Source organism: Streptomyces sp. NBC_00029, from assembly GCF_045160505.1.
GTDB lineage: Bacteria > Actinomycetota > Actinomycetes > Streptomycetales > Streptomycetaceae > Streptomyces.
The window spans coordinates 5,031,433-5,146,410 of record NZ_CP108292.1; the positions used below are offsets into that span (position 1 = coordinate 5,031,433).

Annotated in this window: 98 protein-coding genes, 1 tRNA gene and 3 pseudogenes (2 of these 102 cut by a window edge); 50 read left to right on the forward strand and 52 right to left on the reverse strand. The window is 71.4% G+C overall.

Annotated features, from left to right (window positions below):
- From OG753_RS23595 to OG753_RS23630, 8 genes are all read left to right on the forward strand, one after another.
- Positions 1-1,680 carry the 3' portion of a sodium-translocating pyrophosphatase gene (locus tag OG753_RS23595; RefSeq protein WP_405790017.1) on the forward strand. The gene continues 723 nt to the left of window position 1, outside the view, so the window shows 1,680 of its 2,403 coding nt (coding positions 724-2,403); its start codon lies beyond the left edge, outside the window; the stop codon is at positions 1,678-1,680.
- 164 nt (positions 1,681-1,844) lie between these two features.
- The gene (locus OG753_RS23600) at positions 1,845-2,411 is read left to right on the forward strand and encodes a small secreted protein (protein ID WP_327263691.1); all 567 of its coding nucleotides are present in this window, start codon (positions 1,845-1,847) and stop codon (positions 2,409-2,411) included.
- 140 nt (positions 2,412-2,551) lie between these two features.
- Positions 2,552-4,066: a methyltransferase gene (locus tag OG753_RS23605; protein WP_327263692.1), complete on the forward strand. Its 1,515-nt coding sequence runs from the start codon at positions 2,552-2,554 to the stop codon at positions 4,064-4,066.
- Positions 4,067-4,679: 613 nt separating this feature from the next.
- Positions 4,680-7,502, forward strand: coding sequence for a type I DNA topoisomerase (topA, locus tag OG753_RS23610; RefSeq protein WP_401278009.1), 2,823 nt, complete (start codon positions 4,680-4,682; stop codon positions 7,500-7,502).
- 259 nt (positions 7,503-7,761) lie between these two features.
- The gene (tmk, locus tag OG753_RS23615) at positions 7,762-11,055 is read left to right on the forward strand and encodes a dTMP kinase (RefSeq protein ID WP_405790018.1); all 3,294 of its coding nucleotides are present in this window, start codon (positions 7,762-7,764) and stop codon (positions 11,053-11,055) included.
- A 96-nt stretch (positions 11,056-11,151) separates the two neighbouring features.
- The gene (locus OG753_RS23620) at positions 11,152-12,363 is read left to right on the forward strand and encodes a DNA polymerase III subunit delta' (RefSeq protein ID WP_327263695.1); all 1,212 of its coding nucleotides are present in this window, start codon (positions 11,152-11,154) and stop codon (positions 12,361-12,363) included.
- Between the two features lie 195 nt (positions 12,364-12,558).
- Complete coding sequence (locus OG753_RS23625; RefSeq protein ID WP_405790020.1) at positions 12,559-14,127, forward strand: alpha/beta hydrolase; 1,569 nt, start codon at positions 12,559-12,561, stop codon at positions 14,125-14,127.
- Positions 14,128-14,393: 266 nt separating this feature from the next.
- Positions 14,394-14,467, forward strand: a tRNA-Thr gene (locus OG753_RS23630).
- A gap of 4 nt (positions 14,468-14,471) precedes the next feature.
- Here OG753_RS23630 and OG753_RS23635 read toward each other — a convergent pair.
- Positions 14,472-14,759, reverse strand: a complete 288-nt coding sequence (locus tag OG753_RS23635; RefSeq protein ID WP_401688047.1) for an Imm49 family immunity protein — start codon at positions 14,757-14,759, stop codon at positions 14,472-14,474.
- On the opposite strand from OG753_RS23635, the gene OG753_RS23640 reads away from it, so the two are divergent.
- Positions 14,664-14,876, forward strand: coding sequence for a hypothetical protein (locus tag OG753_RS23640; RefSeq protein ID WP_401687851.1), 213 nt, complete (start codon positions 14,664-14,666; stop codon positions 14,874-14,876). The genes OG753_RS23635 and OG753_RS23640 overlap by 96 nt on opposite strands.
- A 117-nt stretch (positions 14,877-14,993) precedes the next feature.
- On the opposite strand, the gene OG753_RS23645 is transcribed toward OG753_RS23640, so the two are convergent.
- From OG753_RS23645 to OG753_RS23730, 18 genes and pseudogenes are all read right to left on the reverse strand, one after another.
- Positions 14,994-16,202, reverse strand: a complete 1,209-nt coding sequence (locus OG753_RS23645) for an IS701 family transposase (protein ID WP_405790022.1) — start codon at positions 16,200-16,202, stop codon at positions 14,994-14,996.
- A 132-nt stretch (positions 16,203-16,334) separates the two neighbouring features.
- Complete coding sequence (locus OG753_RS23650) at positions 16,335-17,120, reverse strand: immunity 49 family protein (protein WP_405790024.1); 786 nt, start codon at positions 17,118-17,120, stop codon at positions 16,335-16,337.
- Positions 17,121-17,274: 154 nt separating this feature from the next.
- The gene (locus OG753_RS23655; RefSeq protein ID WP_405790026.1) at positions 17,275-18,135 is read right to left on the reverse strand and encodes an immunity 49 family protein; all 861 of its coding nucleotides are present in this window, start codon (positions 18,133-18,135) and stop codon (positions 17,275-17,277) included.
- A 5-nt stretch (positions 18,136-18,140) separates the two neighbouring features.
- The gene (locus tag OG753_RS23660) at positions 18,141-18,992 is read right to left on the reverse strand and encodes an immunity 49 family protein (RefSeq protein WP_401687860.1); all 852 of its coding nucleotides are present in this window, start codon (positions 18,990-18,992) and stop codon (positions 18,141-18,143) included.
- Positions 18,993-19,109: 117 nt separating this feature from the next.
- Complete coding sequence (locus OG753_RS23665; RefSeq protein ID WP_401687863.1) at positions 19,110-19,970, reverse strand: immunity 49 family protein; 861 nt, start codon at positions 19,968-19,970, stop codon at positions 19,110-19,112.
- A gap of 506 nt (positions 19,971-20,476) precedes the next feature.
- Positions 20,477-21,367 carry an immunity 49 family protein gene (locus OG753_RS23670; RefSeq protein WP_405790028.1) on the reverse strand — a complete coding sequence of 297 codons (891 nt, stop codon included), beginning with the start codon at positions 21,365-21,367 and terminating at the stop codon, positions 20,477-20,479.
- Complete coding sequence (locus tag OG753_RS23675) at positions 21,364-22,215, reverse strand: immunity 49 family protein (RefSeq protein WP_401278022.1); 852 nt, start codon at positions 22,213-22,215, stop codon at positions 21,364-21,366. Before OG753_RS23675 ends, OG753_RS23670 begins: the two co-directional genes overlap by 4 nt.
- Positions 22,216-22,226: 11 nt before the next feature.
- A complete protein-coding gene (locus OG753_RS23680; RefSeq protein WP_401278025.1) occupies positions 22,227-24,953 on the reverse strand; it encodes a hypothetical protein in 2,727 nt (908 codons plus the stop codon).
- 71 nt (positions 24,954-25,024) lie between these two features.
- The gene (locus OG753_RS23685) at positions 25,025-25,474 is read right to left on the reverse strand and encodes a DUF6507 family protein (RefSeq protein WP_401278028.1); all 450 of its coding nucleotides are present in this window, start codon (positions 25,472-25,474) and stop codon (positions 25,025-25,027) included.
- A 79-nt stretch (positions 25,475-25,553) separates the two neighbouring features.
- Positions 25,554-25,865, reverse strand: a complete 312-nt coding sequence (locus OG753_RS23690) for a pore-forming ESAT-6 family protein (RefSeq protein ID WP_401278031.1) — start codon at positions 25,863-25,865, stop codon at positions 25,554-25,556.
- 77 nt (positions 25,866-25,942) lie between these two features.
- Positions 25,943-26,272 carry a hypothetical protein gene (locus OG753_RS23695; RefSeq protein ID WP_401278034.1) on the reverse strand — a complete coding sequence of 110 codons (330 nt, stop codon included), beginning with the start codon at positions 26,270-26,272 and terminating at the stop codon, positions 25,943-25,945.
- A gap of 118 nt (positions 26,273-26,390) precedes the next feature.
- A complete protein-coding gene (locus OG753_RS23700) occupies positions 26,391-27,809 on the reverse strand; it encodes a DUF6177 family protein (protein ID WP_405790031.1) in 1,419 nt (472 codons plus the stop codon).
- Between the two features lie 45 nt (positions 27,810-27,854).
- On the reverse strand, positions 27,855-31,829 hold the full coding sequence (gene eccCa, locus OG753_RS23705) for a type VII secretion protein EccCa (protein ID WP_383197721.1): 3,975 nt from the start codon (positions 31,827-31,829) through the stop codon (positions 27,855-27,857).
- A gap of 2 nt (positions 31,830-31,831) precedes the next feature.
- Positions 31,832-33,052 carry a MinD/ParA family protein gene (locus OG753_RS23710; RefSeq protein ID WP_327263709.1) on the reverse strand — a complete coding sequence of 407 codons (1,221 nt, stop codon included), beginning with the start codon at positions 33,050-33,052 and terminating at the stop codon, positions 31,832-31,834.
- A gap of 21 nt (positions 33,053-33,073) precedes the next feature.
- Entirely contained in the window at positions 33,074-34,429 is a 1,356-nt protein-coding gene (eccD, locus tag OG753_RS23715; RefSeq protein WP_327263710.1) for a type VII secretion integral membrane protein EccD, read from the reverse strand.
- A 233-nt stretch (positions 34,430-34,662) separates the two neighbouring features.
- A pseudogene (locus OG753_RS23720) lies at positions 34,663-34,977 on the reverse strand (hypothetical protein); the annotation flags it as partial.
- A 166-nt stretch (positions 34,978-35,143) separates the two neighbouring features.
- Positions 35,144-35,989, reverse strand: coding sequence for a hypothetical protein (locus OG753_RS23725; RefSeq protein WP_401278046.1), 846 nt, complete (start codon positions 35,987-35,989; stop codon positions 35,144-35,146).
- Between the two features lie 82 nt (positions 35,990-36,071).
- Positions 36,072-37,697 (reverse strand): PQQ-binding-like beta-propeller repeat protein, encoded by a 1,626-nt coding sequence (locus OG753_RS23730; RefSeq protein ID WP_405790034.1) that lies wholly within the window; start codon positions 37,695-37,697, stop codon positions 36,072-36,074.
- Positions 37,698-37,885: 188 nt separating this feature from the next.
- Between OG753_RS23730 and OG753_RS23735 the strand changes: the two genes are divergently transcribed.
- The 4 genes from OG753_RS23735 (at position 37,886) to OG753_RS23750 (ending at position 41,791) form a co-directional block, all read left to right on the forward strand.
- Positions 37,886-39,145, forward strand: a complete 1,260-nt coding sequence (locus tag OG753_RS23735) for a serine hydrolase domain-containing protein (protein WP_327263713.1) — start codon at positions 37,886-37,888, stop codon at positions 39,143-39,145.
- 151 nt (positions 39,146-39,296) lie between these two features.
- On the forward strand, positions 39,297-39,809 hold the full coding sequence (locus OG753_RS23740) for a GNAT family N-acetyltransferase (RefSeq protein WP_405790037.1): 513 nt from the start codon (positions 39,297-39,299) through the stop codon (positions 39,807-39,809).
- A gap of 121 nt (positions 39,810-39,930) precedes the next feature.
- Positions 39,931-40,446 (forward strand): SigE family RNA polymerase sigma factor, encoded by a 516-nt coding sequence (locus OG753_RS23745; protein WP_327263715.1) that lies wholly within the window; start codon positions 39,931-39,933, stop codon positions 40,444-40,446.
- Positions 40,447-40,522: 76 nt separating this feature from the next.
- Positions 40,523-41,791: a hypothetical protein gene (locus OG753_RS23750; RefSeq protein ID WP_405790038.1), complete on the forward strand. Its 1,269-nt coding sequence runs from the start codon at positions 40,523-40,525 to the stop codon at positions 41,789-41,791.
- A 39-nt stretch (positions 41,792-41,830) separates the two neighbouring features.
- Here OG753_RS23750 and OG753_RS23755 read toward each other — a convergent pair whose 3' ends face one another.
- Both OG753_RS23755 and OG753_RS23760 read right to left on the reverse strand, forming a co-directional pair.
- Positions 41,831-43,546, reverse strand: coding sequence for a bifunctional 3'-5' exonuclease/DNA polymerase (locus OG753_RS23755; RefSeq protein WP_405790040.1), 1,716 nt, complete (start codon positions 43,544-43,546; stop codon positions 41,831-41,833).
- A gap of 157 nt (positions 43,547-43,703) precedes the next feature.
- A complete protein-coding gene (locus OG753_RS23760; RefSeq protein ID WP_405790042.1) occupies positions 43,704-44,591 on the reverse strand; it encodes an NAD(P)H-binding protein in 888 nt (295 codons plus the stop codon).
- A 99-nt stretch (positions 44,592-44,690) separates the two neighbouring features.
- Here OG753_RS23760 and OG753_RS23765 point away from each other — a divergent pair, with 99 nt between their 5' ends.
- The 3 genes from OG753_RS23765 (at position 44,691) to OG753_RS23775 (ending at position 46,681) form a co-directional block, all read left to right on the forward strand.
- The gene (locus OG753_RS23765) at positions 44,691-45,092 is read left to right on the forward strand and encodes a helix-turn-helix domain-containing protein (RefSeq protein WP_327263719.1); all 402 of its coding nucleotides are present in this window, start codon (positions 44,691-44,693) and stop codon (positions 45,090-45,092) included.
- On the forward strand, positions 45,062-46,273 hold the full coding sequence (locus OG753_RS23770) for a DUF2786 domain-containing protein (protein WP_405790044.1): 1,212 nt from the start codon (positions 45,062-45,064) through the stop codon (positions 46,271-46,273). Before OG753_RS23765 ends, OG753_RS23770 begins: the two co-directional genes overlap by 31 nt.
- A 162-nt stretch (positions 46,274-46,435) precedes the next feature.
- Complete coding sequence (locus tag OG753_RS23775; RefSeq protein WP_030383576.1) at positions 46,436-46,681, forward strand: DUF397 domain-containing protein; 246 nt, start codon at positions 46,436-46,438, stop codon at positions 46,679-46,681.
- 145 nt (positions 46,682-46,826) lie between these two features.
- On the opposite strand, the gene OG753_RS23780 is transcribed toward OG753_RS23775, so the two are convergent.
- Complete coding sequence (locus OG753_RS23780) at positions 46,827-47,336, reverse strand: ATP-binding protein (protein WP_405790046.1); 510 nt, start codon at positions 47,334-47,336, stop codon at positions 46,827-46,829.
- Positions 47,337-47,677: 341 nt separating this feature from the next.
- On the opposite strand from OG753_RS23780, the gene OG753_RS23785 reads away from it, so the two are divergent.
- The 9 genes and pseudogenes from OG753_RS23785 (at position 47,678) to OG753_RS23825 (ending at position 57,127) form a co-directional block, all read left to right on the forward strand.
- The gene (locus tag OG753_RS23785; protein ID WP_405790048.1) at positions 47,678-48,556 is read left to right on the forward strand and encodes a helix-turn-helix domain-containing protein; all 879 of its coding nucleotides are present in this window, start codon (positions 47,678-47,680) and stop codon (positions 48,554-48,556) included.
- Positions 48,557-48,645: 89 nt separating this feature from the next.
- Complete coding sequence (locus OG753_RS23790; RefSeq protein ID WP_327263723.1) at positions 48,646-50,103, forward strand: aldehyde dehydrogenase family protein; 1,458 nt, start codon at positions 48,646-48,648, stop codon at positions 50,101-50,103.
- Between the two features lie 157 nt (positions 50,104-50,260).
- Positions 50,261-52,330: pseudogene (mrdA, locus tag OG753_RS23795) on the forward strand (penicillin-binding protein 2); the annotation flags it as partial.
- Between the two features lie 119 nt (positions 52,331-52,449).
- Positions 52,450-52,962: a DinB family protein gene (locus tag OG753_RS23800; protein WP_405790050.1), complete on the forward strand. Its 513-nt coding sequence runs from the start codon at positions 52,450-52,452 to the stop codon at positions 52,960-52,962.
- 23 nt (positions 52,963-52,985) lie between these two features.
- On the forward strand, positions 52,986-53,615 hold the full coding sequence (locus OG753_RS23805; RefSeq protein WP_405790052.1) for a PadR family transcriptional regulator: 630 nt from the start codon (positions 52,986-52,988) through the stop codon (positions 53,613-53,615).
- A 77-nt stretch (positions 53,616-53,692) separates the two neighbouring features.
- Positions 53,693-54,628 (forward strand): ATP-binding cassette domain-containing protein, encoded by a 936-nt coding sequence (locus OG753_RS23810; protein ID WP_405790054.1) that lies wholly within the window; start codon positions 53,693-53,695, stop codon positions 54,626-54,628.
- Positions 54,629-54,760: 132 nt separating this feature from the next.
- Positions 54,761-55,460, forward strand: a pseudogene (locus OG753_RS23815) (ABC transporter permease); the annotation flags it as partial.
- 77 nt (positions 55,461-55,537) lie between these two features.
- On the forward strand, positions 55,538-56,296 hold the full coding sequence (locus OG753_RS23820; protein ID WP_405790056.1) for a MerR family transcriptional regulator: 759 nt from the start codon (positions 55,538-55,540) through the stop codon (positions 56,294-56,296).
- 120 nt (positions 56,297-56,416) lie between these two features.
- Positions 56,417-57,127: a VTT domain-containing protein gene (locus OG753_RS23825; RefSeq protein WP_327263728.1), complete on the forward strand. Its 711-nt coding sequence runs from the start codon at positions 56,417-56,419 to the stop codon at positions 57,125-57,127.
- Between the two features lie 162 nt (positions 57,128-57,289).
- On the opposite strand, the gene OG753_RS23830 is transcribed toward OG753_RS23825, so the two are convergent.
- Positions 57,290-58,930 carry a threonine/serine exporter family protein gene (locus OG753_RS23830; protein ID WP_327263729.1) on the reverse strand — a complete coding sequence of 547 codons (1,641 nt, stop codon included), beginning with the start codon at positions 58,928-58,930 and terminating at the stop codon, positions 57,290-57,292.
- A gap of 182 nt (positions 58,931-59,112) precedes the next feature.
- Positions 59,113-59,607 carry an inorganic diphosphatase gene (locus tag OG753_RS23835; protein WP_008742522.1) on the reverse strand — a complete coding sequence of 165 codons (495 nt, stop codon included), beginning with the start codon at positions 59,605-59,607 and terminating at the stop codon, positions 59,113-59,115.
- Between the two features lie 168 nt (positions 59,608-59,775).
- Here OG753_RS23835 and dacB point away from each other — a divergent pair, with 168 nt between their 5' ends.
- The 6 genes from dacB (at position 59,776) to folE (ending at position 67,269) form a co-directional block, all read left to right on the forward strand.
- Entirely contained in the window at positions 59,776-61,230 is a 1,455-nt protein-coding gene (dacB, locus tag OG753_RS23840; RefSeq protein ID WP_327263730.1) for a D-alanyl-D-alanine carboxypeptidase/D-alanyl-D-alanine-endopeptidase, read from the forward strand.
- 38 nt (positions 61,231-61,268) lie between these two features.
- Positions 61,269-62,411: a zinc-dependent metalloprotease gene (locus tag OG753_RS23845; protein WP_327263731.1), complete on the forward strand. Its 1,143-nt coding sequence runs from the start codon at positions 61,269-61,271 to the stop codon at positions 62,409-62,411.
- A 224-nt stretch (positions 62,412-62,635) separates the two neighbouring features.
- On the forward strand, positions 62,636-63,673 hold the full coding sequence (gene tilS, locus OG753_RS23850) for a tRNA lysidine(34) synthetase TilS (RefSeq protein WP_327263732.1): 1,038 nt from the start codon (positions 62,636-62,638) through the stop codon (positions 63,671-63,673).
- A gap of 65 nt (positions 63,674-63,738) precedes the next feature.
- Positions 63,739-64,299 carry a hypoxanthine phosphoribosyltransferase gene (hpt, locus tag OG753_RS23855; RefSeq protein WP_030228417.1) on the forward strand — a complete coding sequence of 187 codons (561 nt, stop codon included), beginning with the start codon at positions 63,739-63,741 and terminating at the stop codon, positions 64,297-64,299.
- A 211-nt stretch (positions 64,300-64,510) separates the two neighbouring features.
- Positions 64,511-66,535, forward strand: coding sequence for an ATP-dependent zinc metalloprotease FtsH (gene ftsH / locus OG753_RS23860; protein WP_327263733.1), 2,025 nt, complete (start codon positions 64,511-64,513; stop codon positions 66,533-66,535).
- A gap of 125 nt (positions 66,536-66,660) precedes the next feature.
- Positions 66,661-67,269: a GTP cyclohydrolase I FolE gene (gene folE, locus OG753_RS23865; protein WP_327263734.1), complete on the forward strand. Its 609-nt coding sequence runs from the start codon at positions 66,661-66,663 to the stop codon at positions 67,267-67,269.
- A gap of 470 nt (positions 67,270-67,739) precedes the next feature.
- Here folE and OG753_RS23870 read toward each other — a convergent pair whose 3' ends face one another.
- The 6 genes from OG753_RS23870 to OG753_RS23895 all read right to left on the reverse strand — a co-directional run bounded on the left by OG753_RS23870 (position 67,740) and on the right by OG753_RS23895 (position 72,730).
- Positions 67,740-68,225: a DUF3180 domain-containing protein gene (locus OG753_RS23870; RefSeq protein ID WP_327263735.1), complete on the reverse strand. Its 486-nt coding sequence runs from the start codon at positions 68,223-68,225 to the stop codon at positions 67,740-67,742.
- A gap of 49 nt (positions 68,226-68,274) precedes the next feature.
- Positions 68,275-68,883, reverse strand: coding sequence for a 2-amino-4-hydroxy-6-hydroxymethyldihydropteridine diphosphokinase (gene folK, locus OG753_RS23875; protein ID WP_327263736.1), 609 nt, complete (start codon positions 68,881-68,883; stop codon positions 68,275-68,277).
- Positions 68,880-69,239: a dihydroneopterin aldolase gene (gene folB / locus OG753_RS23880; protein WP_030010912.1), complete on the reverse strand. Its 360-nt coding sequence runs from the start codon at positions 69,237-69,239 to the stop codon at positions 68,880-68,882. The genes folK and folB overlap by 4 nt, the downstream gene beginning before the upstream one ends.
- Positions 69,240-69,368: 129 nt before the next feature.
- Positions 69,369-69,812, reverse strand: coding sequence for a nuclear transport factor 2 family protein (locus OG753_RS23885; RefSeq protein WP_327263737.1), 444 nt, complete (start codon positions 69,810-69,812; stop codon positions 69,369-69,371).
- A 25-nt stretch (positions 69,813-69,837) separates the two neighbouring features.
- Positions 69,838-70,710, reverse strand: coding sequence for a dihydropteroate synthase (folP, locus tag OG753_RS23890; protein ID WP_327263738.1), 873 nt, complete (start codon positions 70,708-70,710; stop codon positions 69,838-69,840).
- Between the two features lie 172 nt (positions 70,711-70,882).
- Entirely contained in the window at positions 70,883-72,730 is a 1,848-nt protein-coding gene (locus tag OG753_RS23895) for a phosphatidylglycerol lysyltransferase domain-containing protein (protein WP_327263739.1), read from the reverse strand.
- A 152-nt stretch (positions 72,731-72,882) separates the two neighbouring features.
- Here OG753_RS23895 and OG753_RS23900 point away from each other — a divergent pair, with 152 nt between their 5' ends.
- Complete coding sequence (locus OG753_RS23900) at positions 72,883-73,992, forward strand: alpha/beta hydrolase-fold protein (RefSeq protein WP_327263740.1); 1,110 nt, start codon at positions 72,883-72,885, stop codon at positions 73,990-73,992.
- A 131-nt stretch (positions 73,993-74,123) separates the two neighbouring features.
- On the opposite strand, the gene OG753_RS23905 is transcribed toward OG753_RS23900, so the two are convergent.
- Positions 74,124-75,086, reverse strand: coding sequence for an ABC transporter ATP-binding protein (locus tag OG753_RS23905; RefSeq protein ID WP_405790062.1), 963 nt, complete (start codon positions 75,084-75,086; stop codon positions 74,124-74,126).
- Between the two features lie 150 nt (positions 75,087-75,236).
- Between OG753_RS23905 and OG753_RS23910 the strand changes: the two genes are divergently transcribed.
- The 4 genes from OG753_RS23910 (at position 75,237) to OG753_RS23925 (ending at position 78,817) form a co-directional block, all read left to right on the forward strand.
- Complete coding sequence (locus OG753_RS23910; protein WP_405790064.1) at positions 75,237-75,983, forward strand: ABC transporter permease; 747 nt, start codon at positions 75,237-75,239, stop codon at positions 75,981-75,983.
- 4 nt (positions 75,984-75,987) lie between these two features.
- Positions 75,988-76,656, forward strand: a complete 669-nt coding sequence (locus tag OG753_RS23915; protein ID WP_327263743.1) for an ABC transporter permease — start codon at positions 75,988-75,990, stop codon at positions 76,654-76,656.
- A gap of 32 nt (positions 76,657-76,688) precedes the next feature.
- Positions 76,689-77,681 (forward strand): ABC transporter substrate-binding protein, encoded by a 993-nt coding sequence (locus OG753_RS23920; protein WP_327263744.1) that lies wholly within the window; start codon positions 76,689-76,691, stop codon positions 77,679-77,681.
- Between the two features lie 98 nt (positions 77,682-77,779).
- Positions 77,780-78,817 carry a hypothetical protein gene (locus tag OG753_RS23925; RefSeq protein ID WP_405790066.1) on the forward strand — a complete coding sequence of 346 codons (1,038 nt, stop codon included), beginning with the start codon at positions 77,780-77,782 and terminating at the stop codon, positions 78,815-78,817.
- Between the two features lie 6 nt (positions 78,818-78,823).
- Here the strand turns inward: OG753_RS23925 and OG753_RS23930 are convergent, their stop codons facing one another.
- Complete coding sequence (locus OG753_RS23930; RefSeq protein WP_405790068.1) at positions 78,824-79,450, reverse strand: TetR/AcrR family transcriptional regulator; 627 nt, start codon at positions 79,448-79,450, stop codon at positions 78,824-78,826.
- A gap of 118 nt (positions 79,451-79,568) precedes the next feature.
- On the opposite strand from OG753_RS23930, the gene OG753_RS23935 reads away from it, so the two are divergent.
- Complete coding sequence (locus tag OG753_RS23935) at positions 79,569-80,453, forward strand: NAD(P)-dependent oxidoreductase (RefSeq protein ID WP_405790069.1); 885 nt, start codon at positions 79,569-79,571, stop codon at positions 80,451-80,453.
- A gap of 10 nt (positions 80,454-80,463) precedes the next feature.
- Here OG753_RS23935 and OG753_RS23940 read toward each other — a convergent pair whose 3' ends face one another.
- The 4 genes from OG753_RS23940 to OG753_RS23955 all read right to left on the reverse strand — a co-directional run bounded on the left by OG753_RS23940 (position 80,464) and on the right by OG753_RS23955 (position 84,214).
- Positions 80,464-81,726 carry an alpha/beta hydrolase family protein gene (locus tag OG753_RS23940; protein ID WP_405790071.1) on the reverse strand — a complete coding sequence of 421 codons (1,263 nt, stop codon included), beginning with the start codon at positions 81,724-81,726 and terminating at the stop codon, positions 80,464-80,466.
- A 143-nt stretch (positions 81,727-81,869) separates the two neighbouring features.
- Positions 81,870-82,085, reverse strand: a complete 216-nt coding sequence (locus tag OG753_RS23945; RefSeq protein ID WP_327263749.1) for a hypothetical protein — start codon at positions 82,083-82,085, stop codon at positions 81,870-81,872.
- A gap of 51 nt (positions 82,086-82,136) precedes the next feature.
- Positions 82,137-83,033, reverse strand: coding sequence for an arylamine N-acetyltransferase (locus OG753_RS23950; protein ID WP_327263750.1), 897 nt, complete (start codon positions 83,031-83,033; stop codon positions 82,137-82,139).
- Positions 83,034-83,071: 38 nt separating this feature from the next.
- Positions 83,072-84,214 (reverse strand): NADH-quinone oxidoreductase subunit D, encoded by a 1,143-nt coding sequence (locus tag OG753_RS23955; RefSeq protein ID WP_405790072.1) that lies wholly within the window; start codon positions 84,212-84,214, stop codon positions 83,072-83,074.
- Positions 84,215-84,245: 31 nt separating this feature from the next.
- On the opposite strand from OG753_RS23955, the gene OG753_RS23960 reads away from it, so the two are divergent.
- Both OG753_RS23960 and OG753_RS23965 read left to right on the forward strand, forming a co-directional pair.
- Positions 84,246-84,737: a PH domain-containing protein gene (locus tag OG753_RS23960; protein ID WP_327263752.1), complete on the forward strand. Its 492-nt coding sequence runs from the start codon at positions 84,246-84,248 to the stop codon at positions 84,735-84,737.
- The gene (locus OG753_RS23965) at positions 84,734-86,173 is read left to right on the forward strand and encodes a PH domain-containing protein (RefSeq protein WP_405790074.1); all 1,440 of its coding nucleotides are present in this window, start codon (positions 84,734-84,736) and stop codon (positions 86,171-86,173) included. Before OG753_RS23960 ends, OG753_RS23965 begins: the two co-directional genes overlap by 4 nt.
- Positions 86,174-86,195: 22 nt before the next feature.
- Here the strand turns inward: OG753_RS23965 and OG753_RS23970 are convergent, their stop codons facing one another.
- The gene (locus OG753_RS23970; RefSeq protein WP_327263754.1) at positions 86,196-86,870 is read right to left on the reverse strand and encodes a response regulator transcription factor; all 675 of its coding nucleotides are present in this window, start codon (positions 86,868-86,870) and stop codon (positions 86,196-86,198) included.
- A gap of 17 nt (positions 86,871-86,887) precedes the next feature.
- Positions 86,888-88,090, reverse strand: coding sequence for a sensor histidine kinase (locus OG753_RS23975; protein WP_327263755.1), 1,203 nt, complete (start codon positions 88,088-88,090; stop codon positions 86,888-86,890).
- Between the two features lie 155 nt (positions 88,091-88,245).
- Between OG753_RS23975 and OG753_RS23980 the strand changes: the two genes are divergently transcribed.
- The gene (locus tag OG753_RS23980) at positions 88,246-89,187 is read left to right on the forward strand and encodes an SAM-dependent methyltransferase (protein ID WP_327266875.1); all 942 of its coding nucleotides are present in this window, start codon (positions 88,246-88,248) and stop codon (positions 89,185-89,187) included.
- On the opposite strand, the gene OG753_RS23985 is transcribed toward OG753_RS23980, so the two are convergent.
- The 5 genes from OG753_RS23985 to OG753_RS24005 form a co-directional block, all read right to left on the reverse strand.
- On the reverse strand, positions 89,184-90,263 hold the full coding sequence (locus OG753_RS23985) for an NlpC/P60 family protein (RefSeq protein ID WP_327263756.1): 1,080 nt from the start codon (positions 90,261-90,263) through the stop codon (positions 89,184-89,186). The genes OG753_RS23980 and OG753_RS23985 overlap by 4 nt on opposite strands.
- A 46-nt stretch (positions 90,264-90,309) precedes the next feature.
- Positions 90,310-90,792 carry a poly-gamma-glutamate biosynthesis protein PgsC/CapC gene (locus OG753_RS23990; protein WP_327263757.1) on the reverse strand — a complete coding sequence of 161 codons (483 nt, stop codon included), beginning with the start codon at positions 90,790-90,792 and terminating at the stop codon, positions 90,310-90,312.
- A complete protein-coding gene (pgsB, locus tag OG753_RS23995) occupies positions 90,789-92,423 on the reverse strand; it encodes a poly-gamma-glutamate synthase PgsB (protein ID WP_405790077.1) in 1,635 nt (544 codons plus the stop codon). The genes OG753_RS23990 and pgsB overlap by 4 nt, the downstream gene beginning before the upstream one ends.
- A 4-nt stretch (positions 92,424-92,427) precedes the next feature.
- Positions 92,428-94,668 carry a HAMP domain-containing protein gene (locus OG753_RS24000; protein WP_405792777.1) on the reverse strand — a complete coding sequence of 747 codons (2,241 nt, stop codon included), beginning with the start codon at positions 94,666-94,668 and terminating at the stop codon, positions 92,428-92,430.
- Between the two features lie 212 nt (positions 94,669-94,880).
- A complete protein-coding gene (locus tag OG753_RS24005; protein WP_405792779.1) occupies positions 94,881-96,068 on the reverse strand; it encodes a CapA family protein in 1,188 nt (395 codons plus the stop codon).
- A 365-nt stretch (positions 96,069-96,433) separates the two neighbouring features.
- On the opposite strand from OG753_RS24005, the gene OG753_RS24010 reads away from it, so the two are divergent.
- The gene (locus OG753_RS24010; protein WP_405790079.1) at positions 96,434-97,171 is read left to right on the forward strand and encodes a hypothetical protein; all 738 of its coding nucleotides are present in this window, start codon (positions 96,434-96,436) and stop codon (positions 97,169-97,171) included.
- A gap of 58 nt (positions 97,172-97,229) precedes the next feature.
- Here OG753_RS24010 and OG753_RS24015 read toward each other — a convergent pair whose 3' ends face one another.
- Together OG753_RS24015 and OG753_RS24020 are read right to left on the reverse strand one after the other, a co-directional pair.
- Complete coding sequence (locus OG753_RS24015) at positions 97,230-98,780, reverse strand: M28 family metallopeptidase (protein WP_327263761.1); 1,551 nt, start codon at positions 98,778-98,780, stop codon at positions 97,230-97,232.
- A gap of 232 nt (positions 98,781-99,012) precedes the next feature.
- Positions 99,013-100,140 (reverse strand): DUF5937 family protein, encoded by a 1,128-nt coding sequence (locus tag OG753_RS24020; protein WP_405790081.1) that lies wholly within the window; start codon positions 100,138-100,140, stop codon positions 99,013-99,015.
- 198 nt (positions 100,141-100,338) lie between these two features.
- Here OG753_RS24020 and OG753_RS24025 point away from each other — a divergent pair, with 198 nt between their 5' ends.
- Positions 100,339-100,548, forward strand: a complete 210-nt coding sequence (locus OG753_RS24025; protein WP_327263763.1) for a hypothetical protein — start codon at positions 100,339-100,341, stop codon at positions 100,546-100,548.
- A 33-nt stretch (positions 100,549-100,581) separates the two neighbouring features.
- Here the strand turns inward: OG753_RS24025 and OG753_RS24030 are convergent, their stop codons facing one another.
- Genes OG753_RS24030 through OG753_RS24050 form a run of 5 tightly spaced genes read right to left on the reverse strand, consistent with a single transcriptional unit; the run spans position 100,582 to position 106,026 of the window.
- Positions 100,582-101,391: a type III pantothenate kinase gene (locus OG753_RS24030; protein WP_327263764.1), complete on the reverse strand. Its 810-nt coding sequence runs from the start codon at positions 101,389-101,391 to the stop codon at positions 100,582-100,584.
- A 3-nt stretch (positions 101,392-101,394) separates the two neighbouring features.
- Entirely contained in the window at positions 101,395-102,363 is a 969-nt protein-coding gene (nadC, locus tag OG753_RS24035) for a carboxylating nicotinate-nucleotide diphosphorylase (RefSeq protein ID WP_327263765.1), read from the reverse strand.
- A gap of 2 nt (positions 102,364-102,365) precedes the next feature.
- Positions 102,366-104,117 carry an L-aspartate oxidase gene (locus OG753_RS24040; protein WP_327263766.1) on the reverse strand — a complete coding sequence of 584 codons (1,752 nt, stop codon included), beginning with the start codon at positions 104,115-104,117 and terminating at the stop codon, positions 102,366-102,368.
- The gene (gene panC, locus OG753_RS24045; protein WP_327263767.1) at positions 104,114-105,118 is read right to left on the reverse strand and encodes a pantoate--beta-alanine ligase; all 1,005 of its coding nucleotides are present in this window, start codon (positions 105,116-105,118) and stop codon (positions 104,114-104,116) included. The genes OG753_RS24040 and panC overlap by 4 nt, the downstream gene beginning before the upstream one ends.
- Complete coding sequence (locus OG753_RS24050; protein ID WP_405790084.1) at positions 105,115-106,026, reverse strand: Rossmann-like and DUF2520 domain-containing protein; 912 nt, start codon at positions 106,024-106,026, stop codon at positions 105,115-105,117. The genes panC and OG753_RS24050 overlap by 4 nt, the downstream gene beginning before the upstream one ends.
- 111 nt (positions 106,027-106,137) lie before the next feature.
- Between OG753_RS24050 and OG753_RS24055 the strand changes: the two genes are divergently transcribed.
- The 7 genes from OG753_RS24055 to OG753_RS24085 all read left to right on the forward strand — a co-directional run bounded on the left by OG753_RS24055 (position 106,138) and on the right by OG753_RS24085 (position 110,282).
- A complete protein-coding gene (locus OG753_RS24055; protein WP_327263769.1) occupies positions 106,138-107,268 on the forward strand; it encodes a beta-eliminating lyase-related protein in 1,131 nt (376 codons plus the stop codon).
- A 387-nt stretch (positions 107,269-107,655) separates the two neighbouring features.
- Positions 107,656-107,841, forward strand: a complete 186-nt coding sequence (locus tag OG753_RS24060; protein WP_030389722.1) for a DUF397 domain-containing protein — start codon at positions 107,656-107,658, stop codon at positions 107,839-107,841.
- A gap of 98 nt (positions 107,842-107,939) precedes the next feature.
- Complete coding sequence (locus OG753_RS24065; RefSeq protein ID WP_327266878.1) at positions 107,940-108,503, forward strand: hypothetical protein; 564 nt, start codon at positions 107,940-107,942, stop codon at positions 108,501-108,503.
- Positions 108,504-108,517: 14 nt separating this feature from the next.
- The gene (locus OG753_RS24070) at positions 108,518-108,682 is read left to right on the forward strand and encodes a hypothetical protein (protein WP_327263770.1); all 165 of its coding nucleotides are present in this window, start codon (positions 108,518-108,520) and stop codon (positions 108,680-108,682) included.
- Between the two features lie 101 nt (positions 108,683-108,783).
- Positions 108,784-109,236 carry a BlaI/MecI/CopY family transcriptional regulator gene (locus OG753_RS24075; protein ID WP_405790087.1) on the forward strand — a complete coding sequence of 151 codons (453 nt, stop codon included), beginning with the start codon at positions 108,784-108,786 and terminating at the stop codon, positions 109,234-109,236.
- Between the two features lie 11 nt (positions 109,237-109,247).
- A complete protein-coding gene (locus tag OG753_RS24080) occupies positions 109,248-109,778 on the forward strand; it encodes an amino-acid N-acetyltransferase (protein ID WP_327263772.1) in 531 nt (176 codons plus the stop codon).
- 165 nt (positions 109,779-109,943) lie between these two features.
- Positions 109,944-110,282, forward strand: a complete 339-nt coding sequence (locus OG753_RS24085; RefSeq protein WP_053175663.1) for an Lsr2 family protein — start codon at positions 109,944-109,946, stop codon at positions 110,280-110,282.
- Here OG753_RS24085 and OG753_RS24090 read toward each other — a convergent pair.
- Positions 110,261-110,854, reverse strand: coding sequence for an SCO3374 family protein (locus OG753_RS24090; protein WP_327263773.1), 594 nt, complete (start codon positions 110,852-110,854; stop codon positions 110,261-110,263). The two genes, OG753_RS24085 and OG753_RS24090, sit on opposite strands and share 22 nt — an antisense overlap.
- Before the next feature lie 463 nt (positions 110,855-111,317).
- On the opposite strand from OG753_RS24090, the gene OG753_RS24095 reads away from it, so the two are divergent.
- The gene (locus OG753_RS24095; RefSeq protein WP_327263774.1) at positions 111,318-113,843 is read left to right on the forward strand and encodes an ATP-dependent Clp protease ATP-binding subunit; all 2,526 of its coding nucleotides are present in this window, start codon (positions 111,318-111,320) and stop codon (positions 113,841-113,843) included.
- Between the two features lie 83 nt (positions 113,844-113,926).
- Here the strand turns inward: OG753_RS24095 and OG753_RS24100 are convergent, their stop codons facing one another.
- Positions 113,927-114,978, reverse strand: partial view of an NACHT domain-containing protein gene (locus tag OG753_RS24100; RefSeq protein WP_405790090.1) — the final stretch only. It continues 1,912 nt past the right edge of the window; the window shows 1,052 of its 2,964 coding nt (coding positions 1,913-2,964); its start codon lies off the right edge, out of view — the gene reads right to left on this strand; its stop codon occupies positions 113,927-113,929.

Here is a 114,978-nt window from a genome sequence, read left to right on the forward strand (position 1 = left end):
GACCCGCGCAATGCCGCGACCATCGCCGACAACGTGGGCGACAACGTCGGAGACTGCGCCGGAATGGCAGCCGACCTCTTCGAGTCCTACGCCGTCACGCTCGTGGCCGCGCTGATCCTCGGCAAGGCCGCCTTCGGCGACCTGGGCCTCGCCTTCCCGCTGATCGTTCCCGCGATCGGCGTCGTCACCGCGATGATCGGCATCTTCGCGGTCTCCCCGCGCCGCTCCGACCGCAGCGGCATGACGGCCATCAACCGCGGCTTCTTCATCTCCGCCGTGATCTCCCTGGTGATGGTCACGATCGCCGTCTACGCCTACCTGCCGGCCACCTACAAGGAGCTCGTCGGCGTCGACAACCCGGCGATCACCAACCACTCCGGTGACCCGCGCATCCTGGCCGTCGTCGCCGTCGCCATCGGCATCGTGCTCGCGGCCCTCATCCAGCAGCTGACCGGCTACTTCACCGAGACCAACCGGCGCCCCGTCCGGGACATCGGCAAGTCCTCCCTGACGGGAGCGGCCACCGTCGTCCTCGCCGGCATCTCGGTCGGCCTGGAGTCCGCCGTCTACACGGCCCTGCTCATCGGCCTCGGCGTCTACGGCGCGTTCCTGCTCGGCGGAACGTCGATCCTGCTCGCCCTCTTCGCGGTGGCCCTGGCCGGCACCGGCCTGCTCACCACCGTCGGCGTCATCGTCGCCATGGACACCTTCGGGCCCGTCTCCGACAACGCCCAGGGCATCGCCGAGATGTCCGGCGACGTCGAGGGCGCCGGTGCGCAGGTCCTCACCGACCTGGACGCCGTGGGCAACACCACCAAGGCCATCACCAAGGGCATCGCCATCGCCACGGCCGTGCTCGCCGCGGCCGCGCTCTTCGGCTCGTACAACGACGCGATCGCCACCGCGGTCAAGGAAGTCGGTGCCAAGGCCGGGGAGATGAACCTCAGCCTGGACATCGCACAGCCCAACAACCTTGTGGGGCTGATCCTGGGCGCGGCCGTCGTGTTCCTGTTCTCCGGCCTCGCCATCAACGCCGTCTCCCGCTCCGCGGGCGCCGTCGTCTACGAGGTGCGCCGGCAGTTCCGCGAGCACCCCGGGATCATGGACTACACCGAGAAGCCCGAGTACGGGCGCGTCGTCGACATCTGCACCAAGGACGCGCTGCGCGAGCTCGCCACACCCGGCCTGCTCGCCGTGCTCACCCCCATCGCCGTGGGCTTCTCCCTCGGTGTGGGCGCCCTCGGCTCCTTCCTCGCCGGCGCCATCGGCACCGGCACCCTGATGGCGGTCTTCCTCGCCAACTCCGGAGGCGCGTGGGACAACGCGAAGAAGCTCGTCGAGGACGGCCACCACGGCGGCAAGGGCAGTGAGGCCCACGCCGCGGTCGTGATCGGCGACACCGTCGGCGACCCGTTCAAGGACACCGCCGGTCCCGCGATCAACCCGCTGCTCAAGGTCATGAACCTGGTGGCGCTGCTGATCGCGCCCGCCGTGGTGCAGTTCAGCTACGGCGCGGACAGCAGCCCGGCCGTGCGGGCCGTCGTCGCGGTCCTCGCGATCGGGGTCATCATCGGCGCGGTCTACATCTCCAAGCGCCGCGGCATCGCCGTCGGCGACGAGACCGAGGGCGGAGCCGCCGAGCGGGTGGCCCAGTCGGCCGACCCCGCGACGGTCTCCTGACCCGAGGGACGGCCAGCGGAACGGGCAGGGCCGGGCAGGGCCGGCCGGTACGCCCGAAAGGCGGACGGGCGGCGCGGACTCACGCGCCGTCTGTCCGCCTTTGTGCGTCCGCCGAGGGCGGGCGTGTATCTTCCGGGCCGAGAGCCTTCGAAGGGACCAATCCGGTGAACAAGAAGCTTGCGACCACGTTGTCGGGCGGTGCGGTGCTGATGCTCGCCCTGTCCGGCTGCGGCGGAGACGAGACCGACCAGAAGGCCAGCGCCTGGGCCAAGAAGGTCTGTGACCAGTGGCAGCCCGAACTCAAGAAGATCGAGGCCTCCAACGCGGAGATCAAGCGGGTGGCCTCGGAGAGCGTCAAGCCCGAGGAGGTCCAGAAGACCGACTCGGCGGCGTTCGCGACCATGACCGAGTCGTACAAGGCGATGGGCGCAGCCCTGCAGTCGGCGGGTGTGCCGCCGTTCAAGAACGGCGCCGCGACCCAGGAGGCGGCGGCCAAGGGCTTCGAGTCGACCTCCAAGGGCTACGCCGATCTGAAGGCGAAGATGGACGCCCTCGACCCCCAGGACAAGGCGAAGTTCGCCGACGGTCTCAAGGAGGTCGCCGGCGGCCTCCAGGAGGTCACGAAGGGCGGCCAGAGCGTCCTCGACCAGCTCCACGCGGGCGGTCTGGACAAGTCGATCAACAGCCAGAAGGGCTGCCAGGTCGCGGCGGCATCCGGATCGGCCAACTAGCGCGAACGGCCCGCGCGGGCGCGTTTCGCGCGGTACGCCGACCAGGGCGGCCGGGGTCCCGGGAGGGGCCGCGGCCGCCCTTTCGCGCTTCTGGGCCCGGTGTGACCGGCAGGACGGGTCCCAGCGGACACAATGGACGCGTGAGTACCACCAGCCTTCCCACGCCCGACCGTGCCGCCGAGCTCCGCACCGCCCTGCTCGACGCCGGTTTCACCGCCGACGGGCTGCTCGACCTGCTCGGCGCCCCCGCCTACGCCGCGCTGGCCCGCAGCGAGACCGTTCCCGCCCTGCGCGCCACCCGTGGCCCGGGCGACGGGGTGCTCGCGAGCCTGGTCAGGCTGTTCCTGCTGCAGCAGCCGGAGCCGTACGTGCACGCCGCGGAGGCACTGCCCGTCGAGGCGGCCCTGGCCGACGGCTGGCTGCGGCTGGAGGGCGACGAGGTGCACGCGACCGTCGACGTACGCCCGTACGGCGGCCCGGACGGCGAGGACTGGTTCATCGTCTCCGACCTGGGCTGCTCCGTCGGCGGGGCCGGCGGGATCGGCAGCCGCGAGGAGGGCGTGGTCCTCGGCGTCGGGGGCGCCTCCACCACCCTGGCCGGGATCACCGTCCGCACCCCGGTCGGCTCGGCCCTCGACGTCGGCACCGGATCCGGAATCCAGGCGCTGCACGCCTCCCGGCACGCCACCCGGGTCACCGCCACCGACGTCAACCCCAGGGCCCTGGAATTCACCCGGCTGACGCTGGCCCTGTCCGGGGCCCCGGAGGCCGAGCTGCTCACCGGGTCGCTCTTCGAGCCGGTCGGCGAGGCCACGTACGACCTGATCGTGTCGAACCCGCCGTTCGTGATCTCGCCCGGCGCCCGGCTGACGTACCGGGACGGCGGAATGGGCGGTGACGACCTGTGCCGGACCCTGGTCCAGGAGTCCGGCGCGCGGCTGAACCCGGGCGGGTACGCGCAGTTCCTCGGCAACTGGCAGCACGTCGAGGGCGAGGACTGGCACGACCGGCTCCGCTCCTGGGTGCCGCGCGGCTGCGACGCCTGGATCGTGCAGCGTGACGTGCAGGACGTGACGCAGTACGCGGAGCTGTGGCTGCGCGACGCGGGCGACCACCGGACCGACCCCGCCGAGTACACGCGGCGGTACGAGGACTGGCTGGACGAGTTCGAGGCCCGCGGGACCAAGTCCGTCGGCTTCGGGTGGATCACCTTGCGCCGGACGGACGCGGCCGAGCCCTCGATCGTGGTCGAGGAGTGGCCGCACACCGTGGAGCAGCCTCTCGGGGAGGCCGTCCTGGCCCATTTCGCGCGCCAGGACTACCTGCGCCGGCACGATGACGCGGCCCTGCTCGAGGCCCATTTCGCCCTGGCCGAGGAAGTGGTCCAGGAGCAGGTCGGCGCGCCCGGCGCGGAGGATCCGGAACACGTCGTGCTCCGGCAGAACCGCGGAATGCGGCGCGCCACCAAGGTCGACACGGTCGGCGCCGGCTTCGCCGGAGTGTGTGACGGCTCACTGAGCGCGGGCCGGATCCTCGACGCGATCGCCCAGCTGATGCAGGAGGACCCGATCGTGCTGCGGGACCGCACTCCGGAGGCCATCCGGCTGCTGGTCGAGCAGGGTTTCCTGGATCCTGTGACGCGCCCCGCGCCGTAGTGCGCACCGGGATGTAACCCGGGGTTCGCCCGCCGTATCCCCGGGGCTGTCAGTCTCCTGCGCACAGGGATCCGGGGGGATCCCGAGGGCGGCCCGGGGGTGAGGGGGAGCGGCGCGGAAAACGGTCCGGCGATCTTCGCCATGGCCGTGTTCCCGCTGTTCGTGGCCACTCCTCAGGCCTGGACGGGGGCGCGCTCTCCTTTGCCGTACGCCGGCGGCGGAGGGCGCGCGCCCCGTCGTGGTCGCAGCGCAGGTTCCGCTCGCCGGCTGGTGTCCCCGGCCCTCGCGGGGGCCCGCCCCGCGCGGCTGAGACACGCAGGATTCCGAGGTCCGCCGGGACCGGGATCCGGCAGCCGGTCGCGCCGGGAAAACACGAGGTCGGACCGGGCCCGGGACCGGCTGCGAAGACGGGGCCAGACGGCCCCCCGGCCACCCTGCGCGGTGATCGGTAACGCCCCGGCGCGGCATCCGGGCGGCAGAAACGGCACTTGTCGGGTTACCGTTCGAGTGGCCGTTGCGGGCTTCTGTCGTTTGACACGGGGGCGGGTTGTACCGTCACACTCCGCAGCGTCGCCGTACTGCGACCGAGTGCCGACCGGAGAGAAGAGCCAAGTTGTCCCCGACTAGCGAGACCGCAAAGGGCGGCCGCCGACTCGTCATCGTCGAGTCCCCAGCCAAGGCGAAGACGATCAAGGGCTACCTCGGCCCCGGATACGTCGTCGAGGCGAGCGTCGGGCACATCCGCGACCTCCCCAGCGGCGCGGCCGAGGTTCCCGACAAGTACACCGGCGAGGTCCGCCGCCTCGGCGTCGACGTCGAGCACGACTTCGCGCCGATCTACGTGGTCAACGCGGACAAGAAGGCACAGGTCAGGAAGCTCAAGGAGCTGCTGGCCGAGTCCGACGAACTCTTCCTCGCCACCGATGAGGACCGCGAGGGCGAAGCCATCGCGTGGCACCTGCAGGAAGTCCTCAAGCCCAAGGTTCCCGTCCACCGGATGGTCTTCCACGAGATCACCAAGGACGCGATCCGCGACGCCGTCGCCAACCCGCGCGAGCTGAACCAGCGCATGGTCGACGCCCAGGAGACCCGCCGTATCCTCGACCGCCTCTACGGCTACGAGGTCTCGCCGGTCCTGTGGAAGAAGGTCATGCCGAAGCTGTCGGCGGGCCGCGTGCAGTCGGTGGCCACCCGTCTCGTCGTCGAGCGGGAGCGCGAGCGCATCGCCTTCCGCTCCGCCGAGTACTGGGACCTGACCGGCACGTTCTCCACCGGCCGGGCCGGTGACGCCTCCGACCCGTCCTCGCTGGTCGCCCGCCTGAACACGGTCGACGGCAAGCGCGTCGCCCAGGGCCGCGACTTCGGCTCGAACGGGCAGCTCAAGAGCGAGGTGCTGCACCTCGACGAGTCAGGCGCCCGGGCTCTGGCCGCCGCGCTGGCCGACACCGCGTTCGCCGTCCGGTCGGTCGAGTCCAAGCCGTACCGCCGTTCCCCGTACGCCCCCTTCCGTACGACGACGCTCCAGCAGGAGGCCTCGCGCAAGCTGGGCTTCGGTGCGAAGGCGACGATGCAGGTGGCGCAGAAGCTGTACGAGAACGGCTTCATCACCTATATGCGTACCGACTCCACCACGCTGTCCGACACCGCGGTGTCGGCGGCGCGGGCGCAGGTCACCCAGCTCTACGGGGCCGACTACCTGCCGGAGAAGCCGCGCGTCTACGCCGGCAAGGTCAAGAACGCCCAGGAGGCGCACGAGGCGATCCGTCCTTCGGGTGATCGTTTCCGCACCCCCGCGGAGACCGGCCTGACCGGCGACCAGTTCCGCCTGTATGAGCTGATCTGGAAGCGGACCGTCGCCTCCCAGATGAAGGACGCGGTCGGCAACAGCGTCACCGTGAAGATCGGCGGCCGTGCCTCGGACGGGCGTGACGCCGAGTTCACCGCCTCCGGCAAGACGATCACCTTCCACGGCTTCATGAAGGCGTACGTCGAGGGCGCGGACGACCCGAACGCCGAGCTCGACGACCGCGAGAAGCGGCTGCCGCAGGTCGCGGAGGGCGACGCGCTCGCCGCCGAGGAGATCACGGCGGACGGGCACTCGACCAAGCCGCCGGCCCGCTACACCGAGGCCTCGCTGGTCAAGGAGCTCGAAGAGCGCGAGATCGGCCGTCCGTCGACGTACGCGTCGATCATCGGCACGATCCTCGACCGCGGATACGTCTTCAAGAAGGGCACGGCGCTCGTGCCGTCCTTCCTGTCGTTCGCCGTGGTCAACCTGCTGGAGACGCACTTCGGTCGGCTCGTCGACTACGACTTCACCGCGAAGATGGAGGACGACCTCGACCGCATCGCGCGGGGCGAGGCCCAGTCCGTGCCGTGGCTGAAGCGGTTCTACTTCGGCTCGGAGGACGCGACCGAGGTCGTGCCGGCCGACGGGGACCACCTCGGCGGTCTGAAGGAGCTGGTCACGGACCTCGGCGCGATCGACGCCCGGGAGATCTCCTCCTTCCCGGTCGGCGACGGCGTCGTGCTGCGCGTCGGCCGCTACGGGCCGTACGTGGAGCGCGGCGAGAAGGACGCCGAGGGCCACCAGCGCGCCGACGTCCCGGACGACATGGCTCCGGACGAGCTGACGGTCGAGTACGCGGAGGAGCTGTTCGCCAAGCCGAGCGGCGAGTTCGAGCTCGGCAAGGACCCGGTCAGCGGGAACGAAATCGTCGCCAAGGACGGTCGCTACGGGCCGTACGTGACGGAGATCCTGCCCGAGGGCACTCCGAAGACGGGCAAGAACGCGGTCAAGCCGCGGACGGCCTCGCTCTTCAAGTCCATGAACCTGGACACGGTCACCCTCGACGAGGCGCTCAAGCTGATGTCGCTGCCGCGCGTGGTCGGCGCGGACGCGGAGGGCGTGGAGATCACGGCCCAGAACGGCCGCTACGGCCCGTACCTGAAGAAGGGCACGGACTCGCGGTCGCTGGAGACCGAGGACCAGCTCTTCTCGATCACGCTGGACGAGGCCCTGGCGATCTACGCGCAGCCCAAGCAGCGGGGCCGGGCCGCGGCCAAGCCGCCGCTGAAGGAGCTGGGCACGGACCCGGTCAGCGAGAAGCCGGTGGTGGTCAAGGACGGCCGCTTCGGGCCGTACGTGACGGACGGCGAGACGAACGCGACGCTGCGGCGGGACGACGACGTCGAGACGATCACGCCGGAGCGGGGCTACGAGCTGCTCGCGGAGAAGCGGGCGAAGGGCCCGGCCAAGAAGGTGGCGAAGAAGGCCCCCGCCAAGAAGGCCCCGGCGAAGAAGGCGACGGCGACGAAGGCCGCTGCCGCGAAGAAGACGACTGCGGCCAAGAAGACCACCACGGCCGCGAAGAAGACCACGGCGAAGAAGGCGACGGCCAAGAAGACGGCCGCCGTTCCGGCCGCGGACGAGTAGACGAAGCAGACCGGCAGACGAGCGGACTGAGTCGTCGCTCCGGGAGCCCCGCGCACAGCGCGGGGCTCCCGTGCGTCCGCCCCGCCGCATCGAGCCTCGTATTGAGCCCCGCGTCGAGCCCCGTCCGCGTTTGAACCGCGGGGCCCGGGGCAAAGGCCGACGGCGGCGCCGGCCGCTCCCGGAAAGGTGGGTCCGGGGTCACACCCGGCCTTGTCCACAGGCTTCCGCACCCACCAGGCGCAGCGGATAGGCTGGGCGGATGACGCGAGCCGAGCAGCCGGCGGTCGTGACCGCCCCGGCGAACCCCACCTACGACGAAGCCCTAGCCGCGGATTCCCGCGAGCGTGCGGTGCGCGCACTGCTGCGCACTCCCAGGCTGCGCCGGCTGTGGAGCGCCCAGTTGGTGAGCGGCATCGGCGATGCCCTCGCCCTGTTGGTACTGGTGCTGCTGGCCCTTCAGGCCGCCGCCTCCGAAGGGGCCTTCGGCGGTGGATTCCGCGGCGCGGCCCTCGCCGTCGCCGCGGTCTTCGGAGTCCGGATCCTCGCCACCCTGCTCTTCGGCGCGGTCCTCCTCGGCCCGCTGGCCGGGCTGCTGGGCGCCGGCGGCAAGCTGGACCGCCGCTGGACCATGATCGGGGCGGACGGGATCCGCCTCGGGCTCTTCGTCGTCGCCCCGCTGTGGCTCGACTGGGTCCCGGCCCACGCGCTGACCGCGCTGCTGGCCACCGTGTTCGTCTCCGGCGCCGCCGAGCGGCTGTGGACCCTGGCCAAGGAGAGCGCGGCGCCCGCCCTGCTGCCCGCGCCGCCGCCGGAGGGGGCGACCGTACGGCCGCTCCCGGACCACCTGGACGCGCTGCGCCGGCTGACCCTGCGTACGGCCTTCGCCGCGCTCCCCGCCGCCGCGGCCGCGCTGCTCGCCGCGACCCTGGTCGGCAAGGCGCTCGGCCTCGGCGTGGACTGGTTCGCCGCGAACCAGGCCGCGCTCGGTTCGTACGTGGCCTCCGGGCTGTTCGCGGCCTCGGTCTCGCTGCTGCTGCCGTTGGTGCTGCCCGGCGGCGCGACCCCGCGTCCGCGTTCCCCGCTGGAGGGCCTGCGGGCCCCCAAGGCGGGCGACCGGCCCGACAAGGGCCGTACGGGCGCCATCCCCCTCATCGTCCTGAGCTCTGCGGCGGTCGCCGGAGCGATCGCCAGCGCCGTCGCCGTTTCCGTACTGCACGCCCTCGACCTGGGCGGCGGCCCGGCCGCCTTCGCGCTGTTCGTCCTCGCGCTGGTCGGCGGCACCGCCGCGGGCATCCGCGCCACCCAGGCCGGCAAGGTGCTGCCCGCACTGTCCCGCCGTCGGCTGATGGCCCTGGCCATAGCGGTCACCGGGCTCGCTCTCCTGCTGGCCGGGCTCGTCCCGGACATGGCGACCGTGCTGTTCCTGTCGCTGCTCGCCGGCATCGCCGCGGGTGTCGCCGCCAACACCGGCCACACCCTGCTGGACCAGGAGACCGAGGAGTTCCGCCGGGCCAGGGTCACCGAGCACCTCCAGGCCGTCGTACGGGTGGCCGTGGCGCTCGGCGCCGTCCTCGCCCCCGTGCTGGCCGCGGCGATCGGCCCGCACCGGCTGACCGGTGCCGAGGTCGTCTTCGCGCACGGCGGCGCGGCCTTCACCCTGATGCTGGTCGGCGCCCTGCTGCTGCCGGTCGCTGTGATCGTGCTGACGAAGGCCGACGACCGCCGGGGCGTCCCCCTGCGGCGGGACCTGCGTGAGGCGCTGCGCGGCGGCGAGCCCGTGCAGGCGGCGTCCGCCACCGGGTTCTTCATCGCCCTGGAGGGCGGCGACGGAGCCGGCAAGTCCACCCAGGTCGAGGCGCTGGCCGACTGGATACGGAGCAAGGGCCACGAAGTAGTGGTGACCCGCGAGCCCGGGGCGACCCCCGTCGGCAAGCGGCTCCGCTCGATCCTGCTCGACATCTCCTCGGCCGGCCTGTCGAACCGCGCCGAGGCACTGCTGTACGCCGCCGACCGCGCGGAACACGTGGACACCGTGGTGCGCCCGGCCCTGGAGCGTGGCGCCGTCGTCATCTCGGACCGTTACATCGACTCATCGGTGGCCTACCAGGGCGCCGGACGCGACCTTTCGCCGACGGAGATCGCCCGCATCTCGCGCTGGGCCACCGACGGACTCGTCCCGAACCTGACCGTGTTGCTCGACGTGTCGCCGGAGGCGGCGCGCGAGCGGTTCACGGAGGCACCGGACCGGCTGGAGTCGGAGCCGGCGGAGTTCCACCAGCGGGTGCGGTCCGGATTCCTGACCCTGGCCGCGTCCGACCCCGGGCGCTACCTCGTGGTCGATGCGGGCCAGGACCCGGAGTCGGTGACCACGGTCGTACGGCACCGCCTGGACCGGATGCTGCCGCTCTCGGAGGCCGAGGTGGCCGCCCAGGTCGAGGCACGGCGCCTCGCCGAGGAGGAGGCCCGGCGCAGGGCCGAGGAAGAGGCGGCGCGCAAGGCGGAGGAAGCGCGGCTGCGCGCCGAGGAGGAGGCCCGCAGGGCCCGCGAGGCCGAGGAAGCGCGGATCAGGGCCGAGGCGGAGGCCGCCCGCAGGGCGGAGGAGGACCGGCTGCGCGCCGAGGAGGAGGCCCGGGCACGGGCCGAGGCCGAGCGGCTGCGTCTGGAGGCCGAGGAGAAGGCGCGCGCGGCGGAGGCCGAGCGGCTGCGGCGGCAGGCCGAGGAGGAGGCCCGGCTGCGCGCCGAGGCCGAGGAGCGGCGCCTGGAGAAGCAGCGGCGGGCCGAGGAGGCCCTGCTGAAGGCCGAGGAGGCGCGACGGCTGGTGGAGGCCGAGGCGGCGGCGAAGGCGGCGGCGGTTGCTGCTGCGGCGGCCGCGGAGGCTGCGGCGGTCGCGGCGGCGTCGGCGCCCCGGCCTGCGCCCGCGCCTGCTCCTGCCCCTGCACCCGCGCCTGCTCCTGCGCCCAAGGTCGGCATGACCAAGCAGCCGGAGCAGGTACCGGAGCCGGCGCGGCAGGCAGAGCCGGAGCCGCACCCGGACGACGCGCTGACGGTGGAGACACCGATGGTCAAGCCGGCCAAGCCGGCCAAGCCGGTCAAGCGGGTCGTCCAGCCGGACGACGTCACCCAGACCGTGCCGGTGCCGAAGGTCGACCCGGCGTCCGCCGAGGAGACCACGGTGCTGCCGCCGGTCCGCGGGACGGACGAGACGGCGGTCCTGCCGCCCGTACGCCCGGCCGCCCCGGCCCCGCAGTCCCCGCAGTCCCCGCAGGCCGGTGGCACTGGCCGCCCCCGGTCCGCCACGAGGCCGACGGCCCAGCGCCCGGAGGAGAACCCGGCCGACCGGGTGCCGTCGGGCATCTTCCGGGACTCCGGCAACGACCGGACGCGTGAGCTCCCCCTCGTGGACGACGAGGGCCGCCCGCGCCGTTCGCGCCCGGACTGGGCCGAGGAGACCCCGCTGGACGATCTGCCGACCCTGGCGGACGAACTGCTGGGCCGCCACCGGGACGACGAGGACGGCGACGAGGGCGACCGCGGAACGCGCCGCCGCCGCTGACCGCGGGCAGGACCGGGCCGGGACCCGGTGGCGGGACCGGATTGTCGGTGGCGCCCGCCACAATGGGTGCACGGAGAGTGAAAGGTGGTGGGCGGGATGCCCGTATGGGACGACCTGGTGGGACAGGAGCGGGTCCGGACGCAGCTGGCTGCCGCCGCCCGCGACGCCGACGCGCTGGTCACGGCCAACACGGACGGGACCGCGCCGCCCGCGGCGTCCAAGATGACCCACGCCTGGCTGTTCACCGGCCCGCCCGGATCCGGGCGGGCCACCGCCGCCCGGGCCTTCGCGGCCGCCCTGCAGTGCACCAGCCCGGACCGCGCGCTGGGCGGGGAGCCGGGCTGCGGGTTCTGCGACGGCTGCCACACCACGCTGGTCGGCACGCACGCGGACGTCTCCACCGTCGTCGCGGTCGGCAGCCAGATCCTCGTCGCCGACATGCGGGACACCGTCCGCAAGTCCTACACGTCCCCGGCCACGGGCCGCTGGCAGGTCATCCTGGTCGAGGACGCGGAGCGGCTGAACGAGAAGTCCGCCAACGCGGTCCTCAAGGCTGTGGAGGAGCCCGCGCCCCGCACCGTCTGGCTGCTGTGCTCGCCCTCCGTGGAGGACGTGCTGCCCACCATCCGCTCGCGCTGCCGCCACCTCAACCTCAGCAGCCCCTCGGTCGCCGCCGTCGCCGACATGCTGGTGCGGCGGGACGGGATCGAGCCGACGCTGGCTCTGGCCGCTGCCAGGGTCACCCAGGGGCACGTCGACCGCGCCCGTCGGCTGGCCACCGACGAGGGGGCCCGGGAGCGCAGGGCGACGGTTCTGAAGCTCCCGCTGCGCGTCGACGACGTGGGCGCCTGCCTCAAGGCCGCGCAGGAGCTGGTCGACGCCGCCGCGGAGGACGCCAAGCAGGTCGCGGAGGAGGTCGACACCAAGGAGACCGAGGAGCTGCGCGCCGCGCTCGGCGCCGGAGCGGGCGCCGGCAGCCGGATGCCGCGCGGCACGGCGGGCGTGATGAAGGAGCTGGAGGACCGGCAGAAGCGCCGCCGCACCCGTACCCAGCGCGACACCCTCGACCTGGCGCTGACCGACCTCACCGGCTTCTACCGGGACGTGCTGGCCCTGCAGCTCGGCTCGTCCGTGGCCATCGCCAATGAGGAAATACGGCACGACCTGGACCGCATCGCCCGCGCCTCGGGCCCCGAGCGGACCCTGCGCCGGATCGAGGCGATCATCGCCTGCCGGGACGCCCTCGACCGCAACGTCGCCCCGCTCCTCGCGGTCGAGGCGATGACGATGTCGCTGCGGGCGGGCTGACCGCAGGCCCTGCACGGGCGCAGCAGTGCGCCGGCGGTCCACATCCGGTTGACGGGTTCACCCGTACGGGCGGTCCCGCCGCCGGGCCCGGCAGCGCCCGGTCCGCGCCCTGCCCGGCGCGGGCCACGGAAGGCGTGCGGCCGTCCGGTCCCGGGGCGCCCCCGGGCGTCCCCCGACACGACGTACGCTCCATGGATGGACACCAGTCGCCTGCTGCGCACCACCGGAACCGTGATCGCAGCTGCCGGGCTGCTGCTCTCCGGGTGCACCTCGGGCGGGTCGGGGGAACCCCGGGCCGCCGCGTCCACCTCACCGGAGTCCGCCGCGCCGTCGGCGCAGCCGGCCCCGGACGGGGCCGCGATGCGCCCGTACTACGCGCAGAAGCTGACCTGGCGCGATTGCGGTGTCCCCGGGTTCCAGTGCTCCACCATGAAGGCCCCGCTGGACTACGCGAACCCGGGCGCCGGCCAGGACGTCGACATCGCGGTGTCGCGCCGTGCGGCGACCGGTCCCGGCAAGCGCCTCGGCTCGCTGGTGGTCAACCCGGGCGGCCCGGGCGGATCCGGAATCGGCTACCTCCAGGCGTACGCGGGCATCGGTTATCCCGCGGCGGTGCGGGCCCAGTACGACATGGTCTCCTTCGACCCGCGCGGGGTGGAGCGCAGCAGCCCCGTGGAGTGTCTGAACGGCCCGGCCATGGACAAGTACACGCAGGTGGACCAGACGCCGGACGATCCGGCCGAGCGGGCCGAGCTGGTGGCCGCCTTCAAGGAGTTCGCGGACGCCTGCCGGACGAACTCGAAGCGGATCCTGCCGCACGTCTCCACCGTCGGCGCCGCCCGGGACATGGACCTGCTGCGCGCGGTGCTCGGCGACCAGAAGCTCAACTACGTCGGGGCCTCGTACGGCACCTTGCTGGGGGCGACGTACGCGGACCTGTTCCCGGACCGGGTCGGCCGGCTGGTCCTGGACGGGGCGATGGACCCGGAACGGGCCGCGCTCGACCTCAACCGGGACCAGACGGCGGGCTTCGACACGGCCTTCACCGCCTTCGCCAAGGACTGCGCGAAGCAGACCGACTGCCCGCTCGGCAAGGGCGGCCCGGACGCGGTGGGGGCGCGCCTGAAGGAGTTCTTCCGGAAGGTCGACGCGCAGCCCGTACCGAGCGGCGATCCGAACCGCCCGCTGGGGGAGGCCCTGGCGACGACCGGGGCGATCGCGGCGCTGTACGACGAGAGCGCCTGGCCGCAGCTGCGCGAGGCGCTCACCTCGGCGATGAACGGCGACGGAGCGGGCCTGCTGAGCCTGGCCGACAGCTACTACGAGCGCGAGGCGGACGGCAAGTACGCCAATCTGATGTCCGCGAACGCCGCGGTCAACTGCCTGGACCAGCCCCCGGCCTTCAGCGGCCCGGAGGCCGTCGACGCGGCCCTGCCCTCCTTCGAGAAGGCCTCGCCGGTCTTCGGTGCGGGCCTGGCCTGGGCCGGGCTGAACTGCACGTACTGGCCCGAGAAGGCCACGGGCAAGGCGAAGCGGCTGACCGCGAAGGGCGCCGCGCCGATCGTGGTGGTGGGCACCACCCGCGATCCGGCGACCCCGTACAAGTGGGCGCAGGCACTGGCCGGCCAGCTCGACTCGGGCTCCCTCCTCACCTACGACGGCGACGGCCACACGGCGTACGGCCGCGGCAGCGACTGCATCGACACCGCGATCAACCGCTACCTGCTGGAGGGCAAGGCGCCGCAGGACGGCAAGAAGTGCTGAGCCTGCCGCGGCGGCCGGGCGCCTGTCCCTCCGGCGCACGGATGCCGGGCACCCGCGGCTGCCCGACCGAGCAGACGTCGGCGCACCTGAGGGGCCCGCGTCGGGCTTGGCGGCGGGGCCGCGCAAATATGGCGTAAACGCCCGAATGCGCGACGGGTGTCCCACCCGTGCGAAACCTGGTTCGGGGCACCCGTCCACACCCTGTAGACTTGGCGCCGCTGCTGATGAGAGCACCTCTTCGAGGGAATACTTGTCTGACCAGCGGTGCCGCCTTAGCTCAGTTGGCCAGAGCAACGCACTCGTAATGCGTAGGTCTCGGGTTCGAATCCCGAAGGCGGCTCGGATTAGCCCCAGGACTCACTCGCCGTGACCTGGGGCTTTTTCATGCCCCGACCGGCGGGTGGCGGTGCTTGGCCGTCGCACCGGGACCGCCGCCAAATGTCGAGGCGGGCTGCCTCACGGCAGATGACCGCGAGGTAGAAGGCGTCGAGCCAGGTGTCCGCGGTGAGGTAGGGCTTCGGCCCGGTGGTGACGAGGTGGCGCTCCTCCTGGCGGATTTTGCAGGCGACCGTCTCCCGGTCGGGATCGGCGGCCGCGAAGACGGCCGAGTCACCTGCATGGCCAGCAGCCAGGACTCACAGGTCTCCATCATGACCGCATCCGGGATTCCGATGCAGCGGATGCGCACGGGGTTCAAAGGACGTCGTCAGCGACGGCTCCTGAAGCTGCGCGAGGTCTCGACGGCCTAGTAGTGCTTTGTTAGCTGGTGTCGTGGGGCTGCCATGGGGTGGGTTGTCGGCAGGTGGGGCAGGTGCCGGTCCAGGTGGCGAGTAGATGTTGGAGGAGGTCCAGGGCCTGGTAGAGGGTCAGGCCCTGGCAGGGGCTTTTGGGCAGGTCCGCTGTTCGGTGAGGAACAGGTGGGCGGCGGTGACGAGGGTGACGTGTCGGTGCCAGCCGGTGAACGAACGTCCCTCGAAGTGGTCCAGGCCCAAAGCGGTCTTCAGCTCGCGGTAGTCGTGCTCGATCCGCCACCGGGCTTTCGCCAGCCTGACCAGGTCCTTCGCCGGGATGTTGGCGGGCAGGTTCGAGATCCAGTACTTCACCGGCTCCGCCTCGCCCTCGGGCCACTGCGCGATCAGCCAGGTCAGCGGAATCGTCCCGTCGGCAGCGGGTTTCGGGCGGCGGCCGGCGAGACGGACCCGCATCAGCACGAAGTGTGAGCTCAGTGCAGCTTTGGAGCCCTTGCGCCAGACCGCGGCCTGTCCCTGTTCCCGTCCGGTGGCCAGCACATGCTCGCGCAGAGAGACCGGGCGGGTGCGGTAACGCGGCAGCGGCCGGGGACCCAGACCGCCATAGGCAGGCTGGTGCGGTTCGGCATTCCCGGCGTGAGCGGTCATCTCACCTTTCACCTGGAGGACGTAGGCCAGCCCCCGATCCTCCAGGCCGTGGCGGAAGTCCGCATTCGCTCCGTAGCCCGCGTCCGCGACCAGCGCGGCGGGCCGCAGCCCGACACCGGCGAGTTCGTCGAGCATGTCCAATGCGAGCCGCCATTTCGGCTGGTGGTGCTCGTCCTGGGGGATCCGGCAGGCCTTGCGGCGGTCGGCCGCCTCCGGGCCGTCCCAGGACTCGGGCAGGAACAAACGCCAGGCCAGCGGGCACGAGGCGGAGTCGGAGGCGGCATGGACGCTGACACCGATCTGGCAGTTGCCGACCTTCCCCAGAGTCCCGGAATACTGCCGGGCCACCCCCGCGGACGCCTTGCCGTCCTTGGGGAAGCCGGTATCGTCCACCACCCACACCTGCGGACGCACCGCCCGCACGGCCCGCCACGCCAGCCGGGCCCGCACCTCCTGAACGGGCCAGGTCGAGGACGTCATGAACTGCTGCAATTGCTGATGGTCGATCCCGAGGCGTTCGGCCATCGGCTGCATCGACTTGCGTCGGCCGTCCAGCAACAGGCCCCGCAGATACAACTGGCCCTTCTCCAGCCAGTCCCGCCGCACCAGCGGCGCGAACACCTCGGAAGCGAACTCCTCCAACCGGACCCGCACCGCCGCAAGCTCCCCAGCCCTCATACAGCCAGCGAACTACCGAACACCCGACGTGACAAGACCGGATAACAAAGCACTACTAGGGCTTGTCCATGACAGAAACGACGGTCTACAAGGCGGCAGTGGGACAGTCCTGCCGGGACACGTTCACAGCCGTCACGTCGGGAATTCGCCGAGCCAGCCGTGCTCGAGGAGGTACTTCGGGATGAAGGGCGATTCGACCCCGACCGGCAGTTTCCCGTCGTAGGCGAGGCAGGCCATGGCCAGTGGGCCCAAGGCGACCGCGCCGTCGATGTCCTCGGTGCGTTCCTCGGTCAGCGTCCAGTACCCCTTGTGGAGGTTCAGCGCCTCCGCCAGGGCCGGGCCGAAGCCTTCCTCGTTCTTGCGCACGAAGTGGTAGAAGAGGTTGATCGGCGGATAGATCAGCCCTTGGAGCAGATCTCGCGGAAGCCTGCGTGCGACCTCGGGGTCCGACGCCTCGATCGCGGCGATGAGCTTGTCCACCAGGCCCGGCTGTCGGAGCCAATATGTCTGCTGGACGTCAACCCAGTGGTAGTAGAGCTCCTCGTACTCGCCTTCTGGCGAGCGCAGGCTTTCCAGTGGGATCTCGCACAGCTCGGTCATACGGCGCTGCTCACGGCAGATGACGGCCAGCCAGAACGCGAGCAGCCAGTTGCCCGCATCGGCGTACGGCTGGGGGCCGATCGCCTTGAGCGTGCGCATCCTCCCGTTGATGAAGCACTCCACGGTCCCTTCGCTCGTGCCGGTCACGGCGAACAGTGCCGAGCCCAGCTGCATCGCGTTGATCGTGGCCTGCCACGACTCGAGGGTGTCGGCCTCCGGTTCGGCCACGCAGTGGGCCTGGAGGGCCAGGACAGCGGTGCTGAACGCGAAGTCGATCGCGTCAGCCGATACCTCGAGACGGTCGATACGGCGCGCCACGCTTGCGCTCAACCGCGCGGCAAATTCGGCCGCTTCAGGCCCGCCCTCGAGGTGGCTGGCAACGGTCACAGTCACGGAAGAGCCCCCTTGCTGGTGTGGAATGTCCGGCACGCGTGGCCATGGCTGGGCGTGTGTGGCCCTGGCGTACGGGGCGCTACGCGTCGAACTCGCCGCGCCAGCCGAAGTCGAGGAGGGCCTCGGGGAGGTAGTCGGTCTCGACCTCGACCGGGATGCCGTTGGCCTTCGCCAGGCAGGCGATCGCGAGGGGGGCGATGGCCACGACGCCCAGGATGTTGTGGGCGCGGTCCTCGTCGGCGGTCCAGTACTCCTTGTGCCAGCGGACGGCGTCGGCCAGGGCCTCATTGAAGCCGGCGGGGTCGTTGCGCAGGTAGCGGTAGAGCATCATGATCGGCGGGTAGCGGAGCTTGGTCATCTCCTCCGCGTCGACGACGCGGGCGTGCTCGGGAGCGCTCAGGTCCACGGCGCGCACCAGGTGGGTGCCCAGGTCGTCGCGGCGGAGCCAGAAGCTCTGGAGGGTCTCCACCCAGGCGTAGGTGTACTCGTCCAGCGTGCCGCCGAAGTCGCGCAGCAGGGACACCGGGATCCGGGCCAGCATGTCGAGGCGGGCTGCTTCACGACAGATGACCGCGAGGTAGAAGGCGTCGAGCCAGGTGTCCGCGTTGAGGTAGGGCTTCGGCCCGGTGGTGGCGAAGTGGCGTTCCTCCTCGCGGATCTTGCAGGTGACCGTCTCCCGGTCCGGAGCGGTGGCGGCGAAGACGGCCGAGTGCACCTGCATGGCCAGCAGCCAGGACTCCCAGGTCTCCAGCATGACGGCACTGGAGTCCCCGACCGTGCGGACGAGGGCGACGTTCAGCGACTCCATGAGGGCATCCGCCCTGGAGGTGTGGGAGGTCTCGATCTGCTCCAGCGATTCGGAGACTGATTCCTCCATGACGGGAACCACCGCCGCCATCTTGTCCCTCTGATAGTCCTGGCGCTGCACCCTCACTGTCATGTGCCTCACGTGGGGAACTCGCCGCACCAGTTGCGCGTCACCAGGACGGCGGGCAGATACTCGGATTCCACCTCGATCGTGATGCCGGCGTCGTGGGCGATGCAGGCCATGGCGAGCGGGGCGAGGGCGACGAGGCCGGCGGCGTCGATGGCACGGCTCTCCTCGCTGCTCCAGTAGTCCTTGTGCCGCTGCAGGGCCGTGGCAAGGGCCTGGTTGAAGCCGGCCTGGTCGTTGCGCAGGATCCGGTGGAACATCTCCATCGGCGGGTACGCAAGCCGTCCGGCCGTCTCGGGGTCGCGGGCGACCTCCGGGGCGGTGCCGTCCACAGCCGCCACAAGCTTATGGCTGAGTTCCGGACCGCCGGTCCAATAGGTCTGCAGGGTGTCGATCCAGGCGAAGACGTGGTCGTCGGCGCGACCGTTCTCCCGCAGCAGGGACAGGGGCACCTGGCACAGGGCGGTGATCCTGTCCCGCTCGCGGCACACCAACGCCAGGTAGAAGGCATCGAGCCAGGTACCGGGAGTCGTGTACCACTGGGGGCCTGTGGTCTGGAGCGTGCGGTCCTTGTGAGCGATGCGGCACTGGACGGTTTCCCCGGGGGGAGCCGCTGTGGCGAACACCGCGGAGCCGACCTGCATCGCTTTGACCCAGGCATCCCATGTGGGGAAGATCGCGGCCTGTGGGTCCAGCAGACAACGACCCTTCGCCAGGATGAGCGTGGTGGTCAGGGCGTCACCCAGCCTGGTGACGCGTTCCTCCAACCCCTCGATCAGCTCATCTGCATCCTCCTGAAGCACGGCGATGCCCTCTTCTGCGTGCTCCGTGGGGAAAGAGTGACGGGTGATGATCGAGACCAACGCACTCCTCCTTGCTGCAGATCGCTCGAACCCTCCGGACAGGCGAGCCGTGCCTCGGGCGGGACCGCCGCCCGAGACCGCTCAACCGCCGCTGCGTAAAAGCCTCGTCCCAACCTGTCAGGTGGGGAATTCGCCGAGCCAGGCCCGGTTCAGGAGCTGGCTAGGGAGGTATTCCGACACCACGTTGATCGGAAATTCGCCGTCGTAGGCGAAGCACGCCATGGCCAGCGGCCCGATCGCCCACAAGCCGGAGACGTCGAAGTCGCGCTCCTCCTGGCTCCAGTACGTTTTGTGCATTTCGAGTGCTTCGACCAGAGCAGCATTGAAGCCGTCATGGTCCTGCTTGACGAAGCAGTAGAAGAGGTTGATCGGCGGGTATGAGATCTGCTGCAACCAGTCCCGCGGGGCGATCCGTGCCACGTCAGGGTGGGACTGCTTGAATGCCAGCGTCAGCTCCTCCACCATGTCCGCCTGCCGGTGTGTCCAATACGCCTGCAGGGTGGCGACCCAGTGGTACAGATACTCGTCGTGCATCGCCCCCGACGCTCGCAGCGTCTCCATCGGGACTTCACACAATGAGGTCATTCGCTTCTGGTCGCGGCAGATGACCGCAAACCAGAAGGCGTCCAGCCAGTTCGGACAATTCGCGATCTGCTTGGGTCCGATGGCCGGAAGTCGCCGGATCTCGTGGTGGATACGGCATTCCACGGTTCCCTCGGTGGCCCCCGTAACCTGGAACAGGGCGGAGCCGACCTGGGCGGCGTTGACCACTGCCTCCCAGGTATTGATGCCCGCACCGTCCGGATCTACGGCGGACCGCGCGGCAACGCTGAGGCGGACAGAATTCCACAGTGCGTCGAGCATTCCAGGGGAATCTTCCAGGGACTCGATCCCCTCGATCGCCGTGGTCGTCATGCGCGCCGCGTAGGCCTCGTCGTCAGGGCCTGCGGCGCCATGCCGGTCAACAGTAGCGGTCACTCGATCACCCTGATGTCGAACTTCTGCTTGGTGTAGCCAGTGTAAGTGCTGGCGCCGTCCTGTCCCTTGACAACGACGTAGTCAAGGCGCCCCTCCTTGAGGGCGGTGCGGAGTTCGGCAGCCAGATCGCCGTCGCTCTTGAACTTGGGGTTACGGCCTCGCTTTTCCGTCTGCTCGATGATGTCGAGGAAATATGTGCGCGAGCCTGGGAGTAGCGTGCGCCGGTGACTACTCGCTCACCCAGAGTGGTGTCGCCACGGATCCATGGGGGATGAATTCGGGTACTCCCCCAGCTCGTCGATGTCCCGAGCCAGACTCACCCAGAGACGCTCGGCCCACTTCTCTTCCGTGGCACCTGGGGTGAAATGCCGACTCACGGTGACGGTCACGAAGAGTCCCCTTGCTGATGTCGAATCGCCGGTACGGGCCGCGGCCTGACTCCCGAGAATCCGAGATCTCGTGGCAGGGCGAGTGAACGGGTGGAGTGAGGCCGGCCGGGCGGGGGACTACGCGTCGAACTCGCCGCGCCAGCCGAAGTCGAGGAGGGCCTCGGGGAGGTAGTCGGTCTGGACCTCGACCGGGATGCCGTTGGCCTTGGCCAGGCAGGCGATCGCGAGGGGGGCGATGGCCACGATGCCCAGGATGTTGTGGGTGCGGTCCTCGTCGGCGGTCCAGTACTCCTTGTGCCAGCGGACGGCGTCGGCCAGGGCCTCGTTGAAGCCGGCGGGGTCGTTGCGCAGGTAGCGGTAGAGCATCATGATCGGCGGGTAGCGGAGCTTGACCATCTCCTCCGCGTCGACGACGCGGGCGTGCTCGGCCGAGCTCAGGTCCACGGCGCGCACCAGGTGCGTGCGCAGGTCGTCACGGTGAAGCCAGAAGCTCTGGAGGGTTTCCACCCAGGCGTAGGTGTACTCGTCCAGGGTTCCGCCGAAGTCGCGCAGCAGGGAGACCGGGATACGGGCCAGCATGTCGAGGCGGGCTGCTTCACGGCAGATGATCGCGAGGTAGAAGGCGTTGAGCCAGGTGTTTGCGTTGAGGTAGGTCTGCGGTCCGGTGGTGGCGAGGTGGCGCTCCTCCTGACGGATCTTGCAGGTCACCGATTCCCGGTCGGGGTCAGTGGCGGCGAAGACGGCCGAGTGCACCTGCATGGCGAGCAGCCAGGATTCCCAGGTTTCCAGCATGACGGCACCGGGATCCCCCAGAGTGCGGACGAGGGCGACGTTCAGCGACCTCATGACGGCGCCCGACCTGGAGTTGTGCGAGGTCTCGATCTCCTCCAGCGAATAGGACAGCGTCCCCTCCATGGAGGGGACCACTGCCATCCACCCGTCCTGCGGGTAGTCCTGGCGCGGCACATCCAGCGCTCCGTGCTGTCTGCCCGGGGTGCAGCGGGTCACGTGGGGAATTCTCCGAGCCAGTTGCCGTTGAGCAGTACCGCGGGCAGGTAGTCGGACTCGACCTCGATCGAGATGCCGGCTTCCCGGGCGAAGCAGGTCATGGCGAGCGGAGCGAGCGCGACGAGGCCCGAGATCAGCTGCGACCGGTCCTCCTGGGTCCAGTACTCCCGGTGCCACTGCAGGGCGGCGTCGAGGGCGCGGTTGAAGCCCTCTGCGTCGTTGCGGATGACGCGGTGGAACATCTCCATCGGCGGGTAGAACAGCCGACCCACCGTCTCCGGGTCTGTTGCGACCTCCGGATCGGTGCCGTCGATCGCGGCCACGAGCTTCTGACCGAGGTCTGGACCGCCGAGCCAGTAGGTCTGGAGGGTGTCGATCCAGGCGTACTCGAATTCCTGGGTGACGCCGCCGTTCTCCCGGAGCAGTGACAGCGGTACCCGGCACAGGGCGGTGATCCGGTCCCGCTCGCGGCACACCACGGCCAGGTAGAACGCGGTGACCCAGGCGGCCGGGGTCACGTAGGGCTGCGGACCGGTGGCTTCGAGCGTGAGGTCCTTGTGCGCGATGCGGCACTGTACGTGAGGCTCGGTGGTGGTCGCAGCGGCGAACACGGCCGAGCCGACCTGCATCGCGGTCACCCAGGCATCCCAGGTGGGATAGATCGCACCCCGCGGGTCCATGATGCAGCGTGCCTGGGCTACGAGGAGAGTGCTGCTCAGGGCCGAGCCGAGAGCGGTGGGACGTCCTTCCAGGCGGCCGATCCATGTCTCCGCGCGCTCCTCGAGAAGGGCGAGGCCCGCTTCCGCGTTTTCCGTCGGAAAGGGGTGACGGGGGATGATCGCGACCAACGCTTTTCTCCTTAGAGCTTGAAGTACTTGAGCACGGCGCCAGCATACTGACCGGCGTTTTCATTGGCCTGGACGAGGACATAGCGCACGCTCTTGCCGTCGATGCCATCGAGGGCGTCTTCGATCTCCTTTGCGTACTCACCGTCCTTCAGGTTCACTCCGGCTCGGTCGTACATATCGGCCAAGATCGTTCGAACGTATTCGATGCTGCCTTGCTTCACCTTCACCACGTCCGGACGGCCGTTGCTCTGGCGCCATTCCAGGACTCCGTTGGGGCTCTTGGCCTCCACGATGACGAGGTTGCCGTCCTTGTCGCGCCAGAGCTGGTCGAACGCCTTGGAGCCGTTGCCGGTCTTCGGCAGGTCCGTGAGCTCGATCGCGCCCTCAAACTCCGGCTGCTTGAGCATGTGAGCGCGCGCGGCCTCCTCGCCGAGATCTTCGCCCAGCCCGCTGTTGTTCGGTTGGCCCTTGCCGACCGTCTCGTTGAAATGCTCCTGTGCCAAGGCCAGGTCGTGGGCGTTGTCGAAGGTCGGGTTCTCGTCGAAGGTCTTCTCCCACTTGTTCAGCTCCATACCGGCGAAGCGCTTGGCCGCAACCTCGTTGAGGTGCGCCAGGTTTTCCGGAGGAACCGTGTCCACACCCCGCTCCAGGGGGGTGAGGTGGAAACCGCCCGGGTGGGCGTGCGGTATCGAACTCGCAGCCATCCAGCTTCCGTCGGACTGCTTGACGAGCTTCGGCAGAAGCTGGCCGTCGACCAGTTCCTCGGCGTTGTTGCGCTTGCCGGGCCCCCACTTGTCGTAGTGCTCCGCCCGCCAGACCGGATCTTCGTTGGCCAGTCGGACGTGCTCCCGCTCGATGGCCGACATTTCCGGGCCGGTGCGGTCCTTGGCCGGCACCTCGCGGGCCGCCTCGTACTCCGCCCGGTGGGCCGCGCGGGTCGCGTCGTCAAGCCCGTTGGAGGGCTGCGGGGCGTGACCGCCGGCCGGACCGGAGGGGCCGCCCGTGCCGCCGTGGCCGCCGGTGCTCGGGCCGTCCGGGTGGGTGCCGCCTGTGCCCGGGCCGTCCGGGGTGTGGGTGGTCGGGGTGTCCGGGTGGGGGCCGTTGCCGTGGGGGCCGTTGTTCAGGTCGCCCCGCGGCATGTTGTCCGGGGCGTGGCCGCCCGGGGTGCCGTGATCGCCGGCGCGGCCCGTGGGGGTGTTGTCGAAGCCGCCTGTGCCGTGCGCGCCGTTGTCCATCGCGTGGACCGGGTCGGAGATGGTCGAGCCGACGCGGGTCATGTCGTCTCCGCCGCGGCCGCCGACGCTCGCCAGTTCGCGCTCGGGGACCTTGGCCGTGACCGGGGAGTCCGCCTTCGGGGCGTCGACGCGCGGGGTGTCCGCGCCTGCGTTCAGCCCGGGCTCTTGCTGGGCGGCCTTTCCGCTCTGCTTGAGGGAGCCGTCGGCTTCGTAGATGTTGCCCTTGGGGTCCATGAACTCCGCCGACGGGCCGTCCCCCAGTTTCACCGTGCCCGGCGGGAAGGTCGTCGTGCCCTCGGGGAGCTTGACCGTGCCGTCCGGGAGCTTGGCCGCGCCTGGCGGGATCGCCGTGCCGTCGGGGAGGTGGAGGGCCCCGTTGGGCAGCATCAGGGCGCCGTCGGGCAGCGCGATCGCGCCGTCCACGTCGATGCTCGGGACCTCGAACTTGCCCATACCCTTCAGACCGGCCATCACATCGCCGATCTTGGAGAAGCCGGCGCCCGCGCCCTTGAAGATGTACGTCATCGGGTCGATCGCCCGGCCGGCCTTGCCCGCGAACGACAGGGTCTTGGCGACCGCACCGGCCTTGCCCGCACCCGAGACCGCACCGCCCGCACCACCGGTGAACACCGTGGTCACCACGTTGAACGTGACCGCACCCGCTGCACGGCCCGGGTTCGATCCCCACTGGTCCCACGCGAGGAGCGCCTTGCCCGTCTCCTTCATCGCGGTCCGGGAATCACGCAGCCACGAGGGCAGCTTGTCGTCCGGAGCCGCCATGAACAGCGGGCCCACACCGGGGATCATCGCGATGCCCAGGCCGGTGCCCAGCTTGGCAAGTCCCGTCCAGGACTGCTTGAACACGTCCCAGCCCTGCAGGCCGACCAGACCGCCCAGGCCCTTGAGGGTTCCCCAGATGCCGTCGACGACGATGCCCTTGCCGAACTCCCAGGCATGCTCCCAGATCTGCCAGCCGGGGATCGACTCCTCCACCGCGTCACCCCACGGCAGGGACTTCGCCTGCTTCAGCGCCTCCGCGTCATACCCGTACATGTCCGGGGCGTTGGAACCGTCGTTCACCCGCAACGGCTTTCCGCCGACCAGCGCGACGATCTTCGCGTGAGCGGCCCGTTCCACCTCGTGGAACTCTTCCCACACCTCGGCGACCTTGTTGCGGCGCTCGAGGTTCTCGTCGATCAGATCGCCGTCCTCAGCCCACTTGTCTTCCTTCTCCGTCTTCGCCCGGAAGGCCTGAGCCTCCGCTCGCAGAGCCTCCAGCTTCTTGATGATCGGCGCGGCGTCACGCGAGTAGGTGCCCAGCGCGCCGGCGATCGTGCACATGTCGGAACTGAGCTTCAGGCCCAGGTCCTGGACCGGCTTCGTCGTCGCGAACAGCTGGTCCGCCTCCGGCGCCTGATAGAACGCCTGCAGCCCGCCGAAACTCGTATGGACATCGGAGGCCTTCGTCGAAACGGCGGCACCGCCCGACGAGATCAGCTTCACCTTCTCGTCCAGAACCGCCAGATCACCCGTGAAAACCGGTATCTCAGCCGGATCGACCGGCGCGCCCCCGCTCACTGCTTGGCCCCCGTCTTCTCACGCAGCAGGTCCAGGTTCACCGACCGCGCAGCGTCCTGCGCCTCCTTGGCCTGGTCCAGATCGCCCTGCAGGTACTCGTTCGTCGCCAGCACCGCACCACGGATACACGCCTCGATGCGCTCCGCCATCGACTTGAACTCCGGCTTCCGGGCGCTCAGGTACTCGCCCAGCGCAGCCGCCACCGGACCCATCGCCTTCTGCGGCGCCACGAAAGCCGAACCCGGAGCCGGCCCCGCACCCGGAGCCAGCGGACCCTGCGCAGTCATCCCCGACTGCGAACCCGGAACAGCCGTCCCCGCGGCCTGAGCCGCCTCCGACATCGCCGTCAGCAGCGTGTTCAACGCCGTCTCCAGCTCACCGGCATTCCCGCCGACCGTCTTCAGATGACCCTGCACGCCCTGCGGCTTGATATCCCATGACGTCATGGACGACCCACCCCCGTGTACCCGACTGCCCTACCGCCCTGCCGACCCGCTGACCTGCCGAACGCTGAAACGATCCTGCTCAGCCGATGTTGTTGACCGCGGTCCGCGCCCGCTGCAACGTCTGCTGCGCCGTCGCGTCATTCTTCGCCAGCGTCGTGTTCAGCAGCTGGATGATGTTCTTGACCTCCTGCGAAGCGTTCTTCCACCGCAGCTCCTTGGCGTGGTAGTCGTCCGCCACACCCTCCGCCGTGAAGTCCGACATCGCAGCCGCCACCTGCGCCTCACGCGCCGCGATCACCGTCTCCAGCTGACCGAGCACCGCCTTGATACCGCCCTGCACCTCCGTCGAGGCACTCACGTCATACGCACGACGATCCGACCCACCCGACATCACAACCACACTCCCCGTGAAGAAAACAACACACCAGACAACCCAGACAGCCCGGAAGACCCGGAACGCCCCGAGACTCAGCCCCGGAAACGCGCCGCGTCGAAGTTCGCCGCACCCTGCTGCTGACGGGCGTTCTCACCCTGCTCCTGATCACCCGAACCGAACGCCTGCTCCATGCCCGACTGACCACCCAGGATCGCCGCCAGCGAAGCGTTCAGCTCCTTCGCAATGGCATCCGCACGCAGCTTGAACGAGTCGAACGCCACCTTGCCCTGCCCCTGGAACTTGCCCTCCAGCGGCTGCGCCGCAGCCACCAGCTGCTTGACCAGCGACCCCAGATCCGTATTCGAATTCCGCGACCCCGACATCAGGTTCGTCAGAACCTGCGTCCCCATATCGAACTTCATCCCACACCCCCGCACACTCGATCGACCGTCAGTGTGTTCAATTTTATCAACTCACATCGCGCCTGCAACCTGCAACGCCCCGGTTGTGACTGGTCTATGACAAACCGCCAGACAACCTTCACACGCCCTTGAGGTGGCTCACGAGCCGCTCGAACTCCGCCCAGCCCGACAGGTCCGACGGATCCCCCGGCAGCGGGTAGTAGTACGCCGGGCGGGTCTTCGGCCCCAGCCGCACCGGCTGTTGGGCGAGCGGCGTCCGCCGGGCCCGGTCGTCCGGCATGCCCCGGACCTCCTCCGAGCCCAGGACGAAGGCCAGCGGCACGCCCGGCCCCTCGAAGCGCGGCGGTACCAGCAGATCGCGGCGCGCTTTGCGGAGCTGTACGAGCATCGACTGGAGGTGGTGGCGGGTGGCGAGTGCCTCCGCCGTACGGGGCAGGGCGTCCAGCGGAAGTTCCTCGTCGGCGCCGTAGCCGAGCGCCAGCGTCACGGTCTCCTCCACGCCCGCCTTCGTACGGCTGACCCGCACCGTGGCGAGGCCGGGCCGCTCCGGGCTGCCCACGACCACGAACCAGGTCGGCTCGGGGGCCCGCGCGAACGCCACGTCCGTCAGCCGGCCCGGCGACCAGGGCAGGTTCGCCGGTTCGGCCGTGCCCCAGCCCGCCGGGGGCCGGCCGGTCAGCTCGCGCCACACCGTCTCCAGGGCTCCGCCCAGCACCAGCCGGTCGTCCGCGGGGTGGATGGTGCGGAAGGTGATGGCCAGCTGCCGCTCGGGGGTCTCGGTGACCTCCTTGTACGCGGCGGCCACCGGGGTCTGCGGGTCCTCCTCGGTGGCGGCCTCGGACACCACGGTGGCGAACATGCCCTCCTGCCAGCGCAGCACCGCACCCGAGAGCCCGTCGTAGTAGCCCTCCCGTTCGTCCTGCACGACCCACCGCGAGGGCCACTCCGGCATGTTCGCCAGGACCGCCGGGGACAGCACGGTCCCGGGCGGGGTGACGACCTGCAGGCCCCGCTCGGCCGCCGCGGCGGCCCGGAAGGCGTCGGAGAGCCAGGCCGTCATGGCGACGACGGGGCGGTCCATGATGACCACGGCGACGTTGGGGGTCAGCACGTCGACGGCGGGCTGCGCGGCGGCCGGCGTGGGCGCGACGCCGACCCCGTCGGTCTTCACCACGCCCACCGACCGCGTCGCCTCCGGTGGCCAGGCCGTCCCCCCGGCCAGGGAGGCGAGGCGGGCGGCGAAGGTCCCGGCCAGGCGCACGGCGTCGGGGACACCGGTGGTGGCGCGGGCCTCCGTCCACCAGTACGGAACGCGCGGCGCGGTGGCCCCGAGCAGCCGCTCGGCCTCGCCCTCGACCTGCACCAGCATCGGCGCCTCGACCGAGACCAGCGGCCGTCCCTGCTCGTCGCAGAGCTGGATGACCGCTCCCTCGCCCGTCGCGTTCACCAGCTTGTCCGGGCCTCCGGAGAGGAGACCGGCGAGCACCGCCCACGGCTCGGGCATCCGTTGGGTGAGGGCTATGACGTCCTTGGTCATGTGGTCGTGGGGTCCTTCGCAGGTCGTCGGTTCGGCAGGCGCGCGTTATTCGGGCGTGTACACGGTTTGGATCAGGCGGTTGGACTGGCCCCTGCGGACGAGCACACCGCGCCCGGCCGGCTGCTGGGAGGCGTACACCCCCGGGAAGAGCTGTCCCTCGCTCCGGTCGCCCGCCATGACGATCGCCGAGGCCCCCGATTCGCGCAGGCCCTGCACCAGCGGCTCGTACATGCCGCGCGAGGCGCCCGCGACGCGGCGCGTCAGGACGAAGTGCAGGCCGATGTCCATCGCGGCCGGGATGTACGGAACGAACGGGGCGAGCGGTGACTGCCCCGCGGTGGTGAGCACGTCGTAGTCGTCGACGAGGACCACGATCCGCGGTCCGCCGCCCCAGCTGCCGGGCTCCAGGTCCTCCAGCGGGGCGCTGTCGTCGGGCAGCCGCCGCTCCAGCTCCGCGGCGATCCCCGCAGCCAGCCCGGCGCACATCTTGGAGTTGTAGGCGTAGCCGCCGTTGAACTCCTCCGGGACCACACCGCGCAGGCTGCGCCGGGGGTCCATGATCGCGAAGACCAGTTCGTCCTGGCCGTAGCGCTCGATGAGGCCGCCGGCGATCGTCTTCAGCAGGTTGGTCTTGCCGCACTCGCTGTCGCCCATGACCAGCAGGTGCTGGTCGTGGTGGAACAGGTCGAGGAGTACGGGTGCCAGTGCGGTCTGGTCGAGGCCGATCGGCACCCGCTGGGGCTCGCCGACCGGACCCGGCAGCAGGTGCGGTTCCAGCAGGTGCGGCAGCACCCGGACCGGCTGGGCGGCCTCGCCGCTCCAGGTGGCGCGGATCGTACGGGCCGTGCGCTCCAGCACCGACCCCAGCTCGGAGGTGTCGCGGAGGCCGTCCGTGCGGGGCAGCGCCACCTGTGCGAAGAGCTTGCCGTCGGTGAGGACGCGGCCGGGCTCGTCGGGCGACAGGGTCTCGGCGAGCTTGCGCTCGATGCTGGACTCGCTGGGGTCGTTGAGGCGCAGCTCGACGCGCGTGCCGAAGTTCGACTGGGTGGCGATGCGGACGTCGTTCCAGCGGAGCATGCCCGCGACGACGTGGATGCCGTAGCCGCCACCGCGCTTGAGGATGTCGACGATGGCGTCGTCGAGCTCCTCGAAGTCGTCGCGCAGCGCGCCGAAGCCGTCGATGACCAGGACGATCTCGGCGGAGGCCAGCCGGGGCAGCCGGCCGGCCGCGTGCAGGCTGCGCAGCTGCTCGACGGAGTCGATGCCGTGCTCGCGGAAGAGGTCCTCGCGCAGGGCGAGCATGGTGCGTACTTCTTCGACGGTACGGGCCGCGCGCTCGCGGTCGGCGCGTCCGGCGATCCCGCCCACGTGCGGCAGACCCGACAGCGCCTGGAGGCCGCCGCCGACCAGGTCGAGGCCGTAGACGCCGACCTCCTGCGGGGTGTGGGTCAGCGCGAGCGAGAGGACCAGGGTGCGCAGCAGGGTGGTCTTGCCGGACTGCGGGCCGCCGATGACGGCGGCGTGGCCGCCCGCGACGGTGAGGTCGAGGAACCACTCGCCCTGCCACTGCTTCGTCGGGTCGTCGAGCAGGCCGAGCGGCACCATGAGCCGTCCGCGGCGCTTGGAGAGCTGCATGCCGCGCGTGCCCACGTCGAGGGGGCCGGCGACCGTGTCCAGGGCGATCGCGTCGGGCAGCGGGGGCAGCCAGATCCGGCGTACCGGGGCGGCGGCGTTCTGCAGCTGATCGACGATGACGCCCATCTCGGTCGGGCCGGTCTCGCGGCGCCGCGCGGAGGGTTCCTGGCCGCCGGTGCTCTCCGGCTTGGAGAGGGTGTTGAAGGCCTCGTACTCCAGGGCGAGCGGGCCGCTGTCCTCGTCCTCGGCGCGCTGTACGGGTCCCCGGTAGGCGCCGGAGACGTAGCTCGCCTTGAACCGCTCGTAGTGGCTGGTGTCGACCTTGAGGTAGCCGAAGCCGGGCAGCGGCGGCAGGTGGAAGGCGTCGGTGGTGTCCAGGACCGTACGGGATTCGTCGGCGGAGAAGGTGCGCAGGCCCAGCCGGTACGAGAGGTAGGTGTCCAGGCCCTTGAGCTTGCCGCCCTCGATGCGCTGGCTGGAGAGCAGCAGGTGCACGCCGATGGAGCGGCCGATGCGGCCGATGGACAGGAAGAGGTCGATGAAGTCGGGCTTCGCGGTGAGGAGCTCGCCGAACTCGTCGATGACGACGAACAGGTGGGGGAGCGGGTCCAGGTCGGGCCGCCGTTCGGCGCGCAGCGCGGCGTAGTCGCCGATGTCCGCGACGTTGCCCGCGTCCTTGAGGACCTGCTGGCGGCGCTTGACCTCGCCGGCGAGCGAGGCGTGGACGCGCTCGACGAGACCGGCCTGGTTCTCCAGGTTGGTGATGACGCCGGCGACGTGCGGCAGGTCGGCGAAGGGCGCGAAGGTGGCGCCGCCCTTGTAGTCGACCAGGACCAGGGAGAGGTCCTCCGGCGGGTGCGTCGCCACCAGGGCGAGGACGAGGGTGCGCAGCAGTTCGGACTTGCCGGAACCGGTGGCGCCGACGCACAGGCCGTGCGGGCCCATGCCCAGCTCGGAGGACTCCTTGAGGTCCAGCAGCACGGGCTCGCGGGAGTCGCTGATGCCGATGGGGACGCGCAGGAACGCGCGCTCGGCCCGCGGGGCCCACAGGCTCGGCAGGTCGAGGCGGGCCACGTCGTCGATGCCGAGCAGGTCGGCGAAGTCGACGGGGCCGGACAGGGGGGCGTCGATGAGGGATTCGGCGGACAGCCGCAGCGGGGCGAGCATCCGGGCCAGGCCCTCGGCGAAGGGGATGCCGACCTCGTCCACGGTGCCGTGGGCGCTGATGGGCTCGTCCTGGCGGAGGTCCTCGATGAGCACCCGGTCGCCGTCGACGGTGATCCGTACGCCGACGTGCCCGGGTTCCTGGACCCGCTGCTCGAGCAGGTGGAGGACGGTGATGCCCATCTCGCGCAGACCGACGGCGTCATCGGGGCGCGGCAGTTCGACGGCGTCCTCACCGTGCCCGTCGGTCACGACGAGCAGCCGGGACGTCATGGCGAGGGCGTCCTTGCCGGAGAGTCCGCGGCGCACCTCGGCGGCGTAGGAGGCGCGGCGGCGCAGCTCCGGGCCGACCTGGCGGGCGAGCTGGGCGGGGGAGGGGGCGATGCGGCGGGCGGCGACGGGGCCGTCGAGCTGCTCGGTGTCGAGCAGGTGCGGCATCCACTTGGCCCACTCCCAGTCGGTGAGCCGGTCGCCGGGGACGGCGAGGGCGACGGCCACGTCGTCGGGGGCGTGCAGGGCGGCGGCCTGGACGAGCAGGGCGCGTGCGACCCGCAGGCAGTCCTCGCGGGGGCCGATGACGCTGATGTTGCCGACGCGGTCGAGCGGGACGGTGAGCGGGAGCTCGGTGCCGTTGCTGAAGCGGGCCGTCAGCGCCGATGCCTCGTTGAGCATGAAGCGGTCGGGCGGGGTGAGGACGGAGGAACCCTGCTGGCCCATCTGCAGGTCGCGCACGGGCATTTCGCCGGTGCCGACGCGCACGCGCAGGAAGTCGCCGTCGATGCGGCGGCGCTCCCACAGCCGGGCCGGGTCGCGGACGATGTCGTACAGGGCGTGCGGCGGCGGGTTGAGCACGTCGGCGTGCTCGCCGCGCTCGCGTTCCTCGCCGGCGAGCTCCTCGCGCAGTTCCTCCAGGTAGGCGAGGTAGGCCTCGCGCTGGGTACGGCGGGTGCGCTGGGCCTTGCCGCGCTGCGAGAAGACCAGCGCGAGCGAGCCGACGATGGTGACCACGAGGATCAGTGCGCCGAGGGCGGCGAACTGGCTGTTGCGGACGACCGTCATCATCACGACGGAGGACATGACTCCGGCGACGGGCAGCAGCGACATCGCGATGTTGCCCGCCTTCCCCTCGGGGAGGTTCGGCGGGGCCTCGATCGTGCGTGCCGCGGGCGCGGCCGGGGGCCTGACGGTCCGCGCCGGGCGGTGGATCAGTCGGGTACTCATCGTCAGTGGCGCTTCTGGGAGAGCTGGAAGACGTCCGCGGCGAGCGCGGCGGCGGTCTGCCTGGTCGAGTGGGCGAGCAGTTCGGTACGGATGTGGCCGCCGTCCGCCAGGTGGCGGTCGTACGCCAGGACGTGGACGCTCGGCCCGGCGGCCTGCAGGGTGCGCACGGCCTCGGCGAGGTCGATTCCCGAGCGCGGCGCCTGCTCGGTGAGCACGACGACGGTGCTCGCCATCACGTGCGGGGGCAGGCCCTGCATCCACTGCAGGACGGCGTGCGTGCTGCTGACGCCGTCCAGGGTGGCCGGGGTGGTCAGGACGCGGGCCTGGGAGGCGGAGAGCGCGACGCGGGCGACCTCGGCGGGCAGGGTCTCGCAGTCGACGACGGTCACCCCGAAGTAGCGGCGCAGCGCGACCATGGCCCGCTCGTAGGACCGGGTGTCGAGCATCGCGCCGATCTGGCCCTGGCTGCCGGGCAGCAGCCAGGCGTTGTCGCGGAGCTGGACCAGGTAGCCGGTGATGTCGAGCAGCGACATCTGGGGCTCGACGATGTCCGCGACGTCACCGGTGGTCCAGCGCAGGGTCTCGGCGCCGAGCCGGATCGGCAGCGAGCCGAGGGCGGGGTCGGCCTCGACGAAGAGGACGGGGTCCTGCCTGTAGTGCGCGTACGTGGTGCCGAGCAGCGCGGCGACCGTGGACTTGCCGGCGCCGCCGCGGATGGAGGTGACGGCTATCTGGCGGCCGGTGGTGACGGGCTGCTGGAGCAGTTCGGCGGCGCGGGTGGCCTCGGCGACCTCGCGGGACGCGGACGAGGAAACGGTTCTGCGTACCGCGCGCACGGCGCGGGCGGCGAAGGGCTCACCGCGCCGGGCCCCCCGGCCCACCCCGGCGAGGCTCCGGTCCACCGCGGGCCGGGACTCGGGGGTACGGGGCGCCTGCGCGCTCCCCCCGGAGGCGTAGGGGGCCTGCTGCCGCGGCTGCGGCGGCCGGTGGCCCTGGGGCGCGGCGTGAGCCGGGCCCGCCGTCGCCGCGGCCGGGTCCTGGTGCGGGTACCCGTACGCGGGATCCGGGGCGGCCCCGGCGGGGACCTGCCCGCCTGCGCCGGGCGCACCCGCGCCGGGACCCGTCATCGGCTGCTGCTGACCTCCGGGACCCGGGGCCGCGGGCTGCGCTCCGCCCCTGAGGTCGCGCAGGACGTCGCCCTGCCAGTTGTCTCCGTTCGGCATTGTCTGCCCCTGCCCCTTTTCTCAGAACTTGTTGAGCAGCTGCCCGTACACGCCGAACACGCCGACGGCGAGCGGGAAGAGTCCCACCATGCCCACCGATTCGATGAGGTCGGCCGTGCGCCGCAGCCGGACCTGCACGTGCTCCGCCGGCTGCACCGCGAGGGCGAGCAGCGGCAGCAGTGCCGTCGCGCCCAGGACGGCGAGAGGTCCGGCGCCCCCGCCGTGCTCGATCCACAGCATCACCAGCCGTACGAGGAGCAGTGCCGCCGCGGCGATCAGTGCCACGACCTCGGCGACCAGCGGGAAGGCCCGCGCCCTCGACAGGAGCACCACGGCCACGAGGGCGGGCAGCGTCACCGTCCACACGGACGGCTTGTCCGCCAGCGTCAGCAGCCAGCCGGCGGCGGCTGCGGAGACCGCGGTGACGATCGTCGCGAGGGCGAGCCCGCGATGGGTGGCGGCCAGTGCGTTGCCCACCTCGTGGCGGCTGACGGAGGTGCCGCCCGAGCGCCGGTCGTCCAGGGCGGTGAGCCCCGAGGCCATCAGGGCGAGGCGCGGCAGCAGGCCGAGCACCACCACGGAGAGGAGGACCATGACCGCACCGAGCTTGGACGGGTCGTCCTGGACGGCGGCGACAGCCTCCCACACGGCGGTGATCACCGCGGTGGCCACGGCGCCGATGAGCCCGCCGCGGCCGAGCGGCGAGAAGTACCCGAGCAGGACCAGCGTCAGGACGAGCGCGGCCGCGACGGCGGCGAGCCGCGCGATGCCCGACCAGTCGTAGGCGTCCGCGGCGGTCCACGCGGTGAGCACGCCCAGCCCGCCGGAGGCGAACAGGAGGGCCGTCGCCAGCCCCAGGTTGCCCTTCCCGATCCGGGAGACGACCGCTCCGGCGGCCATCAGGACGAGCGTGAGCGCGGCCAGGGTGCCGGTCAGCGATTCGAGGGCGAACTCCCGGCGCGCGAGGAGCGCGGCGGTCACCGTGAGGGCGACGGTCGCCACGCCCGCGCTGCCCCTCCGGGCGGAGGGACGCCAGCGCCAGGCGCGCAGGTCGAGGTCGTCGGCCACCAGGTCGGTGACGTCGTGGACCACGGGGGCGGGCGGTGCGGAGTGGCTCCTGACGAGGCGCAGGACGGCACCGTCGGCCACACCGGCCGTCGCGAGCGTGCTGTCGTGCGGCAGCGCGGAACCGTCCGAGGTGATCAGTTGACGGGTCATCGGACGTGACGCGGTCCGGTCGTCGAGCAACTGCAATATGTCCGGCAGCAATTGCCCGATGGGGGTGTCGGAGGGCAGGACCATGTCGGCCCGGCGCCGCTCGCCGACCAGGGTCACCCGACTCAGTTGCGACCGGGAAGTCGTTGCTGTGCTCACCACTTACGGGAACCTATCATCGCGGGATTGCGACCTTTCGGGCCAAGGGGGACATGTGGCGGGTGCGGGACCGTGAACTCTCCCGGATCCACACGTCTCTGCTTCTTCCTCTACGGCTTCGCCGGCGTCGCCGTCGGCGTCGATGCCGGCGACTTGCCCGGCGACTTGGCCGGTTGCGAGGGCGTGGGGGACGACGTCTTCGGTGATTTCGGTGCCTTCGACGCGGACGGGCTGCCCGCAGGGGCGCCCGCCGGGCCGGACGGCTGCTGCGACGCGGCGGGCAGCGGGGGCGGCTGCACCTGCCCCTGCTGCATCTGTTGCTGCTTCTGCTGTTGTTCGGCCTTCTGCTTCGCGAGCGTGTGCTGGATGAAGGACCAGCCGACGCAGCCCGCGCACAGAACGGCCGCGATGGCGATGCCCGCGAACAGCTTTCCGAGCCGCTCGTCCGCCGTGCGCCGTGCCCGCTGCGCACCGAAGAGCAGCGCGTCCCTCATCCTGCGGCGGCGTACCGCCACCGACTCCAGAAGCTGGCTGTCGTAGTCCCGTGCCATCCGTCGTCCGTTGCCCCAGTCTCGGCTTGTCCCGTACCAACCACCGCTCCGGGGCGCGGTTCCTGAAGGTGCGCCATACGAAGCCCCCGGTGTTTTGCCTCTGCAACATAGAGCATCCATCCGCGTCGGGCACGTCCGGACCGGAGGGTGAACGTGCCGCGGACGCTCACGGCACGGGAGCGGGATCCTTCGGATCGCCCGCCAGCCGGACCGTGCTCAGGATGCGCATGATCAGGGCGTCGTCCACGGCACCTGGGACGCCCGTACGGCCGTAGAAGTTCCAGGAGACGAAGTCCCCCTTGGAGTTCTTGAAGCCGAAGACCACCGACCGGCCGTCGCCCGCGCAGCGGTTGGTGCGCTCGACGCCGGTGGAGCGGGCCTTGACGTAGCTCCCCCTGACCCCCGACTTCGTCGTGTACTCCACCGGCTTGTCCGCCTTGACCAGGCTCTTGTCCGGCTGGGTGTAGGCGGCGTAGACCCAGGTCGGGGCCTCCTTCTCGGCGATGTCGGCGGCGCTCCTGGCGCCGGACGCGCCTTTGGTGCCGGTGTTGGCGAGCCTGACGTCCATGACCTGGCCGTCGCCGTTCCCGTCGATGCTGCACCACTTGGACTTGTAGAAGGCGGGGGCCGTGTGCCCGATGAGGACCTTGTCCGGGTCCTTGCTGTCCGTATGGCCGCTGAAGACGGTCGGTTCGAGCACCTCCCACTGCGGCGGGACGTCGAAGGCCGTGCCGTGGGCGGGGTTGATCACCGTCTTCCAGCCCGCGACGAGCGGCTTCGTCGGGTCCGCGGTGGACGCCGGCGGGCGGTCGCGGTCCTTGCGGACGGCGAGTACGACGCCGGTCGCGGCAGCGGCGAGCGCCAGGGCGGCAAGCCCGCAGATCCCGAGGATCACCTGCCGTCTGCTCCGCCCGCTGCCGCTGCGCCTGCGGACGGGCTCCTGCGGCGCGGTGAACGGCGGCGGTTGGTACAGGCCGCCGGAGTCCTCCGGCTGTCGGTACGGATTCTGCACGTGCCCCTCCTGGTGCCTGCCGGCCCTGACGGCCCTGCCGTTCCTGCTTGCCCCACTGGCCCTGCGCGCCCCACTGGCCCTGCTACTTGCCGAACGAGAGGATCGCGCGGCTCACCTTCCGCGGCTCCGGACCGTAGACCCTGCCGTTGAGCAGGAACAGCCGTCCACCCGCCCACGCGATGCGGACCCCGTGCGTGTAGAAGACGCTCTGGGGGCCGGTGGCCGCGGCCGGGCTCTGCAGCACCGGCTGCGAGGCTCCGTCGGACGGGGCGAGGGAAACGACCGTGCCCGCCTCGCCGCTGCCCGGGGTGACGTAGACGACGACCCGGCCGCCCTCGACCGCGAGCGGCCACATGGTGCGTCCCTTGGGCTGCGCGGCGGTGCGCCACCGCTCCTTGCCCGTGTTCAGGTCGACGGCCACCACCTGGTTGGTGTCGTCGATGCCGAGGCTCGCTGCGGGCTTGCCCGCGCCGATGTAGAGGGTGTCGGCGTCGGCCGCGGCGGCGTAGCACTCCTGGAAGCCGCTCGCGTTGCCGAATCCGTTGCACCGGCCGCTGACGGCGAAGCCCGGGGAGCCCTGGGAGCGGATCGTGCCGTCGGCGGCGAAGGCCGTGATGTTCCAGGTCTTCTTGTCCTTGTGGTGCGCGGCGATCACCAGCGGGTCCACGGAGAGCACCCGGCCGACCGTCCAGTCCTGCTCGTACTTGTAGCTCCACTTCGGAGCGGCCGTGGCCGGATCCAGCTCCTCGACCATCGCCCGTCCGGGTCCGCGGGCGTCCTTCGGGTCGGAGCAGTGGCGGATCCCGATCAGCCGTGAGCCCCCGGCGAACGCGGTCGGGTAACAGCCGTTCGGGCTCGACGTGCCGAAGAGCTTGCGGCCGTCGGTGACCGAGAAGCCGCTCATGACGGCCGTCCGGGCGACGGCGACGGTGTCGCCGCTGATGGCCAGCTCGAACTGGCTCGTGCTGTCGAGGGCGTTCTCGGGCGGCACCGCGACCTTCCAGCCGGCCTGTCCCGTGGTGAGGTCGATCTGCTGGAGGTGGGTGCAGCGCGAGGATTCCGAGGCGCTCTCCTTGACGGCCACGACGAGCCTGCCGTTCGCGGACGGGGCGGGCGGAACACCGCACAGCGAGGTCTGGAGCGGGAACTTCCACTTCTCTTGGCCGTCGGCCACCGCGTAGCCGGTGAGCCCGTTGTGGATCGCACTGACCACGGTGTCGCCCACCCGCCACGGGCCGTACTGCGAGGTCCCCGACCCGGCGACCTCGCTCTGGTGGTCGCGCAGCCAGACCCGGGCCTCGCCCGGCCGGATGCCGGCGTTCGGGTCGTAGGTGTCGCTGCCCCCGCCGGGGCCCTTGCCGTCGCCCTGGTCGACCGAGGGGGATCCGGAAGGGCCGGCCTTGGGCTGCGCGGGCTCGCCGGCGCCGCGCAGCGTGAGGGTGAGGTGGTATGCGCCGCTGCCGATCAGGAGCAGGGAGGCGAGCAGCGCCGCGACGGCGATCACCCGCCGCGGCACCGACGGCCCGGACCGGCCGGAAGGGGCGGACGCGCCGGCCCCGGCGTCCCCGGCGGGCCGTGGGGGCACGGTGGCGGGCAGGGGCCGCGGCGGGGCCGGTGCGTGCGGCTCGAACGGTGCGGGTGGCGGCCCGAAGCCGGCGGGCGGCTGCTCGTCGGGTTCCGGCCGCGGGCCGGAGGTGGGACCGGTCATGGGTGAAGTCTGGCCTGTGCAAGGGCAGTTCTAGAATAGATTTTTAGACTACTTCGCGCCGTCCTGCACGGCCCGCATCCCCCTCACATCCTCCTCGTATCCCCCTCGCAGCTCCGGTCGCCCGCCCGGGAGCACGGCGTTAGCGTGGAAGGGTGGGGGCGCGGGCTTGGCGTGCGAGGAGGCCGGGCATGACGACACGATGGCGCAGTGCGGCACTGGTCCTGGCTGCGGTCGGACTCGCGGCAGGTCCTGTGGGCGGGGGAGCGGGGGCGGTGTACGCCCGGGATGCCGCGGCAGCGCCCGTGCCGGCCGCGGCCGTCCCGGCTCCGGCCCCGACGCCGCCCCCCTCGCCCGCCCCGACCCCGAACCCCGCCTCCGACGAGTTTCCGCGGCTGACCCCGGCCGTGGCCCGCCAGCTGGACGACGCCGTCAAGAAGGTCCTGGCCGAGGCGAGGATTCCCGGCGTGATCGTGGCCGTGTCGGCGCCGGGCAAGGGCGAGTACGTACGGTCCTTCGGCGTCGCGGACAAGGCCACGGGCGCGCCGATGACCCCGAACCTGAACATGCGCATCGGGAGCGTGACGAAGACCTTCACCGTCACCGCCCTCCTCGAACTCGTCGACCAGGGCAAGGTCGGGCTGGACGACCCGATCGGGAAGTACATCGACGGGGTGCCGAACGGCGACCGGATCACCCTGCGCCAGCTGGCCGGGATGCGCAGCGGTCTGTTCAACTACTCCGCCGACGAGGACTTCTACAAGGCGCTGACCAGCGATCCCGACCGGCCCTTCACCCCGCAGGAACTGCTCGCGTACTCGTTCAAGCACCCGGTGCTGTTCGAGCCGAACGCGAAGTTCTACTACTGCAACACCAACCTCATCCTCCTCGGGCTGGTGGTGGAGAAGGTCACCGGTGTCCCCCTCGGCCGGTACATCGACCGGGAGGTCGTCGAACCGGCCGGGCTGGGGCACACGCTCTTCCCCACGGGCGCGGAGTTCCCCAGTCCGCACGCCCAGGGCTACACGAACCAGACCGCCTCAGGGAAGGTCGAGGTCTCCACCGACTGGAACCCCTCCTGGGGCTGGGCCGCCGGAGCGATGATCTCCGACCTCAGTGACCTGCGCAGCTGGGCGAAGACCCTGGCGACCGGGACCCTGCTGACCCCCGCCACCCAGGCGCAGCGGCTGAAGGTGGTCGACGCGCTCCCCGGCACGGGCTACGGCCTCGGGATCTTCAACGTCCAGGGCTGGATCGGCCACAACGGCTCACTGCCGGGCTACGGATCACTGGTCCTCTACCTGCCGGAGTCCCGGGCCACGCTCGTCGTGCTGCTGAACACGGACATCGGCTACGCGGGACAGGAGCCCAGCACCCTGTTCGGTGAGGCGATCACCAAGATCGTGACTCCGGACCGGGTCTACACCCTCCCCGCCCAGCCGGCTTCCTGACGGAGTGTGCGCCGAATACCTCAAGTCCTCGGACGGTTCTCCCCCGCGGCCGACTCCCGCCGTAGCGTAGGGCGTCGAGGGTCCGCACCGCCGGTCACCCTCGACCCACCCATGCTCTGCGGCGCGCGCAACACCCCCGAGGGAGACGCACATGAACGGTCAGGCACAGGCGGCACAGCAGGAGATGCGGCCGCCGGGGGAGGACGCCGCGACCGTCGTCTCGGTCCGCGCGGCCGGCGAGGCGGACGTCGAGACGGCGGCCGTGCTGTTCCGCGGCTATCTCGACTTCTACGAGGTGGACATCGAGGACCCGGACGCCCCGCGGGCCTTCCTGGCGGAGCGGATCGCCAAGGACGAGTCCCTGGTCCTGCTCGCCGATGTCCCGGAGACCGGCACGGTCGGGTTCGCACAGGTCTACCGCGGGTTCTCGTCCCTCTCCCTGCGGACCGCATGGGTCCTCAACGACCTGTACGTCGCCCCGGCGGGCCGGCGCACCGGGGCGGGCCGGGCACTGCTGCGCGAGGTGCTGCGCCGGGCCCGGGAGGCCGGGGTGTCCGGGGTGCAGCTGGAGACCGCGTACGACAACACCGTCGCGCAGGGGCTGTACGAGGCGGAGGGCTTCGTCCGCGAGGAGTTCCACGTGTACTTCCACGACCTGGGCTGAGCGGCTTCCTGCGGGAGTGCTGACGGGATCGGCGGCGGCGGAGGAGACATTCCTCAGGGGGGGTGAAACATTCCCCGCCGCCATCGCGTCAGAGGGGTGAGACGGACGCGAGGGGGAGTGAATGCGGCAGCGGCGCAGAGAAGGGTTCCGTGAGTTCGCGGCGGGCCGCTCGGGCCATCTGTACCGGTCGGCGTGTCTGCTCGTGAGCGGGGACACCCACCTCGCGGAGGACCTGGTGCAGGAGACGCTGGGGCGGATGTACCTGCAGTGGGGGCGGATCTCCCGCATCGACAATCCGGCGGCGTACGCGCAGACGGTGCTGGTACGGGTCTTCCTCACGCACCAGCGCCGCCGCTCGGCGGGGGAGCGGCCGGTCGGGGACGTCCCCGACTCGCGTGCCCCCGCGGCGGGCGGCGAGGATCCGGCGTTGCGGCTGACGCTGCTGGAGGCGCTGGGGCGGCTGGCGCCCAAGGACCGGGCGGTGCTGGTGCTGCGCTTCTGGGAGGACCGCAGCGTCGAGGAGACCGCCGACGCGATGAACTCCAGCTCGGCGGCGGTCCGTACCCGGACCACGCGGGCGCTCGCCCGGCTGCGGGAGCAGCTGGGCGGCAGTCTCACGGCCTTCGCGGACCTCTGAGACGGCCGGTCCGCCCGGGCCGGCTCCCGACCCCTCGCTCCCCACTCCACCCTTGCAACGGAAGGTCTGGTTCCCCATGTCTTTTGAAGCCGAACTCGCCGAAACCCTCCGGCGCACGGGGGAGGGTTTCACGACCGACCCCGGGTCTCTCGCGGAGGCGGGCGAGGGCCGCGGCCGACGGCTGGCGGCACGCCGCCGGGCCGCCGTGGCCGGTGGTTCCGTGCTGGCCCTGCTCGCCATCGCCGCGGCGGGGGCCTACTCCGGCGGCCTGCTCGCGGGATCCGGCGGCTCCGGCGCCGTGGGCGCCCCGGGTGCGGCCGATGCCGAGGCGCCGCCGACTCCGTCGGGCCAGGAGCGGCGTACCGGCGCCGGCACGGTCACCGCCGACCAGATGGTCGGGAACCTGACGGAGCTCCTGCCGGGCGGGAAGGTCACCAAGACGTCCGCGCGGGGCACCGGCGACGAGCTGGGCCCCATGGTCGCCGCCGTGTACGACGACGGGAAGGGCCGGGCGGCCATCACCCTCGGCCTCCAGCGGGTGGACCCCTTCGGCGCCTCGGCCCGCGGTCACACCGAATGCGCGGACAAGAACGTGCACGCCTACGACGACTGCCGGACCGAGCAACTGCCCGACGGTTCCCGACTGCTGCTCCACCAGGGATACGAGTACCCGGACCGCCGGGCGGACACCAAGGTCTGGCGGGCCGTGCTCGTGACCCCGCAGGGTTTCCTGGTCGACGCTTCCGAGTGGAACGCCGCTGCCGGCAAGGGAGCCTCCGTCTCCCGGACCGACCCGCCTCTGACCATCGCGCAGTTGAAGACCGTGGTCACCTCGGACAAGTGGCATGCGGCGCTGAACGACCTGCCGGCGGCCGAACCCGAGCCGGCGCCGCCGCCGGAGTCGATCGCACTGCGGGACCGGTATGCCGTGGATGCCCTCAAGCACCTGATGGCCGGGCTCGAGATCACCGTCCCGGTCATCTCCCAGGGAGGGCGGGGCGCGTACGGCTATGTCGTTCTCGACGACGGCAAGGGCAGGTCCCTGCTCCAGATGAACGTCCAGCAGGGCTCGGAGCACCCGGGGTTCACGGGGAAGCAGTCCTTCGTCACGGAACCCGACGGCACCAAGGTGAAGGTCACGGCGGGTCCGGGCGACAAGGACAGGAGCGTGACGCAGTGGAGCGTGGACACCTTGCGCACGGACGGGCTGCGCGTGGTGGTCACCGCCTTCAACACGGCCGATCAGAACGGCCCGGCCACGCGTCCCGCGCCCGCGCTGACCATGGATCAGCTGCGGAAGATCGCTCTGGCCCCCGAGTGGAACCAGACGGCCTCCACCGGCTGATCCTCCGGCTGATCCACCGGCCGGTCCCCCCGGTCCGCCTCATTTGGCGTCCGCGTAGCACTCCACGACCGCCGTGGTGAACGGGAACCGGACCGGGGTGTCGCCGAAGGCGATCCGGCCGGCCCGGTCGCCGGCGGCGCGGATCGCCTCCACCACGGCCCCGGCCTCCTCGGCCGGGCAGTGCACGATGACCTCGTCGTGCTGGAAGAACACCAGCTCGGCCCGCATACCGGCGGTCGCCTGCCGCAGGGCCGCGAGCAGCAGCAGGGCCCAGTCGGCCGCGCTGCCCTGGACGACGAAGTTACGGGTGAACCGGCCGCGGGCCCGGGTGTTGGTGGAGGCGTAGCTCGGGGTCCAGCCGCCGTCCCGGTCCTGCGGGGTCCCGGCCCCGCCCTCCCCGTCCGCCTCGCCCGGATCCACGCCGCCGTCGCCCGCCTCGTCCCCCTCGCCGGAGCCGGCCGGTGGCGGGCAGGTGCGGCCCAGCCAGGTCCGTACGAGCCGGCCCTCCTCCCCGGCCTTCGCCGCATCGTCCACGTACGCGACCGCGCGGGGGAAGCGGCGGCGGAGCGCGGCCAGGTTCTTCAGGCCGTCCCCGGAGGTCTGGCCGTACACGGCGCCGAGCACGGCGAGCTTGGCCTTGTCCCGGTCGCCGGAGAAGCCCTGCCGGGAGACGGCGGTGTAGAGGTCCGAGGCCTCCCCGGCGACCTCCATGAAGGCGGGGTCGCGGGAGATCGCGGCGAGCACGCGCGGTTCCATCTGGTCGGCGTCGGCGACGACGAGCCGCCAGCCGGGGTCGGCGACCACGGCCCGGCGGATCACCTTGGGGATCTGCAGGGCCCCGCCGCCGTTGGTGACCCAGCGGCCGGTGAGCGTCCCGCCGGGGATGAACTCCGGGCGGAAACGGCCGTCGCGGACCCAGTCCGCGAGCCAGGCCCAGCCGTGCGCGGTGTAGATCCGGTACAGCTTCTTGTACTCGATCAGCGGCTCGACGGCGGGATGGTCCAGCTCCTGGATCTCCCAGCGGCGGGTGGACTTGAGCTTGATCCCGGCCCCGGCGAAGGCCTTGATGACATCGGCGGGCAGATCGGGGCGCACGCGTCTGCCGAAGGCGGCGGACACCCGGTCGGCGAGCTCGGCGAGGCGCCGGGGCTCACCGCCGCCCGCGTACCGCTCACCGAGCAGCTCGGTCAGCAGGGCGCGGTGCACGTCGGCCCGCCAGGGCAGGCCCGCGCGGTTCATCTCGGCAGCGACGAGGAAGGCCGCCGACTCGGCGGCGACGAGCAGCCGCATCCGGTCGGGGTGGGCGGTGGCGCCCTGCCGCTTCGCCTGGTCGGCGTGGACGGCGAGCAGGGCGTCCAGGGGGACCGGGGTGGGCTGCGGGTCGAAGAGGGAGTCCTGGACGCGGGGCTCGGCGGCGCGCGGGCGCGGATCGGGCGGTACGGGGGCGTGCGTGAGCCTGGCCCAGGCGGCGGCCGCCGATCGGGGCTCGCCGGAGCGGCCCTCGTGGCCGAGGAGCAGCAGCTCGGCGTCCTCGATGTCGTGGCACCGCTCGACGCGGGCACCGGCGGCGAGCAGGCGCGGATACACGGCCGCGGTGGACGCCCAGACCCAGCGGGTACCGGGCGGGGCGGCGCGCACCGCGTCGGCGGGGTCGCGGACGCGCATCCGGGCTCCGTCGGCGGGGTCGACGGGCGCGGCGTGCCACCACCCGTCGCCGTCCTCGGCGAGGGCCCACCGGGGAGTGCGGTCGCTCATGGGTGCGAGTGTCCCACCGGGGTCTGACAGGGGCCGCGCGGCCGGGCCGTGCCGGGCCGTGCCGGGCCGTGCCGGGCCGCCGGGCGGGCGCGGCGCCGCTGCCGGGGCTCCGCCCCGGGCCCCGCGCCTCAAACGCCGGCGGGGCTGGAAGGGCGCCTCAAACGCCGGCGGGGCTGGAAGGTGTGCCGGCTGGGTCGGGAGGTGTGCCGGCGGGGTCGGGAGGAGTGCCGGCGGGGCCGGGAGCTGGGGCGGTGGTTGTGGTGTAGGTGTCCAGGGCCGGGTGCGGGGGGCGGGCGAGGAGGCGGCGGAGGGTGCCGCGGTCCGGGGTGTCGAGGAAGCCGGCCGCGATGGCCGAGTAGGTGGCCACCAGCATCGGGGGCTGGAAGGGGGCCAGGTCCGGGCCGGACAGGGCGCTGCGGGCCTCGGCCAGGGAGGCCGGTGCGTAGCGGGCGCCCACCGCCGCGGCGAGTTCCGCCCCGCCCAGGGCGCGGTCCCCGACCAGCTCGTAGACCTGCCCGGCGTGTGCGTCGGGTGCGAGGGACACCCGTACCGCCACCTCCGCCAGATCCTCCCGGGCGACCGCCGCGAGCCGGCCGTCGCCCAGCGGGGCGGTGATCACCCCGTCGGGCCCCGGCGCGGCGAGCGAGCTCAGCAGCTCCGCGTACAGCCCGTTGCGCAGCACCGTCCAGGCCACCGCGGAGCCGCGCAGGCGGCGTTCGGTCCAGCGGTGCGCCAGCGCGTACGGCAGGTGGTCGCCCGCCCCGGTGAGGCTGGTGTAGACGATGTGCCGCACCCCGTCCCGCTCGGCGGCCGAGACGGCGGCTTCGTGCCGTGCGACGACCTGGTCGTCCTCGCCGTAACCGGCCGAGATGAGCAGCAGGGTGTCCACCCCGGCGAAGTCGAGCGAGTCCGGGTCGTCGAAGTCCACCCGGACCTGGCCCGGGCCGTCCGGGACACGGGTGCCGAAGCGTACGTCCGGCCGGTCCGCCAGCCGGCGTGCGATCTGTGAGCCGAGTCCGCCGGAGGTGCCGGTGATCAAAAGCATGGGTGGTGGTCCTTCGTGGTCGCGCCGGTCGGCCTGGTTGGCTTCGGGGACGGGGACATCGTGCGCGGATGGGCGCACGGCACGTAAGGAGGCACTTCCATGTCAGTAGGGCACACCGGGGTAACCACCCCGGAGCCGCTGTTGAGCTGCGACGACGATTGCGGCATCCGCGATGTCCTCGACAGGCTCGGCGACAAGTGGTCCGTCCTCGTCGTGGTGGAGCTCGGCGCCGGTGTGCGCCGGTTCAAGGAGCTCCAGCGCGCGGTCGACGGCATCTCGCAGCGGATGCTCACCCTCACCGTCCGCCGCCTGGAGCGCGACGGCCTGGTCAGCCGGACCGTGCACGCCACCGTGCCGCCCCAGGTCGAATACGAGCTGACCGACCTCGGCCACAGCCTGACCCGACTGGTCAAGGGCCTCGCGGACTGGTCGCTCGAGCACCGCCCGCGGATCGAGGCCGCCCGCCGGGAATGGGACGCGAAGGCGGACATGCCAAGCTGAGAGGTGTGAGAGACCTTGCCGAGACCGTCGACCGAGCCTTTGCCGCAGCCCTCTACGCCCAGGACGACGCCGGGCTGGACACCGGGGCCTCGCTGCTCGTCGCCGATCAGGGCGGCTGGTCCGCGGTCGGGCGGGAGCTGCTGGCGCGCGGGGAGGCGTACGTGCGCCAGGGCTGGGAGCGGGGCTGGCGGCCGGCGGAGGTGCTGCGGCTGGTCCGGCGGGACCTCGACGAGCGGCACCTGCGGATCACCGGGGACCTGATCGCCGCCGAGGCGCGCCGCTACGCCCGGCTGCCCGCGCGCTGGGGCGCCGACGAGGTGTGGTGGGGCGGCGACGAGGAGTACGCCGACCGGCTCGCGCAGCGGGAACGGGCCGACCGGTTCACGCTCGCCACCGCCTACCTGGAGGTGCTGCGGCTGCTGATCCGGCTGCCCTCGATCGAACCGGTGGGCCCCCTTCCCGGGGATCCCGCGGACGAGCTGGAGCACGCCCACATAGAACCGCGCATGCTGGGCCGGATCCGGGCCCTGCTCGCCAAGGCCGAGGCGACCACCTACCCGGAGGAGGCGGAGGCGCTCAGTGCCAAGGCCCAGGAGCTGATGGCCCGGCACACCGTGGACGAGGCCCTGCTCGCCGCGAGCGGCAAGGGCCCGGCCCAGGTGCCCGGCGCCTGCCGGATCGGGGTCGAGCCGCCGTACGAGGAGGCGAAGGCGGTGCTGCTCGACGCGGTGGCCACCGCCAACCGCTGCCGGGCCGTGTGGAACAGCGGCTTCGAGTTCTCCACGGTGGTCGGCTTCGAGAGCGACCTGGAGGCGGTGGAGCTGCTGTACACCTCGCTGCTCGTGCAGGGCACGGCGGCGATGACCCGCGCGGAGGCCGCGCAGCGCTCCGGCGGGCGCAAGCGGACCAAGACCTTCAGGCAGTCCTTCCTGCTTGCCTACGCCAGCCGGCTCGGCCACCGGCTCGCCGAGACCGCCGAGCACACGGCGACGGAGGCCCCCGGCAACCTGCCGGCCCTGGTGGCCCGCGACGTGGCGGTCACCTCGCGCGCGGACGAGATGTTCCCCCGGACCACGACGACCAGGCTCCGCGGCGCCACCGACCACGCGGGCTGGGAGGACGGTACGGCGGCCGCCGACCGCGCCCACATGGGCGGCCGCCGCAACCCGCTGCCCCGCTGAAGGCGTCTTGCCGGATGAGGTGTCCGAGGCCTTCTACTCCTGAGTAGGGACCTGTCTGTGATCAACGGACCACCCCGCGTGCACGTGCATCTGCCCGTGCAGCAGGTCATGAACACAGCTATGATCCGGAGGAGTTGACATCTGCACTATCGGGGGCTTCCTGTGGACCACGCGTACAACGGGATGGCAGCTGCAGAACTCGCTACCTTGTTTGAGCTGACGTGGCAGAAGAGCAGACACAGCAACTCGCAGGGTTCCTGCGTGGAGTTCGCACGGCTGCCGGGTGGCGATGTCGCCATGCGCAATTCGCGCTTTCCCGACGGACCGGCACTCGTCTACACGCCGGCGGAGATAGAGGCCCTGCTCCTGGGCGTCAAGGACGGCGAGTTCGATCACCTGATCGGCTGACGGAACAGCGCACTCATCAAGCCATGCACGTGCACTGGCCGGGACCGATCGCAATGATCGATCCCGGCCAGTTGTCCTGTGTTCGCCCTCGGTCGGCGGCTGCGTCCGGCGGCTGCCTCCGGTGCTGCGGCCGGCGGCCGGCCGCTCAGTCCTGGAGCAGGAACAGCGCCCAGACCACCTTGCCGGTCAGCTGGCCCGCGAGCGGGTGCCAGCCCCAGCTGTCGCTGTACGAGTCCACCAGGAACAGCCCGCGCCCGGACTCCAGGTCGAAGTTCTCCTCGGTGCGCTCGGGCGAGAACGCCCCGCCCGGCCGGTCCTCGCTCGGGTCGCGCACCGCGCACACCAGCCGTGTGCTCCACCGCATCAGGTGCAGCCGTACCGGCGGCTCCGGCTCGGCGTCCGCGCACCGCGCGTCCTCCGGCAGGGCATGGCGCAGCGCGTTGGTGACGAGCTCGGAGACCACGAGGGCCACATCGTCGAAGCGGTCGTCGAGGCCCCACTGGGACAGCGTCGAACGACAGAAGGAGCGTGCTCCGCGCACCGCCTCGTAACGGGCGGGCAGGGCACAGGAGGCGGACCCGGAGACAGCCGTGGGGTCGACCGGGGGAAGCCCCTGCCGTAACGGCTCGAGCATGGTCGATCCATTCGTCCCCATGCGAGGCACTCCCGGGATTCGCGGGCGGAGCGGTCATCTCCGTCCAGAAAGAACTGCGGGGTGGGTCCGGCGCCGGCGCGAACAGCACGCAGGTGCGCGGGGACCATCGTTCCGAATGCTCGGGCCGGATGCAAGGGCAGATGCACGTGCATGCGCCGGACCTGTCCGCTCCCGTGACGGTTCTGACTCATTTCTTCCTACGCATACTTACGGACTTCTTTTCCCGCAGCCGGGATTCCGTTACAGAACGAGTACGGGCCGATGCGTTTTGGTGGCAGACTGCGGCCTCTGGGGTACGGGGGCCCCGAGACGCTCGCGCACACCACGCGCACGCCAATGCGATGGGGAGGGCAGTACTAGTGACCGCAGAAACAAGCGGTTCTGTGGTGCGCCGCATCCTCCTGGGCTCCCAGCTCAGGCGACTCCGAGAATCCCGCGGCATCACCCGTGAGGCGGCCGGCTACTCGATCCGCGCATCCGAATCGAAGATCAGCCGCTTGGAGTTGGGAAGGGTGAGCTTCAAGGCCAGGGACGTCGAGGACCTCCTCACGCTCTACGGAGTCACGGACAGCACGGAGCGCGAGTCGCTGCTCGGGCTGGTCCGCGAGGCCAACGCGACCGGCTGGTGGCACAGTTACGGCGACGTGCTGCCCGGGTGGTTCCAGACGTACGTCGGCCTGGAGGGCGCCGCCTCGCTCATCCGGATCTACGAAGTCCAGTTCGTCCACGGGCTGTTGCAGACCGAGGCCTACGCCCACGCGGTCGTCAAGCGCGGCATGCCCGGCGCCACCGCCGCCGAGGTCGACCGCCGCGTCGCCCTGCGCCTGGAGCGGCAGAAGGTCCTCGTCTCCGAGAACGCCCCGGTCTTCCACGCCGTCCTCGACGAGGCCGCGCTGCGCCGCCCGTACGGCGACCGCGAGGTCATGCGCGGTCAGCTGGAGCACCTCATCGAGGTCTCCCAGCGGCCCAACGTGCAGCTCCAGGTGATGCCCTTCTCCTTCGGCGGCCACGCGGGCGAGAGCGGAGCCTTCACCCTGCTGCGCTTCCCCGAGTCCGACCTGCAGGACATCGTCTATCTGGAACAGCTGACCAGCGCCCTCTACCTGGACAAGGACGAGGAAGTGGGTCAGTACGGAAGGGCCATGGAGCGGCTCCAGGCCGACTGCCCCGATCCCGACCGGACCAGGGATCTTCTCCGCGGCCTGCTCCAACTGTCTTGATTCGCACGTAGTATGACGCCTGATCAGTGCATGATGACCGATCGGTCTCCGGTGCAGCGCACGGGTGCGCGCTCGCAGTAAGGGATGGCATGTCCATATTCAGCGACCTGGCTCACCAGTACATCGACGGCGAATGGCTGGCCGGTACCGGTTCGTGGGACATCATCGACGTCAACCCGTACAACGGGGAGAAGCTCGCGGCCATCACCGTGGCCACCGTCGAGCAGGTGGACCAGGCCTACCGCGGCGCCGAGCGCGCCCAGCGCGAATGGGCCGCCACCAGCCCGTACATCAGACGCGCGGTCCTGGAACGCGCCCTTCGGATCACCGAGGAGCGCGAGAAGGAGATCGTCGAGGCGATGATCGACGAGCTCGGCGGCACCCGTCCCAAGGCCGAGTACGAGGTCCACCTCGCGATGGAGTTCATCCGCGAGTCGCTCCAGCTGGCCGTCCGCCCCGAAGGCCGGATCCTCCCCTCGCCGGTCGAGGGCAAGGAGAACCGGGTCCAGCGGCTGCCCGTGGGCGTCATCACCGTGATCAGCCCCTTCAACTTCCCGTTCCTGGTCACCCTGAAGTCGGTCGCCCCGGCCCTGGCACTGGGCAACGCGGTCGTCATCAAGCCCAACCAGAACGCCCCGGTCGTCGGCGGCGGCGTGATCGCCAAGATCTTCGAGGACGCCGGACTGCCCGCCGGCCTGCTGAACGTCCTGGTCACCGACATCGCCGAGATAGGCGACGCGCTCCTGACCCACCCGGTCCCCAAGGTCATCTCGTTCGCGGGATCGGACCGGGTCGGCCGGCATGTCGGGGCGGTCGCCGCCCGTCACTTCAAGCGCACCGTCCTGGAGCTCAGCGGCAACAGCGCGCTCGTCGTCCTCGACGACGCCGACCTCGACTACGCGGTGGACGCGGCCGTCTTCAGCCGCTTCGTCTACCAGGGCCAGGTCTGCATGGCCGCCAACCGGATCCTCGTCGACGCGTCCGTCGCGGAGGAGTTCACCGAGAAGTTCACCGCGCGCGTGCGCAGCCTCAAGACTGGCGACCCGCACGAGGCCGACACCCACATCGGCCCCCTGATCAACTCCTTCCAGGCCGACGCCCTGACCGCGCTCGTGGACGAGGCCGTGGAATCCGGCGCCCAGGCGCTCGTACGGGGGTCTACGCGCGGCAACCTGGTGGAACCCACGGTGCTCGCCGGGATCCCCGAGGACTCCCCGCTGCTGGGCCAGGAGATCTTCGGCCCGGTGGCCCTGCTGGTCGTCTTCGACGGCGAGGACGAGGCCGTACGGCTGACCAACGCGACCCCCTACGGGCTCAGCGGCGCCGTGCACACCCGGGACGTGGAGCGCGGCGTCCGCTTCGCGCAGCGGATCGAGACGGGCATGATCCACGTCAACGACTCCACCATCGGTGACGAGCCGCTGGCCGCGTTCGGCGGCGAGAAGGCCTCCGGCCTGGGCCGGCTGAACGGCGAGGCCACCATCGAGGCCTTCACCACGCAGAAGTGGATCTCCGTACAGCACGGCCGGACGACCTTCCCCTTCTAGGTCTCACAGGCCGCACCCCCAGGGGGTGTCATGTGGGCCGGGCCGGGCTCGCGGTGTCCGGCACGCACGCACCGGACACCGCTCCCTGATCCGACCCGGCCCACAGGACACCCCCTAGACTCGGCCGGGCGTAGGCAGCCGCCCGGGGGAGATCGAGTTGAGCAACATACCGGAGACCGGCCGGACCCCTCGGGTCCAGAACCGGCTCGTCGTCATCCAGATCGTGGTCTTCTCACTGCTGCTCACGCTGGGCGGGCGCCTCTGGTACCTCCAGATACGCAACGGGTCGGAGTACACGGACGAGGCGAAGAACAACCACGTCCAGCAGGTGGTCCAGCCCGCCGTGCGCGGCTCGATCCTGGACTCGCGCGGGGTTCCGCTCGCCGACAACGCGACCCACCTCGTGGTCTCCGCCAGCCGCACCGAGCTGCTGACCATGAAGGACAAGGGCAAGTCCGTGCTGACCCGGCTCGCCGGGGTGCTCGGCCTGGACGCCCAGGAGGTCATCGACAAGGTCCGGCTCTGCGACTCCAAGACCAAGCAGCCCTGTTGGAACGGATCCCCCTACCAGCCGATCCCGGTCAGCGACGAGGCGACCACCGAGCAGGCCCTGCAGATCCGCGAGCACCCCGAGGACTTCCCGGGCATCACGGCCGAGGCGACCGCCCTGCGCCGCTACGCCGCCCCCGACCAGGCCAACACCTCCCAGGTGCTCGGCTACCTCTCGCCGGTCACCGACGAGGAGATCTCCAAGGCGAAGAAGTCGGACTCGCCGTACCTGCGCTCGGACCAGGTCGGCCGCTCCGGCCTGGAGCGCACGTACGACAAGGAGCTGCGCGGCAAGGCGGGCATCACCCGCTACGAGGTGGACAACCTGGGCCGGGTCATCGGGCAGGGCGAGACCGACCCGGCGCGGCCCGGCTCGAACATCGTGACCTCGATCGACTCCCGCGTGCAGGCCGTCGCCGAACGCGAGCTGAACAACGCGATGATCGACGCCCGCAAGGTCTACGACAAGAACACCCGCCGCAACTACGAGGCCGACTCGGGCTCCGTCGTGGTGATGGAGACCAGGACCGGCCGGGTCGTGGCGATGGCGTCGAACCCGACCTACGACCCCAACGCGTGGGTGGGCGGCATCTCCGCCAAGGACTACGCGGGCCTGACCGACAAGGAGTCGAACTACCCGCTGCTGAACCGGGCCATCCAGGCCCAGGCGGCGCCTGGGTCGATCTTCAAGGTGGTCACCTCGACCGCCGCGGTCAACGCCGGGTACCCGTTCAACAACCGCTACCCCTGCCCCAGCTCGTACTCGGTGGGCAGCCAGACCTTCACGAACTTCGAGTCGCAGGGCCACGGCGACATCACCATCGGCCGGGCCCTGGAGGTCTCCTGCGACACCGTCTACTACGCGATCGCGGACCAGGAGTGGAAGAAGGACGGCGGCATCAACCCGAAGAAGAACCCGAACGACTGGTTCCTCAAGACCGCCCACGAGTTCGGGCTGGGCAGGCGCACCGGCGTCGACCTGCCGAACGAGGTCCCCGGCCGGGTACCCGACCGGAAGTGGAAGGAGGACTTCTTCGACGCGAACCGGGACGCCTGGTGCCGGGACGGCAAGAAGAACGGCTCCTTCGCGGAGAAGATCGCCTACGAGAACTGCCGGCAGGGCAACCAGCTGCGTGAGGGCGACGCCATCAACTACTCGATCGGCCAGGGCGACACGCTCGTCACCCCGATCCAGATGGCCTCCGTCTACTCGGCCATCGCCAACGGCGGCACGATCCACCAGCCCAGCATCGGCAAGGCGATCGTCAGCGCCGACGGCACCTCGGTCCAGGAGATCGCCCCGAAGGAGGCGGGCAAGCTCCCGATGGACGCCAGGACCCGCGACAACATCGACGAGGCCCTCGCCGGCGTGGCCACCAACGGCAGCGCGGCCTGGCGCTTCGGCGGCTGGCCGCAGAAGCAGATCCCCATGCACGCCAAGACGGGTACCGCCGAGGTCCAGGGCAAGCAGACGACCTCGTGGTTCGCCTCGTACACCGAGGACTACGCGATCGTCATGACCATCTCCCAGGGCGGCACCGGCTCCGGCGCTTCGGGACCGGCCGTCCGCAACATCTACGAGGCGATGTACGGGCTCGACCCGACGGGCAAGCAGGACCTGACCAAGGCGCTGCTCCCCAAGCCCGCCACCGCGCTCCCGGCGATCCGTCCGGACGGGGAAACCGCCCCCAACTGAAGGGGCATTGAGGACAGGATCTGACCGCAAGGGTCCGTAGCGTGTGTCGTGTCGGGGGAAGGAACCCCGGCACGGACACTCCACGCAGAAGGCGGTCGGTCATGGCTCAGATTTCCACCGAGGTCCCCGGCGACGAGCGCGGCACGCTTCTCGCCTTCGTCGAGGCCCAGCGCACGGCCATCCGTGAATCGATCCTCGGGCTGAGCGAGGAGCAGGCCGCGAGCCGCCCGAGCGTCAGCGAGCTCACCCTGTCCGGGCTGATCAAGCACGTGGCCGAGGTCGAACTGAACTGGCTGCGCCTGGCCCAGCAGGTGCCGAACGAGAAGCAGCGCACCCAGGAGACCTGGGGCGAGGCCTTCCGCCTGGTCGAGGGCGAGTCCATCCCGTCGGTGCTGGCCTTCTGGGACGGGGTCGCGGAGCAGACGGCGGCCTTCGTCGCGGCCGTCCCGAGCCTGGACGACACCTTCCCGCTCCCGCCGGCGCCCTGGTTCCCCAAGGAGACCAAGGTCTCGATGCGCTGGATGCTCCTGCACCTGGTGGAGGAGTTCGCCCGGCACGCGGGCCACGCGGACATCGTCCGGGAGTCCCTGGACGGGACCCGCGCCATGGGGTGAGCACGGGTGAGTAGCCTGGCCCCATGTCAGCGATCCGGCTTCTTGTCCTCGGTGCGGTCCGCCAGCACGGGCGGGCCCACGGGTACCAGGTACGCAACGACCTGGAGTACTGGGGCGCCCACGAGTGGTCGAACACCAAGCCCGGATCGATCTACCACGCGCTCAAGCAGATGGCGAAGCAGGGCGTCCTGCACGCCCACGAGGTGGCGCCGAGCGTGGCGGGCGGGCCGCCGCGCACGGAGTACGAGGTGACGGACGCCGGCCGCGAGGAGTACTTCAGGCTGCTGCGCGAGGCCCTCGCGTCGTACGACCAGAAGACGGACGTGCTGTCGGCGGCGATCGGCTTCATGGTCGACCTGCCGCGGGCGGAGGTCCTCGCGCTGCTCCGGGAGCGGATGGCGAAGCTGGCCCTCTGGCGGTCGTCGGTGACGGACTACTACACGCCGGAGGGCGGCCCGCAGTCGCTGGGCCACATCGGCGAGATCATGCACATGTGGGTCCACTCCGCGGACGCAGAGGCGGAGTGGACCCGGGGGCTGATCGCCCGGCTCGAGGGGGGCGCGTACTCCTTCGCGGGTGAGGGCGGGGATCCGTTCGTAGGGGTCCTCGCGGACGGCCAGGAGAATCCGTACGCCGCGCAACAAGGTGCGTAATCAAGTTTGACTAGCCGAAGGGCGGGCATTACCTTGGGCGACCCAGCTACTCAAATTTGACTAATGGAGGAGCGGTTTTGGCGATCTTCGTCGAAGGTGTCCACAAGCGGTACGGCGACAAGTCCGCACTGGCCGGGCTCGACCTGGAGGTGAAGCCCGGGACGGTGCACGCCGTGCTCGGCCCCAACGGTGCCGGGAAGACGACGGCCGTGCGCATCATGAGCACCCTGCTGCGGCACGACGAGGGCGTGGTCCGGGTGGCGGGTCACGACGTACGCACCCGGGCACAGGCCGTACGCGCCCGGATCGGGCTGCTCGGCCAGCACGCGGCGCTCGACGAGGAACTGGGCGGGCGGCAGAACCTGGAGATGTTCGGCCGCCTGAACCACCTCGGGGCGCGGCGCGCCGGGCTGCGGGCCGACGAACTGCTCGACCGCTTCGGCCTCGCGGACACCGGCCGCAAGCCGGTCAAGCAGTACAGCGGCGGCATGCGGCGCCGGCTCGACCTCGCGGCATCCCTGATCACCGACCCGGAGGTGCTCTTCCTCGACGAGCCGACCACCGGGCTCGACCCGCGCGGCCGCAACGAGGTGTGGAGCGCGGTCCGCTCCCTGGTGGGCGGCGGCACCACGGTCCTGCTGACCACGCAGTACCTGGAGGAGGCCGACCAGCTGGCCGACCGCATCACGCTGATCGACCGGGGGAGGACGGCGGCCGAGGGCACGGCCGACGCGCTGAAGTCCCTCGTCGGGGCCGACCGGATCGTCGTCGTCCTGCGGGACGCCGCACGGCTCGCGCAGGCGGCGGAGCTGCTGCCGGACCCGTCCGTGGACCCGGAGTCGCTGACCCTGAGCTTCCCCGTGGAGGACCGGATGGCGGGCCTGGCGCTGACCCTGCGCGCGCTGGAGGAGGCGGGCATCGAGGCGCTGGACCTCGCCGTCCGCCGCCCCACGCTCGACGAGGTCTTCCTGCACCTGACCGACCGTACGGACGCACCGGAGGTGGCCGCGTGAGCGCGACGAGCACGAGTCCGGGCCCGAGCACCCGGAAGATCGCGAGCAACGGCAACGGCAACGGCAACGGCAACGGCAACGGCGTGGGAGCGGGCGCGCGGCCGGGCGTGCCCTGGGTCCTCGTGGACTCCTGTCCCCGGGATGCTCGCGCTGACCATGGCCTTCGGGCTGGAGGCGACGATGACCGCCGTCACCCAGGACCTGGGCAAGGGGGTGATCGACCGCTTCCGCGCCATGCCGATGTCCTCCGCCGCGGTGCTCGGAGGAACTCGACGTACTCGCCGTCGATGCCGCGCCCGCCGCCGATCAGGAAGCCGAACATCAGCAGCATCATCACCGGGAAGACCAGGCCGACGAGGTGGGCCGCAGCGCGGCGGACATGCTCCAGTCGGCGGTGGGCCTGGCCGTCCTCGCGGGCGTCGGCCTGCTGCTGGGCTGGCGCTGGCACGGCTCGCCGGCGGCCGCACTGCTGGCCTTCGCGCTGCTCCTGCTGCTGCGCTTCGCGATGCTGTGGATCGGCATCTGCCTCGGCATGGTCGCGGGCCGTCCGGAGCTGGTGCAGGCGGTGCAGATCCTGGTGTGGCCGGTGGGCTTCCTCTCCAACGCCTTCGCGACGCCCGAGTCGATGCCGGGCTGGCTGGGGACGGTGGTGGAATGGAACCCGATGTCGGCGACGGCGACCGCGGTCCGCGACCTGTTCGGCAACCCCGCCGCGGCCGGGTCCTCGTGGGCCGGCGACCATGCCGCGCTGCTCGCCGTCGGCTGGCCGGTCCTGCTGCTGGCGGTCTTCTTCCCGCTGGCGGTGGCCAGGTTCCGCGGCTTGGGCAGGTAGCCGTCGCGGGCGGGCTTGCACCTCACGCCACGTGAGGGACCACAGTGAAGGGCGTACCCAACCAGAGGGCGGAAGAGATGAGCCACTCCGTGGGCCAGGTCGCCGGATTCGCCGGAGTCACGGTGCGCACGCTGCACCACTACGACGAGATCGGTCTGCTCTCCCCGAGCGGCCGCAGCCACGCAGGACACCGGCGGTACGAGGACGCCGACCTGGACCGGCTGCAGCGGATCCTGTTCTACCGGGAGCTCGGCTTCCCCCTCGACGAGGTCGCGGTCCTGCTGGACGACCCGGAAACGGATCCGCGGGAGCATCTGCGCCGGCAGCATGCCCTGCTGATCGACCGGATCGACCGGCTCCAGCAGATGGCCGAGGCCGTTGAGCACGCCATGGAGGCGAAGAAGATGGGCATCAACCTGACGCCGGAGGAGAAGTTCGAGGTCTTCGGGGACTTCGATCCCGATCAGTACGCCGCGGAGGCCGAGCAGCGGTGGGGCGGCACCGACGCCTACGCGCAGTCGCAGCGCCGGGCAGCGGCCTGCACCAAGGAGGACTGGAAGCGGATCCTGGCCGAGGCCGACGACATCAACCGGCGCCTGGCCGCGCTGATGGAATCGGGCGCTTCCGCCGAGTCGGCGGAGGCCATGGACCTGGCCGAGGAGCACCGCGGCTGGATCGACGGGAACTGCTACACCTGCTCGTACGAAATGCATACCAACCTGGGCGAGATGTACGTGGCGGACGAGCGGTTCACGGCCACCTACGATGCCGTCCGGCCGGGGCTGGCGGTGTTCCTGCGGGACGCGATCATCGCCAACGCGGTGCGCAAGCTGTAGGCGCGGACGTCATGCATTCGACCCCCTCCGGTCCCTGGAACCGGGCGGGGGTCGTGTGCGTTGATAATTGAAACCGCTCCTTCCGCAGTACGCCCCCCGATCCAGGAGAGCCCGGAAACCGTGTATACGCTTGCCCTCGGCCCTGAGTGGCTGTCCCCGGACTATCTGATCTCGCACTTCGGTCTGATCGGCATCCTGGTCATCGTCTTCGCCGAGTCGGGACTCTTCGCGTTCCTCCCCGGCGACTCGCTGCTCTTCACGGCGGGCCTGCTGGTCGCGGACGGGCAGTACATCAAGCAGCCGCTGTGGCTGGTCTGCACCCTGATCGTGGCCGCCGCGATCATCGGTGACCAGGTCGGCTACATGATCGGCAAGTTCTTCGGCCCGAAGCTCTTCAACCGGCCGAACTCCAAGCTCTTCAAGCGGGAGAACCTGGACAAGGCGCACGAGTTCATGGACCGGCACGGCCCGAAGGCCATCGTGCTCGCCCGCTTCGTCCCGATCATCCGCACCTTCGCCCCGATGGTCGCGGGCGCCGGCTCGATGAAGTACCGCACCTTCCTGACGTACAACATCATCGGTGGCATCGGCTGGGGCGCGGGCGTCACGATCGCCGGCTACTGGCTCGGACAGATCGAGTTCATCAAGACGAACGTCGAGCCGATCCTGGTCGGCATCGTCCTGGTGTCGGTCATCCCGGTGGTCTTCGAGGTCCTCAAGGCCCGCAAGGAGAACAAGGCGAACGCCGGCGCCGAGGCGGCCGCGGCGCCCGCCGCCGACGGTTCGGGCCCCCAGGCCCCGGGCGCGCGCGGCCGCCACGCCAAGCGCTGAACCGCCGGAGCGCCGAGCGGGCCCACCGCCCCGCGGCGCCGCCCGTACGACCGTGACGCCCCGGAGCCCCGTAGAGGGCCCCGGGGCGTACGTGCACCCCTGCGCGGCCCTCTACGGGGCCCGTACGGCCGACCGCTGACCGCCGTACGGGCGTCCGTACGGTCAGAAGCCGCGGGTCCGCTTCGCGGCGCGGCGCTTGGCGGCGCTCGCGGCCCCCGGGATGCGCATGAACAGCCGCGAGGTCTCCGACCCGAGGTTGACCCCGATCGCGATGGCCAGCGCGATGGCCGCGGCGTTCACCAGCGAGCCCAAGCCCTCGTTCAGCCGGTTCTCGGCGATGAGCAGCAGCCCGTAGTACACCGCCGAGCCGGGCAGCAGCGGTCCGATGGCGGCCGTGACGTACGGCAGGGCGGAGGCGAAGCGGTAGCGGGAGAAGAGCTGCCCGAAGAGGCCCACCAGCCCGGCCGCGATGGCCGTGGACGGTACGGGCGGGATGCCCCCCGCGTAGTGCAGGGCCCCGAAGGTGACCCAGGCGACCGCGCCGTTCAGCGTCACGATCCACACGGTGGAGCGTTCCTGCTGGAGCAGGATCGCGAAGGTGAACACCAGCACCATCGAGGCGGCGATCTGGATCAGCGGCCGCTGCTGGATCTGCAGGACCTCCTCCGGCCGCGGCGAGGCGTCGAACTGCAGGCCCACGTAGAGCACGACCAGCACGCCCATGATGATGCCGATGAAGAGGTACATGACCTCCAGCAGCCGGGCCGACGCGGTGATGTAGTAGCCGGTCAGGCCGTCCTGCACGGCCGCGACCACAGCCCGTCCCGGCAGCAGCGCGAACAGCCCACCGGTGATCACGGCGGAGGCCTTGACGTCGATCCCCGTCATGTTGAGCGCCACCCCGATGGCGGCGGGCGGCATCGCGGCGACCACGAACTGGTAGAACTCGGGCAGCCCGCGCCCGGCGCACAGCCAGGCCAGGCGGTCGCCGAGGACCGCGCCGATCGCGGCGGCGAAGAAGACGAGGACCCCGCCGCCGACCAGCGTGGAGGCGGCACCGGCGAGCAGGCCGGCGGAGGCCGTGAGCATCCAGCCGGGGTAGGGGTGCCGGTTGCGGCGGATCTCGGCGAGGCGCCGATAGGCCTCCTCCAGCGAGACGTCGATCTCGTGCGCGCTGATGTCGTCCACGAGCCGGAACACGGCCGCGAGCCGGTTGTAGTCGGTGCCGCGGCGGCGCACGGTCCGGCTGGCCGAGACCGGGTCGCCCACCAGCGAGGGGTGGTGGGTGATCGACAGCATGGTGAAGGTGACGGTCGGCTCGCAGCGGTCCAGCCCGTAGGAACGGGCCACCGCGAACATCGCGGCCTCCACGTCCTCGGCGCCCTCACCGCCCGCGAGCAGCAGCTCGCCGATGCGCAGGGTCAGGTCGAGCACGCGGCCCACGGCGGGGCCGGTCTCGCTCTGCCGCTGGACCAGATCCGGCACGGGCCGGACGTCGACCGGCATGCGCAGCATCGTGCGCATCCGGTCCTGCCAGGGCGATTCCTTCATCTGCGCGACGGGGAAGCCCTGGCCGGGGGTGTAGGCGGTCGGGGAGTTCGCCGCCCGGTAGGTGGCCGGGGCGGCGAAGGCCGACCCCTCGGGCTCGGGCGGCACCGGACCGGTACCCGCCGGGAGAGCGAATTCCGAGGTGGGCTGGTCCTCCTCCAGAGGCTCCGGCTCCATCCCGGGCGGCGCCGTGAACGCGCTGTGCGCCTCGTCGGACTGGGGCTTCCTGTCCTCTGCCCCCTCGGCCTCCGCCACGCGTCCTCCAGTCCGTGATCACCCGGGTATCAGTATGCGGAATCGTTTCCTCCCACCGCATGCCCAGCCGGGCCTCATCCGCCCGCGAACGCGACGACGGGCGGCACCCCCGAAGGGATACCGCCCGCCATGTCACGAGGGGCGCGGGGCAGTGCCCCGGCCCGTCACCGCCGAGCGCGAGCTCAGTGGTGGCCGCCCTGCGCCTCCAGGCGCTTGTACGAGGCCTCGATCTCGGCCTCGGCCTCGGTGCGGCCGACCCAGTTCGCGCCCTCGACGGACTTGCCCGGCTCCAGGTCCTTGTAGACCTCGAAGAAGTGCTGGATCTCCAGGCGGTCGAACTCGGAGACGTGGTGGATGTCGCGCAGGTGCTCGACACGCGGGTCGGAGGCCGGCACGCAGAGCAGCTTGTCGTCGCCGCCCGCCTCGTCCGTCATGCGGAACATGCCGATGGCGCGGCACTTGATCAGGCAGCCCGGGAAGGTCGGCTCGTCAAGGATGACCAGCGCGTCCAGCGGGTCGCCGTCCTCGCCGAGGGTGTTCTCGACGAAGCCGTAGTCGGCCGGGTAGCTGGTCGAGGTGAAGAGGCGACGGTCCAGACGGATCCGGCCGGTCTCGTGGTCCACCTCGTACTTGTTCCGCGAACCCTTGGGGATCTCGATGGTGACGTCGAACTCCACGTCCTGCTCCTCCATGATCAGCTGCATTGCTTCGGGACTGCATTGGTTCAACTGCGTGCACGTCCGGCCCGGCCTCCCCCAGCCGGGTGGGGTGCCATGCTCGCGGCAAGACGCAGTGGTTAAGTGTCCCTCACGCATATGTGTGATCGCGAAAGGGGCTGGTCCGAGGTGCCATTGGACAAGACGTGGCAGCTCATCGCAGGGTCGGCCGTCGCCGGCCTGGCCCTGTCGGTGGCAGCGGTGTCCGCCGCCGGTCCCTGGGACTCCGGCCAGCGTAAGGCCGAGCGGGACAGAGCCGCCTCCTGGGGCCGTACGGGTGGCGCAGATCACGGTGGCGCCACCGGCTCCGGGGACCTCCCGCAGGCCGCGCCCAGCGCCCCCGGGGTGCTCGGCGCGATCGGCCCCGGCGCCGTGCGCGGGCAGAGCGCCGCCCCCGCCGCGCCCGCCTCCGCCGGGGGCCTGGCCGCCGCCCTGAAGCCGCTGCTCGCCGATCCCGCGCTCGGCACCGTCCGTACCGCGTCCGTCGTCGACACCACCACCGGGCAGGTCCTCTACGAGTCCGGGGCGCGCGACGCGATGACCCCCGCCTCCACCGTCAAGATCGTCACCGCCGCGGCCGTGCTGGCCGCCCTCGGCCCCGAGCACCGGATCAGGACCACCGTCGCGCCCGGCACCGCCCCCGGACAGATCGTCCTGGTCGGCGGCGGAGACCCCTCACTCACCGCGAAGAAGAAGAGCCCCGCCGGATCCGGCGGCAGCCTCGTCGCTCTCGCCGCCGACACCGCACAGGCCCTCAAGGCCGCCGGCACCGACACCGTGACCCTGGCCTACGACGACAGCCTCTACAGCGGCCCCGCCCGCCACCCGATCGGCGTCAACCCCAACCTCGCCACCGTGACCGCCCTGACGGCCGACGAGGGCCGCCCCGGCGGAGAGCCCGTCTCCGGGCCCGTGGAGCGCAGCGAGGACCCCTCCGGGGACGCCGCCCGGGCCTTCCGCACCCTGCTGGAGGAGCGGGGCATCAAGGTCACCGGCCAGCCCGTCCGGGCCAAGGCCGCCGTCGGCGTCCAGCCGCTGGCCGTCACCCTCTCCACCCCGGTGGCCGGGCTCGTGGAGCGGATGCTGACCAGCAGCGACAACGACATCGCCGAGTCCCTCGCCCGGCAGACCGCCCTCGCCTCCGGCCGGCCCGCCAGCTTCGAGGGCGCCGAGAAGGCCGTCACCGACCGCCTCACCGCCCTCGGCGTCGAGGTGGCCGGCTCCCGCTTCGCCGACGGCAGCGGCCTGAACCGCGCCGACAAGGTCAGCGCGAGCCTGCTGACCGGGCTCCTCGTCAAGGCCGCCGACCCCCGGCACCCGGAGCTGCGGCCGGTCCTCACCGGGCTGCCCGTCGCCGGATTCACCGGAACCCTCAAGGCCCGCAACTCAGGCAGCTCACCGGCCGCCGGCCTGGTCCGGGCCAAGACCGGCACCCTCACCGGGGTCAACTCCCTCTCCGGCACCGTCGTCGACTCCTCCGGCCGGCTCCTCGCCTTCGCCTTCCTGACAGCCAACAGCCCAGGACCCGAAGGCGCCGAGAAGGCGCTCGACAAGCTGGCCGCCGCCGTCGCGACCGCTTCGTAGGGGGTCCGCCGGAGGGCCGGTCCACGTACGGTTGACGCATGACGAGCATCAGTGGTGCGGAGATGGTCGACTGGAACCTCGCGGTGGCGACCGCGACCCGACTGGTACGACCCGGCCCGGAGGTCACCCGGGACGAGGCGCGAGCCGTCGTGGCGGAGCTGCGCAGGCACGCCAGGACCTCGGAACGGCACGTGCGCGAGTTCACCCGGATGATCCCGGAGGGGGCCTCGGTCCCCGACACGCCCGTCCTGGTCGTCGACAGGGCCGGCTGGGTCAAGGCCAACGTCGCCGGATTCCGCGAGCTGCTCCAGCCGCTTCTGGGCAAGATGCAGGAGCGCCGCGCGGGTGCCCCCGGCGGAGCCGTCCTCGGGTCCGTGGGCGGCAAGGTCACCGGCGTCGAGCTGGGCATGCTGCTGAGCTTCCTGGCCTCCCGCGTCCTCGGCCAGTACGAGACCTTCGCGCCCGTCTCCCGGGACCTGCCGGCCTCCGCCGCCGGCGGCCGGCTGCTGCTCGTCGCGCCCAACATCGTGCACGTCGAGCGCGAGCTGGAGGTGCACCCGCACGACTTCCGGCTGTGGGTCTGCCTGCACGAGGAGACGCACCGTACACAGTTCACGGCCGTCCCGTGGCTGCGCGCCCACCTCGAAGGCGAAATCCAGACGTTCCTCGGCGCCACCGAAGTGGACCCCACGACCGTCCTGGAACGCCTCCGCGAGGCCGCCCAGTCCTTCGCCGGCGCCCGCCCGGACGCCGAGCGCGGAGACGAGGGGCGCTCCCTCGTGGAGCTCGTGCAGACCCCCGAGCAGCGCGAGATCCTGGCCCGGCTCACCGCCGTCATGTCCCTGCTGGAGGGCCACGCCGACTTCGTCATGGACGGCGTGGGCCCCCAGGTGGTGCCCTCGGTCGCCGAGATCCGCGAGAAGTTCCAGCAGCGCAGGGCCAGCGGAGCCGGCCGGCTCGACGCCGTCCTGCGCAAGCTGCTGGGCCTCGACGCCAAGCTGCGCCAGTACCGCGACGGCGAGCGCTTCGTGCGCGCCGTCGTCGGCCAGGTCGGCATGGACGGCTTCAACCGCGTGTGGACCTCACCGAACACGCTGCCGACCAAGGCCGAGATCGACAGGCCCGCCGACTGGGTGGCCCGCGTGCACAGCAAGGGGAGCGAACAGAGCGAAGCGGAGTGACACAGGGGGCGTAAACATGTCTCACTGGGGGAAGCAGCGTCACCCGTCCGAGGGACCGTGGGGCGTGGAAGGGCGTGCGATGCTCGGGGAACGGCTCGGCTCTGTCACCATCGACGCACTCTGAGTGACATCCTCCCGTTCCGCGGGGGCAGCCGGGCAGCACCACCCCAGCACACCACCCCAACGCCTCCGAGGCATCCGAACTCCATCGAAGGGCACCGGACATGGGTCCCCATCCTGCGGTCGCGGCGATACGCCTGGCGGTCCGCCGCGTACTCCACGACGTCCTCACCGACCTCACCGACAGTCCCGCCCACCGCCGCGCCGTCGGGGGGCCCCTCCCGCTCGTCCTCGTCGCCTGCTCCGGCGGCGCCGACTCCATGGCGCTCGCCTCCGCGCTGGCCTTCGAGGCCCCCAAACTCGGACTGAGGGCCGGCGGCATCACCGTCGACCACGGCCTCCAGCCCGGCTCCGACCTGCGCGCCGCCGAGGTCGTCACCCGCATGACCGCACTCCGCCTCGACCCGGTGGAGTCCGTCGCCGTGCGCGTCGGCCGCGACGGCGGACCCGAGGCCGCCGCCCGCGACGCCCGCTACGGGGCCCTGGACGAGGCCGCGGACCGGCTCGGCGCGGTCGCCGTGCTGCTCGGCCACACCCGCGACGATCAAGCCGAAACCGTCCTGCTGGGCCTGGCCCGCGGCTCCGGCATCCGCTCGCTCTCCGGCATGCCCGAGGTCTCCGGCGGCACCGCGGGGCGCACCAACCGCTACCGCCGCCCCTTCCTCCAGGTCGACCGGCAGACCGCCCGCAAGGCCTGCATGGTCCAGTCCCTCCCCGTCTGGGACGACCCGCACAACATCGACCCCGCCTACACCCGCTCCCGGCTGCGCCACGAGGGACTGCCCGCCCTCGAGAAGGCGCTCGGCAAGGGTGTCGTCGAGGCACTCGCCCGCACTGCGCAGCTCTCCCGGGACGACGCCGACGCCCTGGACGCCTGGGCCGCCGAGGCGGAGGGCGGCGTACGCGACGCGGACGGGCGCCTGGAGTGCGCCAAGCTCTACGCCCTGCCCCCGGCCGTCCGCCGCCGCGTGCTGCGCAGGGCCGTGGTCGCGGCCGGGTCCCCCGCGGGCTCCCTCTTCGCCCGCCACATCGAAGAAGTCGACCGCCTCATCACCGGATGGCGGGGTCAGGGCGCCATCAACCTGCCCGGCCGGGTCGAGGCCCAGCGGCAGGGTGGCAGACTTGTCATCCGGCAGGGCTGATTGGTGCTGAAACACGGCTGAGTCCTCCGGGGTCGCCCCCGGAGCCCCGGCCGACAACGAAAGTGATGCGGGTGGACGAGAAGGACATGGGCAGCGACCTCCAGTCGGTGCTCATCACCAAGGAAGAGATCGACGCGAAGCTGGCCGAGCTGGCCGCGAAGATCGACGCGGAGTACGCGGGCAAGGACCTGCTCATCGTCGGTGTGCTCAAGGGCGCCGTGATGGTGATGGCGGACCTGGCGCGTGCCTTGTCCACCCCGCTCACCATGGACTGGATGGCGGTGTCCTCGTACGGCGCCGGGACCCAGTCCTCCGGCGTGGTGCGGATCCTCAAGGACCTGGACACCGACATCAAGGACAAGCACGTCCTGATCGTCGAGGACATCATCGACTCGGGCCTGACGCTGTCCTGGCTGCTGTCGAACCTGGGCTCCCGCCAGCCGGCCTCCCTGGAGGTCGTCACGCTGCTGCGCAAGCCCGAGGCGGCGAAGGTCGCGATCGACGTGAAGTGGGTCGGCTTCGACATCCCCAACGAGTTCGTCGTGGGCTACGGCCTCGACTACGCGGAGAAGTACCGCAACCTGCCGTTCGTCGGCACGCTCGCCCCGCACGTCTACGGCGGCTGACCCCGCCCCCGCCCCCGCCCCCAGGAATCGCCGGAGACTCCGGGGAACCTGGGGGCGATTCCCGCCGTTGGAGCAGGGGGAAGGCGGGTCTGTCACCCGTCCCACGGGCCGCGGGTGACAATTCAGGGGTACATTCCGAAGAACAGTCTTTACTCACACAGCAGCATTTACCTACGGGCAGGAGGGACGGGGTGCCTGGCGCCCCGTATGGATGGACGTGAAGCGATACTTCCGTGGGCCGGTCATGTGGATCGTGCTGGCCGTCCTCGCCGTGGTCGTGTTGATGAATGTCGTCGGCTCCGGCGGCGGCTACAAGTCGGTGGACACCAGCGAGGTCATCAAGGCGATCAACACTGGCCAGGTGGAGACAGCCAAGCTGACCACCGGCGACAGCCAGATGATCAAGATTGAGCTGAGCGAAGGCCAGAAGCTCGGCAAGCACGACGGCACCAAGTTCCAGGCCAACTACATCGGGGATCAGGGCGTCCAGCTCGCCCAGAGCCTCCAGACCAAGTACGACGCCGGTCAGATCCCGGACGGGTACTCCGTCACGCCGGACAAGACCAGCCCGTTCCTGAGCGTGCTGCTCTCGCTCCTGCCCTTCGTCCTCATCGTCCTGGTCTTCCTGTTCCTGATGAACCAGATGCAGGGCGGCGGCTCCCGGGTCATGAACTTCGGGAAGTCCAAGGCCAAGCTCATCACCAAGGACACCCCGAAGACGACGTTCGCCGATGTCGCGGGTTCGGACGAGGCCGTCGAGGAACTCCACGAGATCAAGGAGTTCCTCCAGGAGCCGGCGAAGTTCCAGGCCGTCGGCGCCAAGATCCCCAAGGGTGTGCTGCTGTACGGCCCGCCCGGCACCGGCAAGACCCTGCTCGCGCGCGCCGTCGCGGGCGAGGCCGGTGTTCCCTTCTACTCGATCTCCGGATCCGACTTCGTCGAGATGTTCGTCGGTGTCGGTGCCTCGCGTGTCCGCGACCTGTTCGAGCAGGCCAAGGCCAACGCCCCGGCGATCGTCTTCGTCGACGAGATCGACGCCGTCGGCCGGCACCGCGGTGCGGGTCTCGGCGGCGGTCACGACGAGCGCGAGCAGACCCTCAACCAGCTGCTGGTCGAGATGGACGGCTTCGACGTGAAGGGCGGCGTCATCCTGATCGCCGCCACGAACCGCCCGGACATCCTCGACCCGGCGCTGCTGCGCCCGGGCCGCTTCGACCGGCAGATCGCGGTCGACCGGCCGGACATGCAGGGCCGTCTGGAGATCCTCAAGGTCCACCAGAAGGGCAAGCCGGTCGCCCCGGACGTCGACCTGGGCGCCGTCGCCCGCCGCACGCCCGGCTTCACCGGTGCCGATCTCTCCAACGTCCTGAACGAGGCCGCGCTGCTCACGGCCCGCTCGGACAAGAAGCTGATCGACAACCACTCGCTGGACGAGGCGATCGACCGCGTCGTGGCGGGCCCGCAGAAGCGGACCCGGATCATGTCGGACCGGGAAAAGAAGATCACCGCGTACCACGAGGGCGGACACGCCCTGGTCGCGGCGGCCTCCCCGAACTCCGACCCGGTCCACAAGATCACGATCCTGTCCCGCGGCCGGGCCCTGGGTTACACCATGGTCCTGCCCGACGAGGACAAGTACTCGACCACGCGCAACGAGATGCTCGACCAGCTGGCGTACATGCTGGGCGGGCGCGCGGCCGAGGAGCTGGTCTTCCACGACCCGACCACCGGCGCGGCGAACGACATCGAGAAGGCCACCGCCACGGCGCGGGCCATGGTCACGCAGTACGGCATGACCGAGCGTCTCGGTGCGATCAAGTTCGGCGGCGACAACACCGAGCCGTTCCTGGGCCGCGAGATGTCGCACCCGCGGGACTACTCGGAAGAGGTCGCGGCGCTGGTCGACGAAGAGGTCAAGAAGCTCATCGAGACCGCGCACAACGAGGCCTGGGAGATCCTGGTCGAGAACCGTGACGTCCTCGACAACCTGGTCCTCGCGCTGCTGGAGAAGGAAACGCTGAACAAGGAGCAGATCGCCGAGATCTTCTCCACGATCGTCAAGCGTCCCGCCCGTCCCGCGTGGACCGGCTCCTCCCGCCGCACCCCCTCCACCCGTCCGCCGGTGCTCTCTCCCAAGGAGCTCCAGCTGACGAACTCGGCGAACGGCACGTCGGCCGCGTCGGCCGTGTCGGTGGAGAAGGCCCCCGAGGCCTCGCCGGAGGAGCTCACGGACTAGTCCGCGAGCCCGTCCACCCGGAATGGAAGCCGCGCCCCCCAGGTTCTAGCCTGGGGGGCGCGGCACTTTCATCTGGTCATACTTGGGTGGCCGCGAGCGCTGTGCACACAGGAACGAGGAAAGAAATGACCGACCCAGTGACCCTGACCGGCGATGAGGGCACGATCGGCGAGTTCGACGAGAAGCGTGCCGAGGCGGCGATTCGTGAGCTCCTGATCGCGGTCGGCGAGGACCCGGACCGCGAGGGCCTTCTGGAGACCCCGGCGCGTGTGGCGCGGGCGTACAGGGAGATATTCGCCGGCCTGTACCAGACGCCCGAAGAGGTCCTGACGACCACGTTCGACCTCGGTCACGACGAGATGGTCCTGGTGAAGGACATCGAAGTCATGAGTTCCTGTGAGCACCATCTGGTGCCCTTCCACGGTGTCGCGCACGTCGGCTACATCCCGTCCACCGACGGCAAGATTACCGGCCTGTCGAAGCTGGCCCGCCTCGTGGACGTGTTCGCCCGCCGCCCCCAGGTGCAGGAGCGGCTGACCACGCAGATAGCCGACTCCCTGATGGAGATCCTGGACCCGCGAGGGGTCATCGTGGTCATCGAGTGCGAGCACATGTGCATGACCATGCGCGGGGTCCGCAAGCCGGGCGCGAAGACCATCACCTCGGCGGTCCGCGGCCAGCTCCGTGCCACGGCCACTCGGGCCGAGGCGATGAGTCTGATCATGGCGCGCTAGCCGGATTGTCCGTGCTGTCCGCTTCGGTCCCCCTCCGTGATGTCACGGAGGGGGACCGAAGCGTTGGGGCGTAGCCGGCACGCAGACGGTGAACGCCGTGGGCGGGCGGATCCGGGCCTGTGATGCCCGCCCGGGAGACCGCTCATGGACGCTGGAGGAAGGCCGAACCGAACGGACCGAGGTCAGCGCCGTACGAGTGGACGGGACCCGCTCACTGGTCGAGGTGACGACGGATCATGCGACCTTCGCGGTGGGTCCCGATCAGCTTGTGCGGACTCCTGACGGAGGCGTGAGCCGAAGGGGCGGCCTAGGTCGTCTCTTTTGGATCTTGTCGGTCGGCCCGCGTCGTCCGGTGCCGTGCATCGCAAGGCGGAGGAGCGCCGTTGTACTGGACGTACTGCGGTGCTCCGACAACGCGGCGAGGTGCGGTGCCGGGCGACGCGGGCCCGGCAAGATCCGAAAGAGACGGCCTAGGCGCGGGCCGGGGCCTCCGGGGTTTCGTCGTCCTCCGGGAGCTTGAGGACGTGCTCCAGGAAGAGGGCCGCGGCGATGACCGCCACGCCCGCCAGGACCGAGAAGCCGGCGTACCAGGCCTGGTCGCGGCGGGCGGGGACGTCCAGGGCGTCGGTCAGCAGGAAGACGCCCACACCGCCGTACATGCCCGCCACCAGCGCCGCCACCAGGGCACTGGCCTGGCCGAAGACCACCGCGCGGGCCGCCATCAGCGGCTCCACGCCCTTGGCGCCGGGCCGGCGCTCGCGCTGGGCCTTGAGGCGGGAGCGCATGGACAGGGCAGTGGCCAGCAGAATCGCAGCGATGATGCCCAGGACGATCGGTGCGGCCAGTGGAACGCCCGGCAGGGTGCCGTAGGCGTTCCACAGGCGCGCGCCCGCCCAGGACAGGACCCCGGCGACCACGAAGATGCCTGCCAGGACCGCCGGCCTCAGTTGCTTCACTTGCCCGTTCCCCACTTTCAGCGAGTAGCCGTGAACAGGCTACTAACGACTACTCGGGGAGGTGGAGTTCCAGGTCGGGACGCGAGGCGACACCGACCAGACCGATTTCGGCCAGCAGCTCGGCGACCGCCCCGCGGCCGGGGATCCGGGCCTCCGGGTCGATGTCGTGCCACGGGGCCAGCACGAAGGCGCGCTGGTGGGCTCGCGGGTGCGGCAGGGTGAGGACCGGGTCGTCGGAGACCCGGTCGGCGTACGCGACGATGTCCACGTCGATGGTGCGCGGACCCCAGCGCTCCTCGCGGACGCGGTCGAACGCCTCCTCGACGGCGTGCGCGCGCTCCAGGAGCGAGGACGGCGGCAGGGTGGTCTTCACGGCGAGGACCGCGTTGAGGTACGAGGGCTGCGAGCCGGGCTCGACGCCCCACGGCTCGGTCTCGTAGACGGGGGAGACGGCCTTGACCCGCATGCCGGGGGTGTCGCCGAGGGCGTCGATGGCGCCCTGCAGGGTCTCCAGCCGGTTGCCGAGGTTCGCTCCGAGCGCGATCACGGCCCATTTGGGGTTGGACAGGGTGACGTCCGCCGCGTCGACCGCCTCGACGACGGAGGCGGGTACCGGCTGGACGGTGGGGTCGCTCGGTGCGTTCAGTCCGTTGTTCATGCGCGGCTCCGGGTGATCGTGATGGTCACGTCGTCGAAGGGGACGGTGATGGGCGCGTCCGGCTTGTGGACGACGACCTCCACCTGCGCCACCGCTTCGTGCTTGAGGCACTGCTGGGCGATCCGCTCGGCCAGGGTCTCGATCAGGTCGACCGGCTCACCCTGGACCACGTCGACGACCTCCTCGGCGACGACCCCGTAGTGCACGGTCTTCGCCAGGTCGTCTCCGGCCGCAGCGGGGCGGGTGTCGAGGTGCAGCACGAGGTCGACGATGAAGGTCTGGCCTTCCTCGCGCTCCCGGGGGAAGACGCCGTGGTGCCCGCGAGCCTTGAGGCCGCGCAGCGCGACACGATCCACGCGAATCACTCCTGCTTTCCTTGGTGCTTCCGGTCCCGGGGCTCCCCGGGGCCATGGCTGCGCCGAGTGCGGTCGGCGTCGTCCGTCTTCGAATTTACCTGCGAAATACTCCGGATCCCGCCGGAGGGGTCAGGAGGGGTCCTCGTCCTCGTCGTCGTCGGACTCCGTGAGGACGGGAGAACCGTGGTGGGACCACAGTCGCCAGCCCTCGGATGTGCGTCGGAACACATTCGTGGCGACGACCAGCTGACCGACCAGCGGGCCGAGTTCCCCGCCGTCCTCGGCGGGCCCGCCGCTGAGGATGTTCTCCGTGCACGTGACCAGTGCGGTGTCGCCTATGACGGCCACCTTGGTGTCGGTGAGGAAGAACTGGATGTAGTCGGTGTGCGACATGATGAGCGCGTACGAGCGCAGGACCTCGCCGCGGCCCGAGAGCACCGGCCAGCCGGGGTGGACGCAGGAGATCTCGTCCTCCAGCCAGAGCGCCGACAGTGAGTCGAAGTCCCCCCGCTCCATAGCCTCGTAGAAGGCCGTGTTGACCTCTTCGACCGCCTCGATGTCGGTTCTGCTCACGGTGCTCCTTGTCGGTGGGTGACGATCAGAGTGCCCCTTCGACGGCCCGGGCAACCCGTACGGCGTCCGCGGTCGCCCGTACCTCGTGGACGCGTACGGCCCAGGCGCCCTGGTGGGCGGCGATCGCGGAGACGGCGGCCGTGGCGGCGTCCCGCTCGCGGGCGGGTGGCGGGGCGGCGTCGGACGCGCCGGCCAGGACCCGGCCGAGGAAACGCTTCCGCGACGCGGCGACCAGCAGCGGGAAGCCCAGCGCGCGCAGCTCGGGCAGGTGCGCGACCAGGGCCAGGTCGTGCTCGGCGTTCTTGGCGAAGCCGAGACCGGGGTCGACGAGGAGCCGCTCGGGGGCGATCCCGCCGGCCACGACCGCGTCGATCCGGGCCCGCAGCTCGGCGGTGACCTCGGCGACCACGTCCTCGTAGACGGCGAGGCTGTTCATGCCGGCGCTGAAGCCGCGCCAGTGCATCACGACGAAGGGCACCTCGGCGGCCGCGACGGCCGGGATCATCCCGGGGTCGGCCAGGCCGCCGCTGACGTCGTTGACCAGCATCGCGCCGGCCTCGACGGCCCGGGCGGCGACGGCCGCGCGCATGGTGTCCACGGAGACGGTGACGCCCTCGGAGGCGAGGCCCCGGACCACGGGGACGACCCGGCGCAGCTCCTCCTCCTCGTCGACGCGGGAGGCTCCGGGGCGGGTGGACTCGCCGCCGACGTCGACGAGGTCGGCGCCGTGCTCGACGAGGTCGAGGCCGCGCTTGACCGCGGCGGTGGTGTCGAACCAGCGGCCGCCGTCGGAGAAGGAGTCGGGGGTGACGTTGACCACGCCCATGACGCCGCAGCGGTCCCAGTCCGGCAGACCTGCGACCCGGCCCCTGCCGGTGGCTCCGCGCTTCGTGTTCATGGGTCCAAGGGTAGGCGTGACCTGGATACGGCAGGGCCCCGGCGCCTCTCGGCCGCCGGGGCCCTGCCGCGGGGCGGACGCCCCGCAAGAGCGGAAGCCCGGCGGCCCGGGGACACCGGGAGCCGGGCTCCGTTGCGCCGGGCTGCCGGGCGTGTACCCGCCCGGCCCGGACTTACGCGGCCTGGACCTCGCGCTCCTGCTGCTTGGGCACGGACGTCATGTGGGTGTGCGTGCAGGTGCGGACCGGCTTGGGCCGGCGGCGGCTGGCGAAGAGTCGGGGCAGGGCCACGGTGACGAAGCCCTCCGCCTGCATCACGGCGAAGCCGATGCGGGGCAGGTCGCGGCTGTTGCGGTAGACCATGAAGCGCGGCTCCCAGCGGGGGCGGAACTTCTCGTTGAACTTGTAGAGCGATTCGATCTGGAACCAGCGAGAGAGGAAGACCAGCAAGTTGCGCCACATCCGCAGGACCGGGCCGGCGCCGATCTTCTCGCCGCGGGCGAGGGCCGCGCGGAACATCGCGAAGTTCAGCGAGACCTTCTCGATCTTCAGGTCGGGGGCGGCCTGCAGGGAGGCGACGATCAGCAGCTCGTTCATGCCGGGGTCGGCGGCGCGGTCGCGGCGCATCAGCTCCAGCGACATGCCGTCGGTGCCCCACGGGACGAAGTGCAGGACGGCCTTCAGGTCGCCGTACGGGCTGGTGTCGCCCTCCTCCACGCGGTGGGCGGTGGCGATGAAGCAGTCGCCGTCGCCCTCTTCGCCGACCCGGCCCAGGGCCATCGAGAAGCCGCGCTCGGTGTCGGTGCCGCGCCAGGCCTCGGCCGCGCCGCGGACCCGCTCCAGTTCCTCCTCGGTCAGCTCGCTGACCCGGCGGACCTGGGTGGTGTAGCCGTTGCGCTCGATGCGCTTCACCATCTGGCGGACATTCCGCATGGGACGGCCCGCGAGGGAGAAGTCTTTGACATCGACAATCGCCTCGTCACCCAGCTCCAGCGCGTCGAGACCGGTCTCGCGGGTCCAGACCTCGCCGCCCGTCTCGCTGCAGCCCACGACGGCCGGGGTCCAGGAGTGGGCCTTGGCCTCCTCCATGAACCGCTCGATGGCGCCGGGCCAGGCCTCGACGTCGCCGATGGGGTCGCCGGAGGCGAGCATCACGCCGGAGACGACGCGGTAGGTGACGGCGGCCTTGCCGCTGGGGGAGAAGACGACGGCCTTGTCGCGGCGGAGCGCGAAGTGGCCCAGCGAGTCGCGGCCGCCGTGCTTGGCGAGCAGCTCGCGCAGCTTGTCCTCGTCGTCGGCGGTGAGCCGGGCGGCGGGGTGCTCGGGGCGGAAGGCCAGGTACATGGTGGTGAGGGCGGTCAGCATGCCGAGCGCGCCGAGCGAGTAGCCGACGGTCCAGGACACCTGGCCCGCGTAGTTGACGGGGCCCTCGAAGCCGAAGAGGCCGACGACGACGTGCTGGAGCTGCTCGTACAGGCCCGGGTTGCCGATGACCCGGTTCGGGTGCACGTTGACGATGAGCAGGCCGAGCCCGATGGAGCCGGCGCTCATCAGTACGAAGTTGGCGAGCGCCTTCCAGCGGCTGCGCGGGTCGGGCAGCGCCTTGAATTCACCCTGGTGGCGCAGCAGCAGCGCGAAGAGCACCGCAGCGATGATCACGCCGGGGATCGAGTGCCGGTAGAGGAACTGCGCCGCGGCACCGGCCGGCAGCAGCACCACCGCAGCCCGCCAGGCCCGGCGCTTGCGGCGCTTGAGGCCGTGCGCGAGCAGCAGGAGCAGTACGCCCGCGCTGATGGCGAGGGCGGCTGCGAAGGGGCCGAACACCGGCAGCACTTCGGCGACCGCGTGGATCCGGCTGTGCCGGAAACGCGGGAACACCCCTGCCGCGATGTCCAGAAGGCCGACGATCATGACGGCCGTACCTACCAGGCCGGGCACCGCCTCCGGCTGTGGACCTCGGAGGATTCGGCGGGCCCTGCTCGGAACCTGTCCCGACTTATCGCCATCTATCCTGCTAGACATCGCTTCCCGTTGCTCCGCGAGAGATCTTGTGGCCGAAGGCCGCGACAGCCTCCGGTGTGTGGTGCGTCCCTTAGGACGACATTGACGAGGAGCGGGTTCACTCTTTCGCCGGAAAAAAACAGTCCTGCCACCAGAAAGTCGACTTACTGCTCATGGGTCTCACCAGTAATACGGTTCTGGCGCTGGCCATCCTCGCCGGTGTGCTGCTGTTCGCGGCCACGGTCTGGTTCTGGCCGAAGCTCTCGAACCGCACCTGGCGCGCGTTCGCCGGCCGTGTCGGGCTCCTGCTGGCGACCCAGCTGGCGCTGTTCTCGGCTGTGGGGCTCGCGGCCAACAAGTCGTTCCTCTTCTACGGTTCCTGGGCCGACCTGCTCGGCAAGGAGACGTCCATGGGCAAGGTCGTCGACCACTCGATGAGCAGCAAGGACATCAAGGTCGTCGACAAGCAGAAGCTGGACGTACCCGGCGGCGCCAAGCCCCAGGTCGGTGGTCAGATCCTGAAGGTTGCCATAACCGGGCAGAAGTCGAAGATAACGAGTCCCGGCTACGTCTGGCTCCCGCCGGAGTACTTCCAGCCGCAGCACAAGGACCGTAACTTCCCCGCGTCCATCGTCCTGACCGGCTACCCGGGCACCGCCGAGAACCTGATCAAAGGGCTCGACTACCCGATGAAGGCGTTCAGCCTGTCCAAGGCCGGCAAGATGAAGCCGATGATCCTGGTCATGCTGCGGCCGACGATCGCGCCTCCGCGCGACACCGAGTGCGTCGATATACCCGGTGGCCCGCAGACCGAGACCTTCTTCGGCGAGGACCTCCCGCAGGCCATCACGGACACCTTCCGGGTCGGCAAGAAGCCGCAGAACATGGGCTTCATCGGCAACTCCACGGGCGGTTACTGCGCTCTGAAGATCGCCGCGCATTACCCGGAGACCTTCGGCGCGGCCGCCGGTCTGTCCGCGTACTACGACGCGCCGGACGACCCGACGACCGGTGACCTGTTCCACGGGGACGCGAAGCTGAAGAAGCGTGCGGACGTGCTGCACAGCATCGAGAACAAGAAGCCGAGCGGTACGTCCTTCCTCGTGACCAGCAGCGAGAAGGGCGAGCCGAACCTCTCCGACACCAAGAAGTTCATCAAGAAGGTGCAGAGCCCGGACCGGGTCTCCTCCATCATCCTCGACAGCGGTGGCCACAACTTCAACACGTGGCGACGGGAGATCCCGCCGATGCTGACGTGGATGAGCGGCCGCATCGAGGCCTGACCCGCCCCGCCCCGCCCCGGATCCGGCGTCGACGCACCCGTGACCGGCCTCCCGAGGCCGGTCACGGTCGTTTCCGGGGCCGTGCCGTGCCGGTCCGGTCGGCCGGGCTCGGGTCCGGGTCAGGGCCGGGACTACGCCTCCTGCAGCTGGGCCCGGCGCAGTGCCCGGTGGACGTCCTGCGGAGTCAGTACGCCGACCAGCGCGCCGGATTCCGGGTCCGTGACCCCGATCCGCCCCGAGTCCTCCTGCAGCAGGGCCGCGAGCGCCTCGCGCAGCGTCGACCCCAAATCCACCGAGGCCGCCGGGGCCTTCCCCTCCACCGCCGTCAGGTCGGCCGCCTCGACGGCGGTGACCGCGAGCCGCTTGAGCCCCCGGTCGGAGCCGACGAAGGAGGCCACGTAGGGGGTGGCCGGCGTTCCGAGCACCGCCGCCGGACGGGCGAACTGCTCGATGGTGCCCGTTCCGTAGACCGCGATGCGGTCGCCGAGCCGGATCGCCTCCTCCAGGTCGTGCGTGACCAGCAGGATCGTCTTGCGCACCGTCTTCTGCAGCGTCAGGAACTCGTTCTGCAGCCGCTCGCGCACCACCGGGTCCACCGCACCGAACGGCTCGTCCATCAGCAGCACCGGCGGATCGGCGGCGAGCGCGCGGGCCACACCGACGCGCTGGCGCTGCCCGCCCGACAGCTGCTCCGGATACCGGCCGCCGTACACGGACGGATCCAGGCCCACCAGTTCGAGCAGTTCGGCCGCCCGAGCGCGGGCCTGCGCCTTCGGCGTGCCGATCAGCTGCGGCACGGTCGCCGTGTTCTCCAGGACCGTCTTGTGCGGGAACAGGCCGACCTGCTGGATGACGTAGCCGATGCGGCGGCGCAGCTCGACCGGATCGGCGTCCGCGATGTCCTCGCCGCCGAGCAGGATCCGGCCGGAGGTCGGGTCGATGAGCCGGTTGACCATCTTCATCGTGGTCGTCTTGCCGCAGCCGGACGGCCCCACGAGCGTGACCAGCTCACCCTCCGCCACCTCGAAGGACAGGTCCTCGACGGCTGTCGTCCCGTCGGGGTAGCGCTTGGTCACATGCTCGAATCGGATCACACAGTCATCTTTCCGTATCGGCGTCGCCGATTTGTGAAGGGCGTGTTGCTCCGCTGCGAAGGATTCCGGCCATGGGGGGTGGTGGGGGTTAGGGTCGCTCTGACCGGGTGACCGTGAAGACGTACGTTCGAATTGCGGGGGGTGAGGGGCGTGGCCGGAGCGAACTGCCTGGTGGCGAATGACTGGATCTGCTGGGACTACGTCACCTCGCGTTCCCAGGAACTCACCGACGCCACCCTCGAACACATCTGGATCACCGCCGTGTCGGTCCTGATCGGCATCGCGGTGTCCGTGCCGCTCGCCCTGCTGGCCCGCCGCGGCCGCCACTGGGCGGCGCCCGTCCTGGCCTTCACCACCCTCCTCTACACGGTCCCCTCGCTGGCCATGTTCTCCCTGCTACTACCCGTCTTCGGGCTCTCGGCGGCGCTGGTGGTGACCGGGCTCGTGCTGTATTCGCTGACGATCCTGGTCCGCAACGTGCTGGCCGGCCTGGAGGCCGTTCCCGAGGACGTAAGGGAGGCCGCGCGCGGCATGGGGTACGGCCCGGTGCGCCTGCTGTGGCAGGTCGAACTGCCGCTCGCGCTTCCCGCACTGCTCGCCGGTGTCCGGATCGCCACCGTCTCGACCGTCGCGCTGACCACGGTCGGCTCCATCGTCGGCAAGGGCGGCCTCGGCAATCTCATCGCCCCGGCCGTCAACAGCTCCTTCAGGGCCCAGGTGCTCACCGCCTCCGTGCTGTGCGTGCTGCTCGCGCTCGCGGCCGACCTGCTGCTGCTCGGCCTGCAGCGGCTGCTCACCCCGTGGACCCGGGCCGGCGCCGGTGGCCGGTCCGCGATCCCCGCACCTGCTCCCGCACCCGCTCCCGCTCCCGCGCCGGCTCCGATGAAGGGGGCCTGAGGCCGTGGGCGTCCTGGGAGGAGCCTGGGACTGGCTGGCGAACGGTGCCAACTGGTCGGGGGAGAGCGGTGTCTGGCACCGGCTCGGCGAGCACGTCTACGTGAGCGGGGTCGCGCTCGCGATCGCCTGCGCGGTGGCGCTGCCCGTCGGCCTGTTCCTCGGCCACCTCGGCAAGGGCGGCACCCTCGCGATCAACATCTCCAACATCGGCCGGGCCGTCCCCGTCTTCGCGGTGCTGGCGCTGTTCATGGTCTCCCCGCTGCGCAACGCCGGCTACCTGCCCACCATCGCCGCGCTGGTGCTGTTCGCCGTACCGCCGCTGCTGACGAACGCGTACGTCGGCATGCGCGAGGTGGACCGGGCGGTGGTCGAGGCCGCCCGCGGCATGGGCATGTCCGGGCCCCAGCTCTTCCTGCGCGTCGAACTTCCGCTCGCGCGCGGCCTGGTGATGACCGGGCTGCGCTCGGGCGCCGTGCAGGTCATCGCCACGGCGACGATCGCCGCCATGGTCGGCCAGGGCGGCCTCGGCCGGATCATCACCGCCGGCTTCAACACGTACAACACCCCGCAGGTCGTCGCGGGAGCCCTGCTGGTGGCCGCCCTCGCCCTGCTGGTGGAGGGCGCGCTGATCGCCGCGGACCGGCTGCTGCCGCGGACGGCCGCGTCCCGCTGATTCCTGTCCATCGCCTCGAACGGAGAACCTCCATGACCAAGACCACGCGCGTCCTCGGCGCGTCCCTGGGCGCCCTGGCGCTGACGGTGTCGCTGGCCGCGTGCGGCGGCGACAGCCTGGAGAAGAGCAAGGACGGCGGTGCGGCCCCGGCCGGCTCCTCCTCGTCCGCGGGCGGCGGCAAGGGCAGCCTGGTGATCGGCGCGGCCGGGTTCACCGAGTCGAACGTGCTCGCCGAGCTGTACGCGCAGGTCCTGAAGGACGCGGGTTACAGCACCTCGATCAAGACGGTCAACAACCGCGAGCTGTACGAGCCGTCCCTGGAGAAGGGCGAGATCGACGTCGTCCCGGAGTACGCGGCCACGCTCGCGGAGTTCCTCAACGCCAAGGTGAACGGTCCCAAGGCGCCCGAGGAGAAGCCGGTCGCCTCCAGCGACGTCGCGGCGACGGTGGCGGGCCTGGAGAAGCTCGCGGCCCCGCTCGGCCTGAAGGCGCTCGCCGCGGGCGAGGCCGTCGACCAGAACGCATTCGCGGTGACCAAGGAATTCGCCCAGAAGAACAACCTCAAGACGCTTTCCGATCTTGGTAAGTCCGGGCTCAAGGTGAAGATCGCGGCGGGCGACGAATGCAGCGTCCGTCCGTTCTGCGCACCGGGGTTGACCAAGACGTACGGAATTCAGGTTTCCGGGATCGACCCGAAGGGCGTCGGCACCCCGCAGGCCAAGCAGGCGGTCAAGGACGGCGCCGACCAGCTGGTGCTCACCACGACCACGGACGCCACCCTCGAAAGCTTCGGCCTGGTCCTGCTGGACGACGACAAGAAGCTCCAGAACGCCGACAACGTCCTGCCGGTGGTCAACGCCAAGGACGCCGGAACCCCGGAGATCGCGGCCGCCCTCGACAAGCTGACCAAGGCGCTCACGACGGCCGATCTGGTCGACCTGAACCGCAAGGTGGACGCCGAGCGCGCCAAGCCGGCCGACGTCGCGAAGGCCTACCTGGAGTCCAAGAGCCTGCTGAAGAAGTAGCGCGCACGGGGTTGATGGAGAAAAGTGGCTTAACTGCCCGGGAAGAGTTTGCCGGGCGGGTATCCCGCTCGACCCCCATGCCCTGTAAATTTCGGGCCATGCCCCGTGGACGCCACCGCAATCCCGAACCCCTGCACCGGCTGCTCACGCCGACGACCGTGGCCGGCGTGTCCGTCGCCAGTGCGGGCGCGGCCTGGCTGCTGGCGGAACCGATGGCGCTGCGGCTGCTCGTGGCCGTCACGGCGGCCGCCGGGGTCGCCGGCGCCGTCGTCATGCGCGCCTGGGACCGCTCGGCGGGCCGCCGCGTCGCGGAGCTCGCACGCGAACGCGTCAAGGACGAGTGGCGGACCGACGAGCGGATAGCCGAGCTCGAGTCCGACCTCGAGGAGGCCCGCATGCTGCGGGCCAGGCTCGACGCCAAGCTGCGCGCCAAGCGGGTCGAACTGGCGGGCCTGCGCGGCGAGCACGCGGCGCTCCTGCGGCGCTACGCGACCGCCGAGACCGAGCGCGCCAGCGCCCTGGAGGGCCGTCGGCTGCTGGCCATCGAGGCTTCTGCGGCTCCGGCGGCCGCGGCCGCCAAGGAACTTCCGGCCGTCACCGAGGAGCGCACCTCGGCGGGCGCGCCCACCTCGGTCGGCTACGCCCGGGCCCACGCGGCCCTGGGGGCGCTGGCCCGCAAGCGCCGGACGCGGGAGCTGCCCGCGGCGCCGGCGTCCTCTTCGTCGCCGGAGCGCGAGCCCGACCCGAGCCCCGCTCCCGGTCCCGGTCGCGGCCATGCTGCGGTTCCCGCTGCGCCGTCCTCGGTGCCCGCGCGGCGCCCGGCGGCCGCGGTGGCCCCGTACGCGGCCCAGCGGCGTACGGCCTCCCGCGTCGAGGGCGGCTTCGACTTCTTCGGCACCAAGAACGCGGCACAGGCCCGCGCGGTGATCGAGGCGGTCCAGAACGAGGACCTGGCCGACGTGGTCGGCGCCGAGGTCCTCGCGGTGCACAAGGCGGAGTCCGCCCGGGCCGTCGTGGAGCCGGAGTTCAAGCCGGCGACGGACGAGACCCGCGCGGTGGGCCAGGTCATCGACCTGACGGCCCACGACGAGACCGAGCCGATCGACGTGGCCCGGCTCCGCACCGCGATCTCGTAGCCCCGGTCAGGGGCCGTACGAGGCCACCAGGCGGGCCAGGTGCCGGCCCGCCACCAGGAGCGGGGTGCGGCTCCGGGTGACCTGTGAGGTCATCTCGGCGCCCTCCAGGGTGTTGATCACCGTCATGGCGAGGTCGCGGGCGTCCGGCTCCGGGTAGCCCGAGGCCAGGAGCTTCGCGGCCACCAGATGCTGCCAGTTGGCGAAGGCCGTGGCGCAGGCCGCCTGGAGTTCCGGGAGGCGGCCGATCGTCTCCAGGGCCGTGGCCGTCACCGGGCAGCCGTCCCGCCAGTCGGAGGCCTCCAGCGCCTGCGCGAGCAGGACGGCGACGCCCTCGACCGCTTGCGCCGGGTCCGGGTGAGCGGCCAGCCCGATGCGCAGCAGCCCGGCGAACTCCTCGTCGCCGAAATGGATCGCGGCCACCGCGAGCTCCTGCTTGCCGCCCGGGAAGAAGTGGTACAGCGAGCCGAGGGTGGCCTCGGCCTCGCGGACGAGCTGCTTGACCGGGGTGTTCTCGTAGCCGCCGCGCTGCATGAGGCGCGATGCGGTGCGGACCAGCCGGTCGCGCGTTCCCAGCGCCGCTTCCGTCGCCGTCGTCCCTGTCGTCCCTGTCGCCTTCGTCCCTGCTGTTGCCATGGGCGTGATCCTACCGCCGATTCTAGATAGAGCGTTCGTTCTAGTCTCATGCTACGTTCGTTCCGAGCGCTGGATAGAGCGTTCGTTCTAGACCATCTCGCTGGGGGAGAGCTCCGTCATGAACAAGATTCCGACCACCCCGAACACCACGGTCACCGTCGTCGGCCTGGGACCGATGGGCCGCGCCATGGCCGCCGCCTATCTCGACGCCGGCTACGAGGTCACCGTGTGGAACCGCAGCGCGGGCAAGGACGCCGACCTCGTCGCCCGCGGGGCCCACCGCGCCGCCGACGTCGCCGAGGCCGTGGCCGCGAGCGCGCTGACCGTGCTCAGCCTGATCGACGTCGAGGCCATGTACGGCACACTCGGCGACACCGACCTCGGCGGCCGCGTGCTGGCCAACCTGTCCTCCGACGTCCCGGACAAGGCCCGCGCGGCAGCCCGGTGGGCCGAGGCGCGCGGGGCCTCGTACCTCACCGGCGGGGTCAACGTGCCGCCGGCCGGCATCGGACAGAAGGGCTCCTCCCTCTTCGTCAGCGGCCCGCAGGAGGTCTACGAGGAGCACCGCGCCGCGCTCGACGTGCTCGCCGCCACCGACCACCGCGGCACCGACCCCGGCCACGCGCAGCTCTACTACCAGCTCAACATGATCCTCTTCTGGACCGCGTACACCGGCTGGTACCAGGCCGTCGCCGTCGCCCGCGCCAACGGGCTGAGCGCGGCCGACATCCTCCCGTACGCCGGCTACACGGCCGATTCGATGCGCGGCTTCTACGAGGGGTCCGCGCCGGGCATCGACGCGGGAGACCACTCGGGCGCGGAGGCCCGCCTGTCCATGTGCGCCGCGAGCGTCGAGCACATCCTGCACACCGCGGCCGACTCCGGTGTGGACACCGGGATCCTCGCCGCCCACGCCGAGCTCTACCGGCGCGGCGTCGGCGCGGGCTTCGGCGCGGACGGCACCTCGCGCCTGCTCCAGCTCCTGGACAGCAGGACTGCCTAGAGGGGGGTGTCTAGCGGATCGAGTCGAACCAGCGCACCACCTGCGGCGCCGAGCGGACCGCCGTGGTCGTGTGGTCGGCGTCCGGGCCCTGGTCGACGACCTTCGCCCGGACCCCGTGGCGGGCCAGGTCGGCGGCGCAGGCGCGGGAGTTGGCGATCGGCACGTCGGTGTCGGCCGCGCCCGCGTAGAGGCGTACGGGCGCGGCCGGCTTCCAGTCGCAGACGCCGTCGTTGACCCGCACCGCCTCCAGCAGGGCCCCGCTCGGGGTGCGGACGTTCTCGGCCCACTGCGGGGTCAGCAGCTCCTGCGGAGTCGCCGGGAGCGCGGCCACGATGTCCTGCGGCGGGTGGCTGCCGTCGAACAGGCCTTCCACAGCCTGTGCATAGGGGGCCCGGAACACCTCGGCGGGGTCCTTGTAGAGCGGGTGGAGCCGGTTCTGGGCCGTGAGGAAGTAGGAGAGGTAGAAGACGGCGCTGCGCGGGTCGACCCGGCCGTCGGTGATCCCCGGGAACTCGGTGCCGAGCAGGTCGTGCGGCCCGGCGATCGGGGCCAGCGCCCGCAGCCGCAGGCCGTCGCGGCCGTGGGAGAGTTCGCGGCCCAGGGCCATCGCCACCTGGCCGCCCTGCGAGAAGCCGGTGGCGTACACGTCCCGGGTGACCTGGCGCCCGAGCCGCCCGGCCGCCGTGCGGGCGGCCTTCAGCATGTCGACGGAGGCCGTGACCGAGGAACGGGTGTCCATGTACGGGTGGCCGCCGGGGCCGCCGCCCAGGCCCAGGTAGTCCGGGGCGGCGACGGCGCGGCCCGCGGAGGCGTGCAGGTACGGCGTGAGGCGGTTGTATCCGGCGCCCCCGGACGGGGCGTCGTCACGGGTGGCGATCGTGCCGTGGGTGTCGGAGACCAGGTCGAGGCGGTGCGGGCCGCCGCGCGGCAGGACGAGCAGCCCGGTCGCGGTGGTCGGCCGGCCCCGCGGGTCCACGGTCGCGTAGGTGAGCCGGTAGGCGCTCACGCCGTACCGGACGGTTCCGGGGTCGATGCCCAGCGTGCCGAGTTCGGCGACGACCCGGTCGCGGTCGAGGGTGTCCAGCGGGGTGGCGGAGACGAGCGTGCCGCGGGCGGCCGTGGCGGACGCGGCTGCCCCGGCCGCGGGTGCTGCGAGCGCCGCCGGGGCGGCGATCCCGCCGAGTACGGCGGCGAGGGCCACGGCGGCTGCTCCGCGCCGCAGCCACTCCCGCCGCCGATGCCGCTGCTTGCTGTGCTGCTGCGTGATCGTCATGACGGGAACGCTACGGACGGCAGACGCCCCTCAACATCCGGTCAGCACCCGCCGGTTGAGGGGGAAATCCCCCGGACGCCGGACGCCGGACGCCGGACGCCGGACGCACGGCGCGGCGGCGATGCCCGCGTGCGACCGGATCCTCAGAACAGCGGGAGCTGCCCGGGGTGTTCGGACAGCACGAAGCCGTCCAGCGTCGGCGCGGAGGCGCCCAGCACCACGCGGGCCCGCGATCCCGGGCAGGACACCAGGTCGCCGCGGTCGCGCCCCGAGGGCGGATCGTGGCGGGCGATCCGTCCGGCGGTGACGGCGCAGTCGCGGCCGCAGGAGGGGCAGGCCCGGCGGGGAGAGTGGGACATGCCGCCCAGTCTGCCCTGCCGCACCGACACAGGTCCCGCGTCGGTCCCGCGTCAGTCCTGCTGGGAGGCGAGCCACGCCTCGTGCGCGCGCTCCACCCGGTCCCACAGCGCGGCCCGGTCCGCCGGCGTCAGGTCGTCGAGTTCCCGTCCGAAGACGGTGGCCATGGTCTCGGAGAGCTCCTGCGAGGAGGCCAGTTCCCGCTTGTCGCGCCCGCCGTCGGGGCCGATGTGGAGGAGGACCTTGCCGTGCAGCCGGTGGACGCCGCCGGCGTGGCGCCGCAGCATGAAGAAGGACTGCAGGAAGGGGGAGTCCTCGGCGGTGGACAGCCGCAGGTGCTCGTCCGCGAAATCGGCCATGGTCGCGGGGGCCGAGCGGAAGTTCATCGCGGGGAAGGGGGAGTCCTCATTCAGGAAGGTCCAGCCCGTGTCGGACCCGTCGGACGCTTCGGACCCGTCGGACGCTTCGGACCCGGACCCGGATCCGTCCGCGCTCCCGAGCGGCCGCAGGCCGTACGCAAAGCCCCGCTCGTACCGTCCCTCGCGCAGCGGCAGCGGCTCCGGCGGGCCGTCGCCCAGGCCGACGTCCACGAAGTAGGCCTGCCCGTCGATCCGTACGGTCAGCGTGAGGTGGTCGCCGCTCACCTCCCGGGAGTCCGTGTCCGCGCACACGCCCCCGACGTGCAGCGTCACGTCGTATCCGAGCTGCTCCAGCAGCGCCGCGAAGGCGCCGTTGAGGTGGAAGCAGTAGCCGCCGCGCCCCGCGGCGAGGCGGCGTACGGACAGCTCGGGGTCGATGGCCGGCGGCCGGCCCAGCTGGATGTCGGTGTTCTCGAACGGGATCCGCTCCAGATGGGCCCGCGTGAGTGCGAACAGCCCTTCCACGGAGGGGGATCCGGGATTCGTGACGCCGATCCGGGCCAGGTAGTCGGTGTATATGCCAGTGATCATGTTGATCACTCTAGATCCGGACATGTCCGCGGGAGCGGCTATTTGTCGATGTCGCCGACCACGAAGAAGAGCGAGCCCAGGATCGCCACCATGTCCGCGACCAACTGTCCCGGCAGCAGCACGGCCAGCGCCTGGATGTTGTTGTAGGAGGCGCTGCGCAGCTTCAGCCGGTACGGGGTCTTCTCGCCCTTGGAGACGAGGTAGTAGCCGTTGATGCCGAGCGGGTTCTCGGTCCAGGCGTACGTGTGCCCCTCCGGCGCCTTCAGAACCTTGGGCAGCCGCTGGTTGACCGGCCCCGGCGGGAGCACGTCCATCCGGTCCAGGCAGGCCACGGCCAGGTCGAGCGCGTTGTGGGTCTGGTCCAGCAGGCACTCGAAGCGGGCCAGGCAGTCGCCCTCGGTGCGGATGACCACCTTCAGGACGTCCTGGAGCTCGCCGTAGGCCAGGTACGGCTCGTCGCGGCGCAGGTCGAAGTCGACACCGGACGCGCGGGCGATCGGGCCGGAGACCCCGTAGGCGTGCACCGCCTCGGCGGACAGGATCCCGACACCGCGGGTACGGGCGCGGAAGATCTCGTTCCCGTGGACCAGCTTGTCGTAGACGTCCATCCGGGTCCGGACGTCGGCGATCGCGGCGCGGGCCCGGCCGAGCCAGCCGGCCGGGAGGTCCTCCTTGAGGCCGCCGACCCGGTTGAACATGTAGTGCATGCGGCCACCGGAGATCTCCTCCATGACGGCCTGGAGCTCCTCGCGCTCGCGGAACGCGTGGAAGATCGGGGTGATGCCACCCAGCTCGAGGGGGTACGAGCCGAGGAACATCAGGTGGTTCAGCACCCGGTTCAGCTCGGCCAGCAGCGTCCGCATCCACACGGCCCGCTCGGGGACCTCCATGCCGAGCATCCGCTCGACCGCCATGACCACGCCCAGCTCGTTCGAGAACGCGGACAGCCAGTCGTGCCGGTTCGCGAGCATCACGATCTGCCGGTAGTCGCGGGCCTCGAAGAGTTTCTCCGCGCCGCGGTGCATATAGCCGACCACCGGTTCGGCGCTGACGATCCGCTCGCCGTCCAGGACGAGGCGCAGGCGCAGCACGCCGTGCGTGGAAGGGTGCTGGGGCCCGATGTTGAGCACCATGTCGGTGCTCTCCGCCGCTCCGCCGATACCGACCGTGGTCTCCGTCATGCGGGCATTGTCTCAGCCCTAGTGTGGACGCATGGAAACGGGGACGATGGGTGAGACGGGCGGGCCCGCATGGGTCGGGCTGCCGGGTGGGCTGCTCACTCTGCGGCGCACGCTGCTGGTGATCTGGACGGTGCTGCTCGCCGTCGCGACCGCCGTCGTACTGGGGCTGACGGCCGGCCCGGTGTGGGCGGTCCTCGGAACGTTCTGGCTGCTGGTCCTGGCCTGGGGCTGGGTGCTGCTCGGCCGGAACTGGCGCTCCTGGCGGTACGCGGAGCGCGCGGACGACCTGCTGATCAGCAGGGGAGTGCTCTGGCGGGAGGAGACCGTGGTCCCGTACGGGCGGATGCAGCTGGTCGAGGTCACCTCGGGCCCGCTGGAACGGCGCTTCGGCCTGGCCTCCGTACAGCTGCACACGGCCGCGGCCGCCAGCGACGCCAAGATCCCCGGGCTGGTGCCGGCCGAGGCGGAGCGGCTGCGCGACCGGCTCACCGCCCTCGGCGAGGCAAGGTCGGCGGGCCTGTGAACCCCGCCCCGGCCGACGGCCCGGCCCCGGTCGACGGCCCGGCCCCGGCTCCGGACCAGAGCCCTGCCCCGGCCCACGGCGCCGAACCGCCCGCCGCGGAAGGGTCCGCCGCCGGCGGATCCGCGTCGGAACGACGCCTGCACCCCTTCACCCCGCTGCGCCGCGCCTGGGTGCCGATCGCCGCGACCGTCGGCGTGATCGCCCAGCAGGGCGACCAGGCCGGCCGGTGGCTCGCCGACCTGTCCGCCCTCCTGCGGCTGGCCGCGTTCGCGGGCCTGATCCTGGTCTTCGGCGCGTACGGCTTCCTGAGCTGGTGGTTCACCCACTACGCCGTGACCGACACCGAACTGCGCATCCGCAGCGGCCTCTTCTTCCGGCGCACCGCGCACATCCGCCTCGACCGGCTCCAGGCCGTGGACGTCACCCGCCCGCTCCTGGCCCGGCTGACCGGCGTCGCCAGCCTGCGGCTCGACGTCATCGGCACCGAGGACAAGGACCAGCTGTCCTTCCTCAGCGAGAAGCAGGCCGTCGCCCTGCGCGCCGAGCTCCTCGCCCGCGCCGCGGGCTTCGCCCCCGAGGAGGCGGTGCGCCTGGGCGAGGCCCCCGAACGCGAACTGCTGCGCGTGAGCCCGCGCGAGCTCGCCGTGTCGCTGCTCCTCAGCCTCGGCGTGTGGGCGCTGCTGGCCCCCGGGCTGATCGTGCCCGCGGTCGTGTGGTGGCTCAGCTCCAGCCCGGTCGCGGCCATCATCGCCATGCTCCCGCTGCTCGGCGCGGTGTGGACGGGCACAGTCGGCCGGTTCCTCACCGAGTTCGACTGGCGCGTCGCCGAATCCCCGGACGGGCTGCGCCTGGACCACGGAATGCTGGACCGGGCCCACGAGACGGTGCCGCCGGGGCGGGTGCAGAGCGTACGGATCGTGGAGCCGCTGCTGTGGCGGCGCCGCGGCCTGGTCCGCGTGGAGCTCGCCGTCGCGGGCTCGAAGAACACGGTCCTGGTGCCGGTGGCCTCGCGCGCAGCCGCATACGCCGTGATCGCCCGGGTGCTGCCGGGGGTGGACCTGGCGGCCCTGTCCTTTTCCGGGTCCCCGCGGACCGGGTCCCGCTGGGTGGTCCCGGTGTGGTGGAAGGGCTACGGTCTCGCCGTCTCCCCGGAGGTCTTCGCCGCACGGCACGGCCGCCTGTGCCGGCGTACGGAGATCGTCCCGCACGCCAAGGTGCAGAGCGTCCGCTTCGCGCAGGGCCCGTGGGCCCGCGCCCGCGGCGTCGCCGACGTCCACGTGGACACCGGCGCGAACTGCACGGTCACGGCCCGGCTCCGGCCGGCGCCCGAGGCCGCGACCCTGCTGTACGCCCAGGCGGCCCGCTCCCGCACCTCCCGGGCCACCGCCCGCCCGGACCGCTGGATGACGGCCCCGGAGGCGGAGGCGGAGACGTGAAAGCCGACGGGTCCCCGACGCCCTAGCCGGCCCCGCCGCCCGCGCGGACCAGGCCCGTCTCGTACGCCAGGACCACCACCTGGACCCGGTCGCGCAGCCCCAGCTTGGTCAGGATGCGGCCCACGTGGGTCTTCACCGTCGCCTCGGAGAGGACGAGCCGGGCCGCGATCTCGCCGTTCGACAGGCCCTGCGCGACCAGCAGCATGACCTCGCGCTCGCGCTCCGTCAGCCGCTCGATCTCCTTGTTCCGCGGCTCCTCGGTGGTCGTCGGCAGCATCGGCGCGAAGCGGTCCAGCAGGCGCCGCGTCGTGGACGGGGCCACCACCGCGTCCCCGCTGTGCACCGAGCGGATGGCCGCGAGCAGCTCGCCCGGCGGGACGTCCTTCAGCATGAACCCGCTCGCGCCCGCCTTCAGGCCCGAGAAGGCGTACTCATCCAGGTCGAAGGTGGTCAGGATGATCACCTTCGGGTGCTCCTCCGGCTCACAGATCCGCCGCGTCGCCTCGACCCCGTCCAGCCTGGGCATGCGGACGTCCATCAGCACCACGTCCACCTTCGTGGACCGCAGCACCTCCAGCGCCTCCAGGCCGTCGCCCGCCTCGGCGACGACCTCCATGTCCGGCTGGGCGGCGAGCACCATACGGAAACCGGTGCGCAGCAGCACCTGGTCGTCGACCAGCATCACGCGGATGGACATCAGTTACCTCGTCCTCGTCATCTCTTCTTCAGGGGAAGCAGTGCGCTGATCCGGAAGCCGCCACCGGGCCGGGGCCCCGCGTCCAGGGTTCCGCCGACCATACCGATCCGCTCGCGCATGCCGATCAGCCCGTGCCCGGCGCCGTCGGCGCCGCCGTCCTCGTACAGCTCGTGGGCCGCGCCCCGGCCGTCGTCCTCGACCAGCAGGCCGAGCCCGTCGTCGAAGTAGACCAGGCGGACGCTGGCCTTCGCGTCCGGGCCGCCGTGCTTGCGGGTGTTGGTCAGTGCCTCCTGCACGATCCGGTACGCCGTCAGCTCGACCCCGCTGGGCAGCCGCCGCGGCGCGCCCTCGACCTCGAAGTCCACCGCGAGCCCCGCCGTCCGTACCTGCTCGACCAGGACCTCGATCTGCTCGACGTCCGGCTGGGGCACATAGTCCTCGGACTCCTGCGGCTCGCCGGTGCGCAGCACGCCCAGCAGCCGCCGCATCTCGGCCAGGGCCTGGCGGCCGGTGCCGGAGATGGTCTGCAGGGCTTCCTTGGCCTGTTCGGGGGCCACGTCCATGACGTACGCCGCCCCGTCGGCCTGGACCACCATCACCGAGACGTTGTGCGCGACGACGTCGTGCAGCTCGCGGGCGATCCGGGCGCGCTCGGCGGCCACGGCCACCTTGGCCTGGGCCTCGCGCTGGTTCTCCAGGCGCTGGTTCCGCTCGACGAGCTGGGCGTAGTAGGCCCGGCGGGTGCGCAGGGAGTCGCCCAGCACCCAGGCGAGGACGAAGGGGACGATCGCGAAGAGCATGAAGAGGATGTCGTCGCGGAAGTCGCCCTTGTCCACCTGGAAGCGCAGGGCGTACAGGGGGGAGGCGAGGAATCCGACGGCGAACGCGGTACGGGACATCCGCCGCGAGATCTCGGACGAGGCGGCGACCGTGTACAGGATGATCAGCATCGCGAGGTCGGCGTTGTTCACCTCGGTATGGGTGATCAGCTTGTAGACGCCGGTCCCGACGGCCAGCCAGAACATGCCCTGCGTCCACTTGCGGCGCAGGGCCACCACGACACCCATCGCGACCACCGCGGGAACGGCGAGCAGCCGTGCGGTGGTGCTGCTGAAACTGTCGTCGGCGACCTGCAGCATCCCGATCCCGAAGAGGAAGACAGCCCAGAAGCTGTCGACGCCCGTCGGGTGTCTGCGGAGGAAGTCGTAGAGGCGCTGCACGTAACCCAGAGTAGGGAACGCAGATAGGTGCTGGAGTCAACCAGAGGTCCGAACCTGACCTTGGGGGCGTACTCCCCAAGGTGGACGGTGAACATAGCCTTTGTCCGGTGAGCTCTCAGGATGAAGGCACGAATCCGGTCCGGTGGCGCAGGGCGATGGAGGCCGCGCTGTACGGCCGCGACGGCTTCTACGTGCGCCCCGGCGGGCCGGGCCCAGCCGGGCACTTCCGCACCTCCGTGCACGCCTCGCCGCTGTACGCGGGGGCCGTGGCCCGGCTGCTGCGGTGGGTGGACGCCGAGCTCGGGCACCCGGCGGAGCTGGACCTGGTGGACGTGGGGGCCGGGCGGGGGGAGCTGCTGGCCGGGGTGCTCGCCGCGCTGGACCCGCGTACGGCCGCACGGGTGCGCCCGTACGCCGTGGAGCGGGCGGAGCGGCCGGCCGGGCTCGACCCGCGGATCCACTGGGCGGCGGCCCCGCCCGAGCGGACGACGGGGCTGCTCTTCGCCAACGAGTGGCTGGACAACGTGCCCCTGGAGGTCGCCGAGGACGGGCGCTACGTCCTGGTCGCCCGGAACGGTACGCAGACCCCGGGCGGCCCGCTGGACGACGCGGACCGGGCCTGGCTGGAGCGCTGGTGGCCCGGAGGCGGCCGCGCGGAGATCGGCCGGACCCGTGACGAGGCCTGGGCGGCCGCCACCGGGACCCTGGAGCGGGGCCTGGCGGTGGCGGTGGACTACGCCCACACCCGCGATGCGAGGCCCCCGTACGGCACCCTGACGGGCTTTCGCGGCGGCCGGGAGGTCCCGCCGGTCCCGGACGGCTCCTGCGACGTCACCGCGCACGTGGCCCTGGACTCGTGCGCGGGCCCGGGGGCCGTCCTGCTGACCCAGCGCGAGGCCCTGACCGCCCTCGGCGTCTCGGGCGCCCGGCCCCCGCTGGCGCTGGCCTCGGCCGACCCGGTGGCCTATGTACGGGCCCTGTCCGGGGCCGGCGAGGCGGCCGAGCTCACGGACCGCGCCGGGCTGGGCGCCTTCGGCTGGCTGGTCCAGCCGGTCGGCGTCGGCCCGTGGCCCCCGCGGGGCGGACAACACACCTAGAGCCGCTTGGCGCTGCGCAGGGTCGTCGCGTAGTAGCCGTTGCCGTCGAGGCGCGAGGTGCCGCCCTTGTCGCCGATGGTCGGGCCGTTGGCCTCTTCCCGGCTGGAGATGAAGATCTTGTGGCCGTCGGTGTCCGTGCCCAGGTAGATGCCCGTGTGGTCGAGGCGTTCCTTGGTGCGCGCGTCGAGCTTGAAGAACAGCAGGTCGCCCGGCTGGATCACGTCGATCGAGACGGGCCGGTCCTGCGCGCCGACCCCCTTGAGGGGGAGGACGTCCGCGCCCAGGGCGGAGCGGGCCATGCCGTTCGCGGTGCGCGGCAGGCCGGAGCCGGGCTTGTCGTCGGACATCAGCGGGTAGCGGGCCCGGAAGCCGAAGACGGTGCGGATGAAGCCGGAGCAGTCCATGGCCCGGTACCGGGCCGTCTGGGGCTGCTTCTTGGTGCCGTCGCGGAAGGTGTACGGCGTGCCGAGGTAGTCGTAGAAGTCCGACTGTTCCAGGCGCAGGTCGTTGCCGGCCGAGCCGGCGGGGTTGAGCGGGCCGAAGGCGGCGTCACCCGCGTAGGAGACGCCCTGCGGGTCCTTCTTCACCGGGGCCTGGTCGCCGTACTGGAAGGCCATCGCGAAGATGTCGTCCTCCTGACTCCCGAAGTACTTCTTGAACCACTCCTTGAACCACTGCTCGTTCTCCGCGCCCTCCTTCCACGGCTGCGGCATCAGGCGGACCCAGTTCTCGGTGACGACCCGGGTCGTGGTGTTGGCCGGCTCGGTGAAGGTGCGGCTCGGCCCGGTGAGGGTGGCCGTGCGGGCGCTGTCGGTGAAGGTGGCCAGCACCTGGCCGGTGCCGTCCCGCATCACCGACCGGTCGGGGCTCTGGAGGCGTTCCCACTTCTGGGCGCCCGCCGCGCCCGCATCGATCCCGGCCGCGATGTTCTTGTCGACGACGACCTGGACGGCGGGCGCCTTGGCCTGCTCCTGGACGCGCAGCGCGTACGTGAGGTAGGCGCTGCCGGCCAGCAGTGCGAGCACGGTGACCGCGTGCAGCGCGGGACGTGTGCGGCTCTTCGACTTGGCGGTCATGCGGGGGGCTCCGGAGCGGTTGAGTACGGGCGCGGGTTTTCGGGGGTCACGCGGCCGGCATGACGCCGAGCAGGATGCCGGCGGTCAGCACGACGTAGGTCATGAGCGTGGTGCTGCCGGTGGCGAGCAGCGTGGCTCCCTTCGGCTGGCGGACCAGCTGGTAGCCGATCAGGCCCGGCACGATGAAGCCGAGGGTCTGGTTCGTGTAGAGGAGCGGGAACTCCATCTGGAGCACGATGACCACGGTGGCCTGGAGCAGGACGCCGAGCAGCACGACGGCGGCGAACAGTCGCTTGCCGTAGAGGATCACGAAGCGCTGCACGATCAGCGTCAGCACGTACGTCATGACGGTCACGCCCACCACGAGGGCGGCGCGCTGGAGGTCCTCCAGGAGGGTCAGCGCCAGCCAGCCGGGGGTGATCATTCCGCCGGGCGAGAGGTTGGTCGTGAGGTAGCAGACGAGCGAGAAGAGCAGACCCAGGGCAATGCCGATCGCGGCGATCTCGGGGGTGAGGACGGCGGGGATCAACGGGTCTCTCCAGGCTTCTGCCCGTACCCCTGCGGGGGGCTCGGGTGGATCTGCGGCTGCGGCTGCGGCTGCGGCTGAGGCGTCTGCGGCCAGGCCGGTACGGGCGTGGCGGCGCGGATGCCGTACGGGTCGGGGAGGGGGGCGGGGGCGTACGGCGCGGCCGCCCGCGGTGCCTGCGCGTACGGGTCCGGCACCCGGGGTGCCGCGGCGCCGTGACCGTACGGGGTCTGCGCGTACGGGTCCCGGCCGCCCTGGACCTGTCCGCCGCCGTACGGGTCCTGCGCGTACGGCGTCTGCGCGTACGGGTCCTGCGCGTACGGGTCCCGGCCGTACGGGGCGTCCGCGTACGGGTCGAAGGGGCGGGCGTACTGCCCCGCCGGCTCCTCCTGCCGTACGGAGCCCCAGCCGTCGGAGTCGTCGGAGCGGTCGAAGTCGTGCGCGTCGTCCGTCTCGTCCGCCGGCAGCTCCGCGAGGTGCTCCAGCAGCACCTCGCCCTGCCCGTGGATGTTGCCGATGGCGACGAGCGAGGAGCTGGGCCCGAGGTGCCCCAGCAGCTCCCGCATGAACTCCTCGCCGTCGCGGTGGTCACCGCCCAGGTCGACGGCGCGGTCGCGCCACTCGGCCGGGATCGCGTCGATGGCGCTCTTCGCGGGGTGGCCGATCACGAAGACCTTGTCCGGCCGCAGCTCGGGGATGATCCCGCCCATCTGGCCGTTGCGCTCGACCCGGTCCGGCCGGCAGTTGATCACCACGCTCAGGGGGCGTTCCACCGCACCCAGGTCCAGCAGCTGGTTGATGTTCATCAGCGTCGACTCGGGGTCGTTCGCCGCGAAGACGTTGGCGAACCGCAGCCGCTTCCCGCCCGGGGCCAGGTACCGCTCGACGGAGAGCACGCCCGGGTCCGGCGGGGCCTCGTACATCCCCTGCAGGGCGGTCTCCCGGTCGACGCCGAGGAGCTCGGCGACGGTGAGCGCGATGGCGACGTTCTCCTTGAAGGTGAACCAGCTGAAGCCGCGCAGCTCCTCGTCGGAGACGGTGTCGGGGTCCGCGTACACCAGCCGGCAGTCGCGGGCGTCCGCCTCCTCCTGGAGGACGTCGAAGCGCTCCTTCTCGGCGGTGACGCAGATCCCGCCGTGCGGCATCGACCGGGAGAGGGAGCGCGCGATGTCGTCGAGGGTCGGGCCCATTTCGGCGACGTGGTCCTCGCGGACGTTGCACAGGACGCCGATGGTCGACTGGATCAGCTTGGACTGGTTGATCTCCTGGAGCGCCGGCATGACCGCCATGCACTCCATGACGAGCGCGTCGGGACGGTAGGCGGAGGCGCGCCGCACGATGCCGATCTGCTCCACGACGTTGGCGATGCCGAACTTGCGGTAGACCGGTTCCTCGGTGGCGTCCGGGTGGATGAACCGGGCCGCCGTGCCGGTGGTCTTGGCGACCGTGACCAGGCCGCCGCCGCGCAGCGCCCCCGCGCACAGCCGGGTGATGGAGCTCTTGCCGCGGATGCCGTTGACCAGCACCCGGTGGGGTATCCGGTGCAGGCTGGCGAAGTGCCGGCGCTGCTCCACGATGCCCGCGACGAGCATGATCGTGCAGCAGACCAGCAGCACGCAGTAGAGGAAGAGCACGGGATCAGTTCCTTCCGGCCGGGGCGGACGGCCGTGCGTCGGCCTGCTTGCGCTGCTGCTGCTGACGCTGCTGGAGCTGCTGGCGGATGATCTCCAGGCTGCGCGTCACGGCACCCACCTCGTCGTGGTGGCGCGGGTACAGCACCGTGCGCCGGTCGCCGTCGGCGAGGGCCTCGGCGCGCCGGGCGAGCTCGCGCAGCGGGGCGACCACGATGATCTGGAGCCAGCCCAGGCAGGCCGCGCCGACAGCGAGGCCGAGCAGGCCGGCGAGGACCGTGCGGTTCTGCAGGCTGTACTCGTGGATGGCCAGGCCCTTGGCGGACTGCCAGCTGACCACGGTCCAGTCCATGGGCTTGGCGGCGCCGCCGCCCACGAACGGGGCGGCCGCCGCGATCACGTGGTCGCCGCCGCTGCGGTAGAGGATGCTGCCGGGCCGCGGGGACATGCCGACCTTGAGGGCGGAGCCCGCGACGAGGGCGTCCAGCCGCTCGTCGTCGAGCTTCTCGAAGGCGCGGTAGCCGCTGTTGGAGGCGATGATCCGGTGCTGGGAGTCGACCACCCGGATCTCCCCCAGGCCCGGGCGCCTGAGCAGCGAGTTGAGGAAGTCGATGCGGAACTCGCCGACGACGGCAGTGCCGTCCCGCCCCGGGACCTGGGCGGTCGCGATGACGACCGGTTCCTTGCCGCCGTCGTGGAGGGCGATCGGCTCCTTGCGGGGCCCCTTGCCCCCGGCGGCCTGCGGGGTTCCGCCCGCCTGGGCGAGGACCTTGCCGGTGCTGTCGAGCACGTACAGGGACGCGTAGCGCAGGTGCTCCCTGGCGGTGTGCTCCAGGACGCTCGTCATGTGCTGCGGGGTGGTGTCGTCGGCCATCAGCGAGGCGACGGACAGCAGGTCGGCCTGCCCCTCGTTGAGGGCGCGGCGGATCCGGTCGTTGAGGGTGTCGGTGCGTTCCCGCTGGTCGTTGACCAGCTGCTGCGGTACGACGACGTCCGCGCCGGCCCGGTTGACCAGCAGGCCCAGGGGCACGCACCAGGCCAGGAGCAGGACCCCGCACAGGGCGAGGAGCACACGGGCGCCGCCGCGGCGCCCCCGCGTGCCGCGGGAGCCGGGCGCCGTGTCCTCCAGCAGCTGGCCGCGCAACCGCTCCAGGGCGGTGCCGATCCTGGCCGCCTCGCCCCCGCGGGGGACGGACACCGGGCGGGTCAGGTCACCGCGGGTCAGCCGACGGCTCTCCAGGAACAGGGCGATCAGCGGGCGCTGCACGGTGCCGACGAGCAGGGCGACGACGAGGGCGCCGACCAGCAGCAGGGCGCCGGCCAGGATCAGCCCGGCGAAGGCGTCGGAGGTGCGCGCGGGGTTCTGCGCGACGTTGACCATGGCGACGACGGTCAGCTCCAGGCTGGTGGCGCTGGTGCCGACGCCCGGTTCGGGTCCGGCGAGGCGGGCGTAGCCCGCGGCGGCGCGCTCACCGCCCCACTCGCCGCCCATCAGGCTGCCGCTGACCCCGAGGAAGCCGCCGGAGCCGGGCTCCTTCGCGGTCAGGGGGTTGGCCGCGGTCCGCTTGGCGGCGGTCCTGGCGAAGGAGTCGAGCTGTTTGGTGTCGCGCTTGACGTCGGCGCGCTGGAGGTCGGTGAGGACCATCTCGGGCTCGGGGATGCCGTCGTTGCTGAGCACCTTGCCGTCGGAGCCGACGACGGCGATGGAACGGAAGTTGCCGAGGCTGATGCCGGGGAAGCGCAGGCTGCTGGAGGCGACCAGCAGCTGCTGGGGACGGTCCTCCCAGGACAGCAGGGAGAGGGTGAGCAACCGGGTCTCGCCGTTGGCCAGTTTGACCATGCGGGGGGCCAGGCCGCCTTCGTCGGCGAGCCGGGTGCGGTCGATCGCGGTCAGGGGGAGGTTCTCGCCGCGGGCGGCCAGCAGCCGGCCCGAGCCGATCTCGACGACCGCGGTGCCGCGCCACTTCTGGTAGACGCTGCCGATCTTGTCGAGCACGGCGTCCGGGGAGACGGGCTTCCCGGCGGAGAAGAGGGCCCCGGCCCGGCCGAGGTCGGTGACGCTCTCGTCCAGCGAGGCGCGCAGCGCGATCGCGCCGTCCTCGGCGAAGTGCTGCTGGGAGGTGAGCACGGCCGCGGGCAGCCGGTCCTCGCGGACGCTGCCCAGGCTCAGCGCGGTGAACCCCGCCAGGGCGAGCAGCAGCACCGACAGCACGGTGATCGGCGGCCTGATGCCGCCGAGCAGTGACATGTCGGCCCTGCGGCCGGCCTTGTGCCGCCGCTTGGCGCGGGATACGGCCACGGAGGGGGTCCTTCCTGGACTGGGCTGGACGGGGCTGAACGGAGCTGAACCGGACGGGGCTGAACCGGACCGGGCTGAGCCGGGCCGAGCCGGACCGGCCCGGACCGCGCCGGAGAGCGGGAGGTCGTGCGTACGTACGCGGGCCGGTGTGCCCGGTGGTGTCACTCGGGCAGTTCGCGCAGGGGGCGCAGTCCGTCCTTGGCGGCGCCGCGGTTGAGCATGGTGCCCTGCGTGCGCTCGAAGGCGAGGCGGTAGCGGGAGCGCTGCTCGGGCAGCAGGTTCTTGTCGTTCTTGAGGGCCTCCACGACATCGACCAGGCGGTGGTCGCGCACCGGCTCGGGCTGTGCGCCGGGCAGGTCCGATCCCGGGGTGCTCTCGGGGTCCGGCGGGATGTCGGTGAAGGTGGGCACGAAGCGGGCCCGGACGTCCCACGCGCCGTCCTTCTCGCTGAACTCGAACCAGCCGATGGCGCCCTCCTCGGTCAGGCCGCTGGGCACGTCGTGGCGGGCGAGCTGGTTGCCGAGCCCGTAGGCGACCCAGGTGCCGTCGACCTTCTCCATCGGCTGCACGACGTGGGCGTGGTGGCCGATGACCAGGTTGATGCCGGTCTCCTTGGCGATGCGGCGGGCCAGTTCCAGCTGCGGGTTGCTCGGGTTCGGCTGGTGCTCGCGGCCCCAGTGGATGGAGAGGATCACCACCTCGGCGCCGGCCGCGCGGGCCTTCTTCTCGGCCGCGGCGATGGCCTTGAAGCTGATGAGGTTGGCCAGCCAGGGCTTGTCCTTGGGGACTTCCCGCCCGTTGAAGCCGAAGGCGAAGGAGATCTGGGCGACCTTGACGCCCTTGACGTCCAGGATCAGGGGCTTGTCGTCCTCTTCCTTGTTCCGGGCGGAGCCGGTGTGCTTGAGGCCCTCCCGGTCCAGGGTGTCCAGGGTCCGGTACACGCCCTCCGGGCCGTGGTCGAGGGTGTGATTCGACGCCGTCGAGCAGGTGTCGTACCCGACGTTCTTGATCGTCTTGGCGATCTGCGGCGGGACGAGGAAGTCGGGGTAGGTCTGGAACGGGCCGTTCGGCCTGCCCAGGACCGGCTCCATGTGGCAGATGCCGAGGTCGGCCTTGCTGATGACCGGCTTGACCCCGGCCATGATCCGGTCGAAGTCGTAGCCCGTGTGCCCGGCCGCCTTGGCGTCCCGGGCGGCCTGCCCGGTCAGCTGGGGGTGGATCAGGATGTCCCCGGCGGCGGCGACCGTGAAGGAACGGCCCGCGCTCCCGCCCGCCGCGTCGTCCGAGGCCGTCCCGGGAGCCTCCTTCGGGCCACCGAGCAGGCCGCACCCCGCGAGCGCGAGGCCCAGCGGGAGGAGGAGTGCGGCGCGGGCCGGAGTGGAGGCCGGACGGGGAGGGGCGATTTTCACTCGGCTATTTTCAGCCAGTGAAGACTGTGACGTCCACGAAGGACCTGACGATCGGCTTGATCATTTGTGGTGTGATCATGTCGATGGCGTCCTGCGCCGTTTTTAATCCGACCAATTCGGGCCAAAAGAGCGCTGCCCCCTCGTCGTCGCCTGTGGCGGAGGACATAGATCTACTTGGCCGGGTCACACGCTTCGCCGCGGAATTCGGGATGACGGGCGGATATCGTGCGCCCACACGAGCCCAGAAAGCGATCTTTGTCGAAGGCGTTTCCGCCCTTTTCGACGGAGATGTCGACCGAGCGCGCATGCGGCTGGCCGAGGTGGACTACAGGATCGACGTCTTCACCGACGCGGCCGGCGGGCGCCGCTTCGCGGAGGTCTCCGACGGTGCGGGCCGCTCCGGCTCCGCCACCCGGGGATGGGGCCGGGTCTACGTCGCCCTCGGCGCGCCCCCGCGCTGGTCGGTCCAGGTCCCGCACCCCGTCGCGGACCAGGGCACCGAGCGGCTCGGGGCCAGGGTGCTGCGCGGCGCCCCGGGCGGGGTCATGGTCATGGCGGGGGCCCACCGCACCGCGGGGGCGGGCGCGGGCCCCGGCGAGGGCGGAGCCGGCGACGAGGCGGACGACGGGGACGCCGGGGGCCCGGCGGACATGGCGCACCGCACCGACTCGGTCTTCCACGCCGTGATCACGGAACTCGCGCGGCGCGGCCTGCCCGGCGTCCAGCTGCACGGCTTCGCCGACGACTCCATCCCTGGCACCGGCTCCGTCGTCTCCACCGGCAGGGGGAGCCTGGCGGTCGAGGACGCCGAACGGCTCGCCGGGAAGCTGGCCGGCCAGGGCGTCGAGGTGTGCCGGGCCTGGTCGGACACGTGCCGGCTGGCGGGCCGGACCAATGAGCAGGGCCGGCTCGCGGCCGAGCACGGGACCCGTTTCCTGCACGTGGAACTGAGCAGGACCACCCGCTCCGGCTCCCGCCGGCTGGACGAGACCGCCCGGGCGATCACGTACGTCACCGAGCGGTGGTCGCGGGCCGCCCCGTAGGGGACGCCGAAGGGCCGGGACCCCCCCGCAGGGGATCCCGGCCCTCCTCACCGGCTGGTTACTGCGTGACCTCGTCGTGGCCCTGGTGCAGGCCGCCGCCGCTGCCCGTGCCGCCCGTGGGCTGCGAGACGACCGGCTTCGACAGCGGGGCCAGGTCGTGGGCGTAGTGGCCGACCGCGTCCGCGATGACGTCGACGTTGATGTCGAGCGCCTTCTGGTCGATGTTGGTGATGTCGTCACCCTTGCCGTGGTAGTTCACGTCGTAGGCGACACCCGCCTGGCCGCCGAACTTCGCGGCCTGCTCGGCGGTCTTGATGCCCTCGGCACCGGTGAAGGTACCGCCGGACGGGATGCCCACCTCGATGAACGGGCCGTAGTCCGAGCGGCCCGAGAAGTCCGTGCCCTCGTGCGGGATCTTCTTCGAGTCGAGGAAGTCGTTGATCCCCTTCTCCAGCTGGGCGGAGCCCTCCGGGCCGGGGCCCGAGCCGGTCGCGTCCGAGTCGTCGCCGTCGTAGACGAAGTAGGCGGCGTTCGGCGAGGCGATCATGTCGAAGTTCAGGTAGAGCTTGATCTGCTTCTTCTGCGCGTCCGTGAGGCCGGCGACGTACGCCTCGGAGCCGAGCAGGCCGAACTCCTCCGCCGACCACCAGGCGAACTTGACCTTGTTCTTGACCTTCTTCTGCTCGCTCGCGAGCCGCTGGGCGACCTGCAGGATGCCCGCCGAGCCCGAGCCGTTGTCGTTGATGCCCGGGCCGGCCGCGACCGAGTCGAGGTGCGAGCCGAGGAAGACGGTGTTGTTCTCGTCGCCGCCCTTGGTCTCGGCGATGACGTTGAACGTCTTGCGGTTCTCGCGCAGCTCGCGGATGTCGAGGGTGACCTGGACCGGGCCGGCGGCGGCCTCTGCGGCCAGCTTCTCGCCGTCCTCCTGGGTGATGCCGCCCGTCGGGACCTTGCCGAGGGTCGGGTCGCCGAGGGTGCCGTTCAGGGCGCCCGCGGTGTTGTTGAAGATGACCGCGCCGACGGCTCCGGCCGTCGCCGCGTTCTGCTGCTTCACCGCGAAGGTGCAGCCGCCGCGCTTGATCAGGGCGATCTTGCCGGTGAAGGTGCCGGAGGCGAAGTCGCCGGGCTCGCAGCCGTTCGTCCCGTCCGCGTCGACCGGGGCGACGGCGACGTCGGCGGTCACGCCGCCCTCCGGGGAGTTCGCCGTGTAGGTCATCAGGTGGATCGGTACGTCGCGCTCGTTCGCGCCGCCCACCGTCAGCTTCTCTTCGATGGTCTCGACGTAGACGAAGTCGAACTCGTTCCTGGTGACCGTGTAGCCGGCCGCCTTCATCACGGCCTCGATGTACTTGGCCGACTGCTCGTGGCCCTTGGAACCGGCCGCGCGGTTGCCGTTGTTGTAGTCGGCGAGCGACTGCAGGACCTTGAGGTGGTTGTAGGCGCCCTTGCCGGTCGCGTCCTTGACCAGCTTCTTGGCCAGGGCGTTGCCCCGGGCGGCGTCGCTCTGCGGGCTCCCGGTGGCGCCGGCCGGTCCGGCGAGCAGCAGGGGCGAGACGAGCGCCGCGGCTGCCAGGGCGGCGGTTGCTGCGGCTATACGACGTGAGGGCATGAAGGTCCTTCCACGACAAAGGCGAGCAGGGCAGGGCGGAGCAGGGCACAGCAAGGCGGAGCGTGGTGCATCGGACAAGCAGAAGTGGTGCGCGTTACGTGGGGGATCGGTGGACGCACGTTAGACAGCAAGTGGCCACGATGGCCAGAGTTTTCGCTGATTCCGGTTTATGAATTCCGTATATCGGTGACTCTGGGCCGCTTGATTCCGGCCAACTGCCTGCCGATTCGTCCTAGCGGAGGATGCCCTCGATGAAGTCCGATCCGATACGGGCGACCACGGGCAGATCCAACTGGTGCTGGGCATACCGTCCCTGTCGCCGCGTATGCATCAGACCGGCCCTTTTCAGGACGGCCAGATGGCGCGACACCTCCGGCGCGGTGATCCCGTGCACGGTCGCCAGCTCGCTCGTCGTGTACGGGGCCCGCGCCAGACTCCGGCACAGCCTCATCCGCAGGGGATGCGCCAGCGCCTCCATCCGCCGCTGCAGCAGCTCCACCGAGCCCGGCGCGGAGGCCGGTTCGGGACTGCCGAGCGGATAGTGGACCACCGGCCGCCAGCCCGGAGCGTGCAGCACCAGCAAGTGCGGCCAGCCGAAGTTGGTCGGTACGAAGACCAGGCCGGTGCCTATTCGGGGATCGGTCGCGGTGGCCGACCCGTGGACCATCTTGTCGACGGTGATGGTGCTACCGCCCCCGTCGACGCTCAGCGCCGCCGAGACCTCCTTGAGCGCGGCCGGCAGCCCCTTGCGGCGGAGCACCTCGCTCTTGTGCCGGGCGTCGGCGCTCTGACCGGGCTCGACGCGCTTCCACGTCTCGGCGAAGAAGGCCTCGTCGCAGTCCTCCAGGAGGCGCCGCATCCACACCCGTACGGCCGCCGTGTCGTCCAGCAGGCGCACGGAGAACTCCAGCTGGCGCGGACCGCGGGCTGCGGCCGTCTCCAGCGCCCTGGCCCGTGCCGCCGGGTCCGCCAGCGGCGAGGAGGCCGGGCCGCCCTCGTTGTAGAGCGCCAGCCAGCAGTGCTCCAGGGCGGCCCGCACGAACTGCTCGTCGTCCAGCCGGTCGAGTACGTCCAGCTCCTCGGCCAGCGTCGCGGCCGGCCGCCCCGTTCCGCCGGGGAGCCCGGCGAAGGGCATGAAGATGTCGGAGAAGGAGCTCCGCCACATGAAATCGGCGTCCAGCAGCCGGTCCGCGAGACACGGATCGAGCGACGCGGCGGTGGCGGTGGTCCAGGAGGCCAGCCCGGGGTGGTGCGCGGGCTGGGAGAGCGCGTGCAGGGACATGCAGAGCTCCGCGAGCGGGGAGGGCGCGAAAGTGATCCGCTCGGTGGGCAGGCCGGCGATGTCGATGGTGACGCTCATCAGGCCATTCTGTCGTTCCGCGCAGCGCGGGGAGCCCCGGGCGGGCCGCCCGGAGCCGCCGTACGAGTGGCCGCGGGCGGCCCGGGGCCGAGGCCGGACGAGTGATCGTTCCCGGCGCGGGAGCGCTTTCGAGCCGCTCGATTGACCGGGAACGTCAACTGTCGTGCGCGATGCCGCCGACGGGGTGAGGCTTGAGTCATGACCGCCATCGAGCAGTACCTCATCGACACCTACCGGGCCTCCCAGCAGGGCGCCCCGATGCCTCCCCCGCCCGGCCGGGACGACGTCGCCGCGATCCGCTCGCTCCGCACGTACGAGCAGGCCAGAGCCGTCGCGGACGGGGCCTCGGCCCGCCACCCGTGGCGCGCGGCCCTGCGCCGGATACTGGCCCGCCCGCGGGCGTGCTGATCCGGCGCGGGCCGCGGGGCCGCGGGGCAGGGCCTATGCGAAATTGGGCGCGTTGCGCTGGTACACGAGCCGCAGCCCGATCAGCGTGAGCCACGGTTCGTGGTCGTCGATCACCGAGGACTCGCCCAGCACCATCGGAGCCAGCCCGCCGGTGGCGATGACGCGGACGTCGTCCGGGTCGCCGTTGGGTCCGGCCAGCTCCTTCGCCATCCGGGTCACGACCCCGTCGACCTGGCCCGCGAAGCCGTAGACCACGCCCGACTGCATCGCCTCGACCGTGGACTTCCCGATCACGTTGCGCGGCCGGGCGAGCTCGATCTTCCGCAGCTGGGCACCCCGCACGCCGAGCGCGTCCATCGAGATCTCGATGCCCGGGGAGATCACCCCGCCCACGTACTCGCCCTTCGCGGACACCGCGTCGAAGGTGGTCGCCGTACCCAGGTCGACCACGATCGCCGGGCCCCCGTAGAGCTCGACCACCGCGACCGCGTTCACGATGCGGTCCGCGCCGACCTCCTTGGGGTTGTCCATGAGGATCGGCACGCCCGTCTTGGTGCCCGGCTCCACGATCACCGCGGGCACGTCGCCGTAGTAGCGGCGGGTCACCTCGCGCAGCTCGTGCAGGACCGACGGCACCGCCGAGCAGATCGCGATGCCGTGGATCCCGTCGCCCAGCTCGCTGCCGAGCATCGGGTGCATGCCCATCAGCCCCTGCAGGAGCACGGCCATCTCGTCGGCCGTGCGCTGCGGGTCGGTCGAGATGCGCCAGTGCTCGACGATCTCGTCACCGTCGAACAGGCCCAGGACCGTGTGGGTGTTGCCCACGTCGATGGTGAGGAGCACGGGTTACACCGCCTCGCGCAGATCGAGCCCGATGTCCAGGATCGGCGAGGAGTGGGTCAGCGCGCCGACGGCCAGGTAGTCCACGCCGGTCCCGGCGTAGGCGCGCGCCGTGTCCAGGGTGAGGCGGCCCGAGGACTCCAGCACCGCGCGGCCGGCCACCAGCGCCACGGCCCGAGCGGTCTGCTCGACCGTGAAGTTGTCCAGCAGGATCAGGTCGGCGCCGGCCTCCAGGACCTCGCCGACCTGGTCCAGGGTGTCGACCTCGACCTCGATGGGGACCTCCGGGAACGCCTCGCGCACGGCCTTGAAGGCCTGCGCGACACCGCCCGCCGCGACCACGTGGTTGTCCTTGACCAGCGCCGCGTCCGAGAGCGACATGCGGTGGTTGACGCCGCCGCCGCAGCGCACCGCGTACTTCTCCAGCGCGCGCAGGCCCGGCGTGGTCTTGCGGGTGTCGCGGACCTTCGCCGAGGTGCCCTCCAGCGCGTCGGCCCAGCGGCGGGTGGCCGTCGCGATGCCCGACAGCCGGCACATGATGTTCAGCGCGCTGCGCTCCGCCGTGAGCAGGTCACGGGTGCGCGAACGCACCGACAGCAGCAGCTGGCCGGCCGTGACGGTGTCTCCGTCCTCCGCGTGCCGCTCCACCTCGAAGGCCTCGGTGCAGACCACGGAGAACACGGCCTCGGCGATGCGCAGACCGGCCACGACACCGTCCTCGCGCGCGACGAAGTCGGCGACGGCCTCGGCCTCCTCCGGCACGGTCGCCACCGTCGTCACGTCCACGCCGCCGTCCAGGTCCTCGGACAGCGCCATGTGCGCGATGTCCTCGACCTCGATCGGGTCCAGGCCCGCGTCTGCGAGCAGCTGCGCCAGCGCGGGGTCGAGGCCGCTCTCCTCGCCGTCGCCGCAGCCGCAGTCGTCGCCGCAGCCGCCGTCGTTCTGGTCGATCAGGGGAAGTTCGGGGGTGCTCACGGTCACTGCTCCAGGCTCGGGGTGCTCAGGGGGTGCACGGACGGGAAGTCCGCGGAGTCGGTGGGTACGACGACCAGGGCGCGCTTCTCGGTCGCCGAGAGCCGGACGACGAGGTGGCGGCGCCAGTGCGCATCGTCCCGCTCGGGGTGGTCCTCGCGCCAGTGGCAGCCGCGGGTCTCCACGCGCCGCTGCGCCGCGGCGACCAGGACCCGCGCCACGCACAGCAGGTTCGTGGCCTCCCAGGTGTCCACGCCCGGCTCGGCGGTCTTGCCGTGCGCTTCGAGATCGTTCAGGGCGGTGGCGTACAGCGCTTCCAGGGCGTCGGCGGCCGCGCTCAGCGAGGCGGCCGAGCGCAGCACGCCCGCGCCCTCCGTCATGATCCGCTGGACCTCGTACCGGGCACCGCCGGGCTGCAGCGGTCCGGTCGCCGGGACGGGTATGCCCGGCCCGCCGCCCGCGGCCCGCTCGGCGACGATGTCCTCGGCGATCCGCTCGGCGAAGACCAGGCCTTCCAGCAGGGAGTTGGAGGCCAGCCGGTTCGCGCCGTGCACACCGGTGCAGGCGACCTCGCCGCAGGCGTACAGGCCGGGGACCGTGGTCCGCCCCTGCAGGTCGGTCCGCACACCGCCGGACGCGTAGTGCGCGGCCGGTGCCACCGGGATGGGCTCGGTCACCGGGTCGATGCCGTGCGAGCGGCAGGCGGCCAGGATCGTCGGGAAGCGCTGCTCCCACATCTGCGCGCCGAAGTGCCGGGCGTCGAGGTACATGTGCTGCGCGCCCTGCTCCTGCATGCGGCGCATGATGCCCTTGGCGACGATGTCGCGCGGCGCCAGCTCGGCGAGCTCGTGCTGCCCCTGCATGAAGCGCACGCCGTCCGCGTCGACGAGGTACGCGCCCTCGCCGCGGACCGCCTCCGACACCAGCGGCTGCTGCCCCTCGGCGTCCGGGCCGAGGAAGAGCACCGTCGGGTGGAACTGCACGAACTCGAGGTCGGAGACCTCCGCGCCGGCGCGCAGCGCCAGCGCCACGCCGTCACCGGTGGACACCGACGGGTTGGTGGTCGCGGAGAACACCTGGCCCATGCCGCCGGTCGCGAGGATCACGGCGGGCGCGTGGACGGCGCCGACCCCGTCGTGCTGGCCCTCGCCCATGACGTGCAGGGTGACACCGGCCGTACGGCCCTGTGCGTCCTGCAGCAGGTCCAGTACGAGGGCGTTCTCCACGGTCTCGATGCCCGCGGCCTGGACGGCCTCGACCAGTGCCCGCGAGATCTCGGCGCCGGTGGCGTCGCCGCCCGCGTGCGCGATCCGGCGGCGGTGGTGGCCGCCCTCGCGGGTGAGTTCTATCTCGCCGGTCTCCGTGGAGGTGTCGAAGACCGCGCCGGTGTCCATCAGCCGCCGGACCGCGTCCGGGCCCTCGGTGACGAGCAGCCGTACGGCCTCCTCGTCGCACAGGCCCGCGCCCGCGACCAGGGTGTCGTCGAGGTGCTGCTCCGGGGTGTCGCCCTCGCCGAGGGCCGCGGCGATACCGCCCTGGGCCCAGCGGGTGGAGCCGTCGTCGAGCCGGGCCTTGGTGACCACGACCGTACGGCGGCCCCCGGCGGCGCAGCGCAGCGCGGCGGTCAGGCCCGCCACGCCGGAACCGACGACCACGACATCGGCGTCGAGGGACCAGCCGGGGGCCGGTGCGTGCAGCCGTATACCGGTGCCCGCGCCTGCCCCGCCCGACGGGATGCCTCTGCCTGGGGTGCTCACGAGTGTGCTCCGAATTCCAATGGGATGTTGTCGATCAGCCGGGTCGAGCCCACCTTCGCGGCGACGGCCAGCACGGCCTGCCCGGTGAAGTCCTGACCGGTCTCGGTGAAGTCCAGCGGGTCCACCAGCGCCAGGTAGTCCAGTACGAGCGGCGGCTCGTGGCGGCCCGCCTCCTCCAGGATGTGCAGCGCGGCGGCCCGTACGGCGTCCGGCAGTCCGGAGCCGGCCGCGGACACGGCCGCCGAGACGGCGTGCGCGTCGGCGGAGGCACGGATCTCGCCGAGGCGGGCCAGGGCCGTGGCCCGCTCGTCGCTGGCCGGGGAGGCCTCGGCGCGGGCGCGCAGCGCCGCCTGCGCGGCCAGCCGGTCGCGGCCGGCGAACAGGGCACGGGACAGGGCCAGGGCGGTGTGCCGCTCGGCGGCGGAGAGGTAGCGGTTGCGGGACGACAGCGCGAGCCCGTCCTCCTCGCGGACGGTCGGTACGCCGACCACCTCGACGGGGAAGTTCAGGTCGGTCACCATCCGCCGGATCAGGGCCAGTTGCTGCGCGTCCTTCTGGCCGAAGAGGGCCAGGTCGGGGCGGGTGAGGTGGAGCAGCTTGGCGACGACGGTCAGCATTCCGTCGAAGTGCCCCGGACGGGTGGCCCCTTCGAGGCGCCCGCCCATCGGACCGGCGGTGATCCGCACCTGCGGGTCGCCGCCCGGGTAGACCTCGTCGACCGCGGGGGCGAACACGGCGTCGGCGCCGGCCTCTTCGGCGATCGCCAGGTCCGCGTCGAGGGTGCGGGGATAGCGGTCGAGGTCCTCGCCCGCCCCGAACTGCAGCGGGTTGACGAAGACGGTGACGACGACCTGGCCCTCGGGCCCGGCCTGTTCACGGGCCGCGCGGATCAAGGTGGCGTGGCCCTCGTGGAGGGCGCCCATGGTCATCACCACGGCCCGGCGGCCGGTGCGCGCCAGCTTGTGCAGCTCCTCGGCGGTGTGCAGCAGCAGATCGGTCACCGGTCGCCCCCGTCGGACTCCGTGTCGGCGAGCACACCGAGAAGGTCCTCGGCGAGTTCGGGCTTGAGCAGACCGTGCGAGAGGGCGCGGTCCGCGGTGGTGCGGGCCATCGCCAGATATCCGGCGACCGCGGCGGGCGCGTGCCGGCGCAGCTCGGAGACGTGCGCGGCGACCGTTCCGGCGTCCCCGCGGGCCACCGGCCCGGTCAGGGCGGCGTCGCCGGAGCGCAGGGCGTTGTCGAGGGCCGCGCCGAGCAGCGGGCCGAGCATCCGGTCGGGATGCTCCACGCCGGCCTTGGCCAGCAGCTCCATCGACTGGGCGACCAGAGTGACCAGGTGGTTCGCGCCGAGGGCGAGGGCCGCGTGATAGAGCGGACGGTTCTCCTCCGCGATCCACTCGGGTTCGCCGCCCATCTCGATGACCAGGGCCTCGGCGGCCAGCCGCAGCTCGTCGGGAGCGGTGACGCCGAAGGAGCAGCCGGCGAGCCGCTGCACGTCGACCTCGGTGCCGGTGAAGGTCATCGCCGGGTGCAGGGCCAGCGGCAGGGCTCCCGCGCGGCGCGCCGGGTCGAGCACGGAGGTCCCGTACCGGCCGGAGGTGTGCACGAGGAGCTGTCCGGGGCGGACCGCGCCGGTCTCGGCGAGGCCCTCCACGAGGGACGGCAGTGCGTCGTCGGGGACGGTGAGGAGCACCAGGTCGGCCAGCTCCAGCACCTGTGCGGGCGGCACGAGCGGCACATCGGGCAGCATGCGCGCGGCCCGGCGCACGGAGGTGTCGGAGACTCCGGAGACGGCGACGGGCCGGTGACCGGCCTGCTGGAGCGCGCACGCCAGCGCGGGACCGACGCGGCCGGCTCCGACGACGCCGACGGCGAGCCGGGCAGGGCGTGGCTGCTGTGATGGATTCACGCGGGGAGGGCCCTTCCGTTCCAGTCCGCGGGGGGTACCGGACGATACGTCGCCATGCTAGCTCCTGGGCTGTTGGCCGGTCGGTGGCGACAGGGGCGAGGATCTGTGCTCATGAGTGACGACAACGAGGACACGGAACGCAGGAAGCGGCTGGTCGCGGCCTGGCGCGGGGCGGGCCGGACCCTGTCCCGCAGTCTGCTGGAGCCCACGGTGGGGGAGCTGCTCGGCGCGCTGGCCGAGGCCCCGTACGACATGGACGGCCCGGCCGACGTGTACGGCGACGGGGTCGTGACGGCGCTGGAGCGCGAGGTCGCGGACCTGCTGGGGACCGAGGACGCGGCGTTCTTCCCCAGCGGGACGATGGCGCAGCAGATCGCGCTGCGGTGCTGGGCGGGCCGCACCGGGAACCCGGTGGTGGCACTGCACCCGATGAGCCATCCGGAGCGGTGGGAGGGTGACGCGCTGTCCGCCGTCTCCGGTCTGCGGGTGGCGCACCCGACGACGGAGCCGCGCCAGCCGACGGCCGAGGAGGTCGCGACCCTGCGGGAGCCCTTCGGCACGCTGATGGTGGAGCTGCCCCTGCGGGACGCGGGCTTCCTGCTGCCCACCTGGGAGGAGCTGGAGGCCCTGACCAGGGCGGCCCGGGAGCGGGACGCGGTGGTCCACTTCGACGGGGCCCGGCTGTGGGAGTCCACCGTCCACTTCGGGCGCACCCTGCCGGAGATCGCGGGGCTCGCGGACTCCGTCTACGTCTCCTTCTACAAGTCGCTCGGCGGCCTGAGCGGGGCGGCGCTGGCGGGGCCGCGGGAATTCGTGGAGGAGACCAGGGTCTGGCGCCACCGCTACGGCGGCCAGATCTTCCGGCAGTTCCCGCAGGCCCTGTCGGCGCTGGCCGGACTGGAACGGGAACTTCCGCGGCTGCCGTCGTACGTGGCCCAGGCGCGGATGGTGGCCGCGGCCCTGCGCTCGGCGTTCGCGGACTCGGGGGTCCCGTGGGCGCGGATCCACCCGGAGGAGCCGCACACGCACCAGTTCCAGGTGTGGCTGCCCTACGAGGCGGACCGGCTCACGGAGGCGGGCCTGCGCCAGGCGGAGGAGACGGGCACGGTGCTCTTCCGCCGCTGGTCCGCGGACGGCCCGCCGGGCCTGGCGGTGACCGAGCTCGACATCACGGAGCCGGGCCTGTCCTGGACGGAATCCGACGTCCGGGAGGCGGTCTCGGCCTTCGTGGCCCGCATCTAGGCCGTCTCTTTCGGATCTTGCCGGGCCCGCGTCGCCCGGCACCGCACCTCGCCGCGTTGTCGGAGCACCGCAGTACGTCCAGTACAACGGCGCTCCTCCGCCTTGCGATGCACGGCACCGGACGACGCGGGCCGACCGACAAGATCCGAAAGAGACGACCTAGGGGGTGGGTGTGCCGGTGTCCGGTGCCGCCGCCGCACGAGGGAGGACCGCCGCCCGGCGGAGCCCGGTTTTCGGAAGGGAAGGGCGGCACTCCGCGCGGCGGCCCCCGCACCCCGGGAGGGAAGCGGCGAAACACCGAATTCCGGAAACTTACCGGCTCGGAACGGCCGCGGCGTTACCGTCCCTTCACGGCAATTACCGGCCACCGCGCCCGGAGGAGACACCATGACCACTCAGCCCGCGTGGCGGAAGTCCTCGTTCTGCAGTGAGGGCGACGCCTGCGTCTACGTCGCGACGGCGCCCGGCGCCCTCGTCAAGGTCGCCGACCGCGCCGACCCCGCCCACCTCGTCCTCGCCACCACCCAGGCCGCCTGGGCCGACTTCCTGCGTGCGGTCAAAGAGACCGGCTGAGGGACCCGCCGCGCCGCGCCGCGTCCGCGATCAGGGGATTTTGTCCGATTAGCGCGTATCTTCGGCCCATGCCCACGCCCTACGGATCCCGCGGCGGCATGGCGTTCAGCGCCGCTGAGCTGCACCTGCTCAGGCGCCTCCTCGCCCACGCCCTTCAGTCCTCCTCGGCCCCCCTGGCGGCCGAGGAGGTCCAGGACTGCCTGCGCCTCGCGCAGTCGGTGGACGACGCGGTCCAGGAGGCGGGCCGGCTCAGAGCGTTCCTCCTCGCGGACCTCGCCCGCTACCGCGGCGCCCTGCCCGGCAGCCTCTCCGGCTATCTGGAGCTGCTGCAGGACGCGCTGGCGGCCGGGTACGAGCCCGAGCCCGACGACCTCGCCGCCCTGCGCGCGCTCCGGGCCAATCCGGTCGCCGCCGCGCTGCTGGAACGGGTCCGGACCGTCGCGGAGCGCTCCGTGCGCCGGCGGCTGTCGACCGCCCCCGCTCCCCGTACCCGGCTGCTGGCCCTGGCCGGCGGCAAGGACAAGGACGATCAGCCGCCGCGCCCGGCGCCGCGCCCCGAGGAGCCGCCGCGCCCCGAGCGTCCGATCCCGACCCCCGGCGAGGTGTTCCCGCCGCGCCGCAAGCCCGCCCCGCCCCCGGCGGCCGGGCGGGCCGCCGGGTAGCTACGCTGTGGGGCATGGACTACGTCTCCGCGCTCGTGCCCCCCTTCGTGATGGCCGTGTTCTTCATCGCTCTCGTCGTGACGATCGTGAAGAGCCAGGGCGGCGCCAACAAGGCCAAGGAGGACGCGGCGGTCGACGCCGTGATCGCCCGGGCCGAGGCCGCCCAGCAGCAGAAGTAACCCCGAGGGCGTGCGGCTTCACCGGCCGCGCGCCCGATTTTGTTGCGCGTTGCCGAGTGAATAGTCGGGCAATTCCGCACAAGCCGCACTATCGTGCTGGTGTGCCTCGCCCCCTGGGAGAACTCGAAGACGCCGTGATGACACGGGTGTGGCAGTGGAACCGCCCGGTCACCGTTCGGGAAGTACTGGAAGACCTCCAGCAGGAACGGTCCATCGCGTACACCACGGTCATGACCGTTATGGACAATCTTCATCAGAAGGGCTGGGTCCGCCGGGAAGCCGAAGGCCGCGCCTATCGATATACCGCGGTCTCCACCCGCGCCGCCTACTCGGCCGCACTGATGAACGAAGCCTGGTCGACGAGCGACAGCCCCGCGGCCGCCCTCGTGGCCTTCTTCGGCATGATGTCCGCGGAACAGCGGGAAGCCCTCCGGGACGCCGTGCGGGTCGTCCAGCACGACGACGAGTCCGGGGCCGACGCCGCCCCCGAAGCCCCCGCTGCGCCGCCCGCCGAAGGGGACTCCGCCGAGCGCCCCGAGGAGCCGGGGCGATAGCGTCCGCAGCCATGGGAGAGTTTTCCTCTGCACATGCAGAAACAGTGACGATCCGCCGTGCCCGCACGCGTGATGTTCCCGCGCTGCGCCGCCTGCTCGACCAGTACGTGCAGCAGCGGATCCTGCTCGACAAAGCACCGGTCGTCCTTTACGAGGACATCCAGGAGTTCTGGGTCGCGGAACGCGAGTCCGACGGTCAGGTCGTAGGCTGCGGCGCTCTCCACGTGATGTGGGAAGACCTTGCCGAAGTACGCACTCTCGCCGTCGACCGTGACTTGAAGGGCGGCGGAGTCGGTCATCAGGTGCTGGAGCAGTTGTTGCGCACCGCCCGCACGCTCGGGGTGAGCCGGGTTTTCTGCCTCACCTTCGAAGTCGAGTTCTTCGCGAAGCACGGCTTCGTCGAGATCGGCGAGACCCCGGTCAAGACCGATGTCTACATGGAGCTCCTGCGTTCCTATGACGAGGGTGTCGCCGAGTTCCTCGGTCTCGAACGAGTGAAGCCGAACACCTTGGGCAACAGTCGGATGCTTCTGCACCTCTGATCGATGGCCTCAGCTTTTCCGGCGCTCCGCGCACCTGTGGCCTATGTCCGAATCGCGCACGTTTCCCGCCCTGTTGCGGTCTCGAACCTCTCCCCGGGGGTTTGTGTTTTCCAGGCAAAAGCGGTTTCCTTTCCGCGTACTGCTTTTCGATGAAAGGAAATCCCGGTGGCACAGAAGGTTCAGGTCCTTCTTGTCGACGACCTCGACGGTGGCGAGGCGGACGAGACGGTGACGTTCGCTCTGGATGGCAAGACCTACGAGATCGACCTCACCACCGCCAACGCTGAAAAGCTCCGCGGTCTGCTCGACCCGTACACCAAGGGCGGCCGCCGCACCGGTGGCCGTGCCACCGCCGCCCGCGCCAAGGGCCGCGGCTCCGTGGCGACCGGACACCCGGACACCGCGGAGATCCGCGCGTGGGCCAAGGAGAACAACTACAACGTGAACGACCGCGGTCGCGTCCCGGCCGAGATCCGCGAGGCCTACGAGAAGGCCAAGGGCTGACGGACCCCTTTCGTACGCCGCCCCAGGCGCGCCCGGTGGCATTCCGTCGCCGCCGCCGCCACCAGGCGTGCGAGATCGGGCCCGCGAGCGGGTCCGGCGGCCCGCCCGGGACCGGGCAGGGCCGGCAGCAGTGCCTCACACCCCTGCTCGGGGGGTCGCAGCCACACGGCGGCCCCCCGAGGGCTTTCTCCCGGGTGCCCCGGGGGAGCCGGGGCGGTGATCCGGCCACCCGCACCCAGGGCGGTCAGATCGAGGGCGACCCCGCCCCATTCCAGCCAGTCGAGCAGCCCGTCCAGCTCCTCTGCGCTCCCGGCGGCCACCAGGAACCGCATCCGGCGCCCCATCACCGCCACCGGGCCAGTGGGGACCGGCCTGCGCAGCAGTGCGGCACCCGCGTCGGACGGCAGCTCCAGCACGTCGAACCGGATCCCGGTCGCGAGCTGGGCGGGCGGCCCGCCCGTGACGGTCCAGCCGAGCACTCTCCCGTACCAGGAGGCGTACGCGTCCCCCTCGGGCGCCACGCGGGGCATCGGCACGGTCGGCGGGGCGAGCGGCGGGATGGTTGTGGCCATGTCCGGAGCAACTTCCGAAACGTCGCGGGGTTACGCTCGATGTGACACACCGCACTCATCTACATGCGGAACGTAAACATCCATGCAGCCCGGAGTCCCGCATTCGGGACGGAACTGTGTTCGCCCTTAGCGGAGGGAACCGGTGCCGCGGGCATGGAGTGTCAGTCCTTACGGGTAAGACATTCCTAGTGGATCGGGGCGACACGCTGATTTGACGGGCCTCCGTTCGCCATCGGCGTACACGCATGACGGGTATCTGCCTGGCCTGCGGGAACATCGTCTCGCACCATCGAGTTGGAGCAGTTGTCGGCTCTTCGGGCCGGTTTTCCCGCTGATGCAGGGGTGAGCCGCGGACGGATGTCGGCAGTTGGAATGAGCTGTCCCGCCCCGCGGGACTAGCATGCGGAAGGACAGGGCGGGGACCGACCCCGAACTGCCCGACCGCTCTGAGGAGCGATAAACGATGTTCGAGAGGTTCACCGACCGCGCGCGGCGGGTTGTCGTCCTGGCTCAGGAAGAAGCCCGGATGCTCAACCACAACTACATCGGCACCGAGCACATCCTCCTGGGCTTGATCCACGAGGGTGAGGGTGTCGCCGCTAAGGCCCTGGAGAGCCTCGGGATTTCGCTCGAGGCTGTTCGCCAGCAGGTTGAGGAGATCATCGGTCAGGGGCAGCAGGCCCCGTCCGGCCACATCCCCTTCACCCCGCGGGCGAAGAAGGTCCTGGAGCTTTCGCTCCGAGAGGCCCTCCAGCTCGGCCACAACTACATCGGCACCGAGCACATCCTGCTCGGCCTGATCCGCGAGGGCGAGGGCGTCGCAGCCCAGGTCCTCGTGAAGCTGGGCGCCGATCTCAACCGAGTCAGGCAGCAGGTCATCCAGCTGCTCTCCGGCTACACCGGTGGAGGCAAGGAGTCGGCCACGGCCGGCGGCCCGGCCGAGGGCACGCCCTCGACCTCGCTCGTCCTGGACCAGTTCGGCCGCAACCTCACCCAGGCAGCCCGCGAATCCAAGCTCGACCCGGTCATCGGGCGCGAGAAGGAGATCGAGCGGGTCATGCAGGTGCTGTCCCGCCGTACGAAGAACAACCCGGTCCTCATCGGCGAGCCCGGCGTCGGCAAGACCGCCGTCGTCGAGGGCCTGGCCCAGGCGATCGTCAAGGGCGAGGTTCCCGAGACGCTGAAGGACAAGCACCTCTACACGCTTGACCTCGGCGCCCTGGTCGCGGGTTCCCGCTACCGCGGTGACTTCGAGGAGCGCCTGAAGAAGGTGCTCAAGGAGATCCGCACCCGCGGCGACATCATCCTGTTCATCGACGAGCTCCACACCCTCGTGGGTGCGGGCGCCGCCGAGGGCGCGATCGACGCCGCCAGCATCCTCAAGCCCATGCTGGCCCGTGGTGAGCTCCAGACCATCGGTGCCACGACGCTGGACGAGTACCGCAAGCACCTCGAGAAGGACGCGGCCCTCGAGCGCCGCTTCCAGCCGATCCAGGTGGCGGAGCCTTCCCTCCCCCACACGATCGAGATCCTCAAGGGCCTGCGCGACCGCTACGAGGCCCACCACCGCGTCTCCATCACGGACGAGGCCCTCGTCCAGGCGGCGACGCTGGCGGACCGGTACATCTCGGACCGCTTCCTCCCGGACAAGGCGATCGACCTGATCGACGAGGCCGGCTCCAGGATGCGCATCCGCCGGATGACCGCACCGCCGGACCTCCGCGAGTTCGACGAGAAGATCGCGGGCGTGCGCCGCGACAAGGAGTCGGCCATCGACTCCCAGGACTTCGAGAAGGCGGCTTCTCTCCGTGACAAGGAGAAGCAGCTGCTGGCGGCGAAGACCAAGCGCGAGAAGGAATGGAAGGCCGGCGACATGGACGTCGTCGCCGAGGTCGACGGTGAGCTCATCGCCGAAGTCCTCGCGACCGCGACCGGCATTCCCGTCTTCAAGCTCACCGAGGAGGAGTCCTCGCGACTGCTCCGCATGGAGGACGAGCTCCACCGCCGGGTCATCGGCCAGAAGGACGCCATCAAGGCGCTCTCCCAGGCGATCCGTCGTACCCGTGCGGGTCTGAAGGACCCGAAGCGTCCGGGTGGCTCGTTCATCTTCGCCGGTCCGTCCGGTGTCGGTAAGACCGAGCTCTCCAAGACGCTCGCCGAATTCCTCTTCGGCGACGAGGACGCACTGATCTCCCTCGACATGTCGGAGTTCAGCGAGAAGCACACGGTTTCCCGTCTCTTCGGTTCGCCCCCCGGCTACGTGGGCTACGAAGAGGGCGGCCAGCTCACCGAGAAGGTGCGCCGCAAGCCGTTCTCCGTCGTCCTCTTCGACGAGGTCGAGAAGGCCCACCCGGATATCTTCAATTCCCTTCTCCAGATCCTGGAGGACGGTCGTCTGACCGACTCCCAGGGCCGGGTCGTGGACTTCAAGAACACGGTCATCATCATGACGACCAACCTGGGTACCCGGGACATCTCGAAGGGCTTCAACCTGGGCTTCGCGGCCCAGGGCGACACGAAGACCGGATACGACCGGATGAAGGCGAAGGTCAACGAAGAGCTCAAGCAGCACTTCCGGCCCGAGTTCCTCAACCGTGTCGACGACACGGTCGTCTTCCACCAGCTCACCGAGGAAGACATCATCCAGATCGTCGACCTCATGATCGCCAAGGTCGACGAGCGCCTGAAGGACCGCGACATGGGCATCGAGCTGAGCGGTGACGCGAAGCTCCTGCTCGCCAAGCGCGGCTACGACCCGATCATGGGTGCCCGGCCGCTGCGCCGGACCATCCAGCGCGAGATCGAGGACACGCTGTCGGAGAAGATCCTCTTCGGCGAGCTGCGTCCCGGTCAGATCGTGGTCGTCGGCAAGGAGGGTGAGGGCGAGGACGCCAAGTTCACCTTCCGCGGCGAGGAGAAGGCGGCCCTGCCGGACCTTCCCCCCATCGAGGCCACGGGCTCCGGCCCGGACCTGTCGAAGGGCGCGTAAGCGCGACCGAGCGGTGAAGCGGTAAAAGGGGCGGCCCCGGGACTGAAGAGTCCCGGGGCCGCCCCTTTCGGCACGGTCGCGGGTCACTGCTCGTAGGCCATGGGGAAGGGCTTCACCTCTGCGTACGGGAACCGCTGCGCCAGCGTCTCCTCCATCCCCGGCGGCAGCATCTCGTCCCCGTACAGCAGCAGGGTTTGCAGCGACGGCAGCCGGGCGTGCTCCACGAGTCCCTCCAGTGCCTCGTCCGGTACGGCGAGCTCCTCCAGCCCCTCCAGCCGGGACAGCTCCTCCCAGTCCGCCCGCCCGTGCGGCCGCCAGCGGTGGCCGAGGTTCAGGACGCGCAGCCGCGTGTGCCGGCCCAGATCCGTCACGTCCACCGAAGGGGCCTCCAGGCACAGCATTTCCAGGTCCGCCCCGGGTGCGAGGTCGCGCGCCGACCAGGGATACGACGCGTACAGGTCCAGGGAGCGCAGCAGGGGCCAGCTCGCGATGGCCTCGCCCACGCCCGGCGCGTCCACGTGGAGGGTGGCATCCCTCACGGGCAGACCGCTCAGGCCCGTCACATCGGTGAGCCTGAAGCACCCGTCGATGTACAGCTTCTCCAGCAGGGTCTGGCCACGGAGGAAGTCCAGGTCGCGGAGGTCCACGAGCCGGGACAGGCTCAGGTCCTTCACCTGGACGCGCGAGAGCAGCGCGGACAGGGCGCGGGGGGACACGTCGTCGAAGACGAAGAGCCCCGGCGGGCGCGAGAACGTGTCCAGGGCGTCGGCCTGGGCGTCGAGGCGGAGCCGGAGGGGGGTCGCGTCATGCGGGAGGTGTTCGATCACCTCCCGGGCGTAATGCCGGGCGTCGTAGCGGCCCCACAGCGAGACGAGGGCCCGGTGGACCTCGCGCGGCGGGGCCTCCCGGAAACCGGCCAGATAGGGGATGGCCCGCTCCGAGAGCGTCTCGCCGGCGGCGGTGACGGCCATCAGGGCCTCGTCCGCGTCCGCCGTCGCGGGGTCGGCCAGCAGCTCCAGCACCAGCGGGCCGGTCCGGCCCAGTTCCTCGGCCTCCTCGATGCTCCGAGGCGGCAGCAGGTGCCGTACGGCGGCCTCGGCCTCGGCGCGCAGGGCGGGATCGAGCTCGGTCGCGT

What these genes read in the sequence shown, in the direction of transcription:
- tmk (WP_405790018.1), top strand. Translation starts at nt 7,762, where the DNA reads ATGACGCGAGCCGAGCAGCCGGCGGTCGTGACCGCCCCGGCGAACCCC.
- OG753_RS23620 (WP_327263695.1), top strand. Translation starts at nt 11,152, where the DNA reads ATGCCCGTATGGGACGACCTGGTGGGACAGGAGCGGGTCCGGACGCAG.
- OG753_RS23625 (WP_405790020.1), top strand. Translation starts at nt 12,559, where the DNA reads ATGGACACCAGTCGCCTGCTGCGCACCACCGGAACCGTGATCGCAGCT.
- OG753_RS23645 (WP_405790022.1), bottom strand. Translation starts at nt 16,202, where the DNA reads ATGAGGGCTGGGGAGCTTGCGGCGGTGCGGGTCCGGTTGGAGGAGTTC.
- OG753_RS23655 (WP_405790026.1), bottom strand. Translation starts at nt 18,135, where the DNA reads ATGACAGTGAGGGTGCAGCGCCAGGACTATCAGAGGGACAAGATGGCG.
- OG753_RS23685 (WP_401278028.1), bottom strand. Translation starts at nt 25,474, where the DNA reads ATGACGTCATGGGATATCAAGCCGCAGGGCGTGCAGGGTCATCTGAAG.
- OG753_RS23690 (WP_401278031.1), bottom strand. Translation starts at nt 25,865, where the DNA reads ATGTCGGGTGGGTCGGATCGTCGTGCGTATGACGTGAGTGCCTCGACG.
- OG753_RS23695 (WP_401278034.1), bottom strand. Translation starts at nt 26,272, where the DNA reads ATGAAGTTCGATATGGGGACGCAGGTTCTGACGAACCTGATGTCGGGG.
- OG753_RS23700 (WP_405790031.1), bottom strand. Translation starts at nt 27,809, where the DNA reads ATGACCAAGGACGTCATAGCCCTCACCCAACGGATGCCCGAGCCGTGG.
- eccCa (WP_383197721.1), bottom strand. Translation starts at nt 31,829, where the DNA reads ATGAGTACCCGACTGATCCACCGCCCGGCGCGGACCGTCAGGCCCCCG.
- OG753_RS23710 (WP_327263709.1), bottom strand. Translation starts at nt 33,052, where the DNA reads ATGCCGAACGGAGACAACTGGCAGGGCGACGTCCTGCGCGACCTCAGG.
- OG753_RS23730 (WP_405790034.1), bottom strand. Translation starts at nt 37,697, where the DNA reads ATGACCGGTCCCACCTCCGGCCCGCGGCCGGAACCCGACGAGCAGCCG.
- OG753_RS23735 (WP_327263713.1), top strand. Translation starts at nt 37,886, where the DNA reads ATGACGACACGATGGCGCAGTGCGGCACTGGTCCTGGCTGCGGTCGGA.
- OG753_RS23740 (WP_405790037.1), top strand. Translation starts at nt 39,297, where the DNA reads ATGAACGGTCAGGCACAGGCGGCACAGCAGGAGATGCGGCCGCCGGGG.
- OG753_RS23745 (WP_327263715.1), top strand. Translation starts at nt 39,931, where the DNA reads ATGCGGCAGCGGCGCAGAGAAGGGTTCCGTGAGTTCGCGGCGGGCCGC.
- OG753_RS23750 (WP_405790038.1), top strand. Translation starts at nt 40,523, where the DNA reads ATGTCTTTTGAAGCCGAACTCGCCGAAACCCTCCGGCGCACGGGGGAG.
- OG753_RS23755 (WP_405790040.1), bottom strand. Translation starts at nt 43,546, where the DNA reads ATGAGCGACCGCACTCCCCGGTGGGCCCTCGCCGAGGACGGCGACGGG.
- OG753_RS23760 (WP_405790042.1), bottom strand. Translation starts at nt 44,591, where the DNA reads ATGCTTTTGATCACCGGCACCTCCGGCGGACTCGGCTCACAGATCGCA.
- OG753_RS23765 (WP_327263719.1), top strand. Translation starts at nt 44,691, where the DNA reads ATGTCAGTAGGGCACACCGGGGTAACCACCCCGGAGCCGCTGTTGAGC.
- OG753_RS23770 (WP_405790044.1), top strand. Translation starts at nt 45,062, where the DNA reads ATGGGACGCGAAGGCGGACATGCCAAGCTGAGAGGTGTGAGAGACCTT.
- OG753_RS23780 (WP_405790046.1), bottom strand. Translation starts at nt 47,336, where the DNA reads ATGGGGACGAATGGATCGACCATGCTCGAGCCGTTACGGCAGGGGCTT.
- OG753_RS23785 (WP_405790048.1), top strand. Translation starts at nt 47,678, where the DNA reads ATGGGGAGGGCAGTACTAGTGACCGCAGAAACAAGCGGTTCTGTGGTG.
- OG753_RS23790 (WP_327263723.1), top strand. Translation starts at nt 48,646, where the DNA reads ATGTCCATATTCAGCGACCTGGCTCACCAGTACATCGACGGCGAATGG.
- OG753_RS23800 (WP_405790050.1), top strand. Translation starts at nt 52,450, where the DNA reads ATGGCTCAGATTTCCACCGAGGTCCCCGGCGACGAGCGCGGCACGCTT.
- OG753_RS23805 (WP_405790052.1), top strand. Translation starts at nt 52,986, where the DNA reads ATGTCAGCGATCCGGCTTCTTGTCCTCGGTGCGGTCCGCCAGCACGGG.
- OG753_RS23820 (WP_405790056.1), top strand. Translation starts at nt 55,538, where the DNA reads ATGAGCCACTCCGTGGGCCAGGTCGCCGGATTCGCCGGAGTCACGGTG.
- OG753_RS23845 (WP_327263731.1), top strand. Translation starts at nt 61,269, where the DNA reads ATGACGAGCATCAGTGGTGCGGAGATGGTCGACTGGAACCTCGCGGTG.
- tilS (WP_327263732.1), top strand. Translation starts at nt 62,636, where the DNA reads ATGGGTCCCCATCCTGCGGTCGCGGCGATACGCCTGGCGGTCCGCCGC.
- hpt (WP_030228417.1), top strand. Translation starts at nt 63,739, where the DNA reads ATGCGGGTGGACGAGAAGGACATGGGCAGCGACCTCCAGTCGGTGCTC.
- ftsH (WP_327263733.1), top strand. Translation starts at nt 64,511, where the DNA reads ATGGACGTGAAGCGATACTTCCGTGGGCCGGTCATGTGGATCGTGCTG.
- folE (WP_327263734.1), top strand. Translation starts at nt 66,661, where the DNA reads ATGACCGACCCAGTGACCCTGACCGGCGATGAGGGCACGATCGGCGAG.
- folK (WP_327263736.1), bottom strand. Translation starts at nt 68,883, where the DNA reads ATGAACAACGGACTGAACGCACCGAGCGACCCCACCGTCCAGCCGGTA.
- folP (WP_327263738.1), bottom strand. Translation starts at nt 70,710, where the DNA reads ATGAACACGAAGCGCGGAGCCACCGGCAGGGGCCGGGTCGCAGGTCTG.
- OG753_RS23895 (WP_327263739.1), bottom strand. Translation starts at nt 72,730, where the DNA reads ATGTCTAGCAGGATAGATGGCGATAAGTCGGGACAGGTTCCGAGCAGG.
- OG753_RS23900 (WP_327263740.1), top strand. Translation starts at nt 72,883, where the DNA reads ATGGGTCTCACCAGTAATACGGTTCTGGCGCTGGCCATCCTCGCCGGT.
- OG753_RS23920 (WP_327263744.1), top strand. Translation starts at nt 76,689, where the DNA reads ATGACCAAGACCACGCGCGTCCTCGGCGCGTCCCTGGGCGCCCTGGCG.
- OG753_RS23925 (WP_405790066.1), top strand. Translation starts at nt 77,780, where the DNA reads ATGCCCCGTGGACGCCACCGCAATCCCGAACCCCTGCACCGGCTGCTC.
- OG753_RS23930 (WP_405790068.1), bottom strand. Translation starts at nt 79,450, where the DNA reads ATGGCAACAGCAGGGACGAAGGCGACAGGGACGACAGGGACGACGGCG.
- OG753_RS23935 (WP_405790069.1), top strand. Translation starts at nt 79,569, where the DNA reads ATGAACAAGATTCCGACCACCCCGAACACCACGGTCACCGTCGTCGGC.
- OG753_RS23940 (WP_405790071.1), bottom strand. Translation starts at nt 81,726, where the DNA reads ATGACGATCACGCAGCAGCACAGCAAGCAGCGGCATCGGCGGCGGGAG.
- OG753_RS23945 (WP_327263749.1), bottom strand. Translation starts at nt 82,085, where the DNA reads ATGTCCCACTCTCCCCGCCGGGCCTGCCCCTCCTGCGGCCGCGACTGC.
- OG753_RS23950 (WP_327263750.1), bottom strand. Translation starts at nt 83,033, where the DNA reads ATGATCACTGGCATATACACCGACTACCTGGCCCGGATCGGCGTCACG.
- OG753_RS23955 (WP_405790072.1), bottom strand. Translation starts at nt 84,214, where the DNA reads ATGACGGAGACCACGGTCGGTATCGGCGGAGCGGCGGAGAGCACCGAC.
- OG753_RS23960 (WP_327263752.1), top strand. Translation starts at nt 84,246, where the DNA reads ATGGAAACGGGGACGATGGGTGAGACGGGCGGGCCCGCATGGGTCGGG.
- OG753_RS23970 (WP_327263754.1), bottom strand. Translation starts at nt 86,870, where the DNA reads ATGTCCATCCGCGTGATGCTGGTCGACGACCAGGTGCTGCTGCGCACC.
- OG753_RS23980 (WP_327266875.1), top strand. Translation starts at nt 88,246, where the DNA reads ATGGAGGCCGCGCTGTACGGCCGCGACGGCTTCTACGTGCGCCCCGGC.
- OG753_RS23985 (WP_327263756.1), bottom strand. Translation starts at nt 90,263, where the DNA reads ATGACCGCCAAGTCGAAGAGCCGCACACGTCCCGCGCTGCACGCGGTC.
- OG753_RS24000 (WP_405792777.1), bottom strand. Translation starts at nt 94,668, where the DNA reads ATGTCACTGCTCGGCGGCATCAGGCCGCCGATCACCGTGCTGTCGGTG.
- OG753_RS24010 (WP_405790079.1), top strand. Translation starts at nt 96,434, where the DNA reads ATGCGGCTGGCCGAGGTGGACTACAGGATCGACGTCTTCACCGACGCG.
- OG753_RS24015 (WP_327263761.1), bottom strand. Translation starts at nt 98,780, where the DNA reads ATGCCCTCACGTCGTATAGCCGCAGCAACCGCCGCCCTGGCAGCCGCG.
- OG753_RS24020 (WP_405790081.1), bottom strand. Translation starts at nt 100,140, where the DNA reads ATGAGCGTCACCATCGACATCGCCGGCCTGCCCACCGAGCGGATCACT.
- OG753_RS24025 (WP_327263763.1), top strand. Translation starts at nt 100,339, where the DNA reads ATGACCGCCATCGAGCAGTACCTCATCGACACCTACCGGGCCTCCCAG.
- OG753_RS24055 (WP_327263769.1), top strand. Translation starts at nt 106,138, where the DNA reads ATGAGTGACGACAACGAGGACACGGAACGCAGGAAGCGGCTGGTCGCG.
- OG753_RS24060 (WP_030389722.1), top strand. Translation starts at nt 107,656, where the DNA reads ATGACCACTCAGCCCGCGTGGCGGAAGTCCTCGTTCTGCAGTGAGGGC.
- OG753_RS24065 (WP_327266878.1), top strand. Translation starts at nt 107,940, where the DNA reads ATGGCGTTCAGCGCCGCTGAGCTGCACCTGCTCAGGCGCCTCCTCGCC.
- OG753_RS24070 (WP_327263770.1), top strand. Translation starts at nt 108,518, where the DNA reads ATGGACTACGTCTCCGCGCTCGTGCCCCCCTTCGTGATGGCCGTGTTC.
- OG753_RS24080 (WP_327263772.1), top strand. Translation starts at nt 109,248, where the DNA reads ATGGGAGAGTTTTCCTCTGCACATGCAGAAACAGTGACGATCCGCCGT.
- OG753_RS24090 (WP_327263773.1), bottom strand. Translation starts at nt 110,854, where the DNA reads ATGGCCACAACCATCCCGCCGCTCGCCCCGCCGACCGTGCCGATGCCC.
- OG753_RS24095 (WP_327263774.1), top strand. Translation starts at nt 111,318, where the DNA reads ATGTTCGAGAGGTTCACCGACCGCGCGCGGCGGGTTGTCGTCCTGGCT.